The organism is Morganella sp. B601 (genome assembly GCF_051172335.1).
GTDB lineage: Bacteria > Pseudomonadota > Gammaproteobacteria > Enterobacterales > Enterobacteriaceae > Morganella > Morganella morganii.
In genome coordinates, this window is sequence record NZ_JBPIZE010000008.1 from 1 (window position 1) to 115,343 (window position 115,343).

108 protein-coding genes, 1 rRNA gene and 1 pseudogene (1 of these 110 running past the window's edge) are annotated in these 115,343 nt (G+C 50.2%); 66 read left to right on the forward strand and 44 right to left on the reverse strand.

What is annotated here, in order from left to right; translation table 11 throughout:
- A 16S ribosomal RNA gene (locus ACSBQN_RS16960) occupies nucleotides 1-81 on the reverse strand; the annotation flags it as partial.
- Between the two features lie 492 nt (nucleotides 82-573).
- On the opposite strand from ACSBQN_RS16960, the gene ACSBQN_RS16965 reads away from it, so the two are divergent.
- Both ACSBQN_RS16965 and mdtD read left to right on the forward strand, forming a co-directional pair.
- Nucleotides 574-1,260, forward strand: a complete 687-nt coding sequence (locus ACSBQN_RS16965) for a FadR/GntR family transcriptional regulator (RefSeq protein WP_024473734.1) — start codon at nucleotides 574-576, stop codon at nucleotides 1,258-1,260.
- A gap of 53 nt (nucleotides 1,261-1,313) precedes the next feature.
- Complete coding sequence (mdtD, locus tag ACSBQN_RS16970; RefSeq protein WP_024473733.1) at nucleotides 1,314-2,729, forward strand: multidrug transporter subunit MdtD; 1,416 nt, start codon at nucleotides 1,314-1,316, stop codon at nucleotides 2,727-2,729.
- Here mdtD and rbsR read toward each other — a convergent pair.
- From rbsR to rbsD, 6 genes are all read right to left on the reverse strand, one after another.
- The gene (gene rbsR / locus ACSBQN_RS16975; protein ID WP_368899936.1) at nucleotides 2,726-3,727 is read right to left on the reverse strand and encodes a ribose operon transcriptional repressor RbsR; all 1,002 of its coding nucleotides are present in this window, start codon (nucleotides 3,725-3,727) and stop codon (nucleotides 2,726-2,728) included. The genes mdtD and rbsR overlap by 4 nt on opposite strands.
- A 4-nt stretch (nucleotides 3,728-3,731) precedes the next feature.
- Nucleotides 3,732-4,658, reverse strand: coding sequence for a ribokinase (rbsK, locus tag ACSBQN_RS16980; RefSeq protein WP_024473731.1), 927 nt, complete (start codon nucleotides 4,656-4,658; stop codon nucleotides 3,732-3,734).
- 64 nt (nucleotides 4,659-4,722) lie between these two features.
- The gene (rbsB, locus tag ACSBQN_RS16985; protein ID WP_337137352.1) at nucleotides 4,723-5,613 is read right to left on the reverse strand and encodes a ribose ABC transporter substrate-binding protein RbsB; all 891 of its coding nucleotides are present in this window, start codon (nucleotides 5,611-5,613) and stop codon (nucleotides 4,723-4,725) included.
- A gap of 33 nt (nucleotides 5,614-5,646) precedes the next feature.
- A complete protein-coding gene (gene rbsC, locus ACSBQN_RS16990) occupies nucleotides 5,647-6,618 on the reverse strand; it encodes a ribose ABC transporter permease (protein WP_004236751.1) in 972 nt (323 codons plus the stop codon).
- Nucleotides 6,619-6,621: 3 nt separating this feature from the next.
- Nucleotides 6,622-8,127 carry a ribose ABC transporter ATP-binding protein RbsA gene (rbsA, locus tag ACSBQN_RS16995; RefSeq protein ID WP_024473729.1) on the reverse strand — a complete coding sequence of 502 codons (1,506 nt, stop codon included), beginning with the start codon at nucleotides 8,125-8,127 and terminating at the stop codon, nucleotides 6,622-6,624.
- Between the two features lie 7 nt (nucleotides 8,128-8,134).
- Complete coding sequence (gene rbsD, locus ACSBQN_RS17000) at nucleotides 8,135-8,554, reverse strand: D-ribose pyranase (protein ID WP_004236749.1); 420 nt, start codon at nucleotides 8,552-8,554, stop codon at nucleotides 8,135-8,137.
- A 344-nt stretch (nucleotides 8,555-8,898) separates the two neighbouring features.
- Between rbsD and ACSBQN_RS17005 the strand changes: the two genes are divergently transcribed.
- The 3 genes from ACSBQN_RS17005 to viaA all read left to right on the forward strand — a co-directional run bounded on the left by ACSBQN_RS17005 (nucleotide 8,899) and on the right by viaA (nucleotide 12,608).
- On the forward strand, nucleotides 8,899-9,474 hold the full coding sequence (locus tag ACSBQN_RS17005) for a lytic polysaccharide monooxygenase (RefSeq protein ID WP_101924540.1): 576 nt from the start codon (nucleotides 8,899-8,901) through the stop codon (nucleotides 9,472-9,474).
- 159 nt (nucleotides 9,475-9,633) lie between these two features.
- Nucleotides 9,634-11,160, forward strand: a complete 1,527-nt coding sequence (ravA, locus tag ACSBQN_RS17010; protein WP_354633042.1) for an ATPase RavA — start codon at nucleotides 9,634-9,636, stop codon at nucleotides 11,158-11,160.
- Complete coding sequence (gene viaA / locus ACSBQN_RS17015) at nucleotides 11,154-12,608, forward strand: ATPase RavA stimulator ViaA (RefSeq protein ID WP_152713717.1); 1,455 nt, start codon at nucleotides 11,154-11,156, stop codon at nucleotides 12,606-12,608. Before ravA ends, viaA begins: the two co-directional genes overlap by 7 nt.
- A gap of 28 nt (nucleotides 12,609-12,636) precedes the next feature.
- On the opposite strand, the gene asnA is transcribed toward viaA, so the two are convergent.
- The gene (gene asnA, locus ACSBQN_RS17020; RefSeq protein ID WP_004240217.1) at nucleotides 12,637-13,629 is read right to left on the reverse strand and encodes an aspartate--ammonia ligase; all 993 of its coding nucleotides are present in this window, start codon (nucleotides 13,627-13,629) and stop codon (nucleotides 12,637-12,639) included.
- A gap of 163 nt (nucleotides 13,630-13,792) precedes the next feature.
- On the opposite strand from asnA, the gene asnC reads away from it, so the two are divergent.
- The 16 genes from asnC (at nucleotide 13,793) to ACSBQN_RS17100 (ending at nucleotide 30,090) form a co-directional block, all read left to right on the forward strand.
- A complete protein-coding gene (gene asnC, locus ACSBQN_RS17025) occupies nucleotides 13,793-14,254 on the forward strand; it encodes a transcriptional regulator AsnC (protein WP_004240216.1) in 462 nt (153 codons plus the stop codon).
- Between the two features lie 88 nt (nucleotides 14,255-14,342).
- Nucleotides 14,343-14,786: an FMN-binding protein MioC gene (mioC, locus tag ACSBQN_RS17030; protein WP_004240215.1), complete on the forward strand. Its 444-nt coding sequence runs from the start codon at nucleotides 14,343-14,345 to the stop codon at nucleotides 14,784-14,786.
- 372 nt (nucleotides 14,787-15,158) lie between these two features.
- Entirely contained in the window at nucleotides 15,159-17,048 is a 1,890-nt protein-coding gene (gene mnmG / locus ACSBQN_RS17035; RefSeq protein WP_262875652.1) for a tRNA uridine-5-carboxymethylaminomethyl(34) synthesis enzyme MnmG, read from the forward strand.
- A 3-nt stretch (nucleotides 17,049-17,051) separates the two neighbouring features.
- Complete coding sequence (gene rsmG / locus ACSBQN_RS17040) at nucleotides 17,052-17,678, forward strand: 16S rRNA (guanine(527)-N(7))-methyltransferase RsmG (protein WP_024473724.1); 627 nt, start codon at nucleotides 17,052-17,054, stop codon at nucleotides 17,676-17,678.
- Between the two features lie 603 nt (nucleotides 17,679-18,281).
- Nucleotides 18,282-18,659 carry a F0F1 ATP synthase subunit I gene (gene atpI, locus ACSBQN_RS17045; RefSeq protein WP_004236739.1) on the forward strand — a complete coding sequence of 126 codons (378 nt, stop codon included), beginning with the start codon at nucleotides 18,282-18,284 and terminating at the stop codon, nucleotides 18,657-18,659.
- A gap of 30 nt (nucleotides 18,660-18,689) precedes the next feature.
- Complete coding sequence (gene atpB / locus ACSBQN_RS17050) at nucleotides 18,690-19,514, forward strand: F0F1 ATP synthase subunit A (RefSeq protein WP_004236738.1); 825 nt, start codon at nucleotides 18,690-18,692, stop codon at nucleotides 19,512-19,514.
- A 48-nt stretch (nucleotides 19,515-19,562) separates the two neighbouring features.
- The gene (gene atpE, locus ACSBQN_RS17055; protein ID WP_000429386.1) at nucleotides 19,563-19,802 is read left to right on the forward strand and encodes a F0F1 ATP synthase subunit C; all 240 of its coding nucleotides are present in this window, start codon (nucleotides 19,563-19,565) and stop codon (nucleotides 19,800-19,802) included.
- A 58-nt stretch (nucleotides 19,803-19,860) separates the two neighbouring features.
- On the forward strand, nucleotides 19,861-20,331 hold the full coding sequence (atpF, locus tag ACSBQN_RS17060) for a F0F1 ATP synthase subunit B (RefSeq protein WP_024473723.1): 471 nt from the start codon (nucleotides 19,861-19,863) through the stop codon (nucleotides 20,329-20,331).
- 12 nt (nucleotides 20,332-20,343) lie between these two features.
- Nucleotides 20,344-20,877 carry a F0F1 ATP synthase subunit delta gene (gene atpH / locus ACSBQN_RS17065; protein ID WP_004236736.1) on the forward strand — a complete coding sequence of 178 codons (534 nt, stop codon included), beginning with the start codon at nucleotides 20,344-20,346 and terminating at the stop codon, nucleotides 20,875-20,877.
- Nucleotides 20,878-20,891: 14 nt separating this feature from the next.
- The gene (gene atpA / locus ACSBQN_RS17070; protein WP_004236735.1) at nucleotides 20,892-22,433 is read left to right on the forward strand and encodes a F0F1 ATP synthase subunit alpha; all 1,542 of its coding nucleotides are present in this window, start codon (nucleotides 20,892-20,894) and stop codon (nucleotides 22,431-22,433) included.
- A 53-nt stretch (nucleotides 22,434-22,486) separates the two neighbouring features.
- Nucleotides 22,487-23,350 carry a F0F1 ATP synthase subunit gamma gene (gene atpG / locus ACSBQN_RS17075; RefSeq protein WP_004240209.1) on the forward strand — a complete coding sequence of 288 codons (864 nt, stop codon included), beginning with the start codon at nucleotides 22,487-22,489 and terminating at the stop codon, nucleotides 23,348-23,350.
- Between the two features lie 35 nt (nucleotides 23,351-23,385).
- Nucleotides 23,386-24,768 carry a F0F1 ATP synthase subunit beta gene (gene atpD, locus ACSBQN_RS17080; RefSeq protein WP_024473722.1) on the forward strand — a complete coding sequence of 461 codons (1,383 nt, stop codon included), beginning with the start codon at nucleotides 23,386-23,388 and terminating at the stop codon, nucleotides 24,766-24,768.
- Nucleotides 24,769-24,789: 21 nt separating this feature from the next.
- Nucleotides 24,790-25,215: a F0F1 ATP synthase subunit epsilon gene (locus ACSBQN_RS17085; protein WP_004236731.1), complete on the forward strand. Its 426-nt coding sequence runs from the start codon at nucleotides 24,790-24,792 to the stop codon at nucleotides 25,213-25,215.
- Nucleotides 25,216-25,344: 129 nt separating this feature from the next.
- Nucleotides 25,345-26,718, forward strand: coding sequence for a bifunctional UDP-N-acetylglucosamine diphosphorylase/glucosamine-1-phosphate N-acetyltransferase GlmU (gene glmU, locus ACSBQN_RS17090; protein WP_036408872.1), 1,374 nt, complete (start codon nucleotides 25,345-25,347; stop codon nucleotides 26,716-26,718).
- A 94-nt stretch (nucleotides 26,719-26,812) separates the two neighbouring features.
- Complete coding sequence (gene glmS, locus ACSBQN_RS17095; RefSeq protein WP_004236729.1) at nucleotides 26,813-28,642, forward strand: glutamine--fructose-6-phosphate transaminase (isomerizing); 1,830 nt, start codon at nucleotides 26,813-26,815, stop codon at nucleotides 28,640-28,642.
- 287 nt (nucleotides 28,643-28,929) lie between these two features.
- Nucleotides 28,930-30,090: a methyl-accepting chemotaxis protein gene (locus ACSBQN_RS17100; RefSeq protein WP_024473720.1), complete on the forward strand. Its 1,161-nt coding sequence runs from the start codon at nucleotides 28,930-28,932 to the stop codon at nucleotides 30,088-30,090.
- Here ACSBQN_RS17100 and ACSBQN_RS17105 read toward each other — a convergent pair.
- The 3 genes and pseudogenes from ACSBQN_RS17105 to nagK form a co-directional block, all read right to left on the reverse strand.
- Nucleotides 30,081-31,621, reverse strand: a pseudogene (locus tag ACSBQN_RS17105) (methyl-accepting chemotaxis protein). The gene ACSBQN_RS17100 and the pseudogene ACSBQN_RS17105 sit on opposite strands and share 10 nt — an antisense overlap.
- Nucleotides 31,622-32,087: 466 nt before the next feature.
- Nucleotides 32,088-32,666 (reverse strand): DUF2169 domain-containing protein, encoded by a 579-nt coding sequence (locus ACSBQN_RS17110; RefSeq protein WP_024473718.1) that lies wholly within the window; start codon nucleotides 32,664-32,666, stop codon nucleotides 32,088-32,090.
- A gap of 228 nt (nucleotides 32,667-32,894) precedes the next feature.
- Nucleotides 32,895-33,809, reverse strand: coding sequence for an N-acetylglucosamine kinase (gene nagK, locus ACSBQN_RS17115; protein ID WP_024473717.1), 915 nt, complete (start codon nucleotides 33,807-33,809; stop codon nucleotides 32,895-32,897).
- Between the two features lie 203 nt (nucleotides 33,810-34,012).
- On the opposite strand from nagK, the gene asd reads away from it, so the two are divergent.
- Complete coding sequence (gene asd / locus ACSBQN_RS17120) at nucleotides 34,013-35,122, forward strand: aspartate-semialdehyde dehydrogenase (protein ID WP_024473716.1); 1,110 nt, start codon at nucleotides 34,013-34,015, stop codon at nucleotides 35,120-35,122.
- A 403-nt stretch (nucleotides 35,123-35,525) separates the two neighbouring features.
- Here asd and ACSBQN_RS17125 read toward each other — a convergent pair whose 3' ends face one another.
- Nucleotides 35,526-35,660, reverse strand: a complete 135-nt coding sequence (locus ACSBQN_RS17125; RefSeq protein WP_004236722.1) for a hypothetical protein — start codon at nucleotides 35,658-35,660, stop codon at nucleotides 35,526-35,528.
- Nucleotides 35,661-36,011: 351 nt separating this feature from the next.
- Here ACSBQN_RS17125 and ACSBQN_RS17130 point away from each other — a divergent pair, with 351 nt between their 5' ends.
- From ACSBQN_RS17130 to ACSBQN_RS17150, 5 genes are all read left to right on the forward strand, one after another.
- On the forward strand, nucleotides 36,012-37,394 hold the full coding sequence (locus ACSBQN_RS17130) for a glutamate decarboxylase (RefSeq protein ID WP_004236721.1): 1,383 nt from the start codon (nucleotides 36,012-36,014) through the stop codon (nucleotides 37,392-37,394).
- A 71-nt stretch (nucleotides 37,395-37,465) separates the two neighbouring features.
- Entirely contained in the window at nucleotides 37,466-38,947 is a 1,482-nt protein-coding gene (gadC, locus tag ACSBQN_RS17135; RefSeq protein ID WP_024473715.1) for a putative glutamine/gamma-aminobutyrate antiporter GadC, read from the forward strand.
- The gene (gene glsA / locus ACSBQN_RS17140; RefSeq protein WP_004236718.1) at nucleotides 38,944-39,873 is read left to right on the forward strand and encodes a glutaminase A; all 930 of its coding nucleotides are present in this window, start codon (nucleotides 38,944-38,946) and stop codon (nucleotides 39,871-39,873) included. Before gadC ends, glsA begins: the two co-directional genes overlap by 4 nt.
- A 92-nt stretch (nucleotides 39,874-39,965) precedes the next feature.
- The gene (locus ACSBQN_RS17145) at nucleotides 39,966-41,246 is read left to right on the forward strand and encodes an APC family permease (protein WP_036408879.1); all 1,281 of its coding nucleotides are present in this window, start codon (nucleotides 39,966-39,968) and stop codon (nucleotides 41,244-41,246) included.
- On the forward strand, nucleotides 41,239-41,892 hold the full coding sequence (locus ACSBQN_RS17150) for a MarC family protein (protein WP_024473712.1): 654 nt from the start codon (nucleotides 41,239-41,241) through the stop codon (nucleotides 41,890-41,892). Before ACSBQN_RS17145 ends, ACSBQN_RS17150 begins: the two co-directional genes overlap by 8 nt.
- 55 nt (nucleotides 41,893-41,947) lie before the next feature.
- Here ACSBQN_RS17150 and gyrB read toward each other — a convergent pair whose 3' ends face one another.
- Genes gyrB through dnaA form a run of 4 tightly spaced genes read right to left on the reverse strand, consistent with a single transcriptional unit; the run spans nucleotide 41,948 to nucleotide 47,979 of the window.
- Nucleotides 41,948-44,362: a DNA topoisomerase (ATP-hydrolyzing) subunit B gene (gene gyrB, locus ACSBQN_RS17155; protein WP_205501075.1), complete on the reverse strand. Its 2,415-nt coding sequence runs from the start codon at nucleotides 44,360-44,362 to the stop codon at nucleotides 41,948-41,950.
- Nucleotides 44,363-44,389: 27 nt separating this feature from the next.
- The gene (gene recF / locus ACSBQN_RS17160) at nucleotides 44,390-45,472 is read right to left on the reverse strand and encodes a DNA replication/repair protein RecF (RefSeq protein WP_024473710.1); all 1,083 of its coding nucleotides are present in this window, start codon (nucleotides 45,470-45,472) and stop codon (nucleotides 44,390-44,392) included.
- 4 nt (nucleotides 45,473-45,476) lie between these two features.
- Nucleotides 45,477-46,577 (reverse strand): DNA polymerase III subunit beta, encoded by a 1,101-nt coding sequence (gene dnaN / locus ACSBQN_RS17165; RefSeq protein WP_004236713.1) that lies wholly within the window; start codon nucleotides 46,575-46,577, stop codon nucleotides 45,477-45,479.
- Nucleotides 46,578-46,581: 4 nt separating this feature from the next.
- On the reverse strand, nucleotides 46,582-47,979 hold the full coding sequence (dnaA, locus tag ACSBQN_RS17170; RefSeq protein WP_015422366.1) for a chromosomal replication initiator protein DnaA: 1,398 nt from the start codon (nucleotides 47,977-47,979) through the stop codon (nucleotides 46,582-46,584).
- A gap of 752 nt (nucleotides 47,980-48,731) precedes the next feature.
- On the opposite strand from dnaA, the gene rpmH reads away from it, so the two are divergent.
- From rpmH to mnmE, 5 genes are all read left to right on the forward strand, one after another.
- On the forward strand, nucleotides 48,732-48,872 hold the full coding sequence (gene rpmH / locus ACSBQN_RS17175; protein WP_000831330.1) for a 50S ribosomal protein L34: 141 nt from the start codon (nucleotides 48,732-48,734) through the stop codon (nucleotides 48,870-48,872).
- A 15-nt stretch (nucleotides 48,873-48,887) separates the two neighbouring features.
- Nucleotides 48,888-49,247 carry a ribonuclease P protein component gene (rnpA, locus tag ACSBQN_RS17180; RefSeq protein ID WP_071592722.1) on the forward strand — a complete coding sequence of 120 codons (360 nt, stop codon included), beginning with the start codon at nucleotides 48,888-48,890 and terminating at the stop codon, nucleotides 49,245-49,247.
- Nucleotides 49,211-49,468, forward strand: coding sequence for a membrane protein insertion efficiency factor YidD (gene yidD / locus ACSBQN_RS17185; RefSeq protein ID WP_015422368.1), 258 nt, complete (start codon nucleotides 49,211-49,213; stop codon nucleotides 49,466-49,468). Before rnpA ends, yidD begins: the two co-directional genes overlap by 37 nt.
- A gap of 2 nt (nucleotides 49,469-49,470) precedes the next feature.
- The gene (yidC, locus tag ACSBQN_RS17190; RefSeq protein ID WP_015422369.1) at nucleotides 49,471-51,093 is read left to right on the forward strand and encodes a membrane protein insertase YidC; all 1,623 of its coding nucleotides are present in this window, start codon (nucleotides 49,471-49,473) and stop codon (nucleotides 51,091-51,093) included.
- Between the two features lie 121 nt (nucleotides 51,094-51,214).
- Nucleotides 51,215-52,579, forward strand: a complete 1,365-nt coding sequence (gene mnmE / locus ACSBQN_RS17195; RefSeq protein ID WP_024473709.1) for a tRNA uridine-5-carboxymethylaminomethyl(34) synthesis GTPase MnmE — start codon at nucleotides 51,215-51,217, stop codon at nucleotides 52,577-52,579.
- Between the two features lie 11 nt (nucleotides 52,580-52,590).
- Here the strand turns inward: mnmE and ACSBQN_RS17200 are convergent, their stop codons facing one another.
- From ACSBQN_RS17200 to ACSBQN_RS17225, 6 genes are all read right to left on the reverse strand, one after another.
- Nucleotides 52,591-53,538 (reverse strand): DMT family transporter, encoded by a 948-nt coding sequence (locus tag ACSBQN_RS17200; protein ID WP_201893632.1) that lies wholly within the window; start codon nucleotides 53,536-53,538, stop codon nucleotides 52,591-52,593.
- Nucleotides 53,535-54,128, reverse strand: a complete 594-nt coding sequence (locus ACSBQN_RS17205) for a TetR/AcrR family transcriptional regulator (protein ID WP_036408887.1) — start codon at nucleotides 54,126-54,128, stop codon at nucleotides 53,535-53,537. Before ACSBQN_RS17205 ends, ACSBQN_RS17200 begins: the two co-directional genes overlap by 4 nt.
- A 96-nt stretch (nucleotides 54,129-54,224) precedes the next feature.
- Nucleotides 54,225-55,022, reverse strand: a complete 798-nt coding sequence (locus tag ACSBQN_RS17210) for an energy transducer TonB (RefSeq protein ID WP_024473706.1) — start codon at nucleotides 55,020-55,022, stop codon at nucleotides 54,225-54,227.
- A gap of 3 nt (nucleotides 55,023-55,025) precedes the next feature.
- Nucleotides 55,026-57,959, reverse strand: coding sequence for a TonB-dependent receptor domain-containing protein (locus ACSBQN_RS17215; protein WP_354633041.1), 2,934 nt, complete (start codon nucleotides 57,957-57,959; stop codon nucleotides 55,026-55,028).
- A gap of 40 nt (nucleotides 57,960-57,999) precedes the next feature.
- A complete protein-coding gene (locus ACSBQN_RS17220) occupies nucleotides 58,000-59,352 on the reverse strand; it encodes a surface lipoprotein assembly modifier (protein ID WP_152696916.1) in 1,353 nt (450 codons plus the stop codon).
- A gap of 63 nt (nucleotides 59,353-59,415) precedes the next feature.
- On the reverse strand, nucleotides 59,416-60,195 hold the full coding sequence (locus ACSBQN_RS17225; protein ID WP_152696917.1) for a Slam-dependent surface lipoprotein: 780 nt from the start codon (nucleotides 60,193-60,195) through the stop codon (nucleotides 59,416-59,418).
- A gap of 442 nt (nucleotides 60,196-60,637) precedes the next feature.
- Here ACSBQN_RS17225 and umoA point away from each other — a divergent pair, with 442 nt between their 5' ends.
- Entirely contained in the window at nucleotides 60,638-61,072 is a 435-nt protein-coding gene (umoA, locus tag ACSBQN_RS17230; RefSeq protein WP_024473702.1) for a UmoA family flagellar biogenesis regulator, read from the forward strand.
- 99 nt (nucleotides 61,073-61,171) lie between these two features.
- On the forward strand, nucleotides 61,172-61,936 hold the full coding sequence (locus ACSBQN_RS17235) for a GNAT family N-acetyltransferase (RefSeq protein WP_024473701.1): 765 nt from the start codon (nucleotides 61,172-61,174) through the stop codon (nucleotides 61,934-61,936).
- Here ACSBQN_RS17235 and fdhD read toward each other — a convergent pair whose 3' ends face one another.
- Entirely contained in the window at nucleotides 61,937-62,767 is an 831-nt protein-coding gene (fdhD, locus tag ACSBQN_RS17240) for a formate dehydrogenase accessory sulfurtransferase FdhD (protein ID WP_024473700.1), read from the reverse strand. It abuts the gene before it with no gap.
- A 166-nt stretch (nucleotides 62,768-62,933) separates the two neighbouring features.
- Between fdhD and fdnG the strand changes: the two genes are divergently transcribed.
- From fdnG to ACSBQN_RS17280, 8 genes are all read left to right on the forward strand, one after another.
- Nucleotides 62,934-65,981, forward strand: coding sequence for a formate dehydrogenase-N subunit alpha (fdnG, locus tag ACSBQN_RS17245; protein WP_141650294.1), 3,048 nt, complete (start codon nucleotides 62,934-62,936; stop codon nucleotides 65,979-65,981).
- A gap of 11 nt (nucleotides 65,982-65,992) precedes the next feature.
- A complete protein-coding gene (gene fdxH, locus ACSBQN_RS17250; protein ID WP_004236694.1) occupies nucleotides 65,993-66,934 on the forward strand; it encodes a formate dehydrogenase subunit beta in 942 nt (313 codons plus the stop codon).
- Nucleotides 66,934-67,584, forward strand: a complete 651-nt coding sequence (gene fdoI / locus ACSBQN_RS17255) for a formate dehydrogenase cytochrome b556 subunit (RefSeq protein ID WP_004240169.1) — start codon at nucleotides 66,934-66,936, stop codon at nucleotides 67,582-67,584. Before fdxH ends, fdoI begins: the two co-directional genes overlap by 1 nt.
- A gap of 139 nt (nucleotides 67,585-67,723) precedes the next feature.
- Nucleotides 67,724-68,650 (forward strand): formate dehydrogenase accessory protein FdhE, encoded by a 927-nt coding sequence (fdhE, locus tag ACSBQN_RS17260; protein ID WP_024473698.1) that lies wholly within the window; start codon nucleotides 67,724-67,726, stop codon nucleotides 68,648-68,650.
- Nucleotides 68,651-68,670: 20 nt separating this feature from the next.
- Nucleotides 68,671-70,053, forward strand: coding sequence for an L-seryl-tRNA(Sec) selenium transferase (gene selA, locus ACSBQN_RS17265; protein WP_024473697.1), 1,383 nt, complete (start codon nucleotides 68,671-68,673; stop codon nucleotides 70,051-70,053).
- The gene (gene selB, locus ACSBQN_RS17270) at nucleotides 70,050-71,912 is read left to right on the forward strand and encodes a selenocysteine-specific translation elongation factor (RefSeq protein WP_024473696.1); all 1,863 of its coding nucleotides are present in this window, start codon (nucleotides 70,050-70,052) and stop codon (nucleotides 71,910-71,912) included. The genes selA and selB overlap by 4 nt, the downstream gene beginning before the upstream one ends.
- 24 nt (nucleotides 71,913-71,936) lie before the next feature.
- Entirely contained in the window at nucleotides 71,937-72,788 is an 852-nt protein-coding gene (locus ACSBQN_RS17275; RefSeq protein ID WP_241770879.1) for a hypothetical protein, read from the forward strand.
- Complete coding sequence (locus tag ACSBQN_RS17280) at nucleotides 72,742-72,975, forward strand: GT-D fold domain-containing glycosyltransferase (RefSeq protein WP_024473694.1); 234 nt, start codon at nucleotides 72,742-72,744, stop codon at nucleotides 72,973-72,975. Before ACSBQN_RS17275 ends, ACSBQN_RS17280 begins: the two co-directional genes overlap by 47 nt.
- A 59-nt stretch (nucleotides 72,976-73,034) precedes the next feature.
- Here the strand turns inward: ACSBQN_RS17280 and ACSBQN_RS17285 are convergent, their stop codons facing one another.
- Nucleotides 73,035-73,463 carry a TOBE domain-containing protein gene (locus ACSBQN_RS17285; RefSeq protein ID WP_004236685.1) on the reverse strand — a complete coding sequence of 143 codons (429 nt, stop codon included), beginning with the start codon at nucleotides 73,461-73,463 and terminating at the stop codon, nucleotides 73,035-73,037.
- Between the two features lie 38 nt (nucleotides 73,464-73,501).
- Nucleotides 73,502-74,161 carry a helix-turn-helix transcriptional regulator gene (locus ACSBQN_RS17290; RefSeq protein ID WP_004236684.1) on the reverse strand — a complete coding sequence of 220 codons (660 nt, stop codon included), beginning with the start codon at nucleotides 74,159-74,161 and terminating at the stop codon, nucleotides 73,502-73,504.
- 89 nt (nucleotides 74,162-74,250) lie between these two features.
- On the opposite strand from ACSBQN_RS17290, the gene ACSBQN_RS17295 reads away from it, so the two are divergent.
- From ACSBQN_RS17295 to ACSBQN_RS17305, 3 genes are all read left to right on the forward strand, one after another.
- Nucleotides 74,251-75,654, forward strand: a complete 1,404-nt coding sequence (locus ACSBQN_RS17295; protein ID WP_024473693.1) for an MFS transporter — start codon at nucleotides 74,251-74,253, stop codon at nucleotides 75,652-75,654.
- 102 nt (nucleotides 75,655-75,756) lie between these two features.
- On the forward strand, nucleotides 75,757-76,716 hold the full coding sequence (gene accA, locus ACSBQN_RS17300; protein ID WP_024473692.1) for an acetyl-CoA carboxylase carboxyl transferase subunit alpha: 960 nt from the start codon (nucleotides 75,757-75,759) through the stop codon (nucleotides 76,714-76,716).
- A gap of 63 nt (nucleotides 76,717-76,779) precedes the next feature.
- A complete protein-coding gene (locus ACSBQN_RS17305) occupies nucleotides 76,780-77,688 on the forward strand; it encodes a LysR family transcriptional regulator (RefSeq protein ID WP_024473691.1) in 909 nt (302 codons plus the stop codon).
- Here the strand turns inward: ACSBQN_RS17305 and ACSBQN_RS17310 are convergent.
- Nucleotides 77,682-78,125: a DUF411 domain-containing protein gene (locus ACSBQN_RS17310; RefSeq protein WP_024473690.1), complete on the reverse strand. Its 444-nt coding sequence runs from the start codon at nucleotides 78,123-78,125 to the stop codon at nucleotides 77,682-77,684. The genes ACSBQN_RS17305 and ACSBQN_RS17310 overlap by 7 nt on opposite strands.
- A gap of 121 nt (nucleotides 78,126-78,246) precedes the next feature.
- Here ACSBQN_RS17310 and ACSBQN_RS17315 point away from each other — a divergent pair, with 121 nt between their 5' ends.
- The 4 genes from ACSBQN_RS17315 to ACSBQN_RS17330 all read left to right on the forward strand — a co-directional run bounded on the left by ACSBQN_RS17315 (nucleotide 78,247) and on the right by ACSBQN_RS17330 (nucleotide 82,676).
- The gene (locus ACSBQN_RS17315) at nucleotides 78,247-78,708 is read left to right on the forward strand and encodes a hypothetical protein (protein ID WP_024473689.1); all 462 of its coding nucleotides are present in this window, start codon (nucleotides 78,247-78,249) and stop codon (nucleotides 78,706-78,708) included.
- 107 nt (nucleotides 78,709-78,815) lie between these two features.
- Nucleotides 78,816-79,808, forward strand: a complete 993-nt coding sequence (gene tehA, locus ACSBQN_RS17320) for a dicarboxylate transporter/tellurite-resistance protein TehA (protein ID WP_201893623.1) — start codon at nucleotides 78,816-78,818, stop codon at nucleotides 79,806-79,808.
- 320 nt (nucleotides 79,809-80,128) lie between these two features.
- Nucleotides 80,129-81,529, forward strand: a complete 1,401-nt coding sequence (locus ACSBQN_RS17325) for a nucleobase:cation symporter-2 family protein (RefSeq protein WP_024473687.1) — start codon at nucleotides 80,129-80,131, stop codon at nucleotides 81,527-81,529.
- A gap of 199 nt (nucleotides 81,530-81,728) precedes the next feature.
- A complete protein-coding gene (locus ACSBQN_RS17330) occupies nucleotides 81,729-82,676 on the forward strand; it encodes a hypothetical protein (protein ID WP_024473686.1) in 948 nt (315 codons plus the stop codon).
- Between the two features lie 88 nt (nucleotides 82,677-82,764).
- Here the strand turns inward: ACSBQN_RS17330 and ACSBQN_RS17335 are convergent, their stop codons facing one another.
- Nucleotides 82,765-83,628 carry a YicC/YloC family endoribonuclease gene (locus tag ACSBQN_RS17335; protein ID WP_004240141.1) on the reverse strand — a complete coding sequence of 288 codons (864 nt, stop codon included), beginning with the start codon at nucleotides 83,626-83,628 and terminating at the stop codon, nucleotides 82,765-82,767.
- 124 nt (nucleotides 83,629-83,752) lie between these two features.
- On the opposite strand from ACSBQN_RS17335, the gene rph reads away from it, so the two are divergent.
- The gene (gene rph, locus ACSBQN_RS17340) at nucleotides 83,753-84,481 is read left to right on the forward strand and encodes a ribonuclease PH (protein ID WP_004236673.1); all 729 of its coding nucleotides are present in this window, start codon (nucleotides 83,753-83,755) and stop codon (nucleotides 84,479-84,481) included.
- An 80-nt stretch (nucleotides 84,482-84,561) separates the two neighbouring features.
- Entirely contained in the window at nucleotides 84,562-85,209 is a 648-nt protein-coding gene (gene pyrE / locus ACSBQN_RS17345; RefSeq protein WP_024473685.1) for an orotate phosphoribosyltransferase, read from the forward strand.
- Nucleotides 85,210-85,281: 72 nt separating this feature from the next.
- Here pyrE and slmA read toward each other — a convergent pair whose 3' ends face one another.
- From slmA to coaBC, 3 genes are all read right to left on the reverse strand, one after another.
- A complete protein-coding gene (gene slmA / locus ACSBQN_RS17350; protein WP_024473684.1) occupies nucleotides 85,282-85,875 on the reverse strand; it encodes a nucleoid occlusion factor SlmA in 594 nt (197 codons plus the stop codon).
- Between the two features lie 104 nt (nucleotides 85,876-85,979).
- Nucleotides 85,980-86,438 carry a dUTP diphosphatase gene (gene dut, locus ACSBQN_RS17355; RefSeq protein WP_004236669.1) on the reverse strand — a complete coding sequence of 153 codons (459 nt, stop codon included), beginning with the start codon at nucleotides 86,436-86,438 and terminating at the stop codon, nucleotides 85,980-85,982.
- Entirely contained in the window at nucleotides 86,416-87,630 is a 1,215-nt protein-coding gene (gene coaBC / locus ACSBQN_RS17360) for a bifunctional phosphopantothenoylcysteine decarboxylase/phosphopantothenate--cysteine ligase CoaBC (RefSeq protein WP_024473683.1), read from the reverse strand. Before coaBC ends, dut begins: the two co-directional genes overlap by 23 nt.
- 196 nt (nucleotides 87,631-87,826) lie before the next feature.
- On the opposite strand from coaBC, the gene radC reads away from it, so the two are divergent.
- The 6 genes from radC to mutM all read left to right on the forward strand — a co-directional run bounded on the left by radC (nucleotide 87,827) and on the right by mutM (nucleotide 92,519).
- Nucleotides 87,827-88,501, forward strand: coding sequence for a RadC family protein (radC, locus tag ACSBQN_RS17365; RefSeq protein ID WP_024473682.1), 675 nt, complete (start codon nucleotides 87,827-87,829; stop codon nucleotides 88,499-88,501).
- A 247-nt stretch (nucleotides 88,502-88,748) separates the two neighbouring features.
- Nucleotides 88,749-88,985, forward strand: a complete 237-nt coding sequence (gene rpmB / locus ACSBQN_RS17370; protein ID WP_015422374.1) for a 50S ribosomal protein L28 — start codon at nucleotides 88,749-88,751, stop codon at nucleotides 88,983-88,985.
- Nucleotides 88,986-88,996: 11 nt separating this feature from the next.
- Nucleotides 88,997-89,164, forward strand: coding sequence for a 50S ribosomal protein L33 (gene rpmG / locus ACSBQN_RS17375; RefSeq protein WP_004236665.1), 168 nt, complete (start codon nucleotides 88,997-88,999; stop codon nucleotides 89,162-89,164).
- A 455-nt stretch (nucleotides 89,165-89,619) separates the two neighbouring features.
- On the forward strand, nucleotides 89,620-90,519 hold the full coding sequence (locus ACSBQN_RS17380) for a sugar glycosyltransferase (protein WP_337137359.1): 900 nt from the start codon (nucleotides 89,620-89,622) through the stop codon (nucleotides 90,517-90,519).
- Nucleotides 90,500-91,681, forward strand: coding sequence for an O-antigen ligase family protein (locus ACSBQN_RS17385; protein WP_354633039.1), 1,182 nt, complete (start codon nucleotides 90,500-90,502; stop codon nucleotides 91,679-91,681). Before ACSBQN_RS17380 ends, ACSBQN_RS17385 begins: the two co-directional genes overlap by 20 nt.
- A 28-nt stretch (nucleotides 91,682-91,709) precedes the next feature.
- Nucleotides 91,710-92,519 (forward strand): bifunctional DNA-formamidopyrimidine glycosylase/DNA-(apurinic or apyrimidinic site) lyase, encoded by an 810-nt coding sequence (gene mutM / locus ACSBQN_RS17390; RefSeq protein WP_024473679.1) that lies wholly within the window; start codon nucleotides 91,710-91,712, stop codon nucleotides 92,517-92,519.
- Here the strand turns inward: mutM and coaD are convergent, their stop codons facing one another.
- The 3 genes from coaD to waaA are packed head-to-tail and all read right to left on the reverse strand — an operon-like array spanning nucleotide 92,520 to nucleotide 95,058.
- Nucleotides 92,520-93,005 (reverse strand): pantetheine-phosphate adenylyltransferase, encoded by a 486-nt coding sequence (coaD, locus tag ACSBQN_RS17395; protein WP_004240132.1) that lies wholly within the window; start codon nucleotides 93,003-93,005, stop codon nucleotides 92,520-92,522.
- Nucleotides 93,002-93,781 (reverse strand): glycosyltransferase family 2 protein, encoded by a 780-nt coding sequence (locus tag ACSBQN_RS17400; RefSeq protein WP_024473678.1) that lies wholly within the window; start codon nucleotides 93,779-93,781, stop codon nucleotides 93,002-93,004. The genes coaD and ACSBQN_RS17400 overlap by 4 nt, the downstream gene beginning before the upstream one ends.
- Nucleotides 93,781-95,058 carry a lipid IV(A) 3-deoxy-D-manno-octulosonic acid transferase gene (gene waaA / locus ACSBQN_RS17405; protein WP_024473677.1) on the reverse strand — a complete coding sequence of 426 codons (1,278 nt, stop codon included), beginning with the start codon at nucleotides 95,056-95,058 and terminating at the stop codon, nucleotides 93,781-93,783. The genes ACSBQN_RS17400 and waaA overlap by 1 nt, the downstream gene beginning before the upstream one ends.
- Before the next feature lie 225 nt (nucleotides 95,059-95,283).
- On the opposite strand from waaA, the gene rfaQ reads away from it, so the two are divergent.
- The 4 genes from rfaQ to ACSBQN_RS17425 are packed head-to-tail and all read left to right on the forward strand — an operon-like array spanning nucleotide 95,284 to nucleotide 99,591.
- Nucleotides 95,284-96,357, forward strand: coding sequence for a putative lipopolysaccharide heptosyltransferase III (gene rfaQ / locus ACSBQN_RS17410; protein WP_024473676.1), 1,074 nt, complete (start codon nucleotides 95,284-95,286; stop codon nucleotides 96,355-96,357).
- Nucleotides 96,354-97,481 carry a glycosyltransferase family 4 protein gene (locus ACSBQN_RS17415; protein ID WP_024473675.1) on the forward strand — a complete coding sequence of 376 codons (1,128 nt, stop codon included), beginning with the start codon at nucleotides 96,354-96,356 and terminating at the stop codon, nucleotides 97,479-97,481. Before rfaQ ends, ACSBQN_RS17415 begins: the two co-directional genes overlap by 4 nt.
- Nucleotides 97,481-98,602, forward strand: coding sequence for a glycosyltransferase (locus tag ACSBQN_RS17420; protein WP_024473674.1), 1,122 nt, complete (start codon nucleotides 97,481-97,483; stop codon nucleotides 98,600-98,602). The genes ACSBQN_RS17415 and ACSBQN_RS17420 overlap by 1 nt, the downstream gene beginning before the upstream one ends.
- Before the next feature lie 11 nt (nucleotides 98,603-98,613).
- Nucleotides 98,614-99,591: a polysaccharide deacetylase family protein gene (locus tag ACSBQN_RS17425; RefSeq protein WP_024473673.1), complete on the forward strand. Its 978-nt coding sequence runs from the start codon at nucleotides 98,614-98,616 to the stop codon at nucleotides 99,589-99,591.
- A gap of 2 nt (nucleotides 99,592-99,593) precedes the next feature.
- Here ACSBQN_RS17425 and rfaC read toward each other — a convergent pair whose 3' ends face one another.
- The 3 genes from rfaC to rfaD are packed head-to-tail and all read right to left on the reverse strand — an operon-like array spanning nucleotide 99,594 to nucleotide 102,566.
- Nucleotides 99,594-100,571, reverse strand: a complete 978-nt coding sequence (rfaC, locus tag ACSBQN_RS17430; RefSeq protein ID WP_024473672.1) for a lipopolysaccharide heptosyltransferase RfaC — start codon at nucleotides 100,569-100,571, stop codon at nucleotides 99,594-99,596.
- Nucleotides 100,556-101,617, reverse strand: a complete 1,062-nt coding sequence (gene rfaF / locus ACSBQN_RS17435; RefSeq protein ID WP_024473671.1) for an ADP-heptose--LPS heptosyltransferase RfaF — start codon at nucleotides 101,615-101,617, stop codon at nucleotides 100,556-100,558. Before rfaF ends, rfaC begins: the two co-directional genes overlap by 16 nt.
- 10 nt (nucleotides 101,618-101,627) lie before the next feature.
- A complete protein-coding gene (gene rfaD / locus ACSBQN_RS17440; RefSeq protein ID WP_024473670.1) occupies nucleotides 101,628-102,566 on the reverse strand; it encodes an ADP-glyceromanno-heptose 6-epimerase in 939 nt (312 codons plus the stop codon).
- A 225-nt stretch (nucleotides 102,567-102,791) separates the two neighbouring features.
- On the opposite strand from rfaD, the gene ACSBQN_RS17445 reads away from it, so the two are divergent.
- Nucleotides 102,792-103,721 carry a hypothetical protein gene (locus tag ACSBQN_RS17445; RefSeq protein WP_354633038.1) on the forward strand — a complete coding sequence of 310 codons (930 nt, stop codon included), beginning with the start codon at nucleotides 102,792-102,794 and terminating at the stop codon, nucleotides 103,719-103,721.
- Between the two features lie 43 nt (nucleotides 103,722-103,764).
- Here ACSBQN_RS17445 and ACSBQN_RS17450 read toward each other — a convergent pair whose 3' ends face one another.
- Nucleotides 103,765-104,838 carry a divergent polysaccharide deacetylase family protein gene (locus ACSBQN_RS17450; RefSeq protein WP_024473669.1) on the reverse strand — a complete coding sequence of 358 codons (1,074 nt, stop codon included), beginning with the start codon at nucleotides 104,836-104,838 and terminating at the stop codon, nucleotides 103,765-103,767.
- 6 nt (nucleotides 104,839-104,844) lie between these two features.
- Nucleotides 104,845-106,128 (reverse strand): murein hydrolase activator EnvC, encoded by a 1,284-nt coding sequence (envC, locus tag ACSBQN_RS17455; protein ID WP_024473668.1) that lies wholly within the window; start codon nucleotides 106,126-106,128, stop codon nucleotides 104,845-104,847.
- Nucleotides 106,129-106,482: 354 nt separating this feature from the next.
- Here envC and ACSBQN_RS17460 point away from each other — a divergent pair, with 354 nt between their 5' ends.
- From ACSBQN_RS17460 to cysE, 4 genes are all read left to right on the forward strand, one after another.
- Nucleotides 106,483-106,920: a rhodanese-like domain-containing protein gene (locus tag ACSBQN_RS17460; RefSeq protein ID WP_004236644.1), complete on the forward strand. Its 438-nt coding sequence runs from the start codon at nucleotides 106,483-106,485 to the stop codon at nucleotides 106,918-106,920.
- Nucleotides 106,921-106,991: 71 nt separating this feature from the next.
- Nucleotides 106,992-107,465: a protein-export chaperone SecB gene (gene secB / locus ACSBQN_RS17465; protein WP_004236643.1), complete on the forward strand. Its 474-nt coding sequence runs from the start codon at nucleotides 106,992-106,994 to the stop codon at nucleotides 107,463-107,465.
- Nucleotides 107,465-108,478, forward strand: coding sequence for an NAD(P)H-dependent glycerol-3-phosphate dehydrogenase (gene gpsA / locus ACSBQN_RS17470; protein WP_004240117.1), 1,014 nt, complete (start codon nucleotides 107,465-107,467; stop codon nucleotides 108,476-108,478). The genes secB and gpsA overlap by 1 nt, the downstream gene beginning before the upstream one ends.
- A 33-nt stretch (nucleotides 108,479-108,511) precedes the next feature.
- Nucleotides 108,512-109,312, forward strand: a complete 801-nt coding sequence (gene cysE / locus ACSBQN_RS17475) for a serine O-acetyltransferase (protein WP_024473667.1) — start codon at nucleotides 108,512-108,514, stop codon at nucleotides 109,310-109,312.
- A gap of 73 nt (nucleotides 109,313-109,385) precedes the next feature.
- On the opposite strand, the gene trmL is transcribed toward cysE, so the two are convergent.
- The 6 genes from trmL to ACSBQN_RS17505 all read right to left on the reverse strand — a co-directional run.
- A complete protein-coding gene (trmL, locus tag ACSBQN_RS17480; RefSeq protein WP_024473666.1) occupies nucleotides 109,386-109,889 on the reverse strand; it encodes a tRNA (uridine(34)/cytosine(34)/5-carboxymethylaminomethyluridine(34)-2'-O)-methyltransferase TrmL in 504 nt (167 codons plus the stop codon).
- 54 nt (nucleotides 109,890-109,943) lie between these two features.
- Entirely contained in the window at nucleotides 109,944-111,485 is a 1,542-nt protein-coding gene (locus ACSBQN_RS17485; RefSeq protein WP_354633036.1) for a phosphoethanolamine transferase, read from the reverse strand.
- 94 nt (nucleotides 111,486-111,579) lie between these two features.
- The gene (locus ACSBQN_RS17490) at nucleotides 111,580-112,944 is read right to left on the reverse strand and encodes a phosphomannomutase CpsG (RefSeq protein WP_354633035.1); all 1,365 of its coding nucleotides are present in this window, start codon (nucleotides 112,942-112,944) and stop codon (nucleotides 111,580-111,582) included.
- A 2-nt stretch (nucleotides 112,945-112,946) separates the two neighbouring features.
- On the reverse strand, nucleotides 112,947-114,347 hold the full coding sequence (locus tag ACSBQN_RS17495; protein WP_354633034.1) for a mannose-1-phosphate guanylyltransferase/mannose-6-phosphate isomerase: 1,401 nt from the start codon (nucleotides 114,345-114,347) through the stop codon (nucleotides 112,947-112,949).
- The gene (locus ACSBQN_RS17500; protein ID WP_354633033.1) at nucleotides 114,344-115,336 is read right to left on the reverse strand and encodes a hypothetical protein; all 993 of its coding nucleotides are present in this window, start codon (nucleotides 115,334-115,336) and stop codon (nucleotides 114,344-114,346) included. The genes ACSBQN_RS17495 and ACSBQN_RS17500 overlap by 4 nt, the downstream gene beginning before the upstream one ends.
- Nucleotides 115,318-115,343, reverse strand: partial view of an acyltransferase gene (locus tag ACSBQN_RS17505; RefSeq protein WP_354633032.1) — the final stretch only. The gene runs 526 nt beyond the window's last position; 26 of the gene's 552 nt are visible here — the last part of the coding sequence; the start codon falls outside the window, past its right edge; it ends in the stop codon at nucleotides 115,318-115,320. The genes ACSBQN_RS17500 and ACSBQN_RS17505 overlap by 19 nt, the downstream gene beginning before the upstream one ends.

Sequence of the window (115,343 nt, forward strand, 5' to 3'; positions counted from 1 at the left end):
TTCTCCCTGTTACCGCCCGACTTGCATGTGTTAGGCCTGCCGCCAGCGTTCAATCTGAGCCATGATCAAACTCTTCAATTAAAAGTGTCTGATGCTCAAAGAATTAAACTGTTTACTGCTGCTTATTGCTAAGCTGCTGTATTGGTCACTCTTCAAGACTTCTCAAAAATATATTTTTTGTGATATGTCCTGCGAGTGCCCACACAGATTGTCTGATAAATTGTTAAAGAGCAATTGCAACCTTCGCTGCCGTTGCCGGTCTTCTGCGTTGTTGCGAGGCTGCGTATATTACGTTTCCAGCCCCTTTGAGTCAAGCGTTGTTTTTCAACTTTTTTCGCTTTCCTCTACTGCCGGCGCGCCTCTCAGCGTGTTGTTCCGTGTCAGTGAGGGCGCATTATAGACACTCGCTGAGATCACGCAAGTGTTTATTTGAAAAAAATGTTTGTTCGCGTTTTTTTTAGACAAAACATGTATATTTGAGCTTTTATTCGCCTGTTTTGTCATTAATATGCCCATAATGCTTCTTATATATCATTATCCCGCTTTGTTAATGCATCACGCCAAGGAATCAGAATGCAGTTTTCAGAACAACTCAATGCGTCACAAAAGAACCTGTCTTATCTTCTGGCTGAAAAACTGGGACAGCAGATTTTATCCGGCAAGTATCCGCCGGAGTCTATTCTGCCGGGAGAGATTGAGTTGGCGGAGCAGTTCGGGGTAAGCAGAACCGCTGTCCGTGAGGCAGTAAAAATGCTGGCGGCGAAAGGAATGGTTTTACCGCGCCCGCGCATCGGCACACGGGTAATGCCGGTGATAAGCTGGAATTTTCTCGACCATGACTTTATTAAGTGGTGGCTGAGCAGCGGAGACCACCGGCAGGTACTGACGTATTTCCGCGAGCTGCGCGCCGCGATTGAACCCCAGGCTTGCGCACTGGCCGCCATGAATGCCGGAAAAGATCAGAAGCAGTCACTCTCGTTTCTGTTAAAAGAGATGACCTTATTATCCGCCCATTTTGAGCGGGATAAATGGATAACCGTTGATCACCGCTTCCACCACCTTATTTATCAGGCGTGCGGAAATCCGTTCTTTTCCTCTTTCGCTAATTTATTCGATTTTGTGTATCACAACTTTTTTGAATCCATCACCACTAATCAGGTTATTGAGATTGATCTCCACAAAGAAATTGTGGATGCCATTATCGACGGGAACGGAGAACGTGCCCGTCAGGCATGTCAGGTGTTGTTGAGTAAAGTGTGAATATGTAATAGTTACACTACTGACTATTCAGAGATAATGCATTAAGGGAAAACATGTTTAAAACAGCCCGGAATATGGCGGGCCTGCCGTGGATTGCCGCAATGGCGTTCTTTATGCAGGCGCTTGATGCCACCATTCTGAACACCGCTCTGCCGGATATAGCAAGAAGCCTGAACCACTCTCCGCTGGCGATGCAGTCCGCTGTTATCAGTTACACACTGACAGTGGCGCTGCTGATCCCGGTCAGCGGCTGGCTGGCCGACCGCTTCGGTACCCGCAGGGTGTTTATTATCGCGGTGATTCTGTTTTCTCTCGGTTCTTTATTATGTGCCTTTTCACCTAACCTGCCGTTTCTGGTGGTGTCACGGATTATTCAGGGGATAGGCGGAGCAATGATGATGCCGGTGGCCCGGCTGGCACTGCTGCGGGCTTATCCGCGCAGCGAGCTGCTGCCGATTCTCAACTTTGTCACCATTCCGGGATTGGTCGGCCCGGTGCTGGGGCCGCTGCTCGGCGGGATCCTGGTGACTTATGCCACCTGGCACTGGATTTTTATCATTAATATACCTATCGGGATTCTGGGGATTATTTACGCCATCCGCCATATGCCTGATTTCACCATGCCGAAACGCCGCTTTGATACACTCGGTTTTGCCCTGCTCGGTGCCGGGCTGGTCTCTGTTTCTGTCAGTCTGGATCTGTTCGGGGATAATGCTCTGGCAGCGGCAACGCCGTTCCTGGTGATGGGCAGCGGTTTTGCGCTGCTGACCTTCTATGCCCTGCACGCCCGCCGTATTTCTGCGCCGATTATTCCGCTGAGTCTGTTCCGCACACGGACATTCAGTGTCGGGATCGCCGGTAACGTTGCCACGCGCCTCGGCACCGGCTGTATTCCGTTTCTGATGCCGCTGATGTTACAGGTTGGTTTTGGTTATCCCGCTGTGGTGGCAGGGATGATGATGGCACCGACGGCGATCGGCTCTATTCTGGCAAAATCGGCGGTCACGCAGATTCTGCGCCGCTACGGTTATCGTCTGACATTATTTGCAATCACACTGGTGATCGGCGCAATCATTTCTTCTTTCTATTTCCAGTCACCGGGAATGTCGATTTACATGCTGGTGCTGCCGCTGTTTATTCTCGGCATGGCGATGTCCACCCAGTTCACCGCGATGAATACCATTACCCTCGCAGATCTGACTGAGCACAATGCCAGTTCCGGTAACAGTGTGCTGGCTGTGACCCAGCAGCTTTCCATCAGTTTCGGGATTGCGGTGAGTGCGTCTGTATTACGCTATTTTGAGTCTCAGGATTGGGGGTCAATCGTTGATAATTTCCACGCGACCTTTGTAACGGTCGGGGTGATGACAATTCTGTCGGCGTTTGTGTTCCTGTTCCTGAGCCGGACTGACGGGCGGAATATGATTAAGAAGAAAACCCGCCCTTCAGACAGCCCGGCCTCACATTAACCGCAGATAACAGAGCCCCGGTTTATCAGTGCCGGGGTCAGCACCAGCAAATCAGAAGGCGCGTCTGCGTCATCCATACGGCGCAGCAGCTTATCCACCGCCAGTTTGCCCAGTTCATCTTTCGGCTGGTGAATTGTGGTCAGCGGCGGGGTGAGAAATGCAGCCAGGTCAATATCATCATAACCGATAACCGCAATATCCTGCGGGATACGCAACCCTTTCTGCCAGATCGCCTGATAAGCACCGACCGCCATCGCATCGTTACCGGCAAATACCGCCTGCGGCGGCACCGGCAGTGAAAGCAGCTGATTCATGGCACTGAAACCACCGCTGAATTCAAAATCACTTTCCAGTACATACTCCGGCGGCACATCCAGCCCGGCCTGCGCCATTGCCCGGTAAAAACCGTCCAGACGGGATTTCGCCGGCGATTTATCCAGCGGTCCGGCAATACAGGCAATCCGGGTAAAACCGTTTTCGATCAGATGATTGGTGGCGATTTCACCGCCGAGGAAAGAGTTGTCCTGAATCACATCCCCGCCGAATGCAAACGGCGACCAGTCCATCATCACCATCGGCAGACGGGGATAGCGGCTGAACACCTCCGCTGACGGGCCTTTTATCTCGGTACACATCAGCAGCAGACCATCCACCCGCTTTTGCAGCAGGGTTTCCAGGCTGCTGTTCATCCGTTTGTGATCCCCTTCGGTATTACAGAGGATCAGGCTGTAGCCGCGCTCGTAGCAACTGCGTTCCACGCCGCGGACAACTTCCGCATAAAACGGGTTATTACTGGTGGTCACCAGCATCCCGATGGTATTTGTGCGGTTCATTTTCAGGCTGCGCGCAAGTGCAGACGGCGCATAGTTCAGCTCGGCAATAGCATCATTTACTTTCTTGCGCACACCGTCACTGACAAAACGGTTATTGTTGATGACATGGGAGACTGTAGAGGTGGATACCCCCGCCAGCCGTGCCACATCTTTCATCGTCGCCACAGTCTTAACCACGCTCCGCAAGGAAAGCATCTATTTCACGGCGCCACGGCACCGATGGCTGTGCACCCCGGCGGGTGACAGCAATCGCGGCGGCGGCATGGGCAAAACGCACCGCTTCATCTGCCGGTTTTCCTTCCAGCAGCGCCGTGACATACGCGCCGTTAAAGGTATCGCCGGCTGCAATAGTGTCCACCGCATTAACTTTAAAGCCGGGGATCCGGCGGCCCTCACCGTTGACGCTCAGCCAGACACCGCGGCTGCCCAGGGTGATCAGTACCTGTCCGATACCTTTATCATGCAGTACCTGCGCCGCTCTGGCTGCGCCGGTTTCATCACTGACAGAAATACCGGTCAGCTTTTCCGCTTCGGTTTCATTCGGGGTGATAACATCCACCAGCTTCAGCAGGCTGTCCGGTAACTCCCGCGCCGGGGCCGGATTGAGGATCACTCTGGTCTGATGATTTTTCGCAGCCTGTGCAGCGGCAATCACCGTTTCCAGCGGGGACTCCAGCTGCATCAGCAGGGCATCAGATTGTTCAACAAGCCCTTTATAAGGCGCAAAATGTTCCGGTGTCAGCGCGGCATTGGCACCGGCACTGATGCCGATGACGTTTTCACCGTCTTCATTAACAAAGATCATCGCCACGCCGGTGGCCGCTTCCGGCACCACGCTGACTGCGGCGGTGTGAATACGGTCGCGCTGCAGCTGCGCCAGGATTTCCGCGCCGATGGCATCATCCCCCACACAGGCAATAAAGGTAATATCAGCACCGCTGCGCCCGCAGGCCACCGCCTGGTTAGCGCCTTTGCCGCCGAAGGCTGTCTGATATTGCTTACCGATCACCGTTTCACCGGGTGCCGGGAACTGTGCAATATTCATAATATGATCGACATTAATACTGCCGAGAACGGTCAGACGGGATGTTGTCATTACCTTTATTTCCTTAATTACTGACAATACTCCCCGGCACGGTGTACCGGGGAGGCTGATATCGTTAGTCTTTTACAATCAGTTCTAACTCAACCGGAATGGTTTTGTCGATTTTTTCGCCTTTCAGGACTTTATCAGCTGTCTGAATACCAATGATACCGATCTGGTCAGGACGCTGTGCCACGGTTGCACCCAGTTTACCGCCTTTCACAGCTTTGATACCGTCAGCTGTACCGTCGAAGCCGACCACCAGCACATCATCACGGCCTGCAGTCTGCAATGCACGCTGCGCACCTAATGCCATTTCATCGTTCTGGGCAAATACTGCCTGAACAGTCGGATGTGCAGTCAGCAGGTTCTGCATGACGTTCAGACCTTTGGTACGGTCGAAATCAGCCGGCTGGCTGGCCAGCACATTCATTTTATGCTCAGCAACCGCCTGTTTGAAACCTTCGCCGCGCTCACGGGAAGCTGAAGTCCCGGTGATGCCTTCCAGCTGGATAACTTTGGCATCCGCGCCGGTTTTACGGGCAATATAATCACCGGCCAGTTTGCCGCCGAGAACGTTATCAGAGGCAACGTGGCTGACCACTTCACCTTTATTGGCAACACGGTCCAGGGTGATAACCGGGATATTAGCTTTGTTGGCCAGGATCACGGCGTTACCGACCGCATCAGAGTCTGTCGGGTTAATCAGCATCAGTTTGGTGCCTTTCACGGTCAGATCCTGCACGTTAGCCAGTTCTTTCGCCGGGTTATCCATGGAATCCAGAACCACCAGGTCGTAACCGAGTTTATCCGCTTCTTTCTGTGCACTGTCTTTCATGGTGACAAAGAACGGGTTATTCAGTGTGGAGATAACCAGGGCAATGGACTCTTTTGCCAGTGCATTGGCGCTGATAGTGGCGCTCAGTGCAACAACGGAGAAAAGGGTCGCAATCTTTTTCAGTTTCATGTTTCTGTTCCTTGCAGGATTCGGGTAAGTGGATTATTTACTGCTTTTGTTATCAACGAGTACAGCCAGCAAAATCACAACCGCTTTAACAATCATCTGGTAGTTGGAGGAGATCCCCAGCAGATTCAGCGCGTTGTTCAGAAAACCTAAAATCAGCGCCCCGATCAGGGTGCCCATAATACGGCCTTTACCCCCGGCGAGACTGGTGCCGCCGAGTACCACCGCCGCAATCGCATCCAGCTCATAACCGTTACCGGCCATCGGCTGTGCGGACGATAAACGCGCCACTTCAATCACACTGGCTAATGCCGCCAGCAGACCACAGAGGGCGTAAACAATGATTTTGATTTTATCGACATTAATACCGGACAGGCGGGTGGCGGATTCATTACCGCCCAGCGCATAGATATAACGGCCCAGGCGGGTGTGGTGCAGCAGATACCAGGCCGCCGCGAAAACGACAATCATCAGCCAGACCGGTGCCGGAATACCAAACAGACGGCCGATACCAAACCAGCTGAATACATCGGCGTTATCACTGAATCCGGTGCTGATCGGGCTGCCGTCGGTATACACACGGGTCACACCGCGCAGTAACAGCATCATCACCAGCGTGGCGATAAAAGCCTGCACTTTCCCTTTCGCGACAATCACCCCGGTCACACCGCCGATAGCCGCCCCCAGTGCCAGCGCACCTGCGACAGCAACAATGGCGTTAACATCCGCACCCACCATGGAGGCCGCCACCGCACCGGTCAGTGCCAGCAGAGAACCGACAGACAGGTCAATCCCGGAGGTCAGGATCACCAGTGTCATCCCCACCGCCATAATGGCGTTAACAGAGGTCTGCTGGAGAATATTGAACAGGTTATTCAGGGTAAAAAAGTTCGGGCTGATCATGGAGACAATCACAATCAGGATCAGCAGCGCGATCAGTGATTTCTGCTCAAGCAGCCATTCTTTGGAAAACCAGCGTTTTGACGCCGGGGTTGAATCTGTACGCATATCTTACTCCTGCCCTGCGCCATATTGTTTGCCGACTGCGGCGGCCATTAATGCTTCCTGAGTGACGTTTTCCGCGGCAAACTCCCCGCTTATCCGTCCTTCGTGCATGACCAGAATCCGGTCACTCATCCCCATTACTTCCGGCATTTCCGATGAAATAAGGATGATACTCAGGCCTTCCTGTTTAAATTTGTTGATCAGCTGATAAATCTCTTTCTTCGCCCCGACATCCACACCGCGTGTCGGTTCATCGAGGATCAGGACTTTCGGCCGCGTCATCAGACCGCGTGCAATTGCCACTTTCTGCTGATTACCGCCGGATAAGAACCCGATTATCTGATCCATGCCCGGGGTTTTGATATTGAACAGCTGAATAAAATCACTGACAGTCAGATGCTCTTCTTTATGATTAAGGCATCCGGTTTTACTGCTGAAATACGGCAGCGCCGTCAGAGACATGTTCTCTTTTACTGACATCCCCAGCACCAGACCATCGCGTTTACGGTCTTCTGAGATATACACGATGCCGTTATCAAGCCCGGCTTTCGGCGAGTTTATCTGGCAGGCTTTGCCGTCCATTTCAACCGTTCCGCCGGTTTTTGCCATTGCGCCGTAAATGATTTTCATCAGTTCGGTACGCCCGGCGCCCATCAGCCCGGAAACGCCTAGAATTTCATTCTCATGCAACGTGAAACTGACATCATGCACATCGCGGCCGCACAGGTTTTTTACCACCAGCTTCTCTTTGCCGCGCGGCAGAGTCAGACGCGGATACTGATCTTCCAGCTTACGCCCGACCATCATTTCAATCAGGCTATCCTCTGTCAGGTCAGATACCGGTTTTTCACCGATAAACTGGCCGTCGCGAAACACCGTCACGTCATCACAAATCTCAAAAATCTCTTTCAGACGGTGAGAGATATAGACAATCCCGCAACCCTGCTCACGCAGCTCGCGGATCACACTGAAGAGCGATTCGGTTTCGGTGTCTGTCAGTGCATCTGTCGGTTCATCCATAATGATGACTTTCGACTCAAAACTGAGCACCTTGGCGATTTCCACCATCTGCTGATCGCCGATGGACAGTTCCGCCACCAGCCGGTGACTGCTGTAAGTGAGATTCAGACGGGCCAGTAATTTATCCGCCTCGGCATACATTTTTTTCCAGTCAATGTTACCGAAACGGCCGGTAAACTCGCGGCCGAGGAAAATGTTTTCTGCAATCGTCAGTTCCGGGATCAGGTTCAGTTCCTGATGAATAATCCCGATACCGGCTTCCTGCGACGACTTCGGCCCCGTAAACTGACGCTCCTGCCCCAGAAACAGAATCTGACCGGCGTCTTTTTTATAGATCCCGGTCAGCACTTTCATCATGGTGGATTTGCCGGCGCCGTTCTCTCCGACCAGCGCCATCACTCTGCCGGGATAAACCCGCAGGGCGGCACCGGATAAGGCTTTCACACCCGGGAAAGCTTTATCGATACCTTTGAGTTCAAGTAACGGTTCCATAGACACCTCAGAATGTAACGCCGGAGAACAGCATCACATTGGCAAACGGTGTGCACTCACCGGTCCGGATCACGGCACGGCTGTTTTGTGTCTGTAACTTGAAAGAGGCGTGAGTCACATACTGAATCTGAATCACATTACCCTGCTGTAATTCCAGCGCTTTCAGATGTGCCACGATGGCATCGTGCAGCTCACTGTTATGTGTCTGGATGTCTTCCGCCATCAGTGCGGCTTCCACCTGCATCTCCTGCGTGATGACTTTAAACACCGACATAAAATCAGGCACACCCTGAGTTAACGCCAGATCAATACGTGGCGTGGCGGGCGGGATTGGCAGCCCGGCATCAGCAACAGTAATATGGTCGGTATGACCCAGACGCGCGATAACCGCGGAGACATCACCGTTCAGTAAAGCCCCTTTCTTCATAAAATCCTCCTGAGCGAAACGTTTCGCTTTTAAACTATGGTAGGAAAAATACGGGAAAACTCAATGTTCATCCATAAAAAATGTGATGGTGATCGAAACGTTTCGCTTAAGAATATGTTAAATGAAAAAGCTAACTGATTGAATGAGTTATAGCTGAATGGATTCAATTATACCGGCAGAAAAATGCCGGTGATCCGGCAACTTCCCCCCTGAAATCACCGGTTCTCCTCCCGGATATCCCGGATTTTTTATCACTCTGTTACACCACTGATAAGTTATGACATAACAGAACATATCCCGGTGTTGTTATGTTGATTTTCCCCTCTCATACCGGAGATCTTCTTATGATGAAAAAAACGGCATTTGCCGGCATACTTTTCTGTTTACTGACTTCTCAGGCGTTTGCTCACGGCTATATCACTGAACCGGCCTCACGGGCAGCAAATTGCCGTGACGGTAAAAATCCCGCTGCAATGTGTGGCTCCGCCCAATGGGAACCACAAAGTATTGAAACATTCTCCGGATTTCCGGACGGAAAATTCCCGCCGGACGGCCGGCTTGCCAGCGGTGGTATTGAGCGTTTTCTGCCACTCGATACCCCCGGTGATAACTGGCATCAGATAACGGTAAAACCGGGAACCGCCATGTTCACCTGGAAAATAACAGCCGCCCACAAAACCCGTAACTGGCGTTACTACATCACCAGGCCGGACTGGCAGCCGGGAGCCCCGCTGACCCGGGCATCATTTGAACCCGAACCATTCTGTAGTTATGACGATAAAAATCAGGTTCCGCCGCAGACAGTGACACATCAGTGCACCATTCCGGAACGGAGCGGCTATCAGGTTATTTACGGTGTATGGGAAATCGCGGATACCGCCAACAGTTTCTATCAGGTGATTGATGTCCGGTTTGACTGATATTCTGTTTTACTGATTAACAGCATTGCCGGTATCCCCGGCAATTTTTTTATCACCATTTGCGCAAAAAGCAGAAGAAACGTGATTTTACGCAGTAAACGCGGTAGCTTTTTTAGTTTATAAACGCAGAAACTGCATCAGTAAATTCACGGGAGTCCCATGCAACGTTCTGAACGTATCGCCCGGCTGAGCCGCCACCTGGAATCCGGGCTGTATGAACGACAGCACGCCATCCGGCTCTGCTTACTGGCCACCCTCAGCGGGGAAAGTGTTTTTCTGCTCGGCCCGCCGGGAATTGCCAAAAGCATGATCGCACGACGCATGAAACTGATTTTCAGTGACGCCCGTGCTTTTGAGTATCTGATGACCCGCTTCTCCACCCCGGAGGAGATCTTCGGTCCGCTCTCCATTGCGGCCCTGAAAGATGAAGGGAAATACCAGCGCATCACGCAGGGATACCTGCCGGATGCGGAAATCGTGTTTCTCGACGAAATCTGGAAAGCGGGTCCCGCTATCCTCAACACCCTGCTGACTGCGATTAACGAACGTAAATACCGCAACGGCGACAGCGAAAGCCCTATTCCGATGCGGCTGCTGGTGGCCGCCTCCAACGAACTGCCGGACAACGACAGCAGCCTGGAAGCACTCTATGACCGGATGCTGATCCGCTTATGGCTGGATAAGTTACAGGAGAAACAGAGCTTCCGCGCTATGCTTATCAGCACACCGAGAGCATCGGATGAACAGATCCCCGCGCATCTGCAGGTAACCGATGAGGAATATCATCAGTGGCAGGAAGAAATTGACCGTGTTGTGCTGACCGATCAGATATTTGAACTGATTTATCAGCTGCGTCAGCAGATTGAGCGGCTGGATAACGCGCCGTATATCTCAGACCGGCGCTGGAAAAAGGCACTGCGGCTGTTACAGGCCAGTGCGTTTTTCAACGACCACAGCAGTATCACGCCTCTTGACCTGATCTTGCTGAAAGATTGCCTGTGGCATGATTCCGCCTCACTGAAATCCGTTCCGCAACTGCTGACACAACTGATGTGTGAACAGGCCTATCAGCAGCGCAGCCTGTTACTGAAACTGGAAAAATATTATCAGGAATGGATCCTGGAAACGCAGACTCAGCAACAGCGGGATGCCTTCAGTGTGATCCGCAGCAGTGCCCGTTTCGGACGCAAAGTCAGTTACGCTCTGCCGGATACGCTGCCGCCCGGCCCGGTCACCCTCTTTTTACATAACCCGCTGACATTACATGATATGACTGTCACTCATGTGACTATTGAGCGTAGTGCTTTTGATACCTTCTTTGATAAAGGCGTCTTTGATAAAGGAGGGAACATTGCGGCAAAACTCAACGGTATCGGCTTTACCCAGTCTGTTTCCGCCGCCGTGAATGATAACGGCCTTCTGGAACTGCGTGATGTCAGTCTGCGCAGCAGCACCCTGTTCCCGGCGGGTACCGAAAGCCGGATGACAGAGGCGCAGAAGCAAATCTGGCTGGATAAACTTTCGGTGATACGCCAGACACTGGTACAGCAGCGCCAGCTGTTTGCACAGCATCAGCCCGCCCTGTTTGTCAGTGATGACTGGATAGCGCAGATAGAGGAAAGCTTTCTGCCGGTGGCAGAACGCCTCGATAAACTGACTCAGCAAATGAGCAGCACTCCGTGTTAAGTCTTTCAGCACTGGATCTGGCGCTGGCAGTTAATGAAGGGGAACTCATTGAGGAGATCCTGCTGACACTGCTGGCCGCTCCGCAACTGGCCTGGTTTTTTGAAAAGCATCCGCGGTTACGCCGTGCGGTGCTGACTGATATGCCGTCATGGCGGAAATCGCTGGAAGAACGGGTGAAAGAGGCGCTGGTTCCGGCCGCCCTGGCAGATGAGTTCCGTCTTTACCAGAAAAGCACCGCTGCAGACAGGACAGAATTTTACCGCCTGCTGCCGGAGATCCTCAAAGCGCTGGAGGATATAAACTCGCCGTTCTCGCCGGAAGCACACCGCCTGCACAGAGATGAGCAGGAAACCACCTCCCATCAGATATTATTCAATCAGCGCTGGCGTCTCAGCCTGATTTTACAGGTCACCACCTATCACAAAGAGATTCTGGAGCAGGAAAAAGAACAGCTCCTCGCCGAACTTCAGCAACACCTGGCGCTGAGCGGTAATCTTGATCCGCTGATCAGTGAAAATGAGCAGGCTTCCGGTAAGTTATGGGATCTGGCGAAAGGATCACTGAAATCCCCCGGCCCGTCGGACGATCTCCTGCTTCGTTACAGCGAGTTTTTAAAATCCCAGCCGGAACTGGAAAAACTGGCCTCACTGCTGGGGCGCAGCCAGACGGCAAAATCCGTTCCTCAGGACAGTGCAGTGACAGAGCCGGTCACCATTACCGAACTGGTGCCGGATCAGACCCCGGAAGAAGTCAGCGGGGTCGGGCTGAGTGATGATGTGCTGCGTCTTCTGCCCGCCGAGTTGGCGTTACTCGGTATCAGCGGTCTGGAGCTGGAATTTTACCGGAAGCTGGCCGAGAAACAGTTATACACCTACCGGTTACAGGGCGATCACTGGCAGGAGCGGCAGGTGATGCGGCCGATCGTTCATCATAAAGATGAAAAGCAGCCGCGCGGTCCCTTCATTATCTGTATCGATACTTCCGGCTCGATGGGCGGTTTTAATGAGCGCTGCGCCAAAGCATTTTGTCTCGCGCTGGTCAAAATCGCTATGGCCGATAACCGGCAGTGCCATGTCATGCTCTTTTCCACTGAACAGGTGCATTATGATTTTCTCGGCCCGGACGGCATCGAGCAGATGACCCGCTTTCTGCTTCAGAGTTTTAAAGGTGGAACAGACCTGGCGTCCTGTCTGACAGAAGCGGCAAAACGGCTGGAAACGCCGCAGTGGCGTGATGCGGATGTGGTGGTAATGTCTGACTTTATTGCCCAGCGGCTGCCGGATGAGGTGGTGAAGCAGGTAAAACGTTCGCAGCAGCAGGGAAAACACCGCTTCCATGCGGTAGCCCTGTCCCATTACGGAAAGCCCGGTATCATGCGGATTTTTGATCACATCTGGCGTTTTGATACCGGCTTAAAAAATCGTCTGTTGCGCCGTTTCAGGCGGTGAGCCTCCGGGCTCACCGTACAACAGTGTATTACAGCATATCAGTGATGGTTTCGCGCACTTCCGGTGCCCACACACTGCATTGTACCTGGCCGATATGACTGCGCTGGAGCAGTAACATCACCAGACGTGACTGGCCGATCCCGCCCCCGATAGTCTGCGGCATTTCACCGGCTGCCAGCGATTTGTGCCAGTCCAGCTCCATCCGTACCTGCTGACCGGTCAGATCCAGCTGACGCGCCAGGGTGACCGGGTCGACACGGATCCCCATTGAGGATAACTCGAACGCATCCTGCAGTACCGGGTTCCACACGAGGATATCCCCGTTCAGCCCTTTGTAGCCGTCACTGTTCTCAGTGGTCCAGTCATCATAATCCGGTGCACGGACATCATGGGACTCACCATGAGATAATTTACCGCCGATGCCGATTAAGAAGACGGCACCCAGTTCTTTCGCGATGGCGCGCTCACGGCCTTTGGCATCCAGGTCCGGGTAGCGTGCAAGCAGTTCTTCAGAGTGAATAAAATGAATTTGGTCCGGCAGGAACGGTGTCAGACCAAATTCCTTACTTACTGCAAGTTCTGTTTCTTTTATTGTCTGATATATTTTACTCACTGTCTGCTTCAGATAAGGCAGCGTACGCTCCTCATCTGCCATCACTTTTTCCCAGTCCCACTGATCAACATAAACAGAATGGATTGGGGTTAAGCGATCCTCATCAGGACGCAACGCTTTCATGTCGGTGTACAGACCCTGACCCGGCTGAAAATCAAAACGCCCTAAGGTTTTGCGTTTCCATTTAGCCAGTGAATGCACGACTTCAAAGGTTGAGCCCGGCAATGATTTAACTTTCACCTGAACCGCTTTCTCGCTGCCGGATAAATTATCCTGAGTACCATCACCCACACGGCTTAAGATTGGCCCCTGGACTTCAATAAGGCCCAGTTGTTTTTCCAGCAGACGTGAGAAGTAAGACTTCACGAAGCTGATTTGCTGCTGCTGTCGGATGAATGATTTTTCCATGATAATAATCCTTGATATGCGGAACATGTATTGCCTGTGAAATAGATTAAGCAACAGAATGGGGTATAAATTCAATATCCTTTATCAAAAATACCCTTTGCTATTTATAAAATTCATTTTTATGATACTAAAAATGAATTTTCGTTAATTTAAGGGACATAAAATGGCCGAAATTTATCAGATCGACAATCTGGACCGTGACATACTTCACGCTTTAATGGCGAATGCCCGCACACCTTACGCTGAATTAGCGAAAAAATTTGCCGTCAGTCCCGGTACGATCCATGTCCGGGTCGAGAAAATGAAGCAGGCAGGTATCATTACCGGCACCCGGGTGGATATCAGTGAAAAACAGCTGGGATTTGATGTGACCTGCTTTATCGGCATCATCCTGAAAAGCGCCAAAGATTACCCGGCCGCCCTCAAGAAACTCGATAAGCTGGATGAAGTGGTGGAAGTCTATTACACCACCGGGCAGTACAGCATCTTTATAAAGGTGATGTGTAAAACGATAGAATCTCTGCAGGACGTACTTATCAACAAGATCCAGAGTATTGATGAGATACAGTCCACTGAAACCCTGATCTCCTTACAGAACCCGATCATACGGACGATCCGCCCGTAAGAAAAAATTCTTATAACCACATTATCCACAGGTAGATCCCAGCTGTTTCACAGCGTACAATAGCGGCTCTTTACAGCAGGGGATCACCATGACCACAGTTACTCTCATTACCGGCAGTACCATGGGCAGCGCAGAATATGTTGCCGAGCATGTTGCCGAAATCCTGGAAAACGCCGGTTTTACCACGGATGTGCAACACGGGCCGGAAGCGGACGATGTACCGCAGCAGGACAGTACCTGGTTAATTGTCACCTCCACTCACGGTGCCGGTGATCTCCCCGAAAATATACAGCCGTTCGCTGATGCCCTGCGTGAGCAGCAGCCTGATCTCAGTTCCGTCCGTTACGGTGCCATCGGGATCGGCAGCAGTGAATATGACACCTTCTGTGGTGCAGTTCGTACACTGGATGCTCTGCTCACCTCTCTGGGTGCGAAAAAAATCGGTCAGTCACTCGAAATTGATATTCAGAAACACGAGATTCCTGAAGATCCGGCTGAGATCTGGATCGAAGAATGGAAAAATTTACTCTGATTTGCTGATAAAAACAGCAATCAACTGTGGATAACTCGGGGATCAACTTGCGATCAACCCGTAGTTATTCACTGTATAAGATCACTCTCCGTCAGGCCCTGTGAATAAGTACCCGTTTTGATCCCAGCTTATACTGAACAGGATCAACGGTACTTCACAGGAAATGATCCTTTACAGTTTTATGATCTTTATGGGGATTTAACACTTATCCACAGAGGATCGCGATCCTAATAAAAGATCTAATAAAGAGATCTTTAAATAAAAAGATCTTTATATAATTACCTGCGTCTTTACCGCTCATGGTCAGACGGCAAGAGTTGAGTTATATTCTCTCCCCCGATGCGCTACTGCATTTTGTAATGAAGGTTTAACATGTTTTATCCGGATCATTTTGACGTCATTGTTATCGGCGGTGGCCACGCCGGTACTGAAGCTGCAATGGCAGCGGCACGTATGGGCCGTCAAACACTTTTACTGACTCACAATATCGACACTCTGGGTCAGATGTCCTGCAACCCTGCTATCGGTGGGATCGGTAAGGGACATCTGGTTAAAGAGATCGATGCACTCGGCGGACTGATGGCACATGCCACTGACCGTGCCGGTATTCAGTTCAGAACCCTGAATGCCAGCAAAGGACCGGCAGTTCATGCCACCCGTGCTCAGGCTGACCGCGTGCTTTACCGTCTGGCAGTGCGCACAGCACTGGAAAACCAGCCTAACCTGATGATTTTCCAGCAGCCGGTAGAAGATCTTATCGTTGAAAACGATACCGTTACCGGTGCAGTGACCCGGATGGGACTGAAATTCAGAGCCAAATCGGTTGTACTGACTGTCGGGACATTCCTGGACGGAAAAATTCATATCGGGCTGGAAAACTACAGCGGCGGCCGTGCCGGTGATCCGCCGTCCGTCTCACTGTCACACCGTCTGCGGGAACTGCCGCTGCGTGTCGGCCGCCTGAAAACAGGGACACCGCCGCGTATTGACGCCCGGACCATCGATTTTGCTCAGCTGACACCACAATTCGGTGACAACCCGATGCCGGTATTCTCCTTCATGGGGAGTGCGGATGAGCATCCTGAACAGATGCCGTGCCATATCACGTACACCAATGAAAAAACCCATGAGGTGATCCGTAATAACCTCGATCGCAGCCCGATGTACGCCGGTGTGATCGAAGGGATCGGTCCGCGTTACTGCCCGTCCATTGAAGACAAAGTGATGCGCTTTGCGGATCGTAACCAGCATCAGATCTTCCTGGAGCCGGAAGGGCTGACCAGCAATGAAATTTACCCGAACGGTATCTCCACCAGCTTACCGTTTGATGTGCAGATGCAGATTGTTCACTCGATGAAAGGCATGGAAAACGCGCGTATTATGCGTCCCGGTTATGCTATCGAGTATGATTTCTTTGACCCGCGTGACCTGAAACAGACCCTGGAAAGCAAATACCTGCACGGCCTGTTCTTTGCCGGACAAATCAACGGCACCACCGGTTACGAAGAAGCGGCCGCTCAGGGGCTGCTGGCCGGTTTGAACGCCGCCCGCTATTCTGCCGATCAGGAAGGCTGGTTCCCGCGCCGTGATCAGGCGTATATCGGCGTGCTGGTGGACGACCTGTGCACACTCGGTACCAAAGAACCGTACCGGATGTTTACCTCACGGGCTGAATACCGTCTGATGCTGCGTGAAGACAACGCAGATGCCCGTCTGACAGAAACCGGCCGCAAACTGGGGCTGGTGGATGACGCGCGCTGGGCACACTTCAGTGAAAAAATGGAGCTGATAGAGAAAGAACGTCAGCGCCTGAGAGATATTCGCGTACACCCGCAGTCCGAAAGCGTGAAAGAGATCAACGCGATCCTGAACACGCCTCTCTCCAAAGAAGCGACCGGGGAAGATCTTCTGCGCCGTCCGGAAATGGACTACAACCGTCTGATGACCCTGAGTGATTTTGCACCGGGGGTTGATTCACCGGCTGCGGCACAGCAGGTGGAAATCCAGGTGAAATACGAAGGCTATATCTCCCGTCAGCAGGACGAAATTCAGCGCCAGCTGCGTAATGAGAACGCGACACTGCCTGTTGATCTCGATTACAAACAGGTGAGCGGGCTTTCCAACGAAGTGGTGGCAAAACTCAACGACCACAAACCGACCTCTATCGGCCAGGCATCGCGGATCTCCGGTATCACACCGGCTGCTATCTCTATCCTGCTGGTTTGGCTGAAAAAGCAGGGCCTTCTGCGGCGGAGTGCGTAACGGATGAGTGATTTACAGCAACAACTTTCCGCGCTGCTGCGCAGTGCGGATATCCGGCTGACCGATCAGCAGAAACAACAACTGACCGGTTATGTGGAGATGCTTCACAAATGGAACAAAGCCTATAACCTGACGTCTGTCCGCCAGCCGGAACAGATGCTGGTGCGCCATATCATGGACAGTATCGTGGTGGAACCGCACCTGACCGGCAGCCGGTTTATTGATGTCGGCACCGGCCCGGGGCTTCCCGGCGTGCCGCTGGCGATTGTCCGCCCGGACTCTCACTTTGTCCTGCTCGACAGCTTGGGTAAGCGTGTACGCTTCCTGAAACAGGTACAGCATGAACTGGGGCTGGGCAACATCGAACCGGTTCAGAGCCGCGTGGAAGAGTATCAGGGTGAACCATTTGACGGGGTTATCAGTCGTGCATTTGCATCACTGGATGATATGCTCAGCTGGTGTCATCACCTGCCGGTACCGGAAACCGGGCGCTTTTTTGCACTGAAAGGCAGTGTGCCGGAAGAGGAATTAACCCGGTTACCGGAGGGGATTTCTCTCGTCAGTGTCGAAAAACTGGTCGTGCCGCAACTTGACGAGCAGCGCCATCTGGTGATTCTTAAAGCAAATTGAGTTTGCTGTACGTCAAAAAACAGAAATATTTTTAAGGGGACGGAGTCAGCGCATTTTCTGCACCGTCCCTTTGTTTTGCCGGAGACGAAAATAAAATGCGTAACGGGGCCGTTACAAAGTGACAACGGCAGATTGGTTACTTTCAGGTAAGTTTATCTGCGAAAAATTTCATGCCGGATCGTTTTTACTGATAACGCATTATTTCAAAATTATTTATTTTATTTAAAATTAATCTGTAAATATCAGTTAAATGTTTATTTTTTTGATTAACTGGTTGATAGATATTGCTATTTTTACAACCGCTGATCGCTATAAAATGTTAATTCAACTAATGTATTTTATGTTATGTGATTTTTGTCACGTTTCAGAAATGAGTTGCACGTCGTATTCCGAGGTAGGGTAAACTCTATTTTTTGTACGATTTGTGGCGGCGGCAAAGAAATTAAATTTTTATTCACTTTTTCGCTACTTATTGATTGAAAACAATCTGGCTGCCCGTATAATTTGCACGTTTTTGTCTCTTGACACTCTCGCTCAAAGGCAGTTTTATACATCATTCAGTAAGCCTGACCCCGGAAGGTGCACACGGAGAAACTAAATGTCATGTCTGTCTCCCTTTTCAACGGAAAATTGACCAAAAAACTGTTGTTTTTGCAGTTTATGACGTTTGTTGTTCTTAGTGCGCTTTTTTGCATAAAAAGTATCGAGTGGGGTGCTTCCGCGCTGGCCGGGGGAGTTGCCGCATGGATACCGAATGCGATTTTTTTGCTGATCAGTAACCGGCAGAAAGCGCATGAGGAACCGCAGTCGTACCGGATTGCATGGTTTTTTGTGGTAGGGGAAGGGTTTAAAGTTATCTTCGCGATAGCGATACTGATGATTGCTTTAGGAGTGTTTAAAGCGGCAGTTGCACCACTGGTCTTGACCTATTTAGCGGTGCTTTTCGTGCAGATTATCGCACCGGCCGTGCTAAGCGGTTAGCGGTTTTAACAACAAAGGGTAAGAGGCATCATGTCTGCATCAGGAGAAAGTTTAACCACAAAAGAGTATATCGGTGGCCACCTGAATAACCTTCAGCTGGACCTGAATACTTTCGAGTTGGTCAATCCCCATGCGAACGCGACTCCATCTTTTTGGACGCTGAACATTGACTCCCTTTTCTTCTCAGTCGTATTAGGTATTTTCTTTTTATGGCTTTTCAGAAGGGTGGCAAAGAAAGCGACAAGTGGCGTTCCCGGGAAATTTCAGACTGCGGTAGAAATGCTTATCGGCTTCGTTGACAGCAACGTCCGTGATATGTATCACGGCAAGAGCAAGGTTATTGCACCTCTCGCATTAACTGTGTTCGTGTGGGTGCTGCTGATGAACGCACTGGACTTATTACCAATCGACTTCATTCCGTATATCGGTGAACACATCCTCGGTTTACCTGCGCTGCGTATCGTTCCGACCGCAGACGTAAGTATCACACTGTCGATGGCGATTGGTGTATTCGTTCTTATCCTCTTTTACAGCTTCAAGATGAAAGGCGTGAAAGGATTTGCAAAAGAGCTGACATTACAGCCTTTTAATCATCCGTTATTCATTCCTGTCAACCTGATTCTGGAAGGGGTAAGCCTGCTGTCAAAACCTGTTTCCCTCGGTCTGCGACTGTTTGGGAACATGTATGCAGGTGAGCTGATCTTCATTCTTATTGCAGGTCTGCTACCGTGGTGGTCACAATGGTTACTGAGCCTTCCGTGGGCGATTTTCCACATACTGATTATTACGTTACAAGCCTTTATTTTCATGGTTCTGACGATCGTCTATCTGTCGATGGCGTCTGAAGAGCATTAATTTTATTACCAATAACTGTGATTTAACTGAAACAAACTGGAGACTGTCATGGAAAACCTGAATATGGATCTGCTGTACATGGCTGCCGCTGTAATGATGGGCCTGGCGGCTATCGGTGCTGCGATCGGTATCGGCATCCTCGGTGGGAAATTTTTAGAAGGCGCTGCACGCCAGCCGGATTTAATCCCTCTGCTGCGTACTCAGTTCTTCATCGTAATGGGTCTGGTTGACGCCATCCCGATGATTGCTGTGGGTCTGGGCTTGTATGTAATGTTTGCGGTTGCGTAGTGATACGCCCACTCCCGGATATTTACATCAACTCAATTAGATAAAGAGGTATTGTGCTGTGAATCTTAACGCAACAATCCTCGGCCAGGCCATCGCGTTTGTCCTGTTTGTTTTGTTCTGTATGAAGTATGTATGGCCACCGATCATGGCGGCCATTGAAAAGCGTCAGAAAGAAATTGCTGACGGTTTATCTTCCGCAGAACGTGCTAAAAAGGACCTGGACTTAGCGCAAGCCAATGCGACCGACCAAATGAAAAAAGCGAAAGCGGAAGCATCTGCCCTGATCGATCAAGCGAATAAACAACGCGCTCAGATCATCGATGAGGCAAAAGCAGAAGCGGAAGTTGAGCGTAGCAAAATCGTAGCACAGGCGCAGGCGGAAATTGACGCCGAACGCAAACGTGCTCGTGAAGAGTTACGTAAACAGGTCGCCATTTTAGCTGTCGCGGGTGCCGAGAAAATTATTGAACGTTCCGTGGATGAAGCTGCTAACAGCGACATCGTTGATAAACTTGTCGCTGAACTGTAAGGAGGGTGGGGCATGTCAGAAATCGTTACTGTAGCTCGCCCCTACGCCAAAGCAGCTTTTGACTTTGCTGTGGAAAACCGGGCCGTTGAAAAATGGCAGGATATGCTGGCATTTGCCGCTGAAGTGACACGCAATGAGCAGATCGACGATCTGATTTCCGGTTCTTTTGCTCCGGAAACCCTGGCTCAGGCGTTTATCACTGTTTGCGGTGAGCAGATTGACGAGCATGTTCAGAACCTGGTTCGTATCATGGCTGAGAATGGTCGCTTAGTGACCCTGCCGGAAGTTAGCCGTCAGTTCGCAACACTGCGGGCTGCGCTGGAGTCAACTGTTGAGGTTGAAGTCACTTCAGCCGGCGAACTCAATGAACAGCAGCTGGCGAAAATTTCTGCAGCGATGGAAAAACGTCTGTCACGCAAAGTTAAGCTGAATTGCAAAATTGATAAGTCAGTTATCGCGGGGTTTGTATTGCGCGCCGGTGACCTTGTCATCGACAACAGCATTCGCAATCGACTCGAGCGTTTAACCGACGTCTTGCAGTCTTAAGGGGACTGGAGCATATGCAACTGAATTCCACCGAAATCAGCGAACTGATCAAGCAGCGCATTGCTCAGTTCAATGTCGTGAGTGAAGCTCACAACGAAGGTACGATTGTCTCCGTCAACGACGGTATCATTCGTATCCACGGTTTAGCCGAAGTTATGCAGGGTGAGATGATCTCTCTGCCGGGCAACCGTTATGCTATCGCACTGAACCTGGAGCGCGACTCTGTTGGTGCGGTTGTGATGGGTCCTTATGCCGACCTGGCAGAAGGCATGAAAGTCAAATGTACCGGTCGTATTCTGGAAGTGCCGGTTGGCCGTGGCCTGTTAGGCCGTGTGGTCAACACCCTGGGTGAGCCTATCGATGGTAAAGGCCAGGTTGAGCACGATGGTTTCTCACCTGTCGAAGTTATCGCACCGGGTGTTATCGACCGTCAGTCCGTTGATCAGCCTGTACAGACCGGTTATAAGTCTGTCGATGCGATGATTCCAATCGGCCGTGGTCAGCGTGAGCTGATTATCGGTGACCGTCAGACCGGTAAAACCGCACTGGCAATCGATGCAATCATCAACCAGCGTGATTCCGGCATCAAATGTATTTACGTCGCAATTGGTCAGAAAGCGTCCACTATTGCTAACGTTGTCCGTAAATTAGAAGAGCACAATGCGCTGGCCAACACAATCGTTGTGGTCGCGAGTGCGTCTGAATCTGCGGCACTGCAATACCTGGCGCCGTATTCCGGTTGTGCAATGGGTGAATACTTCCGTGACCGTGGTGAAGACGCGTTAATCATTTATGATGACCTGTCAAAACAAGCGGTTGCTTACCGTCAGATCTCCCTGCTGCTCCGTCGTCCGCCTGGACGTGAAGCATATCCTGGTGACGTTTTCTATCTGCACTCCCGTCTGCTGGAACGTGCTGCGCGTGTTAACGCGGAATATGTGGAAGCGTTTACCAAGGGTGAAGTGAAAGGCAAAACCGGTTCTCTGACCGCGCTGCCAATCATCGAAACGCAGGCAGGGGACGTATCAGCGTTCGTTCCGACTAACGTTATCTCCATCACTGATGGTCAGATCTTCCTGGAATCCGCGCTGTTCAACGCCGGTATCCGTCCTGCGGTTAACCCGGGGATCTCCGTATCCCGTGTGGGTGGTGCAGCACAGACCAAGATCATGAAAAAACTGTCCGGTGGTATCCGTACCGCTCTGGCACAGTATCGTGAACTGGCGGCGTTCTCACAGTTCGCATCTGACCTTGATGATGCAACCCGTAAACAGCTTGACCACGGTCAGAAAGTTACTGAGTTGCTGAAACAGAAACAGTATGCACCAATGTCAGTGGCACAACAGTCTCTGTCACTGTATGCAGCTGAGCGTGGTTACCTGGAAGATATCGAAATTTCGAAAGTCGTGCCGTTTGAAGCTGCTCTGATTGGCTACGCCACTCGTGAACATGCTGATCTTCTGAAAGAAATCGACCAGACGGGTAGCTATAACGATGATATCGAAGCGAAGTTGAAAAACGTGCTCGATACCTTCAAGGCAACTCAGTCCTGGTAATACTAAACGGCCTGTGTGAACAGTACAGGCCGTCTGGTTCATGAGGAGAGCAAATGGCCGGCGCAAAAGAGATACGTTCTAAGATCGCCAGCGTACAAAATACGCAGAAGATCACTAAAGCGATGGAAATGGTCGCGGCGTCCAAAATGCGTAAAACGCAGGACCGCATGGCGGCCAGCCGTCCTTATGCAGAGACCATCCGCAGTGTGATTGGTCACATTGCATTAGGTAATCTGGAATATAAACATCCATACCTCGAAGAACGCGAGGTTAAGCGTGTCGGGTACCTGGTTGTTTCTACCGACCGTGGTTTGTGTGGTGGTTTGAACATTAACTTGTTCAAGAAGCTGATTGTCGAAATGAAAGACTGGTCTGACAAAGGTGTTCAGACTGATCTGGCTCTGATCGGGTCCAAAGCAACATCATTCTTCTCCTCTGTGGGCGGGAATGTGGTTGCTCAGGTAACCGGCATGGGGGATGACCCGTCGCTGGCTGACCTTATCGGTTCGGTAAAAGTCATGCTTCAGGCCTACGACGAAGGTCGTCTTGACAAGCTGTACATTGTAACTAACCGGTTTGTGAATACCATGTCTCAGGTTCCGACCATTGTTCAGGTTCTGCCGTTACCGCCAAGTGATGACGAAAACCTGAAGAAGAAAACCTGGGATTATTTATACGAACCTGATCCTAAAGCGTTACTGGATTCCCTTTTACGGCGCTACATCGAAGCGCTGGTATACCAGGGCGTTGTGGAAAACCTGGCCAGTGAGCAGGCCGCCCGTATGGTTGCAATGAAAGCTGCAACTGATAACGGCGGTAACATGATCAAAGAGCTGAATTTAGTTTACAACAAAGCGCGTCAGGCAAGCATTACACAAGAACTCACCGAGATTGTGTCCGGTGCTGCCGCGGTTTAACACCCGGGTTTTACGAATTACGTAGAGGATTCAAGATGGCTACTGGAAAAATCATCCAGGTTATCGGCGCCGTTGTGGACGTCGAATTTCCTCAGGATGCAGTACCGAAAGTGTACGATGCGCTTGAGGTAAAAAATGGTAATGAAAAGCTGGTGCTGGAAGTTCAGCAGCAGTTAGGCGGCGGGGTTGTCCGTTGTATCGCTATGGGTACATCTGATGGTCTGAGCCGTAATCTGGAAGTAACCGATTTAGGCCACCCGATCGAAGTCCCTGTCGGCGTGAAAACCTTAGGACGTATCATGAACGTTCTGGGTGATCCGATCGATATGAAAGGTGACATCGGCGCAGAAGAAAAATGGTCTATTCACCGTGCTGCACCAACATACGAAGAACTGTCTAACTCCCAGGAACTGCTGGAAACAGGTATCAAAGTAATGGACCTGATCTGCCCGTTCGCGAAGGGTGGTAAAGTCGGTCTGTTCGGTGGTGCGGGTGTGGGTAAAACCGTAAACATGATGGAACTGATCCGTAACATCGCGATCGAGCACTCCGGTTACTCTGTATTCGCAGGGGTCGGTGAGCGTACCCGTGAAGGTAACGACTTCTATCATGAAATGACAGACTCCAACGTTCTGGACAAAGTATCACTCGTGTACGGCCAGATGAACGAGCCACCGGGAAACCGTCTGCGCGTTGCTCTGACCGGTCTGACCATGGCGGAAAAATTCCGTGATGAAGGCCGCGACGTACTGCTGTTCGTTGATAACATCTACCGTTATACCCTTGCCGGTACTGAAGTATCCGCGCTGTTAGGCCGTATGCCTTCAGCGGTAGGTTACCAGCCGACACTGGCGGAAGAAATGGGTGTGCTTCAGGAACGTATCACATCGACCAAAACAGGCTCTATCACGTCTGTACAGGCCGTTTACGTCCCTGCGGATGACTTAACTGACCCGTCTCCTGCAACCACGTTCGCCCACCTTGATGCGACCGTCGTTCTGAGCCGTCAGATTGCGTCTCTGGGTATCTACCCTGCGGTTGACCCGCTGGATTCTACCAGCCGTCAGCTTGACCCGCTCGTTGTTGGTCAGGAGCACTACGATGTTGCCCGTGGCGTACAGTCAATCCTCCAGCGTTATCAGGAACTGAAAGATATCATCGCAATCCTCGGGATGGATGAGCTGTCAGAAGAAGATAAACTGGTTGTTGCACGTGCCCGTAAAATCCAGCGCTTCCTGTCTCAGCCGTTCTTCGTGGCAGAAGTCTTCACCGGTTCACCGGGTAAGTTCGTTTCCCTGAAAGACACTATCCGTGGCTTTAAAGGTATCCTGGAAGGTGATTACGATCATCTGCCGGAGCAGGCGTTCTACATGGTTGGTACCATCGAAGAAGCTGTGGAAAAAGCGAAGAAGATTTAATCCGGTTGACAGGAGGCTGATATGTCTGCAATGACGTTTCACCTGACGGTAGTAAGTGCCGAAAAACAACTGTTTAAGGGCTTAGTCCAGAAGATTCAGGTGACAGGCAGTGAAGGTGAGCTGGGTATTTACCCGATGCATACCCCGCTGCTGACTGCCATAAAACCGGGCATGGTACGGATTGTTAAGCAATTTGGTGAAGAAGAGCTTATCTACCTTTCAGGCGGAATGCTCGAAGTACAGCCAAACGGCGTTATCGTACTTGCGGACACGGCTATCCGTGCAAACGATCTGGATGCTGCACTGGCGATGGAATCAAAACGCCGCGCGGAAGAAAACATCCGGAAAGCACATGGTGACGTGGATTATGCTCAGGCATCAGCCGAACTGGCAAAAGCAATTGCAAAATTACGTGTAATTGACGAATTAGCCAAGAAGATGATGTAACCGAGGCAGTTAAAATATAAAAGCCAGTCAGTATCCGCTGACTGGCTTTTTTGCGTTGCGAAATATGTGGTATTTTTTTGTGTAAAAAGGTTTACTTGGCACTCTAAAAGAGGAGCGATCAGATTTCTTATGTCTACGAATGCTAAAAGTGTGGTAATTCTCGCTGCGGGTAAAGGTACCCGGATGTACTCCGCTCTGCCGAAGGTATTACATCACCTGGCGGGCAAACCGATGGTTCAGCATGTGATTGATACTGCCCTTTCACTGGGCGCACAGAATGTGCATCTGGTTTACGGACACGGCGGTGATTTATTACAGAGTACGCTGTCGGATCAGAATCTGAACTGGGTTTTACAGGCAGAACAACTGGGAACCGGGCATGCGATGCAGCAGGCTGCACCTCACTTTGCCGATGACGAAGATATTCTGATGCTGTACGGCGATGTTCCGCTGATTGCGGCTGAAACGCTGGAACGCCTGATGGCGGTCAAACCGGAAGGCGGCATTGGCCTGCTGACAGTGATTCTGGATAACCCGGCGGGTTACGGCCGCATCATCCGTGAAAACGGACTGGTGACCGGGATTATCGAACAGAAAGATGCCTCTGAAGAGCAGCGGAAAATCAAAGAAATCAATACCGGTATTCTGGTTGCCAATGGTGGTGATCTCAAACGCTGGTTAGCAAAACTGAACAACAATAATGCGCAGGGTGAATTTTATATCACCGATATTATTGCCATTGCGCATCAGGAAGGGCGTCGTATTGAGACGGCTCATCCGGAAAAACTGAGTGAAATGGAAGGGGTGAATAACCGCCTTCAGCTCGCGGCACTGGAGCGTATTTATCAGCGTGAACAGGCCGATCGTCTGTTACTCGAAGGTGTGATGATTCTGGATCCGGCGCGTTTTGACCTGCGCGGCACTCTGACACACGGTAAAGATGTCATCATTGACGTGAATGTCATTATCGAAGGCAATGTGACACTCGGTAATAATGTAGTGATTGGCGCCGGTTGTGTGCTGAAAGACTGCGTTATCGGTGACGGCTCTGTGCTCAGTCCGTATACCGTGGTGGAATCATCTGAAATGGCCCGTGACTGTACTGTCGGTCCGTTTGCCCGTCTGCGTCCCGGCTCTGTGCTGGCAGACAAAGCCCATGTCGGCAACTTTGTAGAAATGAAGAAAGCGACACTCGGCGTCGGCTCTAAAGCCGGACATCTCAGCTATCTTGGGGATGCGGAAATCGGTAACGATGTGAATATCGGTGCCGGAACCATCACCTGTAACTATGATGGCGCAAACAAATTCAAAACAGTGATCGGCGATGATGTTTTTGTCGGCTCTGATACCCAGCTGGTGGCGCCGGTCACTATCGGGAAAGGCGCGACAGTCGGTGCCGGTACAACCGTAACAAAAGATGTGGGTGATAATGAACTGGTGATAAGCCGGGTCAGACAAACCCAGATTGCCGGCTGGAAACGTCCGGTAAAAATGAAAAAGTAAATACAATAATAACCCCATATCTACACAGCCCGGGGACACGGCAACGCCGTAAAAACAATCAGGCAGGACATCGTTAAATCAGGAATTTACAACTATGTGTGGAATTGTTGGTGCAGTAGCACAACGTGATATCGCTGAAATTCTGTTAGAAGGGCTTCGTCGTCTGGAATACCGCGGGTATGACTCTGCCGGTATGGCGGTTGTGGACAGCGAAGGGCACCTGACCCGCCTGCGTGAAGTCGGTAAAGTGAAAATGCTGGCGGAAGAAGCAGAAAAAACGCCGGTTTCCGGCGGCACCGGTATCGCGCACACACGCTGGGCAACGCATGGCGAGCCTCTGGAACGCAACGCACACCCGCATGTTTCCGGAAATATCGCCGTTGTTCATAACGGTATTATTGAAAACTACAGTGAATTACGGGAATTACTGAAAGGCCGCGGCTATCAGTTCACTTCCGACACCGACACTGAAGTTATCGCACACCTGGTGAACTGGGAACATTCACAGGGCGGTACGCTGCGTGAAGCCGTACAGCGCGCTATCCCGCAACTGCGCGGTGCATACGGTACGGTGATTATGGATTCCCGCACACCGGAACTGCTGGTTGCTGCCCGTTCAGGCAGCCCGCTGGTGGTCGGTCTGGGTGTCGGTGAAAACTTCCTTGCTTCTGATCAGCTGGCACTGCTGCCGGTTACCCGCCGCTTTATCTACCTGGAAGAAGGGGATATCGTCGAAATTACCCGCCGTCATGTTCATATTTTTGACCGCAATGGTGATGAAGCAGAACGCGATGTGATTGAATCCAACGTTCAGTATGATGCCGGTGATAAAGGTATTTACCGTCATTATATGCAGAAAGAGATCTATGAGCAGCCGCTGGCCATCAAAAACACGATGGAAGGGCGTCTGCGCAATGAAACGGTCGAATTCAGCGAGCTGGGTGAAAAAGCCCGTGATGTGCTGTCCGGTATTGAGCATATCCAAATTGTTGCCTGCGGTACCTCATTCAACGCCGGGATGGTCTCCCGCTACTGGTTTGAAGCTCTGGCAGGTATTCCGTGTGATGTGGAAATCGCCTCTGAATTCCGTTACCGCAAACCGGCCTGCCGTAAGAACAGCCTGCTGATCACCATTTCACAGTCCGGTGAAACCGCAGATACCCTGGCGGCACTGCGTCTGGGCAAAGAGCTGGGCTATCTGACTTCTCTGGCTATCTGTAACGTTGCCGGTTCATCACTGGTGCGTGAATCTGATTTTGCTGTGATGACCAAAGCCGGGACTGAAATCGGTGTGGCCTCCACCAAGGCATTCACTACTCAGCTGACTGTTCTGCTGATGCTGGTGGCTTACCTCGGCCGCCTGAAAGGCAAAGGTGAAGCGCTGGAGCACAGTATTGTGACTGCACTGCATGCGCTGCCGAGCCGTATCGAAAGCATGCTGTCTCAGGATAAAGTCATTGAGCAGCTGGCGGAGGATTTCTCTGATAAGAGCCACGCACTGTTCCTGGGCCGCGGGGATCAGTTCCCGATCGCGGTGGAAGGCGCGCTGAAACTTAAAGAGATCTCGTATATCCACGCAGAAGCCTATGCCGCCGGTGAATTAAAACACGGCCCGCTGGCGCTGATTGATGCGGATATGCCGGTCATTATCGTGGCGCCGAATAACGAACTGCTGGAAAAACTGAAATCCAACATTGAAGAGGTTCGTGCCCGTGGTGGTCTGCTGTATGTCTTCGCGGATAAAGACGCCGGTTTCAGCGACAGCGAAAATATGAAAATTATTCCGCTGCCGTATGTGGAAGAGCTTATTGCTCCAATCTTCTACACCATCCCGTTACAGCTGCTCTCTTATCACGTCGCCTTAATTAAAGGTACTGATGTGGATCAGCCGCGTAACCTGGCGAAATCAGTGACAGTTGAATAAGCTGAGCCTGATTTAGTTTCAGATAATTAATTAGTAAAGCCCGGCGCGTATCACTGTGATACACGCCGGGCTTTTTCTATCCCGCCATTCTCATCCTTAAGAAAAACAACATCATTATTTGACTAACAATCATATTTATAAACTAAATGTGATTAGGTTCACTTACTTATCAGTAATAGAATTTGAATTTATTTCCTTAATAACCAATTATATAGAAAGCCAAAAGAAAAAATAAATTAAGATTCTGGCACTAAAAATATCGCAAAATATCAATACTGGAGTAAGTTATGCTTAAAAATATCAGTATAAGAACCGTCATTGTCGTCTTTCTCATCTGTAATTTCACTACAATTAATATTATCTTTCTCTTGCCCCTGTCCGCACTAATTAAATTAGTGATGCTTAATATTGTTAGTGTTTTTACGTTCGCCTGCTCATGGTTTTACATTACGAAGTATCTGGTGATGCCGATCAATGCCGTGAAAAACAGTATTGATGAGGTTAACGCCGGTAACTTATCGGTGCGGATCCCGGTATTTGGTAATAACTGTGCCGGACGCCTGATCCCCGGGGTGAATCAGCTGGCGGAAAGCCTTTCTCTGCTGGTCAGTGAAATCCGCAGCTCATCAGATTCCGCATCTGTGTTGTCTGAGCAACTGGCAATGCGCAGTTTTGAGCTGTCTGCCAAGACGGAGCAGCAATCGGCCATGCTGGTGGAAACAGCGGCCAATATGGAGGAGATTGCCGCCGGGACTAAAAATAATGCGGAGAATACGGTGCTGGTCAGTGAGCATGCACAGGAAGCAACCGTGTTTGCCGGGCATGGCGGTAAGCTGATGGAGGAAGTGGCCACCAATATGCATTCTATTAATGAGTGCACTAATAAGATGACTGAAATCATCACCCTGATTGATTCCATTGCCTTCCAGACCAACATTCTGGCGCTGAATGCTGCCGTAGAGGCTGCCCGTGCCGGTGAGCACGGCAGAGGCTTTACTGTTGTGGCCGGCGAGGTCAGAAATCTGGCTCACCGCAGTTCAGAATCAGCGAAAAATATTAAATCCCTGATTGCTGTGACAACCGATAATGTTAAGCAGGGAGAGGATATTGTTCACCGCGCCGAAGTGAATATGAATAAGATTGTTGAGGGTGCGGAGCGGGTAAACGGCCTGATGGCGCAGATCTCTGTTTCCACACAACAGCAGCAGCAGGGGATTGAGCAGATAGCAACGGCTCTTTCCGAGCTGGAACAGGCAACTCAGGGCAGTGTTATGATCGCCGATGAGCTTGCCGGTTCTTCTGATGCGCTTAAGGCTCAGGTTGCGGATTTACACTCACGGACACGGGATTTCCGCCTGACGAATCACACCGCTGCTCAGCCACACAGCAAACCGGTATTAAACACCGGTAAACGGGTTGCGCGGTTTGCCGCATCAGCTCAGGCATGATTGCCGAAAACCTGAATTGCCTGCTGTAATCGTGAGGAGCGCCGTGTCAGTTCAGTGGTGGCACCGGTGACATTATTGACCATTTCAGTATTGTTGCCGGTCATGGTGCCGATACGGGCGACGGATTCATTGATAAGCTCCAGTGCCTGAGTCTGTTCTTTGGTGGCAAGACCGATTTCATTGATCATGGATGACATTTTCAGCACATCAGTGACCATTTCCCCGAGCTGGGTTTCAGTCTGCTCTGCCATTGTCACGCCGGTGCGGACATTGGCCGCGTTTTTCTCAATCAGGGTTTTTATCTCTTTGGCGGCAGAGGCGGAATGCAGCGCCAGGTTGCGCACCTCTGCGGCCACAACAGAAAAGCCCCGTCCGGCGTCCCCTGCACGGGCGGCTTCCACCGACGCATTCAGCGCCAGAATGTTAGTCTGAAAAGCAATACGGTCAATCACGCCGATGATATCAACAATCTGATTATTATCCGCAGAAATGGTATGCATCATATCGATGGTTTTCTGCATGGTTTCGTTGCTTTGTGTTGCGCTGTTACTCGCATTACCGGCGATATTCATCGTCAGATAAACGCTTTCGGCAGTCTGCTGCACTGCACTGCTGATTTCCTCAATGGCGACCGCGGTTTGCTGCAGATGGGCGGATGCCTCTTCAGAGCGGGTATGCAGCGCGGTGGTTTCCTGTGAAACCCGCTGGTTGATAGCGCGGATCCCGGCAACCTGTGTGCTGACATCATCCACCAGCGAGTTCAGATTAAGCCCGGACTGATTCACCAAACGCATCAGCAGTCCGATTTCATCAACCCTGTCCATGTGTACCGGATCCGGTTTCCGCCCGGAAACGACTTTTTTCATCTGTGACAGCAGTAATTTAACCGGCTGAGAGACTTGTGACTGAAGGTAAACCGACAGCAGAATAAATAAAGCCGCCACACCACCTGCCTGAATAAACGGATTTAACGGTGAAAATACCAGAGCCAGAGTTAATAACATTACAGTTAATAAGGAATAATTAATCCGCTGCCCGACAGGCAGCCATTTCAGTAATGATAAAAATGCCAGTTTACCTTTGCGGATAATAATACCTTTAAAAAGACGATATCCGTTCAATTTATTACTCTTTAACCTGCTGTAAAGTGAGGCACTTTTTTTATTTCATCACGGGTTGGTACTGTCCGGACAGAAATATAGCCTGTCAGTTTTTTATCGTGCCATACCGGGGTGACATTTGCCCGCACCCAGTAATGGTCGCCGTTACGGCAGCGGTTCTTGATAATACCTGTCCAGCTGTCACCCTGCTGCAGGGTATACCACATATCGGCAAAGGCGGCCGGAGGCATATCCGGGTGTCGGATAATATTATGAGGCTGTCCGGTTAATTGCCCTTCCTCAAACCCGCTTGCGGTAATAAATGCAGAGTTTGCATAGGTTATATGGCTCTGAGTGTCAGTGGTTGACATTAATATTGCATTATCGTTAAGCGAGTATTCATGCTGTGTGACAGGAATGTTGTTTTTCATTATAACCCCGGGTGATATAAAATAATTAACAAATAGCCCTCCGCACTGTTAAAAGACAGTACAGAATGGTTGTTTTATTTTTTAGCTAATATATTAGTAATTGACAGGGAAATATAGATTTTTTTATTTTTAAAAATTATTTTTGGGCATAGGAATGAAACGATTTAAGCGATATTTAATTATTAAATTAATATTATGTTTATTCTTATTTGTTGATGTAACAACAGTTTTCATGTTATTCGTTTTTTATATCGGATAGAAATTTTAAATTTAAATAAATCTCAGTTTCGGAATTTTTAAATCATTACTTAACCGTAATTTTCAGTGAAGACAATCGCGGTATTTTTAAGGTAAATGTGTATCGGTTATCTGGCCGGATGATCCGGAATGTGGCGCAGCGTCATTTCGGCGATATTCAGAGATTCCGGCAGGGCGATACGGTAAGTGCAGAACACTTTTCTCAGGTTCATATCCACAACGACGGTGTCGGGTGGGCACCACACCAGTAATTGAGGTTATCCGGTGTCTGCGGCGGGTGTGATGACACCGGGTTTGCCGGAGAGGTAAAAACCGTATCACCGGCGTTGTATGTACCGCCGGAGGCATGCTCATAACGGATATCAAGATAACTGATCGGTTCAGATTCCGTGAGAAACCACTCGTCATCCTCTTTGATCCAGTAACGGGGACCGAATATGCGCAGGACTTTCTGATATTTTCCGATCTGAATACCGACATCGAAAACCGGAACCGGATTATTTTCCGGTACAAACGCTGTGGCGTTAATGACAATCTCGGTTTTCGGTTTATAAGGGGCTAAATCACTTTCGTATTCAATACTGGTATCAACCATTTCATTGTAGCTGACATCCGTATAATTCAGCAGGGATTGTTCCGGGGAAATAACAAGCTGACTCTGTCCGTCACGGTTATTTATCCGGATATCATAGGTAATACGTGATGCAACGATATGAAATGTATCATGTTGATGATTATCGCTGTCATAATTCAGCGCCGGAAAAATAGTGTGATTGATAAAATTCATGACATTCGCCTTTATAACAGATAAAAAATCACAAAAATACGCAATTTCCCTCAGGCTGATGTAATACAGGGCAGATATAATAATATCCTATGTATAAACACGATATTTTTACGGATTCAGCCGGTTTTTAATATCGCTAATGTAGTCTTTTCACGGCAAAAGAATATAAGAGTTAGCCGATATTCTTTTTATTATTTACCGCCCGCACTGCAGGCGGTAAATAAATGTTTATCTGCCGGAAAAATTGAGACAGGCTGCGCCCCGGGCGCCGCCGGAATCCCCGTAACGGGCTTTATGAATGGCGGGCAGTGAGGCAACGCCGTAGAGATACTGCGGCAGATATTCCGGCAGCAGGCGGTAAATCTCCTCAAATTGTGATAATCCGCCGCCGATCACCAGTAAATCAGGATCAAAGACACTCAGCACATTTCCCAGATAGTGCGCGAGCAGTGACATATACCGCTCAACGTGCAGTTTTGCATTATGATCACCGTCGTAATAACGGGCGATAATATCAACCGCACTGAGCTTTTCGCCGTAAAATGCCGTGAAAATCCGCTCAAACCCGGGGCCGGAAAGATAGGTTTCAAAACAGCCGGTTTTTCCGCAGCCGCAGAGGGTCTCCGGAACCTGATGCCCGAGAAGCTTATCCCCTTCCAGAGTCATATTGATGTGACCGATTTCACCGGCAATCCCGTTTTTTCCCGGTAACACCGTGCCGTTAATCACAAAGCCGCCGCCGACACCGGTACCGAGGATCAGCCCCAGTACTGTCGGATAGTGGCGGAATGCCGGATCCCAGGCTTCGGAGAGTGCAAAGCAGTTGGCGTCATTTTCAATTTTTACCGGGCGCTGCAATATGGTTTCCAGATCATGACGCAGCGGCTGATATTGAGCGGCAGGCACATTGGTGGTAAACACCGTTCCTTTTTCATGATTCACAATACCGGGAACGCCGATGCCGATTTTTCCTTTGCATCCGAGTTCGGTATCCGCCTGTTCTGTCAGTTGTCTGAATGCTTCAAGCAGAGCGGCGTAGCTCTCTTTCGGTGTCGCAATACGCTTTTGCCAGACCGGTTCCAGTGCTTCATTAAAAACGGCAAGCTCAATTTTCGTCCCGCCCATATCAAAACCGTAATACATGATGATTCCGCCCTGTTCTGATCACTGTTGTGTTATCCCCAGCATAAAGCACCGGCGGCCGGATGAGAACCCGTCGTCTGATATAAGTCCCGCTTCTGAACAGCGGGTGATCATCAATAAATTCACTTGCACCGTTATCTATATTTTGTCAGGTTAAGAGTATTGCAAACGCAGTTCAGATGAGAATAAAAGGAAACATCACGATGAAAAATGTGGGATTTGTCGGCTGGCGCGGGATGGTGGGGTCTGTGCTGATGCAGCGCATGACAGAAGAGCGGGATTTTGACGGGATCCGTCCGGTATTTTTCTCAACCTCGCAGAGCGGCGGGGAAGCGCCGTCATTCGGCGGGCACCGCAGCACGTTACAGGACGCATTTGATATTGATGCACTGCGCGCGCTCGACATTATTATCAGCTGCCAGGGCGGCGATTACACCAATGATGTTTATCCGAAGCTGCGTCAGAGCGGCTGGGACGGTTACTGGGTTGATGCGGCATCAGCACTGCGGATGAATGATGACGCCATTATTATTCTCGACCCGGTGAACGGTAAGCATATAGAAGAAGGGCTGAACCGCGGCATTAAAACATTTGTCGGCGGTAACTGTACGGTCAGCCTGATGCTGATGTCACTGGGCGGCCTGTTTGAGGCGGATCTGGTGGAGTGGGCCTCTGTGGCAACCTACCAGGCGGCATCCGGTGCCGGTGCGCGTCATATGCGTGAATTGCTGGTGCAGATGGGGGCACTGAATGCCCATGTGGTGAAAGAGTTACAGGACCCGGCCTCCGCGATTCTGGATATTGAACGCAAAGTCACTGAATTTACCCGCAGTGGTGCATTACCGGCGGAACAGTTCGGTGTACCGCTGGCCGGGAGCCTGATCCCGTGGATTGATAAGCAGCTGGATAACGGCCAGAGCCGCGAAGAGTGGAAAGGGCAGGCGGAAACCAACAAAATCCTGTCACGCGGCCAGAATATTATTCCGGTGGATGGCCTGTGTGTCCGTATAGGCGCTCTGCGCTGCCACAGCCAGGCATTTACCCTGAAACTGAAGAAAGATCTGCCGGTTGCGGAGATTGAGTCTCTGCTGGCAGCTCATAATGAGTGGGTTCGCGTGGTTCCGAATGATCGCGATATTACCGTGCGTGAGCTGACCCCGGCGGCGGTTACCGGCACACTGAAAACGCCGGTCGGGCGCATCCGTAAACTGAATATGGGACCGGATTATATATCTGCGTTTACTGTGGGTGACCAGCTTCTGTGGGGTGCCGCAGAGCCGTTACGCAGAATGCTGAATATTTTACTGAAATAACGACAATAATCTAAATACAGATAATAAAGCAGGCCCATGTGTTGATTTTTTCGCATGGGTCATTTTTTTTGTTTGTGTTTTGCTTTTTTTGCAGAATCTGCATCTTCTCACTGACTGAACCGGTTAAATAACCGGATGTGTGTGTTTTCTGCAGCTGAAAAATGTCTGTCAGGTCTATATTACCGGAATTATTGATACACTCCGTTTATTGTTTGTTATTTGCGCAAAATGCACCGGTAACATTTCGTTCCTGTCCCGTTTTTATTTTATTGTTAAAACTGTACACATAATATGTTGTATATCCCCAGTGCTGTTTTATAGCAGCTATTTAATCTTTCTGAGAATTAAAATCCGCGTCAGCAGCCGGAGAGACTGACTTAATGTTTATATTTAGTTGTATGTTTTAAATCACCCGCTGTATCTGTCCCTTTCCTGTTTTTTTGTCTGCTGTTCCCGGCGCTGTAAAAATGGCTTGATTCGGGTAATAAAAAAAGGCGCTGATTTCTGATCCTTCGTACCACCCGCTTTTTCCTGTCATTCATTCTTCTTTCGTTAATTTTAGTCTGTAAGTTTCTTATATAAACAGATCCGGGTTTCACAAAACCGTAACGAAATAAATAAATGTTTCTTTTGTGTTAATCCGGTTTTTTATTAACGGAATTTATTTATTATCGCAATGGTTAAATCAGATCACATAAGAAAACATAATTATTAACCTGTTTTACGGGTTTGAAAATTGCGCATTTCATAAGCTAATATACTTAGGTTGCTTCACTGAATGCAGATTTTCAGCAGGAGATATCCTGTTTTTCCGTAAATTCCCGTGTTCAGAATGACAGCAGCGTTAATTAATTTTAACTATCAATAAGTGATCTGAGAAGGAGGTTTTATGTCTCTTCATGCAGTGAAAGGTAAAAATAGTTCAGAATTTATTGATATTTACGCATCAACGGACTCGGATGCAAAACTCCCTAAATACAAAATGCCGGACGACAGCAGTGACCCGCGAATTATTTACAGCGTGGTCCGTGACGAATTACTGCTGGATGGTAACTCCCGTCAGAATCTGGCGACATTTTGTACAACATGGGTTGAGGATGAAGTCAAACAGCTGATGACCGACAGTGTCGATAAAAACATGATCGACAAAGACGAATATCCGCAAACCGCAGAAATTGAAAGCCGCTGTGTGCATATTATTGCCGACCTGTGGAATTCCCCGCAGGCACAGGAAACTATCGGCTGCTCTACCACCGGCTCCAGTGAGGCGGCAATGCTCGGCGGGCTGGCAATGAAATGGCGCTGGCGTAAAAACCGAGAAAAACAGGGGAAAGAGACCGGTAAGCCAAACCTGGTAACCGGCCCGGTACAGGTGTGCTGGGAAAAATTTGCCCGCTATTTTGATGTGGAACTGCGGCAGATCCCACTGGAAGGTGATGCCCTCGGTATGCAGCCGTCTGATCTGCGCAAATATTGCGATGAAAACACCATCGGTGTGGTGGCGACACTGGGGGTCACGTTTACCGGGATTTATGAACCGGTGGCGGAACTGGCAAAAGAACTGGATGCAATACAACGGGATACCGGCCTTGATATTCCGCTGCATGTTGATGGTGCCAGCGGCGGGTTTATCGCGCCGTTTATCCAGCCGGAACTGGTGTGGGATTTCCGGATTGAGCGGGTGAAATCCATTAACAGCTCCGGACACAAATACGGCCTGTCACCGCTGGGTGTCGGCTGGGTGGTCTGGCGCAGCAAAGAAGACCTGCCGGAAGAGCTGGTTTTCAATGTCGATTATCTCGGCGGCAATATGCCGACATTTGCACTGAACTTTTCCCGTCCCGGCGGGCAAATCATTGCACAGTATTATAATTTCCTGCGTCTGGGACGCGCCGGTTATACCAAAATTCAGCAGGCGTGTGCAGATACTGCGCAATGGCTTGCGGATGAACTGAATAAGCTGGGGATTTTCGACCTGGTGTATGACGGCCGCGGCGCACTGCCGGCGGTGGCTTACAAGCTGAAACCGGGCGTGACACAGTTCAATCTGTATGACCTTTCCGATCGCATCCGCACACGCGGCTGGCTGATAGCCTCTTATCCGCTCCCGGCGGACAGAGAGAAAACCGTTGTTCAGCGCATTATGATCCGTCACGGCGTCAGCCGCGACCTGGCTGCATTGCTGCTGGATGATATTAAGCGGGCTATCGATCACTTCAGACAAAACCCGGTAGTGAACTCGACTGCCAAAGCCACCTTCCATCACGGTTAATTTTCACACAATGACCTCCGGCCGGTATCAGCGGCCGGAGGATCTCACTCATTATCCTCCGGGGTGCTTTTATGACTGATACTTCAACCAAAAAACCGTCTTCCGGTGCAGCAAAACTGACTGTCGGCACACTTATCGTCATGAATATTGTGGCGGTGGTGAGCCTGCGCGGTTTGCCTGCCGAAGCGGAATACGGTCTCAGTGCGATTTTCTATTATCTGTTTGCTGCTGTGTTTTTCCTGATCCCGGTATCACTGGTTGCTGCTGAACTGGCCACCGGCTGGTCAGAGAAAGGCGGGGTGTTCCGCTGGGTCGGCGAGGCGTTCGGGCCGCGTCTGGCGTTTCTGGCGATGGCGATGCTGTGGATTGAGGTGACGGTCTGGTTCCCGACCGGGCTGACATTCGGGGCGGTATCACTCGCCTTTATCGATCCGCATCAGACATTTGACGAAGCACTGGCGGCAAATAAATTCTTTGTGCTCGGTATTGTCCTGTTTATCTACTGGCTGGCGACCTTTATTGCCTTTAAAGGCGTGGGCGCATTTGCCCGGGTATCAAAATGGGGCGGGATTATCGGGACGATTGTTCCGGCGATCATTCTGATTGTACTTGGTTTCTCCTACCTGTTCAGCGGCCAGACACCGCAGATTGACCTGGCGTGGGATCAGGTTCTGCCGGATTTCTCAAACTTCGATAACATTGTGCTGGCGGCCAGTATTTTCCTGTTCTATGCAGGTATGGAAATGAACGCCATTCACGTAAAAGACATTGATAACCCGACCAAAAACTACCCGAAAGCCATCATTCTGGCGGCGGCGGGTACGGTGGCTATCTTTGTGCTGGGCACACTGGCGATCGCCTTTATCATTCCTCAGTCCGATATCAGTCTGACCCAGAGTCTGCTGGTGGCTTACGATGACATGTTCAAATGGGCACATATTCCGTGGATGGGGCCGATTGTCGCCGTCATGCTGGCTATCGGTGTGCTGGCGAGTGTGGTGACCTGGGTTGCCGGGCCGTCCTCCGGTCTTCTGGAAGTGGCGAAAGCGGGCTATCTGCCGCACTGGTTCCAGCATACCAACAAGAACGGGATGGCAACACATATCCTGCTGGTACAGGCTGTGCTGGTCTCTCTGCTGGCGGTACTGTTTGTGGTGCTGCCGTCCGTGCAGGCGGCCTATCAGATCCTCAGTCAGCTGACGGTTATTCTCTATCTGATTATGTATATGCTGATGTTCAGCGCCGCGATTTACCTGCGCTTCAGTCAGCCGCAGCGTGCGCGTCCGTACCGGATCCCGGGCGGTAATGCGGGGATGATTATCCTCGGCGGTATGGGGCTGCTCGGCTCATTAACCGCGTTTCTGTTCAGCTTTATCCCGCCGGCACAGATTGCGGTCGGCAGCCCGGAAGTGTATGTGGGGGCGCTGATCGGACTGACCGTTCTGTTCGTTCTTCTTCCTTTTGTTATTTATCAGATCCGTAAACCCGGCTGGCGTGATCCGGATAGTGATTTCGCGCCGTTTACATGGGAAAACAAAGGAAAAGCATCATGACAGATTTAACAGCAATCAAACAGGCAGTGACCAATGCCTGGCAGCAGTTTCATCAGGCTCCCGGCGGTGCGAATGCGGATTATATTCCGTTCCTGGCTAATATCCCGTCCGACCTGGCGGCGGTTGCGGTAGTCACTGCTCAGGGCGATATTATCAGCAGCGGTGATGCTGATTACCGGTTTGCCATTGAGTCGATTTCCAAAGTCTGCACGCTGGCACTGGCGCTGGAGGATATCGGCCCGCAGGCGGTTCAGGATCAGATTGGTGCGGATCCGACCGGGCTGCCGTTTAACTCCGTGATGGCGCTGGAACTGCATAATGATAAGCCGTTGTCGCCGCTGGTGAATGCCGGTGCGATCGCGACCGTCAGTGCGGTCACCGCAAAATCTGCCGATGAACGCTGGCAGCGCATCCTGACCATGCAGCGCCGTCTCGGGTCGGAGAATATTGCTCTGTCGGACGAACTGAATCAGTCAGAGCAGACCACCAATTTCCATAACCGTGGCATATCCTGGCTGCTTTACGCCGCTCAAAACCTCTATTGTGACCCGATGGAGGCCTGTGATGTGTATACCCGCCAGTGCTCCACACTGCTGACCACCAAAGAGCTGGCCACAATGGGCGCGACACTGGCCGGACACGGCAAAAACCCGGTGACCGGTGAGCAGGTGCTGAACCCGGCACATACTCCGTTTATCCTGGCAGAAATGACCATGGAAGGGCTGTACGGCCGTTCCGGTGACTGGGCATACACGGTCGGTTTACCGGGCAAAAGCGGGGTCGGCGGGGGGATCCTCGCAGTGGTACCGGGTGTGATGGGTATCGCCGCGTTTTCACCGCCGCTGGATGATGACGGAAACAGTGTCAGAGGCCAGAAAATGGTGGCTTCAGTTGCCGCCGCACTGGGATATAACCTTTACCGGTGATCCCGCTGATAACGATAACGCCCGGGCTTCCGGGCGTTATCAGATATAAATAAACACCAGCGGCAGCACATGTTTTATTTCAGGAGCGGGTCATGAAGCCAGTGTCATCAGAAAAGCCGTTAACGTTGTTACAGGTTATTGCGCTGGGGATCGGCGCAATGGTAGGTGCCGGGATTTTTGCCCTGCTGGGGCAGACGGCACTGATTATGCAATCTGCAACATGGATTGCCTTTGCCTGCGGCGGTCTGGTTGCGTTATTTGCCGGTTATGCCTATGCCCGGTTATCCGCCTGCTATCCCTCGCCGGGCGGTATTATTGATTTCTTCCGGCTGTCATTGCCTGCCGTGCTGACGATCGCCTTATCCTTTTTGTATCTTGTCACGCTGATCCTGACGGTGGCGATGGTGGCAAGGGCGTTCGGGGCTTACGCCGTTCAGCTTTTTCATCAGGGAAATGAATCGGCCTTATTACCGGAAGTGTATACCGCGTTTATTATCATCGCGGTTGGTCTGATGAATATCACCGGCAGCCATGCTGTCGGTAAAGTGGAAGTTCTTCTGGTGGGCACCAAACTGGTGATTATTATCGCCCTGGTGGCGACGGGCGTATTTACCGTGGATACAACACTGCTGAATATCAGCACGTTTTCCGGAGATACCCTTTTTTCCGCCGTCGGGCTGACGTTTTTCGCCTATGCCGGGTTCGGTATGATGGCAAATGCCTCAGACAAAGTGGCAGACCCCGGCCGGGTGATGCCGAGGGCATTTATGATCGCCATTTTATTCACGATTGTGCTGTATATCAGCCTGGCACTGGTATTGCTCGGCAATCTCTCGCCGTCTCAACTGGTCCGTTACGCGGATACCGCCGTGGCTCAGGTGGCTTATCCCGTATGGGGAAAAACCGGTTTTGTGATTGTGGCCGCCGCCGCGCTGCTGGCGACAACATCCGCCATTAATGCCACCCTGTTTTCCGCCTTCAATATCACCGACAGAATGTGCAGCACCGGTATTCTGCCGGACTCCTGGGGCAAAACGGTATTCCGGCAGGGAACAACCGTGAATATTCTGCTCATTCTGCTGACACTGCTGCTGGCGCTGTTCCTGAATCTCAGTGATCTGGCCAATGTCGCCAGTTTTACGTTCCTCCTGTGCTATCTGATGGTACTGGTGGTGGCGTGGCGTCAGAGCGCGGTTATCCGGGCATCAAAATTTATTACCGGGACCGGGATTGTCCTTGTCACCGCTGTATTGGCCGGGTTTGTGGTGACGTTGCTGAGCGGAGGATTTATTTCTGTCAGTGTGATTGCCGGGGCGCTTATTCTCTGTCTGGTTGCCGGTTATCTGCGGAAACGGAGCCGGAAAGATGACTGAATGGCTTGATAATATTCTTCTTAATTATGTGACTTTTGTGTCGCTGTTCAGCCCTCCGGCAACTATCACCGCCGCCACGATTATCCTCGGCCGGATTGACCGGAACATATTGTGGCAAATTGCCTGGAAAATTGCGGCGGGATACACGCTGGTCATGCTGGTGGTTATCTGGCTGGGAAACTGGCTGCTGACGGCTCTCGGGCTGAGTGCGGATGCCCTGACCGTCACCGGCGGTATTGCGTTACTGGCACAGGGATGGCCGATGCTTATCCGAGGTGTCAAAGAGGAGCACAGCGATATTCCGGTCAGTGTGACGCCGCCGAAAGATATCATGCGGCTGGCAATGGTACCGCTGCTTTTTCCGCTGTCGATGGGCGGCGGCACGATAGCGGTCGGAATTTCACTGGCCGGACACAGTGATTCCCTGTCCGGGCTGATACAGCTTTCTGTTGTGATCCTGCTGATGTTACCTACTATTGCCCTGACCTTTCTGGCAACCGGGCCGCTGCACGGGCGTTTATCTCCCGGGGTGATGGACACCCTGGCGCGGATCTCCGGCATTATTCTGGTTACACTGGCGATTCAGTTACTGGTCTCGGGAATGGTCGGTCTTATCACAACGAATCTGAAGCATCTTACGGGGTGATAAAAAATAAAGCCCGGAAAACCGGGCTTTATGGGGTCTCAGAGAGAGGAAAAAATTATACGTCGATGTTTGCTGCTTTCAGGGCATTCTCTTCGATAAAGGCTCGGCGCGGTTCAACATCATCACCCATCAGTGTGGTGAATAACTGATCCGTTGCAATCGCATCTTTTACCGTGACCTGCAACATACGGCGGGTTTCCGGGTTCATGGTGGTTTCCCACAGCTGTTCCGGGTTCATTTCACCCAGCCCTTTATAGCGCTGTACAGCCAGACCACGGCGTGATTCTTTCATCAGCCAGTCAAGGGCCTGTTCGAAGTTGCTGACGTTCTGACGGCGCTCACCACGGACAACATAAGCACCTTCTTCAATCAGACCACGGATAAGCTCACCCAGTTTGGAGATACGGGCATATTCGCTGCCGTGAACAAAATCGAAATCCAGATTGTAGTCAGTATCAACACCGTGGGTACGGATAGTCAGTACCGGCTCAAACAGCTGGCGCTCTTTGTTTTCCGCAATACGGTAGCTGTAGGTGCTGCCGTGCTCTTCATGACGGGTCAGGCGTTCTGTCAGGCTCTGTGCCCAGGCTTCTACCTCGGTTTTGTTCAGCAGCGCGGATTCTTCCAGTTTCGGCTGGTAGACCAGGCTGTTTAACAGTGCCAGCGGATAGAGACGCTCTAAACGGCGGATAATTTTGTGTGCGCCGTTGTATTCGTGCAGCAGTTTTTCCAGATGTTCGCCCTGAATCGGTGCTGCATTTTCGTTTACATACAGTGCCGCGCCATCCAGTGCGATAGAGACCTGATACTGCTCCATCGCTTCGTCATCTTTAATATACTGTTCCTGCTTGCCTTTTTTCACTTTATACAGCGGCGGCTGTGCGATATACACATAACCGCGCTCAATGATTTCCGGCATCTGACGGTAGAAGAAGGTCAGTAACAGGGTACGGATGTGCGAACCATCGACGTCGGCATCGGTCATGATGATGATGCTGTGATAGCGCAGTTTGTCCGGGTTGTATTCGTCGCGGCCGATACCGCAGCCGAGCGCGGTGATCAGCGTGGCAACTTCCTGAGAAGCCAGCATTTTATCAAAACGCGCCTTCTCAACGTTCAGGATTTTACCTTTCAGCGGTAAGATTGCCTGGTTCTTGCGGTTACGCCCCTGTTTTGCAGAGCCGCCCGCAGAGTCCCCTTCCACTAAGTACAGTTCGGAGAAGGCCGGGTCGCGTTCCTGGCAGTCCGCCAGTTTACCCGGCAGACCGGCTAAATCCAGCGCGCCTTTACGGCGTGTCATTTCACGGGCGCGGCGTGCGGCTTCACGGGCACGTGCGGCATCAATAATTTTGCCGACAATGATTTTGGTGTCGTTCGGGTTCTCATCCAGATATTCAGACAGCTTTTCGTTCATCAGGGTTTCAACCGCCGTTTTCACTTCGGAAGAGACCAGCTTGTCTTTGGTCTGAGAGGAGAATTTCGGATCCGGCACTTTGACGGAAATGACCGCTACCAGCCCTTCACGGGCATCATCCCCGGTGGTGCTGACTTTGGATTTTTTATTCAGCCCTTCTTTCTCAATATAGCTGTTGAGGGTACGGGTCATGGCGGCGCGGAAACCGGCGAGATGAGCACCACCGTCGCGCTGCGGAATATTGTTAGTGAAGCAGTATACGTTTTCCTGGAAGGAGTCATTCCACTGCATGGAGACTTCCACGCCGATATCGTCTTTCTCGGTGGAGAAATAGAAAACGTTGTTATGGATCGAGGTTTTGGCGCGGCTTAAATATTCCACGAATGCTTTGATACCGCCTTCGTAGTGAAAGTGATCTTCTTTGCCGTCGCGTTTATCGATCAGACGGATCGATACACCGGAGTTCAGGAAGGAGAGTTCGCGCAGGCGTTTTGCCAGAATGTCGTACTGGAATTCAGTCTCGCCTTTGAAGGTGTCCATGCTCGGCCAGAAACGCACGCGTGTCCCGGTTTTATCGGTTTCGCCGACAACAGTCAGGCGATCCTGAGGTTCACCGTGGTGGTAGATCTGCTCGTGAACTTTGCCGTCACGGCGGATAACCAGTTCCAGTTTTTCAGACAGGGCGTTAACAACAGAGACCCCGACGCCGTGCAGGCCGCCTGAGACTTTATAGGAGTTATCATCGAACTTCCCGCCGGCGTGCAGAACAGTCATGATAACTTCTGCGGCGGAGACGCCTTCTTCTTCATGGATCCCGGTCGGGATACCGCGGCCGTCATCCTGTACGGAGACTGAATTATCATTGTGAATGGTCACAATGATGTCTTTACAGTAACCGGCGAGGGCTTCGTCGATAGCGTTGTCAACAACCTCGAAGACCATGTGGTGTAAACCGGTTCCGTCATCGGTATCACCAATGTACATTCCCGGGCGTTTACGCACCGCGTCCAGCCCTTTTAATACTTTGATACTTGAGGAGTCATAGGTATTCGACATCAACGTTTCCCGCTCATCTAATCCTGATTATTGAACCTGTATTTTACCTTTTTCCACGACAAAGAGGCGACTGTTTTCATCCGCCATATCACTGACCTGTTCAGGGGTGATGGCACTGACAAAAACCTGTGCCTGTGTGGCTTTCAGCCGGTGAGCCAGTAAAAGACGGCGCCCGGCATCCAGTTCGGAGGCAAAATCATCAAGCAGATACAGGCATTGCTGCCCGCTCTGACGGGTGAAATATTCACCCTGTGCTAACCGCAGCGCGCACATCAGCAGTTTTAACTGACCACGTGAAAGTAAATCTTCCACCGGCACCCCGTCCGCCCTGATCCGTAAATCCGCTTTATGCGGGCCGGAGGCGGTGTAGGTCAGTGCGCGGTCCCGTTCAAACTGGCGCTGCAGAAGCTCTGAATAATCGGTCTCTTTATCCCATCCGCGCTGGAAAGAGACACTCAGCGAAAATTCAGGTAAAAACTGCTGACAGGTCTGCTCGATATCCTGAGCAATCGCTGTCACATAATTCTCCCGCCACTGACTGACCTGCTCAGCAACCGGAATCAGCTGCTGATCCCAGTGGCGGATCTGACCGTAATTCGATACCTGGCGGAGGGCGGCATTACGCTGTCTCACCAGACGTTTTAAATCACTCCACAGCGCAAAAAATTGCGGTTCATTGTGGAAACAGCCCCAGTCAATATAAGCTCGGCGGAATTTCGGCCCGCCGTTGAGCAGGGTAAAACCTTCCGGGGTGATAAGCTGCATCGGCAGTAATTTTGCCAGCTCGGCAATTTTATGGCCGTCGGTGCCGTCAATGCGGACCTTGCTGTCACCCTGGCGGTTTTTACTCAGGCCGACGCTGGTGGCCCGGTCTGTCTGTTCCTGCCCGAGTTTGCCGTGCAGAATAAATTCTTCGTTATCATGGCGGATAACACGCCCCGCCTGTACTGAGCGGAATGCCCGGCCGTGGCCGAGTGTGTAAATGGCTTCCAGAACACTGGTTTTACCGCTGCCGTTCGGGCCGACCAGAAAGTTAAACCCGGTGGCCAGCGATAAATCCGCATTTTCGATATTGCGAAAATCACGGATAAGTAAACGCGAGAGGATCATCGTGTTACAGGCGCATCGGCATCACAACGTAAGCGGCTGCATCACTGGCGTCATCTTCAATCTGCACGCTGGAGGTGGCATCGGTCAGTTTCACCGAGACATCTTCGCATTTCAGTGTGTTAAGAACATCAAGGACATAGCTGACGTTGAACCCGATTTCCATGTCGGTTCCGTCATAGGTGACATCCACGATCTCTTCGGCTTCTTCCTGCTCCGGGTTATTGGCGGTAATTCTGAGCTGATTGTTGCTCAGGTAAATCCGCACGCCGCGGAATTTCTCGTTCGATAAAATCGCCGCACGGGAAAAAGCCTGCTTCAGCATATCACAATTTGCCGTCAGCGTTTTGTCCGGGTTCTTCGGCAGGACTCGGCGGTAGTCCGGGAAGCGGCCATCCACCAGTTTGGAGGTGAAAATAAATCCGCCGACATGAGCGCGGATATTGTTGCTGCCGATTTCCAGTTTCAGCAGGGCATCGCCGCCGTCGAGCAGGCGCATCAGTTCGATAACCCCTTTACGCGGCACGATCACCGAATGGTCCGGCAGTTCCTGTCCGATATCCAGCGAGCAGACCGCCAGGCGGTGCCCGTCTGTGGCGACAGTACGCAGCACAGAGCCGCTGGTTTCAAACAGCATGCCGTTTAAGTAATAGCGGACATCCTGATGTGCCATGGAGAACTGGGTGGATTCAATCAGGCGTTTCAATGTTGCCTGCGGCAGAGAGAAAGTGACATCACTCTGCCAGTCATCCAGATTCGGGAAATCCGAGGCCGGTAAAGTGGACAGCGAGAAGCGGCTGCGCCCGGAGCGGACCAGAAGACGGTCACCGTCAAGCTCAACACTGATTTGTGCGCCGTCCGGCAGACCCCGCCAGATATCCAGGAACTTCCGGGCCGGTACCGTGGTTTCGCCGTTTTCATGCGGCTGATCCAGCGGAACGGCGGCCATCATTTCCATCTCAAGGTCTGTCCCTGTGAGATGCAGTACGCCATCAGAGACTTTCAGCAGTAAGTTACCCAGAATCGGTAGGGTCGGGCGACCGCCCAACGGACTGCTGACCTGTTGTAAGGGTTTTAACAATTGCTCACGTTCAATGATAAATTTCATAGCGCTATGATGATAATGTCCGGATTAAGTTAGAAAAATCTTCTTTGATGTCGTGGCTTTCCTCACGCAGCTGCTCGATCTTACGGCAGGCGTGCAGAACGGTCGTGTGGTCACGGCCGCCAAAAGCATCCCCGATTTCTGGCAAACTGTGGTTTGTCAGCTCTTTTGCCAGTGCCATCGCCATCTGGCGCGGCCGGGCGACAGAGCGCGAACGGCGTTTGGAGAGCAGATCAGCCACTTTAATTTTATAATACTCAGCAACAGTTTTCTGAATATTATCGATGGTGACCAGTTTCTCCTGCAGTGCTAACAGATCCCGCAGTGCTTCACGCACAAAATCGATGGTAATCGCCCGCCCGGTAAAGTTGGCGTTGGCAATCACCCGATTCAGTGCACCTTCCAGTTCACGGACATTGGAGCGCAGACGTTTCGCAATAAAGAAAGCCACTTCATCCGGCAGGCGGATGTTGTTTTCATCGGCTTTTTTCATCAGGATGGCGACCCGCGTTTCCAGTTCCGGCGGTTCAATGGCAACGGTTAATCCCCAGCCGAACCGCGATTTCAGGCGATCTTCCACCCCGTTAATTTCTTTTGGGTAGCGGTCGGAGGTCAGGATTATCTGCTGATTACCTTCGAGTAAGGCATTGAAAGTATGAAAAAATTCTTCCTGAGAACGCTCTTTGTTAGCAAAGAACTGAATATCATCTATCAGTAAGGCATCGACAGAACGGTAGTAACGTTTGAACTCTTCAATCGCGTTGTTCTGTAAGGCTTTGACCATATCCTGCACAAAACGTTCTGAGTGCATATAGACCACTTTGGCGTTGGCTTTGCTTTCCATAATGCTGTTGCCGACGGCATGTAATAAGTGGGTCTTACCCAGACCGGTTCCGCCGTATAAAAACAGCGGGTTGTATGCGCCACCCGGGTTATCCGCCACCTGACGGGCGGCTGCGCGCGCCAGCTGGTTCGATTTACCTTCCACAAAGCTGTCAAAGGTGTGCTTCGGGTTAACGTTGGAACGGTAAGCCACATCCGGCTCCGCGCTGTTATCATGCCAGCTCGGGCGCAGTGCGGGGGCTTTTTCCCGCGAAGGCGGCTGTTTCATCGTCCGTGACGGGGGAATACTTCTTTCCGGTGTGCTGACAGCGCCGGCCGGCTTATTACCGACCTCAAAGCGCAGTTGCGGAATTTCGTTGCCGCAGAAATCGGACAGGAGCGCATTAATGTTATTAATGTACTTCTCCCGTACCCAGTCGAGCACAAACCGGTTTGGGGCATAGAGCGCCAGAGTGTCATCACTCAGCTCAGCCTGAAGGGGGCGTATCCACATACTGAATTCTGTGGCAGGTAATTCATCCTGCAAACGGGCAAGACATTGCTGCCAAAGCGAAAGAGACACGGTGAACTCCCCTAAACAAGACCAGTCAAAGAAACAGAATAAGATTTTTCACGCAGACACAGCACATACAGACGAATTGCCCTCTGCATGTTTCAACGGACACTTCAGTGTACAAAAGTGGGGCTGTGTTATGGACGATCATTCCCTGCACCGGCGATCACCGCACGGGTGAAAATGATCGTGACGACGGATCATATCGCAAAAGCGGGACAAGATCCTCATCCTTTTACACAGTTTTCCGGGTTTTTATCCACAGGGGCTGTCAGCCCGTCCGGAGCGGGATTCAGGCCGGAGTATAACGAATCCGGGCGGGAGAATACAGCGGGAAAATCCCGTTTGGGGATAAGTTTTGGTGAATTATCCTCAGGCTGAAAAACTGCATTCAGGATCCGGCGTGTGATCGAATATTCACGGATCGCGGATCGATCCTTGCGCTTTGCCGGGGAGTCCGTATAATCTTGCACCCTGTGCGCGTTATCTGTGTTTTGATGCGGTGATGTGTGCAGGCAGGTTATGGGTAAATGCAATTATGTGCAGAAATCTGTGTTATCGCGCCATCTTTGATTGACGGACAGGCCCGGATTTTATTACAATCTCGCATCTTTCCATATTGATGTTGCGATAAGGCACAGAGGTCAGCCACTTTCCGTGATGGCCCTTTCAGCAGAAAGATGAGAATCCGCCGCTGAATTTACTGTTTGCCGATGCGTTTACTGAATCAGTAATAATTTAAAGTTTAGGTAGAAACCGCTATGAAACGCACTTTTCAACCGTCCGTACTGAAGCGTAACCGTTCCCATGGTTTCCGCGCTCGTATGGCCACTAAAAATGGTCGTCAGGTTCTGGCTCGCCGTCGTGCTAAAGGCCGCGCTCGTCTGACCGTTTCTAAGTAATAAAGCTAACCATACGTGGTTAAGCTCGCTTTTCCGAGGGAGTTACGTTTGTTAACTCCCGAGCATTTCAACTTTGTCTTCCGGCAACCACAACGGGCAAGTACTCCTGAAATAACACTTCTGGGACGCCGTAATGAGCTGGAACATCCCCGCATTGGTCTTACCGTCGCTAAAAAAAACGTTAAACGGGCTCATGAGCGCAATCGCATCAAACGGTTAGCGCGTGAATACTTTCGTCTGCACCAACATGAGTTGCCCGATATGGATTTCGTGCTTCTGGTAAGAAAAGGGGTATCGGAGTTGAGTAATCGCGAGATTACGGAAGCATTGGGTAAGTTATGGCGTCGTCACAGTCGCTTGGCGCACGCTTCCTGATCCTGTTAATCAGAGGTTACCAGCTGGTGATAAGTCCGCTGCTGGGACCACGTTGCCGCTTCACACCAACATGCTCGCAATACGGAATTGAGGCATTGCGCAGGTTTGGTATGATAAAAGGCGGTTGGTTAACGGTGAAACGCGTATTAAAATGCCACCCTTTACACGAAGGTGGTGATGATCCTGTCCCACCTAAAAATGATGATAACAGAGAACATTAACGATGGATTCGCAACGTAATCTTCTATTCATCGCTTTGCTACTCGTATCCTTCTTTGCATGGCAGACGTGGGAAAGTGATAAGACACAAGCACTTAACGCGGCTACTCAGGCAACGCAGCAGACGACAACGCCAAGTGGTGAAAGCAGCGGGCAGAACAAATATATTACGGTCAAAACAGATGTGCTGTCACTGAACATCAATCTGCGCGGCGGTGATATTGATGAAGCTGACCTTTTGGCTTACCCGGCAACCTTAAAATCCGCAGATCCGTTCCGTTTACTGGAAACAACACCTGAATTTGCCTACCAGGCAATCAGTGGTTTAACCGGTGTGAATGGTCCGGATAACCCGAATAATTACAAAGATCGCCCGCTGTATACCACTGAAAGCGATACATTTGTGCTGGCGGAAGGACAGGATGAACTGCGTGTTCCTCTGACTTTCGTTCTGGATGGTGTCACGTATGTGAAAACCTATACCCTGAAGCGCAAAGACTATGCCATCAGTGTTGATTACACCATCAAAAACGACACCTCCGCTCCGCTGGAAATGGCGTTTTTCGGTCAGTTAAAACAATCTGTGAATTTACCGGAACGTCTTAACAACGGCAGCAGCAACTTTGCGCTGCATACCTACCGTGGTGCGGCGTACTCGTCTGAAGACACTAACTACAAAAAATACAGCTTCAGTGATATCGAAGATAAACCACTTAACATCAACAGTAATGTTGGCTGGGTGGCGATGTTACAGCAGTATTTTGCGACAGCGTGGGTTCCTGAGAAAGGCACCACCAATAATTTCTATACGCTGTACAGTGCCAAAACCGGCGATGCATTCATCGGTTATAAGAGTGATGCAATCCGTATCGGGGCAAACAGCGAAGCGAAATATAACGCAACACTGTGGGTCGGCCCTGAACTGCAGAACGAAATGGAAGCTGTGGCACCACATCTGGACTTAACCGTTGATTACGGCTGGTTATGGTTCATTTCTCAGCCGCTGTTCAAGTTACTGAAGTTTATCCACAGCTTCATCGGTAACTGGGGCTTCTCCATCATCGTTATCACCTTTATTGTCCGCGGTATCATGTATCCGCTGACCCGTGCGCAATACACCTCTATGGCGAAAATGCGTATGCTTCAGCCGAAGCTGAAAGCAATGCGTGAGCGCATCGGTGATGACAAACAGCGCATGAGTCAGGAAATGATGGCGCTGTATAAAGAAGAGAAAGTGAACCCGCTGGGTGGCTGCTTACCGCTGATCATCCAGATGCCTATCTTCCTGGCACTGTATTACATGCTGATGGGCTCAGTGGAACTGCGTCACGCGCCGTTTATCGGCTGGATCCATGACTTATCCGCACAGGATCCGTACTACATCCTGCCGATTCTGATGGGTGCAACGATGTTTGTGATCCAGAAACTGTCTCCGACAGCGGTCACTGACCCGTTACAGCAGAAGATTTTCACCTTTATGCCGGTGATCTTCACAGTCTTCTTCCTGTGGTTCCCGTCAGGTCTGGTGCTGTACTATATCGTCAGTAACCTGGTGACTATCCTCCAGCAGCAGATTATCTATCGCGGTCTGGAAAAACGCGGTCTTCACAGCCGCGACAAAAAATAAGCCCGTGACCGGCGGGGAATCTCTGCCGGTCTTATAGTATTATTTAAAGGCGGTCATATTGACCGCCTTTATTGTTTATCACACGGTGAGAAAGAGAGACATGGTCATGAATAACGCTGAAATTCAGAGCACCGATACCATTGTGGCACAGGCAACTCCGCCGGGACGCGGCGGAGTCGGTATTTTGCGTGTGTCCGGCCCGCAGGCGGCACAGGTGGCTCAGATTGTACTGGGGAAACTCCCGAAAGCGCGTTATGCCGATTATCTGCCTTTCCGTGATGAAACCGGCAAAGTGCTGGATCAGGGGATTGCAATTTTCTTCCCCGGCCCGAACTCCTTTACCGGTGAGGATGTGCTGGAACTCCAGGGACACGGCGGGCCGGTTATCCTCGATTTATTGTTAAAACGTATTCTTCTTATCGATAATATCCGTATCGCCAATCCCGGTGAGTTCTCTGAGCGTGCATTCCTCAATGACAAACTGGATCTGGCGCAGGCGGAAGCTATTGCTGACCTGATTGATGCCAGTTCGGAACAGGCCGCCCGTTCTGCGATGAATTCATTACAGGGCGCTTTCTCCGGGGAAGTGCATCAGATGGTGGAAGCACTCACTAACCTGCGGATTTATGTCGAAGCAGCAATCGACTTTCCGGATGAGGAAATTGATTTTCTCTCGGATGGTGTGATTGAAGCTAAACTCGATACCGTGATTGCTGACCTGGAACGGGTTCGTTCTCAGGCGCGTCAGGGCAGCTTGTTGCGTGAGGGGATGAAAGTGGTGATTGCCGGTCGCCCGAATGCCGGAAAATCCAGCCTGCTGAATGCTCTGGCCGGACGCGAAGCTGCGATTGTCACCGATATTGCCGGGACTACCCGTGATGTGCTGCGTGAACATATTCATATCGATGGTATGCCGCTGCATATCATTGATACCGCCGGGCTGCGCGAAGCCGGGGATGAAGTGGAGCGGATCGGTATTGAACGCGCCTGGCAGGAAATTGCACAGGCAGACCGCGTCCTGTTTATGGTGGACGGTACCACGGTGGATGAACAGACCCCCGAACAAATCTGGCCGGAATTTATGTCCCGCTTACCGGCCGGTATCCCGGTCACCATTATCCGCAATAAAACCGATATCACCGGGGAAACCACCGGCATCACAGAGCGGAACGGCGATACGCTGATTAAACTTTCTGCCCGCGAAGGCCACGGTATTGATTTGTTGCGCGATCACCTGAAAACCACCATGGGATTTGAAGGCAACACCGAAGGTGGATTCCTCGCCCGCCGCCGTCACTTACAGGCACTGAACACAGCTGCAGAGCATCTGATCTCCGGTCACGAGCAGTTAGTGGTTGCCCGCTCCGGCGAATTACTGGCAGAAGAATTGCGCCTCGCCCAGCAGGCACTGAGCGAAATCACCGGGGAATTTACCTCCGACGATCTGCTCGGGCGCATTTTCTCGAGTTTTTGTATCGGGAAGTAAGCTGACAAACCCTAACACTGATTCGGTTTAACGACAGCTACATTCACTGCCTGTGCCTTACGCCGGGTAGGTAGTGTAATACAGACCAGACAGGTGAAAATCAGTACGACTCCGGCCCAGCCGGCAGCGGTGAGTTGTTCGCCGACAATAATGGCGGCGAGTGCGGCGGCGACAACCGGTTCCAGCAGTGTAATTGTGGTGGCGGTGCTGGCGGGAATACGCGCCAGCGCATAACCGAAACAGACATAGCCCAGAAACATCGGTACACAAGCCATGTAAATGCCGACTGCGGCGTTTTGCCACGAATCCAGGAATGGCGCGCCGTAAAGTGCTAATACCGGCATCAGCAGTAATCCCCCGATCCCGAAAATACCGCCCATAGCTGCCCGTGACGGAATGTTGCGCTGCATCAGGCGGCGTGCGGCCCAGGAATAAAGCGCATAAGTAAAGGCGGCGAGCAACCCCAGTATGACACCGGTCAGTGTGGCGGATGCATCCGCTGCGGCAATCTGTTCTGTGCCACCGGAAAGGGAAAGAAGCGCTATACCTGTCAGGCCGAGTACTGCACCGCTCAGCCAGCGCAGTGTCATGCGGGCACCGTCCATGATTATTTCAATAATTGCTGATAAAACCGGAGCTGTACCGATAGACACCACAGTACCGATAGTCACCCCGGCTAGTCGCATTGAGCCGTAAAAGGCGAGCGGATAAACGGCAACAGCAACGGCACCCAATAACAGCAAATGCCATTGCTGCCGGAAAGTGCCGAGGCTGCGGCGGATAGGGGTGATGGCAATCGCAGCCTGGAGCAACCCGCCGAAACCCATGGCGGCGGCACCGATAGCAACAGGACTGACATCCGGTGCGAAGGTGGCAGAAACCCCGGTGGTTCCCCATAAGAAGGAGGCCAGGATAATGACGGCAATTCCGGTAAAGTGGCCTTTGGGTGTCTGGATCACAGTGCCTCCAGCATGGTTTTTGCCATGGCGGCAGCCTGTAATACCCGCGCACCATGCTCTTCCAGCCCGGCGAGTACAATCGCACCTTCCAGTAAGAACGCCAGGTGTGCGGTCAGTTGCTCTGCTTTCGTGGTGTCTTCCGGCAGCAGCTGATAAAGATTCTTGCGGATAATATCAGCCACTTCAGATTTGTGAGCACACACTTCGCGGCGTTCCTCACTGCCGGCCGGAAACTCTGCCGCTGCATTCAGCAGGCCGCATCCCCTGAATCCCCGTTCATAGGCAAACTCAGCATGGTCGTGATAAGCATCAAATACCGCCAGGATCCGCTGTACCGGGGTTGTTGCCTGTTGCAGACGGACATCATATAACGCTAGCCATTCTTCATGCCTCAGCCGGATGTAAGTGGTCACCAACTCAGCTTTGGAGCTGAAATTGTTATACAGACTTTTTTTGGCGACACCGGCCTTTTTGGTGATCGTATCAATACCGGTTGCCGCAATGCCCTCGTTGTAAAACAGGATGCCTGCGGCTTCCAGTAAACGGTCTCTGGCACTGAGCCGGGTCTGTGTTGTGTCGGTGTCCTTCATCCGGAAAATCTCTTGTGACTAATAAGTAGGTAGACCAGTATACCTATTAATCAGATATGCACAAGAAACAATCACTGTTGTTAATACACGCAGCTGCTAAAACCCCTTATTCAGCTGAAAACGTAATGAGAATGTCACCCTCCGCTTTGCGCCCGGCGGCGGCGTACCGACAGCAGCAACCCTGATGACGGCATCCATTGCGGCGTTATCCAGTAATTCATAACCGGAAGAGCGGGTAACCACCGGTGCAAAAGGTTTGCCGTTATCGTCGAGTGAAAATGAGATGGTGCTGATCCCCCGTTGCCCGGCGCTGCGGGCCCGGCGGGGGTAATGTTTTTGCTCCTCAATTTTTTGCCGCAGCAGATTAAAGTAATCCTCCTGTGCTTTCCGGTTATCGGTTCCTGCGGTGGCAGAATTTGTCGGGGATACTGCCTGTCCGCCGGACTGCTGCTGTGTGGTTTTATCCTCTCCGGTATCTGCGGTGGTTGCTGTGGTAACCGGTTCTGATTTCTCCGCCTTTTTGTTCACCGCTTTTACTGCCGGTTTTGCTGATGGCGGTTTGGTTGTTTTCTCCGGTGTTTTCCGGCGGGCGGTTGCCAGTTCTGCCTGAGACGGTGATTCCTGTGGTGGTGGTAATTGTTCCGCTTCCGGCTCTGTTTCCTGATATACAGGTGCTGCATTCATCTGAATGGCAACGGAAACCGCTGGTGTTTGTCCCCGGTTATCAATCTGATGCTGTTGCGGGGTGGTCACCGGGGGGCTGCCCGTGATGAGCAGCCCGGCGACGGAGAAACACACACCGATCGCAGCAACAGAAACCATCTGCTGCCACGTTCCGGTTCTTTCCCGGGAAAACAGGAAAGGCGGATGCGGTAATGCTATTGCGCCGTACATAAATCAGAACCTCGCAGAGACATTGAATTTTACGGTCCGGCCCGGTGCAGGCATCATCGACCGGGTGAGCGGGTCGAGGTAATATTCATTGGTCAGGTTGGTGGCCGTCAGTTCGAGGGCAACATCCGGGGTGATTTTATATTTGGCATAAGCATCTACGGTCAGTACTGAATTCCATCGCATCGGGTAGTTATTAAAATTGCTGTATTGGTTAGGGACAATCGTCATCAGGCGTTTCTCCTGGCTGTTTTCCACTGCACTGTGGTAGAGCCAGCGGCTGCCGATTTCTAATGACTCCTGCAATAAACGCCCGCCGAGGTTAAAGGTCACAGAGTAGTGCGGCTGAATTTGGGTGCGCAGGAACCCGCCCGGATAACCACCGTCAATGCATGGCGGAATATCTTTCAGCCCGGTAGGATCCATAAAGGCATGGGATGTTTCATCACAGACTTTATTGGTGAGGTTATAGGTCACCCCCAGATCACTGAAGATCCAGCCATGATCATAACGGGCCTGGATTTCAATCCCTTTCAGGATCTGCTTATCCATTTGTGTAAAACGGAAATAGTTATCACGATCAAAGACATTATGGATATCCGTATGGAAATAATTCAGCCGGATATCTGAGTGACGGTCGGCGCGGAGCAGTGATTTCCCGTTAAAAACCACACCGTATTCCCGGGTTACAGCGCGTTCCGGTTTATAACGGTAACCGATATGCGGGGTAGAGGAACCGGAAAAGCCGACAGTATCCTCAAACAGGCTCGGCATACGTACGGTTTCCGCATAGCGGCCATACAGACGCAGATCATCGGTCAGATGAACCGAGGCAGACAACATCGGTGTCCAGGCGCTGGCCTGGCGGCGGGGTTTTTCTTTCCAGGTGTGAGTAACGGGTTGTTCCTCTCTGTCACCGTGCGAAATAGGGAGGTTATCATATTCATAGAGATAGGTTTCCTGCCCGGTATAGGGATCAATACCCCGCAATGCGGTATCGATATCCGGCCGGTCTTTCTGTTTCAGGCGTCCGTCACTGGTATCTACCGGCCAGAATTTTTTTTGGTGTACCATCATGCGCCCTGCTTTATTATCCGGGTTATCTCTGTAAATTACCGGCTGAAAAATTTTACCCGATATTGTTTCTTTTTCTTCCTGAGTCCATTCATTCCATTTGCCACTTAGTTGTTTTTTATAAGCCTGTGATTCTATTTCAGTCATATTCCGGAAATAATTCAGGTAATAACCGGTAACCTCATAGTCTTGTTTACAGTAAGGGTCTTTACGGGCGGCGCACTCGTTGGAAAGATCATCGACACTCCAGTATACGGTTTGTCTGCCGCCGGCACTGAGTGACAGCCAGGAGACAGGCTGCCAGTCCAGACTGACGGATTGCTGATATTCAAAGCGGCGGCCTTTACGGGCAGGTACAGCGAACATAAAGAGTTTATAGTTTTCCAGGCTGGTATTACTGTCCAGATGCTCAAACTGCATATTGGCGGCGAGTGTCACCGACAGTTCCGGGGTAAAAGCAAACTTATTGCTGAAATCCAGCCCGTAGCGCTGATTCTGTACATTCAGGGCAGCGGTGTTAATCAGTGTGCCGTCGATTGCCGTGTTGATGGTGCTGATATCCCCCTGTTTATAGCCGGTGTCCTTGTTTTTCGGGTAGCGCGGCCAGCCGCCGGCGGAGTTGGTATTGCTGGTGGTCAGAGTCGTCCACAGGCGGATATCTGCATCAATATAGGCAAGATGCGCTGGTTGGGATTTCAGGTGAAGATAACCGGCCTGTGCATGCAGGTCAGCCAGCGGCCACTGCGGAATAATATTATCCTCAGCGCGGATCCAGCCCAGCCGTGAAGGCATAATATCGCCGAAATCCGAGCGGGTATCGCGCCAGCTGAGTTGCAGCGCGTGGTCATCATTCAGATACCAGGTATTTTTTATCAGCCAGGATTCCGTTTTTGCTGATGTGTTGGGAACTTCATTGCCTTTACGGTAAATACGGGACACAAACGGCATATACGGGTCGTAAGTCATATTCGACATTTGCAGAATACCGATATCACTGTCAGACATTTCATCATTATAGTTTTCGCTGTGGCGTTTACCGGCAAAATAGTTGCCCCGGTCGCGGTAAGCATAAGCCAGTAACAGATCCATATTTTCCTGACGGGTACCTACTGCCAGACGCCAGGCATAATCACTGTTATTCAGTGCGGGGGCATTATCACGATTTTCCGGGGTTAAGTGGGTGCCGGGATCGTCAATAATAAACCAACTGAAATTCATATTATCCACAAGGCGGTAGTCTTCCCCGACCCCCAGATTGGGTATCCGGGCTTTGGTGGTGTTACTGCTGTTTTCCAGCATCAGTGCAGCACCAAACTGGTCACCGTTTTTCACCACGTCATCGATGGTGAGTGTTTTCATGGCAACACCGCCGCCTACCGAGGTTTTCAGGTACGGGTTAAGTGACGGACCTTTTTCAATCTCAATTTCACTGATCAGCATCGGGTCGAGGTAGTTACGGTTATTGGCACCGTTATAACCCCGGTACACCGTCACGGCCTGTTCGGTGCCGTCGATGGTGACCGGTACACGGCCCGGCCCCTGTATTCCGCGGATATTGACATCCAGCGCGTTACCATTGCGGGCATCACCGCTGAATACCCCGTTGGCGCCTTTAAGAATATCGGCGGCGGAGGCGCCTTTATAGCGCTCTATTTCTTCTTTGGTGAGGATCAGGGTGGAGACATTTTTGTCATAGATTTTATCTTTGGCGCTGTCAGCAGCGGTCTGTTCATTACGGAGCGTAATGTCGCCCAGGTGCTGATTTTTTTCCTCTGCTGCCAGCCCCGGCAGCGGAATAAACAACACGGGCAGAAGCAGTGTGACGGTTTTATAAGGATGACCTGATAATGGTGAATGCGAAGACATAACGATTCCCGGATGATAAAAAATAAATAATCAGAAAGGGTTAAAACAGCCGTTCAAAACGCAGCATGATTTCAGTCTGCCGGTAGCTATAAAGCCACGGTACAGAACTGCGGTTACGGGTGTGGATCAGTGAAAGCTGAGGTGAAATCTGCGCGAATGACGGCGGGTAGAGCGCGAGTGTTGTGCTGTACTGTCGGGTTAAATCCTCCCTGGCCTGGCGGTGTAACGGATGTGTATGGTGATAACGTTTACGGGTGTAAACGGCATGAACAGATTGGGACACAGATGGATGCCACAGGTAGGTCATGCCGGTATGCAGGGCAGCCGTCCGGTAATGTTTATAGGGATCATTTTTTTTGTGAACGGTGGTTTCTGCCTGTAAATACAGCGTGGCTGCCGGATGCGGATGCCAGGTTATCTGCGGTATCAGCTGATATTCGGTACCGTTATGTGAGTTCAGACCGGGCTGATAACGGTGCTGTCGCAGTGCCGCCAGTCCGCCCAGAGACCACTCCGGGCTGAGTTGCTGATTCAGATATGTTTGTAAGCCGTAAGCGGAGGAAAAACGGCGCCCGGCGGAAAAATGCTGCTCCAGCAGCGGAGTCAGTTGCCATAAAGTATGGCGATCCTGATAGTGATAACCCGTTTTAGCCGTCAGTGTTACGGTATTGGCTGCCTGATTCGCGGCATCATACCGCGTGGATACCCGGTAGTGCTGCGTCAGAAAATGCGAGCCGGACAGCTGTGTCAGCCTGCGCAGATCCCAGTCGCTGCGCCATTGCAAGACGGCATAGGGGATCTGCGGGATAAGGCTGGCATAACAGGAACCATCGGGGTTGTAGTGCAGGCAGTGTGCTTTCGGAAGCGGGGTCTGATAATAATTATCGGTGTAATGGCTGCCGGCACTGAGCAGTAATGACCAGCTGAGTGCCCGGGTGAGTTCGGTAATGGTGCGGGTAATCTCCGGATAGTGGGGAGAGGTCACCGGCAGGCGCTGACTCAGTTCCCGGAACAAAAGCAAGGCGTTCCCGATCTGGCGATCGGCCCGGTAGCTGCGGGCCAGTTCCAGTTGTGCGGCAAAGAAATGGGGTTTCTGTTGCAGAATGGTATTATATAACCCGATAGCAACCCCGGGGCGCTGGTTTAAATAGGCCAGTTTTGCCTGGCTGAAGATAATCAGTAACGGGTCAGCCTGATGTTCCTGCTGATAAACGGATAAGTAATGATAAATCGCTTTGAGGTTATTTTTCTTTAGTGAGAAATATAAATTTTGTGCGGTATTATTATTTTCTGAATGATTATTTTTTTGTATAGTTGCAGATACTGGTAATGAAAAAACAAGTAATAATAAAAAAAGAATAAATCCGTTAATTAACTTTATCTGCGACGACATAATTATACCCGCTAAACATCAGGAACAGATTATCTGTTCCTGATGAAATGTATCAATAATGAATCAGGACTTGGTTCCGCCGAACGCGATATTCTTTGCTTTATCGCTGCTGAATTCAGCATAACCGGCAATCTGCTGTGCATTGTCACCAAAGAAATGCCCGCTGGTCGTACCGCTGACAGTTGTGGTATCAGTACCGGTGGTGCTGACAGATGCAGATCCATTAAAGGCTGAACCACTGACAGCGCCGCTCAGGCCGTAGCTGAGATCGGTTGAGCTGAGAGAGCCGGTAAAGGTATTAGCATCAAAATCCGTGCTGAATGTGCCGTTGATCTGTTCACCGCTGCTGTAGCCGCTGAGTCCTTTAATGCTATACTGTGCCGTCCCTTCGGATGGCATAGCCGCGGTGATATCTTTCCCTGCGTAATAAGCCATATGGGAATCATCGCTGAAATCCGTACCGGAAACCCATTCACCGTAATAAATATCGGCATCGGCTATTTTGGCAAAATTAAAAGAGCCCATATTGCCGTGTGACTGCGGAGTGGAGGTGATAACAGAAACACCGTTATCGTTTGGTACTGCACGGTTGGGTCCCTGCAACCCGGCAAAGCTGACTTTCATTCCGCCGCGCATGCCGGAATAACCGATTCCCGGTTCTCCGCCCGGTGACGGATGTCCTTCACGCTCAGATGCAGCGGTGACACCAATAATGACTTTATTGCCGGTTGTTGGTGCAGCGGAACTGCCATAGCCCGCATCAGCCTGAGCCTGTACCGCGGAGAATGCGGCACACAGGGTAACCAGTGTCGCGAGCGGGGTTTTCATGTTGAATGTATTCATAAACTAAACTCCTTGTAATTTAATGAATGACCGGATGAGTGAAATGCCTTTTTCCGGTGTGATTGCCGGAAGCAAATAAACGATAAAGGAGAATGAATTTTCTGTAAATGAGAATTATTATCATTTGTTTGCAATGAGAATAATTTGATTAGAATGCTAATTAAATAACGAATTAAAAAATCACCATTTTTTATTTTTTGTGACAGATTTATTTCAAATATAAGAATGAAAATATGTGATGCACATTCAGAGTTTTTCTGTGCGGTAAACCGGGTTATTAATTCATATATATCATTAAACGTGATGGGGTGTTTTTTTCTTTTATTGATGGAGCGATTTTAAACGTAATAATAATGCGTTTAATTAATGGCTATTATCGCATTTGATTTGGTATTTATGTTTCATACTGTCCGGTGTTTTGGGTTGAACGGATAATCTGATAATGAAACAAACGCTGATATTTTTACTGTTAACGGTGCTGACCTGCGGATCCGCGTCGGCCACATGGCCGCAAATAGGGAGAAGTGATTTTTCTGAGCGTTATGAGGTGATTACCCTGACACCGGATATGCCGGTGCCCGGTGCGGCGGATAATGACCCGGCAACAAAAGGTTTGCGGCTGATCGGCCTGCGGCGTGACGGTAACGGGGAGTACACTGAGGTTACCCGGCAGTTTTCTCCGGGAGCGACAAAACATATCCGCTATAAAGGACGGCAGTACCGGGTGGCCGGGGATGTTTACCGTGCGGATAATCTGTCAGATACCGGACGCTGGGATAAAGGGCAGTCCGTGGTGACGGAAGAGTATTACGAGATTCTGGATAAAGACGGAAAACGGACAGGAAAGGGATTTTATTTTTCGTCGCGTGACCGCTGATGTAAGTATAAATAAGGTATCAGCAATAAAGGTTGTATTAAGTTTTCTGCCCGTAAAACCGGTAACATACCGGAATCACCCTGATTAGCGGAGAAGTACATGTCATCAGTCCGGATCCTCAGTGTTGCACAGTGTCATGAATCGCTGCTGGACAGCGCGGAAGCACTGGTTGCGGAACAATGGCCGTTGTTTATGTTAGCCAGTCCGGTTTCTGACCAGTACTGGGATGCACTTTATCGTGAGGAAAATTTGCCTTTTCAGCAGGTTGCGGTTGTAACCGTTGCCGGAGAGGAACAGGTCATCGGGCTTCTGAGTGCGATTCCGTTTTATTTTCCGGAAGATGCACCGCTGACTGATCTGCCGGATGAGGGCTGGGATGCGGTGCTGACACAGGGAGCAACCGATACCCGGAAACCGACATTTGTATCTGCACTGTCAGTGACCGTTGACCCGGATTTTCGCGGACGCGGTATCCCTGCACAGCTTATCACCGCGCTGAAAGCGGCCGTTGCACAAGCCGGGCTGAAGGGCGTGGTGGTTCCGGTGCGCCCTGCGCTTAAGGCACAGTATCCGTTACAGGATTTCGCGGAATATTGTCAGTGGCAGACCCCGCAGGGTGAGCCGTTTGACCCGTGGATCCGCACACATGTCCGGCTGGGCGGGCAGATTATCAAACCGGCTATGCGTTCGATGGATATTACATCCTCCGCTGATAACTGGTCTGAATGGACAGGAATGGCCTTTCCGCACGCCGGTCAGTATATTGTGCCGGGTGCGCTGGTGCCGGTTCAGGCCGATCCTGAAACGGATCGGGTCATTTACCATGAGCCTAACCTGTGGATCTATCATCCGCTGGCTGAATAGTCAGGGGATCAGCCGTTCAGGGTGGGTATAGATTGTGGCCCGCCCTTTTTTACAGAAGCCGGCCAATGTCAGGCGGCAGCGTTTGGCGGTTTCAATTGCCAGCGTGGTCGGGGCGGAAACCGCAAACAGAATTTCCGCGCCGCACTGCGCACTTTTCTGCACCATCTCATAGCTGGCGCGGCTGGAGACCAGCACAACACCATCAGTCCACTGTGCTTTTGCCCGCATACCGAGCAGTTTATCCAGCGCCACATGACGGCCGACATCTTCACAACCGCCCAGTAATTCACCCTGCGGAGAAATCCAGCCTGCGGCGTGAGTGCAGCCGGTCAGCTTTCCTATTTCCTGTACCTGCGGCAGCAGGCTGAGTGCCTCATCGAGGTGGCTGAGAGAAAAGGTCTGTGTGAAATCCAGCGGTGTGATCGGGCGGAAAATCTCGCTGATCTGCTCGGTGCCGCAGATGCCGCAGCCGGTGCGCCCGGCCATATTGCGGCGGCGCTCTTTCAGCCCGGCAAAACGGCGGGCGGATAATTCAACGTGGACTTCAAATCCGCCGTGGCAGGCATCCGTAATATCAATCCCGCGGATTTCATCAGCGGATTCAATAATGCCTTCGGAAAGGGAAAAACCGACCGCAAAGTCGTCGAGGTTTTTCGGGCTGGCCATCATCACCACATGGGAGATACCGTTGTACACCAGGGCAACCGGCGTCTCTTCTGCGACCCAGTCATTTTCATTATGCCCGGGTTTACTTTTTTGTTGCACATTTGTGAGATGCGCACCGCGAATTAGGCAATTATGTAACGATTCTATGGAATAAATGTCATCCATCAGATGAATTCCTGCGCTTAATAATACATAATAATAGTATGGGTAAAAGTTTACACCATTCCACCAGGCAATGAACCTGATCGCACGCACCACTGTGCGGATAAAAAGAAAGTTCGCTGTGGCTTGTTTTGCAGCGGCATAAGAGCAATGTAATAAGGAGATCTCCATGCAAGTCAGCAGAAGGCAGTTCTTTAAGATCTGCGCTGGCGGTATGGCGGGTACAACGGCAGCGGCTCTGGGCTTTGCCCCGGCGGTCGCTATTGCCGGTTCACGTCAGTATAAGCTTTTACGCGCACGTGAAACCCGTAATACCTGCACGTACTGTTCCGTCGGCTGCGGGCTGTTAATGTACAGTCTGGGTGACGGGGCAAAAAACGCCAAAGAATCTATTTTTCACATTGAAGGGGACCCGGATCATCCGGTAAACCGCGGCGCACTGTGCCCGAAAGGCGCAGGTCTGATCGATTTTATCCACAGCGAAAGTCGTCTTAAGTATCCTGAAGTCCGTGAGCCGGGCACCAACGAGTGGAAACGTATCTCGTGGAATGAGGCGTTTGATCGTATCGCCCGCCTGATCAAAGATGACCGCGATACTAACTTTATTGAAAAGAACAGCGATGGCGTCACCGTCAACCGCTGGTTAACCACCGGGATGTTATGCGCATCTGCTGCCAGTAACGAAACCGGATTTGTCACCCAGAAATTCTCCCGCGCCCTCGGCATGCTTGCCGTGGATAACCAGGCGCGTGTCTGACACGGACCTACGGTAGCAAGTCTTGCTCCGACATTTGGTCGCGGTGCCATGACCAACCACTGGGTTGATATTAAAAATGCCAACCTTGTTGTTGTGATGGGCGGAAACGCTGCGGAAGCTCACCCTGTCGGGTTCCGCTGGGCGATGGAAGCCAAAATTCATAACAATGCCAAACTGATCGTTATTGACCCGCGCTTTACCCGTACTGCGGCTGTGGCGGATTTCTATACGCCTATCCGTTCCGGTACTGATATTGCGTTCCTGTCAGGTGTCATTAAGTACCTGATGGAAAATGAAAAAATCAACCGTGAATATGTTGAGGCGTACACCAACGCCAGCCTGATCGTCCGTGAAGATTACGATTTTAAAAACGGGCTGTTCACCGGTTATGATCCTGAAACACGCCAGTACGATAAAACCACCTGGAATTACGAACTGGATGAAAACGGCTTTGCGAAACGCGATACCACACTGCAGCATCCGCGTTGTGTGTGGAACAAGCTGAAAGAGCACGTCAGCCGTTATACCCCGGATGTGGTGACCAATATCTGCGGGACGCCGAAAGAAGACTTCCTGAAAGTCTGTGAATATATCGGCGAAACCAGCGCGAAAGATAAAACTGCCTCATTCCTGTATGCACTGGGCTGGACACAGCACACTGTCGGTGCGCAGAACATCCGTACCATGGCCATGATCCAGCTGCTGCTGGGTAACATGGGGATGCTGGGCGGCGGCGTGAACGCACTGCGCGGTCACTCCAATATCCAGGGCTTAACCGACCTGGGTCTGCTGTCTCAGAGTCTGCCGGGCTACCTGACACTGCCGTCTGACAAACAGACTACACTGGAAAGTTATCTGGCTGCCAACACACCGAAACCAACGGTGCAGGGCCAGGTTAACTACTGGGGCAACTATCCGAAGTTCTTTGTCAGCCTGATGAAAACCTTCTACGGCGACAAAGCGCAGAAAGAGAATAACTGGGGCTTTGACTGGCTGCCGAAGTGGGATAAAGGCTACGACGTTCTGCGTTATTTCGACATGATGGATAAAGGGGAAGTGAATGGCTATATCTGCCAGGGCTTTAACCCGTTAGCCTCATTCCCGAACAAAAACAAAGTGGTTAAGGCGCTTTCAAAACTGAAGTTCCTGATCACGGTTGACCCGCTGAATACCGAAACATCGAACTTCTGGCAGAACCACGGCGAGATGAACGATGTGGATCCGGCACAGATTCAGACCACGGTGTTCCGTCTGCCGTCCTGCTGTTTCGCGGAAGAGAACGGTTCTATCGTTAACTCCGCCCGCTGGTTACAGTGGCACTGGAAAGGCGCGGATGCCCCGGGCGAAGCTATCAGCGACGGCGAAATCCTCTCCGGGATTTTCCACCGCGTCCGCAAGCTGTATGAAGCGGAAGGCGGTAAGGTGCCTGAGCAGGTGCTGAACATGACCTGGAACTACTTCGACCGTGATAATCCGACACCGGAAGAAGTCGCGCAGGAGAGTAATGGTCTGGCGCTGGTCGATCTGAAAGATGCTGACGGCAATGTTATTGTGAAGAAAGGCGAGCAGCTCACCTCCTTCGCACAGCTGCGTGACGACGGTACCACGGCAAGCGGATGCTGGATTTTCGCCGGCAGCTGGACACCGCAGGGTAACCAGATGGCACGCCGTGATAACGCTGACCCGACCGGGCTGGGTAACACCCTCGGCTGGGCGTGGGCATGGCCGCTGAACCGCCGCGTGATTTATAACCGCGCATCTGCGGACCCGGCGGGTAAACCGTGGGATCCGAAGCGTCAGATTCTGGAATGGAACGGCAGCAAGTGGATCGGTATGGATGTGCCGGACTACAGCAACGCCGCGCCGGATTCGGATGTCGGTCCGTTTATCATGCAGCCGGAAGGGATGGGCCGCCTGTTTGCTATCGATAAGATGGCGGAAGGGCCGTTCCCTGAGCACTACGAACCGATTGAAACCCCGCTCGGCACTAACCCGCTGCATCCGGATGTGGTCTCCAACCCGGCAGCCCGTGTCTTCAAAGATGACTGGGCGCAGATGGGTAAAGCCGCGGAATTCCCGTATGTCGGTACAACTTACCGTCTGACGGAGCACTTCCACTACTGGACCAAGCATTCACGGTTAAATGCTATCACTCAGCCGCAGCAGTTTATCGAAATCGGTGAGCGTCTCGCGAATGAGAAAGGTATTTCCCACGGCGATACGGTAAGAGTCAGCTCCAAACGCGGTTATATCAAGGCGAAAGCAGTGGTTACCAAACGTATCCGCACCCTGGATGTGAATGGTCAGAAAGTGGATACCATCGGTATTCCGATTCACTGGGGCTTTGAGGGTGTGGCGGTGAAAGGCTTTATTACCAACACACTGACACCGTTTGTCGGGGATGCGAATACCCAGACGCCTGAATTTAAAGCCTTCCTGGTTAATGTGGAAAAGGTGTAAGGAGATAAATTATGTCAATGCAATCACAGGACATTATTCGTCGCTCTGCCACCAATTCCCTGACCCCCGCACCTCAGGTGCGGGATTTTAAGGAAGAAGTGGCGAAGCTTATTGACGTGACCACCTGTATCGGCTGTAAAGCCTGTCAGGTGGCCTGTTCGGAGTGGAACGACATCCGTGACAAAATCGGTACCAACGTGGGTGTGTATGATAACCCGCAGGATCTGTCCGCCAAGTCATGGACTGTCATGCGTTTCTCTGAAGTGGAAGAGAACGGCAAATTTGAGTGGCTGATCCGTAAAGATGGTTGTATGCACTGCGCGGACCCGGGCTGTCTGAAAGCCTGTCCGGCAGAAGGCGCAATCATTCAGTATGCCAACGGGATTGTCGACTTCCAGTCAGAGCACTGTATAGGCTGCGGTTACTGTATCGCAGGCTGTCCGTTTAATGTGCCGCGTATCAACGAAGAAGATAACCGCGCTTATAAATGCACACTGTGTGTTGACCGCGTGGATGTGGGTCAGGAACCGGCGTGTGTGAAAACCTGTCCGACCGGGGCGATTCATTTCGGCTCGAAAGAGGATATGAAAGCGCTGGCCGGTGATCGTGTGACTGAGCTGCAAAGCCGTGGTTATGCCAAAGCCGGTCTGTATGACCCGCAGGGTGTCGGCGGTACGCACGTGATGTATGTGCTGCACCATGCCGATAAGCCGCAGTTATATCACGGCCTGCCGGAGAATCCGGAAATCAGTGCCGCGGTGAAATTCTGGAAAGGCGCGTGGAAACCACTGGCAGCAGTCGGTTTTGCGGCGACCTTTGCGGCGGCAATCTTCCATTACGTGGGTATCGGCCCGAACCGGGTATCAAAACGCGAGGAAGAAGAGGCCCTGAAAGATATTCAGGATGTTCCGGCAAAGACTGAGCAATCAGCAGGTCAGGAGGAGCAGAAATAATGCAACAGGATGATCGCGAAAAAATTATCCGCCACAAACCAATTGAGCGTGTGAATCACTGGGCTGTGGTTATTTGTTTTCTGTTCACGGCCATCAGCGGGCTCGGGTTTTTCTTCCCGTCGCTTAACTGGTTTATGAACATTCTGGGTACCCCGCAGTTATCACGTCTGCTGCATCCGTTTACCGGTGTGGTGATGTTCTTACTGTTTGTGTTTATGTTTTTCCGTTATTTTAAACACAACTTTATCAACCGTGATGATATCGAGTGGGCGAAGCAGATCGGCAAAATCATGAAAAATGAGGAAGCCGGTGATGTCGGTCAGTATAACCTCGGTCAGAAAGGGGTGTACTGGGCGGCCAGTATCTGTCTGTTCCTGCTGCTGCTGAGCGGTATCGTTATCTGGCGTCCTTACTTTGCGGAATATTTCTCCATTCCGGTGATCCGTATCGCGCTGCTGGTACACTCCATTTCCGCTATCGGGCTGATCATCACTATTATTGTTCACGCGTATGCGGCAATCTGGGTGAAAGGGTCAGTGCGTGCGATGACGGAAGGCTGGGTAACGCGCGGCTGGGCGAAGAAACATCACCCGCGCTGGTACCGTCAGATTGTGGCAAAAGAGCGCGAAGAGGATAAAAAAGGTCAGTGACCGTTTTTACTATTCTCGTGTGACCATTCAGAAGGCAGGGATCTCCCTGCCTTTTCGACATTTTAAGGCAGCCGGTTCATAATAGGGTTTTATTTGCCGGACCGGCTTATCCTCTCCATATCAGAAGAAGAGCAATATCATGAGTATCCGAATTGTATCCAAAGAAGAGCTGGGACAGGCTCAGAAAAATGAAAAAGGGATTGGCTTTATCCCGGCAGTACTGTTTCCTAATCTGAAGAATCTGTATCAGCGCCGTGCCGAACGTTTTGATGAGCTGGCCAAAGATAACCCGTTTGCGGATTACCTGGAATTTGCGGCTGAAATCACCCGCGCCCAGCAGAAAGCCCTGTATGACAATCCGCTTGAAATGGATATGGATGCCCTGATGGCGGCGAATATACCGGGCAAAGCCCTGCTCGACTGCCGCACCTTTCAGCGCACGGAACACTGGCGCAAACTGCTGAAAAGCATTATCGCCGAACTGCTGCCGGTCGCACCGGATCATGCCCGTCCGACCCTGGAAAACCTGGACAAAGCCTCTGAAAATGAGCTGGAAGACATGGCAACTGCCTTGTTTAATCAGGAATTTTCTGCTGTATCACCGGATAAGTCCGTGTTTATCTGGGCTGCATTATCCTTGTACTGGGCGCAGATGGCGTCGATGATCCCGGGCAAAGGCCGCGAAGAGCACGGCGAACACCGTCAGTTCTGCCCGGTCTGTGCGGCAATGCCGGTCTCCGGCGTGATCCAGATTGGCACCACACAGGGGCTGCGTTATCTGCATTGCGGATTATGTGAAACTGAATGGCATGTGGTCCGTATTAAGTGCACTAACTGCGAGCAGACCCGAGATCTGAATTACTGGTCACTGGAAAGTGAGCAGGCGGCGGTGAAAGCAGAAAGCTGTGGTGATTGCGGCAGTTACCTGAAAATCCTGTCACAGGAAAAAGACGCGAAAGTGGATACCGTGGCGGATGACCTGGCAACGCTGATCCTGGATGCCCGGATGGAAGAAGAAGGTTTTGCCCGCAGCAGTATCAACCCGTTTCTGTTCCCGAACGAATAAGTCAGTGAAGTGAGTCCGCTATGAACGAACGTGCATTATACAGTCAGATACCTGCCATTGACGGGTTATTACATGAAACACCGGTTGCCGCGCTGACAGAACAGTACGGACAGACCTGTATCGTCGGTGTGCTGCGGGAGATGCAGGATGATGCGCGTGACGCGATCCGTGAGCGGCAGCAGTTGCCGGACTGGCACGGTTGCTGGGCGGATGAACTGTCCCGGCGCCTGAACGGCGAGCGGGAAGCACTGCGGCCGGTCATAAACCTGACCGGTACAGTGCTGCACACCAATCTCGGCCGGGCATTACAGGCGGAAGCGGCTATTGAGGCAGTGACCAATGCCATGCGCTGGCCGGTCACACTCGAATATTCCCTTGATGATGCCGGGCGCGGTCACCGCGACAGCATTGTCGCGGAGCGTCTGTGTCAGCTGACCGGCGCGGAAGCGGCCTGTATCGTCAATAATAATGCGGCAGCGGTATTACTGGTGCTGGCGACGATGGCCGCCGGGCGGGAAGTGATTGTTTCCCGCGGTGAGCTGGTGGAAATCGGCGGTGCCTTCCGCGTGCCGGAAGTGATGAGCCAGGCGGGCTGTCGTCTGGTTGAGGTCGGCACCACAAACCGGACCCATCTGCATGATTATAAAAATGCCGTCAGTGAGCAGACTGCGCTGCTGATGAAAGTCCACACCAGTAATTATCATATTGAAGGTTTTACGGCAGAGGTCTCCGGGCAGGAACTGGCGGAACTCGGCCGGGAATATACTATCCCGTCAGTGATTGATCTCGGCAGCGGTGCTCTGATTGATATGACACAGTGGGGATTGCCGGAAGAGCCGATGCCGCAGCGCTATCTTGCGCAGGGCATTGATATTGTGACTTTCTCCGGTGATAAACTGCTCGGCGGGCCGCAGGCGGGGATTATTCTCGGCAAAAAAGCGTGGATTGAGGCAATACAGCGCCATCCGCTCAAACGCGCCCTGCGGGCAGATAAAATGACTCTGGCGGCGCTGGATGCCACGCTTCTTCTGTACCGCCGTCCGGAAAAACTGGCGCAGACACTGCCGTCACTGCGCCTGCTCACCCGGTCTGCTGACGATATTTATGATATGGCACAACGGCTTGTGCCGAAAATTCAGGCATATTACGGTGATGAATGGGTGATCCGCGCAGAGCCCTGCTCCTCGCAGATTGGCAGCGGATCCCTGCCGGTGGAACGCCTGCCCGGCTGGGCAGTGACGTTTACCCCGCAAAACGGAAAAGGCAGCGCCTTAGCCACCCTGACGCAGTCTCACCGTCAGCTGACCATTCCGGTGATCGGGCGGGTGAGTGACGGGCGTCTGTGGTGGGATCTGCGTTGCCTTGAAGATGAAAACCGACTTTTACAGGCACTGTTACCATGATTTTTGCTACAGCCGGCCATGTTGATCACGGAAAAACGGCTCTTATTCAGGCGGTAACCGGCGTGGATACCACCCATCTGCCGGAAGAGAAAAAACGCGGAATGACCATCGACCTCGGCTATGCCTACTGGCCGCAGGATGATGATACGGTTATCGGCTTTGTGGATGTGCCGGGCCATGAAAAGTTTCTCGGCAATATGCTGGCGGGTATCGGCGGGATCCGCCATATCCTGCTGATTATTGCCTGTGACGACGGGGTAATGGCTCAGACCCGCGAGCATCTGGCGATTCTGCGCCTGGCAGGCCGTCCGCAAATCTCTGTGGTGCTGACCAAAGCAGATCGCGTCCCGGCGGAGCGGGTTGAGGAAGTCCGGCAGGAAATCACAGAACTGCTGTTATCTGACGGCTGGCCGGAAAGCCCGGTCTTTGTCACTTCATCCCATACCGGCGAAGGGCTGGATGCACTGCGGGCGCATCTGCGTCTGCACCATCAGCAGCAAGCCTCAGACAGCCGGACAGAAAAACGTTTCCGGATGGCGATTGACCGTGTTTTCAGTGTCAAAGGGGCGGGGCTGGTGGTGACAGGTACCGCGCTGGCCGGGCGTGTCAGCACCGGTGACACATTATGGGTGACCGGCAGTGATAAATCTGTCCGTGTGCGCGGTATTCATGCCCAGAACCGTCAGCAGGAACAGGCTCAGGCCGGTGACCGCGTGGCGATTAACCTGAGCGGGGATGTCAGCAAAGAGACGGTTTCCCGCGGCGACTGGCTGCTGAGTGAAAAACCGGTGCAGTCCGCACACCGCATTCTGGCGGAAATTGAAACAGATGAAGGTCTGAAAAGCTGGCAGCCGGTGCATATTCACCACGGCGCCAGCCATATCACCGGGCGGGTTTCCCTCCTGAGTGACGATAACACCCGTCCGCTGCTGGCGGAAATCACCCTTGATACCCCGCTCTGGCTGACGGAAGAAGACCGGCTGATCCTGCGCGATATCAGTGCGCAGCGCACACTGGCAGGCGCCCGGGTGCTGAATTTGTCTTCTCCGCGACGCGGAAAACGCCGTCCGGAATTTCTGGCGTGGTTATCAGAACGGGCAGCGGCACAGGATGATCGTGATGTCCTGATGTGCGAACTGCCGCGCGGGGAGGTTTCTCTGCCGGTGTTTGCCTGGGCACGGCAGCTGACAGAGGAAAAACTGGCGGAATGTACTGACGGGCTGAATCTGCTGATCAACGACGGTTATGCCCTTTCGGCACAACGGGTTGAAACGGCAAAAGCCATTCTGCTGGCTACTCTGGCGGATTATCATCAGTCACACAGCGACCAGATGGGCGTCGGCCGTGACCGGCTGAAACGGATGGCATTACCGGTGCTTTCTGATTCCATCGTATTTCCGGTTATTACACAATTACTGGATGAAAAACAGATTGTCAGAACCCGTGGCTGGCTCCATCTGCCGGGATTCGGTCTGGCTTTCGATCCGGCTCAGGGCGCGCTCTGGCACAGTGCGGAACCGCTGTTTCAGCAGGAGCCGTGGTGGGTTCGTGATCTGGCCGTTAAACTCGGTATTGATGAAATCGCTGCCCGTCAGTTTCTGAAAAAAGCCGCACAACTGGGTCATATCATGGCGATTGTGCCTGACCGCTATTATCACCGGTCACAAATCACGGAATTCGCGCAGGTTATCCGTGAATATAATCAGACACATGAAGAAGGTATCGGCGCGGCACAATTCAGGGATAAATACGGCATGGGGCGTAAGCTGGCCGTACAGATTCTGGAGTTTTTTGACAGGACCGGTTTTACCCGCCGCAGAGGGGACAAACATATTTTGCGGGATGAGGGACTATTCTGATTTTCTTCAAAAAGGATTTAAGACATGAAGATCGATTTGGAAAATTTTGTCAGTGAATTCAATAAAGAGAAATTCACGAGCTATTACGTCAGAAATGCGCAAATGTATGGCTGGGAATTAGCCTGTATCGAAATTGAAACGGGGGCATTTAAGGTTGCGCTCGATATTGATTTCAGGGGAAATATCTGGCTGGTATTCAGGGATTATGAATCTCTGGTTCTTTTTCAGAAGAGCCTTAAACGTGATTTTGATTTTAAAACACTGATTTATGACGGCCGGAATAAAAAATATGAATTCAGCCGGATCCCGCTGGATGAAACAGATACCGTCTCGATAGCCCGCGGAATTACCAATGATATCATCGGTTTTTATAATGATATCGCTGCCGATTTTTATGCCCGCAAACAGACGGAACTGGCCTGTGCGATTGAATCTCATCAGTACCGTGATCTGCTGAATAAAACGCTGGATGACATGTGTCATTTCTTTAAAGGAAAGCGTTTATCCGCGCTGGAAACGGTACAGCGGATAAAAGAGCAGCAGTGCGGTTTTTCCCGCTATGATAATGACGAAATCGTGCTGATGCAGGAAAAAGGTGTTTATTATCAGAAAGCAAATAAAATGCTGATGTATGAATTACGGAATATCAGCACCGGTAATTACAATACACTGGTGTGTTTTCCGGGTATGCAGACTGAGAGCGATTCATGGCTTAAATTCTGGTCTCAGTACTGGTTTCTGACAAAATGTTATCTTGATCAACCGGTTTACGGTGATAGCCGGGCCACGACTCAGGACGGTTTTTATCAGTTTGGCAAAAAACTGGCGGATGCCTGGATGGATATCTGGGCGGGTAAAAGACACCGATGCTTATAATGATATTGATCTGCTGACCGAACAGTGTCTGATGAAAAAAGAGATTGATCTCTTTCTGGTTGCGGCGGGCCCGGCAGGTACAGTGCTATCTGCAAGGCTGGCAGACAACGGTAAAACAGCGCTGGATATCGGTAATCTTGTCAGCAGTTATAATACGGTTTTCCCTGAACAGCTTCAGGCGGAGTAATGACCGGCAGATAATAAAACAGGCCGCAAATGCGGCCTGTTTTGCACGGTATGCCGGAATCAGGCTTTAGTGGCTAAAATAACGCTGGAAGCTTTTATCAGTGCGACAATTTCATTACCTTCATGTAATTCCATTTCGTCGCGGCTTTCATTGGTAATAACCGCTGTCAGCGGCAGCCCTTTTTCGGTTCTCAGATGAATCGTGCTGTTGACCGCACCGTTCACCATTTTGCTGATTTTGCCGCGGAACTGGTTGCGGGCGGAAAAACGCAGGCCGCAATCCGGATTTGCCAGTACCACCCACGGCGCTTTAATAATCGCGACCGCTTCTTTTCCTTCGCGGATCCCTAATACGTCACAGCTCTCTTTGGTGATGACGGTTGTCAGAATTTCACCATGCTCAAGTGTTAATTCCACTTCATTATTAACAGCGCCGGCAACAACGCGGGAGACTTTACCGGTGAGCTGGTTACGTGCGGAAATTTTCATTGTGTGACCTCTTTCCTTTTAGTGATTAACTGAAATGGTTAATCTTCCTGTTGTATCACACGATATACGCAGCGGCGAGAATCCGTGAGTAAATATTCGACCCGTTCCACACTTGCATTTAAAACTGTCTGAAAGAGTTCCAGCTCGGCGCGGCAGAATCCCTGACACATGCGGGCGGCGGAGCAGATAGGACAGTGATTTTCAATAATCAGCCAGCTTCCTTCCGGTTCTTTTTCCCATTGCGCCATATAGCCTTCCTCTGTGCGGATGGCAACGAGGCGGATAATGCGTTCTTCCAGAGTTTCCGCGCCCTGAAGTTTATCAAAATAGTCGCGGCGGGCTTCGTTCTCACGGGCGGTAATAATTTTGCCGATAGCATCCTCACCGAGTTCGCGGCGGATGGTGGTCAGGATTTTGACCGTCAGCTCCGCGTGACAATCCGGAAAGCGTTTATTGCCCAGTGCGGTCAGGTGCCAGCGCTGCACCGGACGGCCGACACCCCGGCATTCGGAATGTGCCTCAACCATACCGTCCCGGGCCAGTTTGGTAAACTGCTGACGGGCAGCTTCCCCGGTGGTACCCAGGTGTTCCCCGGCCTCGGATGCCTGCATCGGGCCATGCTTTTTCAGGAGAATAAGCAATTTTTCTCCGACAGATTGTGCGGAACTGAGATTGCTTTCCAGGTTAGTTCTTGACATATTCTCGTGCCCGGTATTTATTTATCCAAGTTAATTCTTGTTTAATTTATCGTATTCAGCAAAGTATCACAAGACTAAAGGATGGTTCTATGTTGCCCGATGACAGCCGCTGGCGTGACCTTTTCTCAGGGAAAAACGCTGCGATTTCAATCGCTCTCTCGTTCGGTGTTGTTATTCACGCCGTTAATATCTTAATGGCGACCACCATTTTGCCATCCGTTGTTGCTGATATCGGCGGCCTGAATCTGTATGCCTGGAATACCACACTGTTTGTGGCGGCATCCATTATCGGTTCTGTACTCTCCGCCCGGCTGCTTGCCGTATACGGTGCCCGTATCGCCTACCTTATCTCGGTGGTGGCCTTTTTCGCCGGCAGCCTGGCCTGTGCACTGGCTCCCCGGATGGAGATTATGCTGCTGGGGCGCACCATTCAGGGCTTCGGCGGCGGTGTTATGTTCGCACTGTCTTATGCCATGATCAATTTAGTGTATGTTCCGGCGCTGTGGCCGAGAGCCATGGCACTGATTTCCGGAATGTGGGGTGTTGCCACATTGGTCGGTCCGGCAGTCGGGGGTATTTTTGCCCAGTTAAACGCCTGGCGTTTTGCTTTTGGTGTGATGTTGCCGCTGATGGTCATCTATGGGCTCTTTTTGCTTACGATTATGCCGAGAAAGCAGAAAGATGACGGCACCCGGCCACGTCTTCCCCTGATCCAGCTGACATTACTGACTGCCGCTGTACTGGTGGTCTCTGCCGGGAGTCTCAGTCCGGATGTGTTCCTGAATGTGGGCGGCGTGGTGGTCTCGCTGTTGTTACTGATTGTGCTTGCATTGATTGAGCAGCGCAGCCGCATCCGGTTACTGCCGGAAAACACCTTCCGGCGCGGCAGCCATCATGCCGCGCTGTACATCACTATCTCTCTGCTGGCTATCGGGATGACCTGTGAAGTGTTCGTGCCGTACTTCCTGCAGCGCCTGCACGGTCAGTCGCCGCTGGCATCCGGTTATATGAGTGCACTGATGGCGCTGGGCTGGACTGTCAGTGAGATCATCAGCGCCGGATGGAAAGGGGCGAAAATGCGCGCCAGTATTCTGCTCGGGCCGGTTTTTGTGCTGGCGGGATTGGTTCTGCTGGCACTGACACTCTCTGTACCGTCTGCCGGTACATGGGGCATTATGTCGCCGATCCTGCTGGGGTTATCGCTGGTCGGGTTCGGGATCGGGTTCGGCTGGCCGCATCTGCTGACCCGGATTTTACAGGTGGCCACACCTGCGGATAAAGAGATCGCCGCCGCTTCCATCACCACCGTGCAGCTTTTTGCCACGGCACTGGGTGCGGCGCTGGCGGGAATGATTGTTAACGTCAATGGTTTCAATGACGGTACATTGACGGGTGTGATGTCTTCAGCCTACTGGCTGATGATGTTACTGGCCATTGCCCCGCTGATTGCGATTTTCACCGCCCGTCGCTGTGCGGCCATTTCTTACGGCTGATTATCCCGTTTCTGATAATAGTGTATGCCGGAATGAGGACTGTATCCCGTTCCGGCGTTTTTTTACACTGACCGGATGTTTTCTGTCAGGGTAATGTCCGCTATGTCTCAGTATCATCTCGAATTTGAAAAACCAATCATTGAGCTGGAAGAAAAAATCGCCGCATTGCAGTCATTTAAAGAGCGCAGCAGTGATTTGGGGTTTGATCCGGATGATGAAATTGCCTGCCTGCGGAAAAAATGCGAAAAACTGACCCAATCGATTTACGCGGATCTCGGCGCATGGGAGATTGTCCGGCTGGCCCGTCATCCGCTGCGGCCCTATACCCTGGATTATATCAGTCTTATTTTTACGGATTTTCAGGCGCTTGCCGGTGATCGCGCCTTTGCCGATGATAAGGCGATTGTCGGCGGGCTGGCTCGCCTTGAAGGCCGTCCGGTGATGGTTATCGGTCACCAGAAAGGGCGGGATACCAAAGAAAAGTTACTGCGCAATTTCGGCATGCCGTCACCGGAGGGTTACCGCAAGGCACTGCGTCTGATGAAAATGGCCGAACGTTTTCATATGCCGGTGCTGATGTTTATTGATTCCGCCGGTGCCTATCCCGGCGTGGGTGCGGAAGAGCGCGGACAGGCGGAGGCGATTGCCCGTAACCTGCTTGAGCTGTCGCGGCTGAAAACCCCGGTTATCTGCTCCATCACCGGCGAAGGCTGTTCCGGCGGGGCGCTGGGGATTGGGGTCGGCGATCGTATCAATATGCTGCAATACAGTACCTATGCGGCGATTTCGCCGGAAGGGTGCGCCTCTATTCTGTGGAAAAGCGCGGATAAAGCGCCGCAGGCTGCTGAAACCATGGGGATGACCGCCCCGCGCCTGAAGGCGCTCGGTATTATCGATACCATTATTCCAGAACCGGCGGGCGGCGCTCACCGCAACTATCAGCAGGCGGCGGATAACCTGCGTGAGCAGCTGTTGCAGGATCTGGCGGCGTTATCCGCCTTACCGGAAGACGAATTATTGGCGCAGCGCTATCAGAAATTAATGTCTTTCGGCTATTGCTGAGGACAGATTAACCTGTTTGTGATAACAATAGGGATGAATATCTCTCACAACGGGGACGCTGTCATGGCGGTCGATCTGAATTTACTGCCGGTTTTTCTGGCGGTGGCGGAGCAGGGCAGTTTTACCGGTGCGGCCACCCGGCTGGGTATGCCGTCGTCCAATGTCAGCCGGGCCATCAGACAGCTGGAAACCCAGACCGGCTGCCGCCTGATTGAACGGACAACCCGGCGTATGCGCCTGACAGCACAAGGACAGCAACTGTATCAGTGCGCCGGAAAAACGGACTCCATGCTGCGGGAAACTTTTTCACAGATCCGCAATGATGATGTGCTGACCGGCTGTTTCCGGCTGACAGTGCCCGGTGAAGGCTGCGGGGAAATGCTGGCGCCGGTACTGGCCCGTTTTGCCGCACTGCATCCGGATTTGCAGATCCGGTGTGATACAAAGCTGACCCCGGCGGATATTATCAGTGATGATATCGATCTGCTGCTGACTTATCAGCGCGGGGAGATGGCAGACAGCAGTTATCACAGCCGTCTGATTCAGTCCTGGTCGTGTGTGGTGGTGGCAGCTCCGTCATTACTGGCGCGGACCGGTATTCCGGTTTCTGCCGCTGAGCTGCCCCGGCTGCCCTGTATTTCCAGCCTGAGTGCCCTGAATGGTCAGCCGTGGATTTTCCGTAAACCGGACGGCGGATGGCTGACTGTGCGCATTAACAGCCGCTATCAGGTTAACGGTGCTGCACTGGCAGCAGCGGCGGCTGTTGAAGGGCTGGGTTTTGCGATTCTGACCACACATTTGTGTCAGCAGGCTTTCCGTGACGGTACATTACAGGCTGTCCGGCTGAATGAAGAACCGGCTCCCATCGAACTGAGAGCCGTCTATGTCAGCCGCCGTGAGGTGTCACCGGTTGTCGACAAATTTCTGCATTTTCTTGAAAGTTCGCTGCGGGATCAGGATAAAAATCAGTAGCTGCGGAATACCGTCTGCTTTCCGTCCGCATCGTAGGCGATCACATCATACGGCTCTTTCATATCCTTATATTCCATGCCGAGGCTGCCGACCGGCATTCCCGGAACCGAAATTCCTTTGGCACTTTCCGGCAGTGTGTTAATGGCATCCAGGCTGTCCGCCGGGACGTGACCAATCACATATTTGCCGTTCAGCGTGGCGAGGTGACAGCTCATCAGGTTTGCGGTGGCACCCGAATCAAGCATCATTTTCTCCAGCTGTGCCTGCGGAATAATATTGGTTTCCACATCATAACCGGCTTTTTCCACCCCTTCCGCCCACTGGCCGCAGCAGCCGCAGGTCGGGGATTTATACACAGTGACGGTTCCTTTCGCTGCCATGGCACCGGCAGAGAGTGTGGTTAATAATAAAGATAACGCCCAGACGGATTTTTTCATCGGTATTCCCTGTAATGAGTCGGATAATAATGATGAGGTTAATGGTTTACCTTAGGGGAAGGTCAATACCGGGGAACGTATAGTTATGCGGAGAAGTGTAAAGGTTTAAACGGAGGTCATAATGGTAACGCACCTGACATTACAGATAACAGCAACAGAAACCCGGATTTTTTCTGCGGAAGCTGATGTGCGGCTTCCGCTCGGCGACAGTGTGATTGACGGGTTTGTTTTTCAACACTCGCCGGTAACAGCTTATGAAGCGGAAGTGGCAATTGAGCATATTGAAAACCGGATTATCCCGGCGCGGGCGGCATTACCGGCGGGAGACCTGATTTTGCATTGCCCGGATCCGCGGCTAAACTATTTACTTACCGGTGATGAAGCGGGCTTCTTATCCACTGAGGAAATAGAACGCGCGTTTAATGAGATCGTGAATGTTATCAGCGGCAGCCCGGTATCATCAACATCACTCCCGTCAGACAAACAATTCACGGCGTTTTTACTGATTATCCGTGAGATCACCCATCACTGGGGACTGGCAGGGCTGGTACCGGGAACTGCCGGAAAAAATGATGTGATTTAACATGTATACAGAATGACTCTTATCAAAATAAATTATAAAATTTGTATTATTATTTAGTCCCCGGAGCTGCCGCTCCGGCGATTGTATGATGACAGAGCAGAACAGATATGAGCATTACACTGATAAATAAGATTAAATCCGTTTCTTCCCGGTTTTCGGCCGGGTATTTCGGCATGGTTCTGGGGCTGATCGGCACCGGGATGGCGTGGCGTTATGCAGCGGCTGAGCAGGGGTATCCGGCAATCATCGGTGAGGTGATTATTGGTGCCGGTTGTGCGGTCTGGCTGGTGCTGATCTCTCTGTTTATTATCCGCAGTCTCTGTTTTCCGGAAAAAATGACCGACGAGTTCCGTCATCCGGTAGCCAGCGGGTTCTCCAGCCTGTTACCGGCAACCACTGTACTGGTGGCGATGGGGCTGACGCCATACTTCCCGCTGTTTTCCACCGGATTATTTGCCCTCGGCGCAGTAGCACAACTGTCTTACGCCGCGTGGCTGGTCGGCTCCCAGTGGAAAGGGGAATACCCGAAAGCGGCAACCACCCCGGTGCTCTATCTGCCAACTGTCGCCAATAATTTTATCTGCGCCATGGCGTGCGGCGCACTCGGTTTTACCGACCTTGGTATTCTCTTTTTCGGTGCGGGGGTTTTCTCCTGGCTGAGTCTGGAACCGGCGATTCTGAAACGGATCCGCAGTGACGGGCTGATGGATGAAAAATCGCGCCTTTCTTTCGGTATTCAGCTGGCTCCGGCGCTGGTGGCATGCAGCGCCTATCTGGCGGTAAACCAGAATCATATTGATTTCTTTGCCAAAATGCTGCTCGGCTACGGGCTACTGCAACTGGTGTTTATGATCCGGCTCATCCCCTGGTTTACACAGCAGGCATTTACCCTGTCATTCTGGAGTTTTTCATTCGGTGTGTCGGCGCTGGCAAAATCCTCTCTGAATATCAGTATGTCTTCAGATAATGAATTTATTCACCTGCTGGCATTCGTTCTGTTTATCTTTTCCAATGCCTTTATTTTGTTGCTGGTGGTGAATTCACTGCGCCTTCTGGTCAGAAAGCAAATCACCCGCGCCCGTATCCGCGAAGAGAATTAATATTCAGCCGCCGGTTCCCGGCGGTTATCAATTTGATTATTTATTAATCATTATTCTCATAATGATATCTGCACTGAAAAACCCCGTTATCGTGAGATGTTCAGTATGAATAGTGAACAATTTCACAAAGTGATCAAAAATTCCGTTATTAATCACATTTTATAACCCTTCTCCCCGCTAATCCGCCCTCCTGGTGTGGTTATTGCTTTATCTGTTGATACAGATTGCATGACAGCCGTCTGTTCTCCACAAGAGTCCTAAATAAAACAGATAGTTATTAACAGAGTCAGATAGTCAAATTCACGTACAGGAGAGAAGAGATGTCTGATCAACAAAACACAGCATCTGATCTTATTTACCAGCTCGAAGATAAACCCCCGTTTTTACAGGCGATTATTGGTGCCGTGACCCATCTGCTGGCCATTTTCGTTCCGATGGTCACACCGGCGCTGATTGTCGGCACGGCCTTACAGCTATCGTCTGAAACCAATGCGTATCTTGTTTCCATGGCTATGATCGCCTCCGGTGTCGGCACCTGGCTGCAGGTAAACCGCTACGGCATGGTCGGTTCGGGGTTATTATCGATTCAGTCCGTTAACTTTTCATTTGTGACAGTGATGATTGCCATCGGAACCAGCATGCGGGCTGATGGTGTCGATGAAGAGCTGTTACTGTCCACTATCTTCGGTATCTCGTTTGCCGGTGCATTCTTAGTTGTGGGATCGTCTTTTATCCTGCCCTATCTGCGCCGTGTCATCACCCCGACAGTCAGCGGTATTGTGGTTCTGATGATCGGGCTGAGCCTGATAAAAGTCGGGATTATCGATTTCGGTGGCGGTTTCTCCGCCAAGTCCTCCGGCACCTTCGGTGATTATCAGAATATCGGTGTCGGGTTACTGGTTCTGCTGGTTGTCATCGGGTTTAACTGCTGTAAAAGCCCGCTGCTGCGTATGGGCGGGATCGCGATCGGGCTGATTGTCGGTTATATCTGCGCCCTGTTCCTGGGGATGGTGGATTTCAGTCAGATGAGCAAAGCCGCGTTTATCACGATCCCGGTACCGTTTAAATATGGTTTCTCGTTTAACTTCGCTCACTTCCTGGTGGTCGCCATTATTTATCTGCTCAGTGTGCTGGAGGCGGTCGGTGACCTGACGGCAACCGCGCTGGTGTCCGGGCAGAAAATTCAGGGGCCGGAATTCCAGTCCCGTCTGAAAGGCGGGGTAATGGCGGATGGTCTGGTGTCTGTGGCGGCTTCCGCGATGAGTTCTCTGCCGCTGACTACCTTTGCCCAGAACAACGGGGTTATTCAGATGACCGGGGTGGCTTCCCGCCATGTCGGGAAAATCATTGCGGTTATCCTGGTGATCCTGGGGCTGTTTCCGGGGATCGGCTGGTTCTTTACGACGATTCCGGCACCGGTGCTGGGTGGTGCGATGACACTGATGTTCTCCATGATTGCCATTGCCGGGATCCGTATTATTCTGTCCAACGGTCTGCGCCGCCGCGAAACCCTGATTGTGGCGACCTCGCTGGGCCTGGGGCTGGGTGTCTCTTATGACCCGGCGGTTTTCCACGTCCTGCCGACATCCCTTTACGCGCTGGCAGAAAACCCGATCTGTATGGGCGGAGTGACCGCTATTATTCTGAATTTAATTATTCCGATCAGTAAGGAAACCGAACCGGACGATATTGAAGAATCTGTGAGGGAAGAGGAAGTTTAATAAAAATCCGGCGGATATTATGTATCTGCCGGGCTACTAAATAGCTATATATTGCAGCTTAAGATTCAATCTAACCATAATGTATAAAAGTTATTTTTATTTCACAGAATTAACTAATTTTATTGATATTTTATTGTTTTTAATCTATACAGTATAAGTTATAAATATAGCTATTGTGGTAAAATATAAAGGAATTACTATGTCTTTAGATATTGCTTACTCTTTAGAAATAGAAGATTTTATTGATGCTGATAGAGCTTATGATTTTTATTGGTCCGGTTTGATTACAAATAAAAAAGCGTTTATTTGTCCGGGTGAAAATTGTCAGGCTCAGGTAACATGTGCCAATATTGATGAAGACACTCAAAAAATGAAGGTTGTTCCACATTTTAGAGTTTACGGTGAACATGATAAAAGCTGCGAGATTTTTAATAAAGTTCCTTTGAAGATAGTTGATATAATTTCAGATAAAAATAAAACTGAGAAAAAATCAGTTGACCTTTCTGTCACCGACTCTTTTTTCAGGGAAAGACCACTCTCATATTATGATATTAATAAAAAAAATGACACAGTACCCAAAGAATTTAAGAAAAATACACAATATAAGAATAAAAATATCTCGTATAATCTTAAACAAATAGGCCATTTTAGTAACATTTACTCTGTAAGAACAATCGTTAGCAGATTTCTAAGGTATTCATCCGATAATACTATTAAACATAGGTTTATAAATATAGATGGTATGAATGTTTCTTATTCTTCATTTCTAAAATTAATTTGGGAGCAAAGTCTGAAGGATTTACCAGATTATGGTCTGGTTTATTATGGCTGGGCTTATGTTGACAGATATAAGGAAGGATACAGAATTAAGTTTAAAAAAGGTTTTAAAAGTCAATCAAACAATGTGCTGCCTGTTTCTGTCTATATAGGTGATAAACTGATTGAAAAATATCCTATAAAAAAATTAATAGTCAAAAGATTATCATCAATTTCAGCTGAAGCTAAACCAACAGCATTTGTTTTTATTTATGGAAAACCAAGAGTATATAGATCAGATAAGACATTAAAAGAGTATGTTAATTTTGATTTATATAATCTTGATATGATTGATCTTAATAAAGAAACACCGTTACCTAAAAAAAGATAATATTATTAAGTATGTCACCAATGAAGATAATAAAACCTGCAATTACAGGTTTTATTATCACTATGATGCTATATATTACAGTGAGGTATTACTCAATATTCTGAATCTGCTCACGCATCTGCTCAATCAGCACTTTCAGTTCAATCGCGGAACTGGTGATATCGGCATTGATGGATTTTGAGGCGAGGGTGTTCGATTCGCGGTTGAATTCCTGCATCATAAAGTCCAGACGGCGGCCGACGGCCTCTTTTTTCTTCAGGATATTATGGGTTTCTTTCACATGGGCATCGAGGCGATCTAACTCTTCCGCCACGTCAATGCGCTGTGCCAGCAGGATCAGTTCCTGCTCCAGACGGTTCGGATCGACCTGAATTTGTGCGTCATCCAGTTTGCTCTGCAGACGCTCTCGCTGCCATAACAGGATATCCGGCATCTGCGCACGGACTTTGCGGACTTCTTCGGATACACCGTCGAGGCGCTGCTCGATTAAGGTCTTCAGTGCCGCCCCTTCACGTTCACGGGCATCGATAAAGGCAGTGATGGTATCATCGAGAGCGGCCAGCAGTTCTTCACTGATGGTGTCCAGATCCTGTTCCTGTGCGGACATCACGCCCGGCCAGCGCAGAATTTCCAGCGGATTGATTTCCCCTTCGTGACTGTAGTTTTTAACCCAGTTTGCGGCAGCAACCAGCTGTTTCGCCAGGTCTTCATTCATATTCAGTCCGCTCTGCGCGTTGCTGCTCAGGTCAAAGCGGAGGTTACACTCAACTTTACCACGGGTCAGACGCTGACGCAGACGCTCGCGGATCACCGGCTCCAGGCTGCGGAGCTGTTCCGGCAGGCGGATGTAGGTTTCAAGGTAGCGCTGGTTAACAGAGCGGAGTTCCCATGCGGCAGTGCCCCACGGGCGTTTGACTTCCTGACGGGCAAACGCGGTCATACTACGGATCATGATATCTGTCCTGTGATGGATTTATTGCTCTGATTATAGCGCTGTTATGGTGTTAAGGCATAGGCATTCACCGGTTTAAGCCGTATAATGCGCCCCCAACAGTTAACTGAACCGGAGAATCACTATGAGTCAGTCATCACGTCCCGCTGGCCGGGGAACAGACCAGGTGCGTCCTATTACTATCACCCGTCATTATACCAAACATGCCGAAGGCTCTGTGCTGGTCGAGTTCGGTGACACTAAAGTGTTATGTAATGCCTCCGTTGAAGAAGGTGTGCCGCGTTTCCTGAAAGGTCAGGGACAGGGCTGGATCACAGCCGAATACGGCATGCTGCCGCGCGCAACCAATTCCCGTAATGCCCGTGAAGCCGCCCGTGGCAAACAGACCGGCCGCACAATGGAAATCCAGCGCCTGATCGCGCGTTCACTGCGTGCTGCAGTTGATCTGACCAAACTGGGCGAGTTCACCATCACCCTCGACTGTGATGTTATCCAGGCTGATGGCGGTACCCGTACCGCTGCGATCAGTGGTGCCTGTGTGGCACTGGCTGATGCCCTGAATCAGATGGTCGCGAAAGGTCAGCTGAAAGCCAGCCCGCTGAAATCCATGGTTGCCGCCGTTTCTGTCGGTATCGTGGACGGCGAACCGCGTTGTGATCTGGAATATGTCGAGGATTCTGCGGCAGAAACCGATATGAACGTAGTCATGATTGATGACGGACGGATGATTGAAGTCCAGGGTACGGCAGAAGGTGCGCCGTTCAGTCATGATGAGTTGTTGTCGTTACTGGCCCTCGCAAGAGGCGGGCTGGAAACCATTTTCTCCGCTCAGAAGGCGGCATTAGAAAATTAATCAGAAGGCGACGTGATAGTCGCCTTTTTTATGCCTGTGATTCAGGCACGTTATCCGTCAATCAGAATCAGGAGATCCCGATGAAAGCTTATCAGCGCGAATTTATTGAACTTGCGATGAAAAAACAGGTACTGAAATTTGGTGAGTTTACGCTGAAGTCCGGCCGGAAAAGCCCGTATTTCTTCAATGCCGGGTTATTCAATACCGGGCGGGATTTGGCGCTGCTCGGACGCTTTTATGCGGCAGCATTATGCGACAGCGGCGTGCAGTACGATGTCCTGTTCGGGCCTGCCTACAAGGGTATTCCGATTGCAACGACGACAGCCGTTGCACTGGCAGAGCATCATGACCTTGATATGCCGTACTGTTTTAACCGTAAGGAAGCCAAAGATCACGGGGAAGGCGGAACGCTGGTCGGCAGCCCGCTGAGCGGACGGATTGTGGTGGTGGATGATGTGATCACCGCCGGAACGGCGATCCGTGAGTCGATGGAAATCATCAGACAAAACAATGCTTCGCTTGCCGGTGTGATGCTGAGTCTTGATCGTCAGGAAAAAGGCAAAGGTGAGTTATCCGCCGTCCAGGAAGTGGAGCGCGATTACGGTTGTCAGGTATTTTCCATTATCACACTGAATGATTTAATCAGTTATCTGGCGGAAGATCCACAGATGGACAGCCATTTACAGGCTGTACGGGCTTACCGTGAGCAGTACGGGATTGAAATCTGAGCCGGACAGCAGGCAAAAAAAAGCCCTCGCCCAATAAAACGGGCGGGGTGAGTAGTTTAACTAAAAACGGTATTACTGAAGTTGTGCAAGGATCAGCGGCCAGCGGACTTCAAATTCCTGTGTTGGCCGGTACTTAAATTCTGAGCGTACAAAACGGGACAGCATGCCTTCGCAAAAGGCGAGTAACTGAGATGCTAGCAGGCTTTCATCATAAGTAAAACCGCTGCCGTCACGGATCCGCTTTTCTTTTAAGACCTGACGTAACTGAGCTTCGATTCGTTCATACAACTGATTAATTCTGCTCTGTAATTTATCCTGCTCAAACATCAGTGCGTGACCGGTCATGATACGGGTCAGGCCGGGGTTCTTTTCAGAGAATCCCAGAATCAGCATCAGAATCAGTTTTATCCGCGAGATAGTCTCTTTTTCATCCTGAAGGATGAGATTTATCCGCGAAATCAGTGAGTCCTCAATAAATACGATCAGGCTGTCGAACATTTTTGTTTTGCTGGAAAAATGACGATAGAGCGCTGCTTCTGAAACACCCACACTGGCGGCAAGTTTGGCGGTTGTTATACGCTGACTGCCGTCACTGGACTCAAGCATCAGCGCAAGCGCCTGCAGGATCTCCTCGCGCCTGTTCTTCTTTTTTGTACTTTCTGCCATGTCAGATAAAACCCCTGCGTTAACGCAAAAACAAATCTGCCGACTGACAGCCGTACACCAGTACTGCTGTCAGAAAAGCGACGGAAATAACGGCGTTATTAGTATTATTGACGGCCTGAATGGCCAAATCCGCCGGCTCCGCGCTCGCTTTCGGTAAATTCTTCAACAATATTGAATTCAGCCTGAACAACAGGAACGATAATCATCTGTGCGATACGTTCGCCCGGTTCAATCGTGAAGGTGGTGTCGCCACGGTTCCAGACGGATACCATCAGTTGTCCCTGATAGTCAGAGTCGATTAAGCCCACCAGGTTGCCGAGAACCACGCCATGTTTATGGCCGAGGCCGGAGCGTGGCAGTACCATTGCCGCCAGGGACGGGTCTGCAATATGGACGGCAAGGCCGGTCGGCAGTAACAGTGTCTGGCCCGGCTTCAGTTCAGTGGCTTCATCCAGGCAGGCACGTAAGTCCAGACCCGCAGAACCCGGCGTGGCGTAGGCCGGTAACGGAAATTCCCCGCCAATGCGCGGATCAAGAATCTTAATGTCGATTTTTTTGGTCATAGTGTTTCAGTATTTCGTCCAGTAAATGGTGGCTGAGCTCGGATTTGCTCATGTTCGGTAAGCTGATATCGCCGGTATGCCAGTACAGATGCAGGGCATTGTTGTCACTGTTAAATCCTTGGTTTTCAACAGAAACGTCATTGGCGCAAATCATATCGAGCTGCTTTTTCACCAACTTGCCGCGCGCGTATTCTTCCACATTTTGGGTTTCAGCTGCAAATCCAATCACAAATGGCCGGTTTTTTTCCAGTGCACCGACACCGGCGATCACATCCGGATTTTTCACCATCGTAAAGGTGATTTCGTCGCCCTGTTTTTTAATTTTCTCAGGTGCAACCGCTTTGGCGCGGTAATCCGCGACGGCGGCACAGCCGATAAAAATATCCTGCTGCGGGGCTGTTTGCTGTGCGGCATCATTCATTTCACAGGCACTGCTGACATCAATACGTTTAACACCCGGTGGTGTCGGTAGTGTGACAGGCCCGGCAATCAGCGTGACATTCGCGCCGCGAGCTGCGGCAGCCGCGGCAATGGCAAAACCCATTTTGCCGGAGCTGTGGTTGCTGATAAAACGTACCGGGTCGAGTGCTTCACGTGTCGGCCCTGCGGTAATGGCCAGACGGATGCCGGACATATCCTGTTTTTTACGGAAGTGCTGTTCTGCCCGAGAGACTATCTCTGACGGATCCAGCATGCGTCCCGGACCAACATCACCGCAGGCCTGGCTGCCGCTGTCCGGCCCCCAGACAGCAAAACCGAGCTGTTCCAGATGTGCGAGATTCTCCTGAGTGGTCTGTGCGCGGTACATCTGCTGGTTCATGGCCGGTGAAACGGCAATGGTGGCATCAGATGCCAGGCAGATAGTGGTGACCAGGTCATTTGCCATGCCGGCACTCAGGCGGGCAATCAGGTCAGCCGTGGCGGGAGCGAGAATAATGAGATCTGCCCATTTCCCCAGCTCAATATGACCCATTGCTGCTTCCGCGGCCGGGTCAAGAACGCTTTCGGCCACCGGGAAGCCGGAAACGGCCTGGAGTGTCAGCGGGGTGATAAATGCGGTTGCCGCAGGTGTCATGGCGACACGGACAATCGCTCCCCGGTCACGCAGACGGCGGACAATCTCAGGGGCTTTATAGGCTGCGATACCACCGCTGATACCCAGAACTATCTGTTTTCCTGTCAGTTCGGACATTGTGTTTTATCCAGTTATTTTTCGGAGATACGCGATTTTACCACAACCCCGCCGTATAGGTAGGGTGCTGTGTATTTATCCAGCTAAATAATGTTTTTTCTTCGGCGCGCCTCGCAAAAATGGCGTATTTTATGCGGAAAAACCGCCGGTGCTGACATACTTTTCCCGGTAAAGCTGGGAAAACGGCGGGGGAAAAATGGATAACATAACCGGAAATTCGGCACTGATGCCGAGAGAGAAACTGATTGCTTACGGGGCATCCGTTCTGAGTGATTCAGAACTGCTGGCTATTTTTTTGCGTACCGGCACCCGTGAGCGGCCGGTGCGGCAGTTTGCGGAGTATCTGCTGGAGGTCTTCGGGTCACTGCACCGGTTGCTGACAGCAGGATATGAGGAGTTTAAACCTCTGTCCGGGATAGGGGACAGTAAGTTTTGCCAGATGCAGGCGATTGTCGAGTTGTCCAGGCGCTATTTCAGCAGTCAGTTTCAGGAAACACAATTTCTCAGCAGTGCCTGTACTGTAAAGGCGTATCTTAACCAGCAGATGGCCGGGCAGGAGCGGGAAGTCTTTGCTGTGCTTTTTCTCAACAATCAGAACCAGCTTATCCGTTATGAGGAGATGTTTTCCGGGACGGTAAACTGTGTGGAAGTGCATCCCAGAGAGATTTTGCGCCTGGCGCTCAAAGTGAATGCAGTTTCTGTGATTCTGGCGCATAATCACCCCTCCGGTAACGAAAACCCCAGCCGGGCTGACCGTCTGCTGACAAAAAAAATTGTTCAGGCATGTGAGTTGGTAGGGGTTAACGTGTTGGATCACCTGATTGTCGGGAAATTCAATATGTTTTCGTTTGCAGAACACGACCTGATCTGAGCAGTTTTTTTCGCAGAAACACACGATCTTTACTGTTCGGGTCTTGAGCGTTTGCGCCGGAAAGCGTATACTACGCCACCTTTGAGGATCTTGGGTTTGGCGAGAAGAGCCTATCTCAGCATATTTTTGCTGGTTGACAGAGCAATTTCCCGGCGAGTCAAAAGTAAGCTGAGATGGGCTCCTAAGCCTGACGAGGCAGCCTCACCCAATACAAAGCTCGAGCTGATTAGATTTTTGGAGAATAGACATGTCCCGAGTCTGCCAAGTTACTGGCAAGCGTCCGATGAGCGGTAACAACCGTTCTCACGCATTAAATGCGACCAAACGTCGTTTTCTGCCGAACCTGCACTCTCACCGTTTCTGGGTTGAGTCTGAAAAACGTTTCGTGACTCTGCGTGTATCTGCTAAAGGTATGCGTATCATTGATAAAAAGGGTATCGAAGCTGTTTTAGCTGATTTACGTACCCGCGGTGAGAAGTACTAAGGAGCTGAAAAATGGCTAAAGGTATTCGCGAAAAGATCAAACTGGTTTCTTCTGAAGGTACAGGTCACTTCTATACCACTACGAAGAACAAACGTACTATGCCTGAAAAACTGGAAATGAAAAAATTCGATCCGGTTGTTCGTAAGCATGTAATGTACAAAGAAGCAAAAATTAAGTAATTTCTGCTTCCTGATTGAAAAAACCCGGCTTCGGCCGGGTTTTTTATATGTATGGGCCACATAATACAGATAGTGTGGCATTGATGAAGATTATCCTTCCATTTTTTCTGCTGAGAATATCACAGAAGATATAGTTAAAATTTAGCTATTATTTTGATGAAAATTCTGGCTGCTCTATCAGATTTTGTCTCTTCAGGACATTTTAAGTTTTAGCCACTGTATATATATTATAAAATAAGCATGCTATTTTTATATAAATACAGAAATATCAAATGTTTATATGTTTTTACGATAATCTTTCCCTGTGCGTGGTTATAATTACGGAGAGAATTATCCAGTTTTTTCATATGAGATGTGTAATGTTCGGAATAAATACTTTCTTATATGGAATTATTGGTTAAGATAAACAGATATAAGTCATATTGATACTGATTCAGATAGGCTGATTGAAAGAAATGAGCACATTTTTTAAGCAGATATATCGGTATACCAGACCACGGGCGTACAGACATAATGAAAATATCTGGCCTCATGTCAAAATTGATCGTGCGGCATCAGGTGAAATATCATGTATCAGGTATAAAGGCAAAACCTATCCGACAGAGTCTCTCAGCCAGTTGAAAGACAGCTTCTGCGGGCCTGTGTTATTGACTGCAACCGGGCCGTCAATCAATTCGTCTGATTTTAGTCTGGTGCCTTCTGATTTGCCTGTGATGGGCGTCAATGGTGCGTATTGTCTGCATAAACAAGTGAATTTTTCGCTGTATATCATTGTTGATATGCATTTTTTTGATGCCCGTTCCGATATTATCCGGGAAATTCTTCAGGATAAGAACGTATTATTATTTATACCAGTCTATGGAATGATTAGAATAATTAATGAGTATGACGAGGTAAAATGTCGTATCGCGCTGATTGAAGATGCGAATTACCGGATTTATCAAAAGAAAATAGATAAAACGGAGACGAGATCCTTCTATAAAGGAAGTCCGGATGTCTGTTTTTATAAAAATACTCAAGTCAGTTTTTCAAAAGATATCAGAATAGGTATTTTTGAAGGAGCTACGGTTGTCTACTGGGCTTTTCAGATTTTATATTTTCTCGGTTTTGAAAAAATTTTGATTGCTGGCCTTGATATGAGTAATTTTCATCTCCCTCGTTTTTATGAGAATGAAGACAATAAGCAGCCATCATTTTTGGAAACTGAAATTGATAGTATTGTTATTCCGAGCTTTTCACATGCAAGCCAGATATTTAAAGATAAAAATATAAGTGTGATTAATTTATCAATAAAAAGTGCAATACCGGATTTTATTTTTGATAAGGTTGATTTTAATGAATATTTTAAGAGATAGCCAAAAGATAGAGAAAATGTATTTTTTTATATTTTCATCGTTTTTATTTTTTAGTGCTATATTTTGTGGGTTTACTAAAGTAAATAATTTATTTCATATCACAATTATTTTATTTTACTTAGGGGTTGTTTTTAATCCGGATTTGAAGAAAGTGTTTTTCACTATGTTGATAAATAAAAAATATTTTTTTATTTTCACATGCTTATTTTTTATTTACTACTCGCTTACGAATATATGGGGAGGTAATACACGCAACCTGACATCGACACTAACACATGGGTTTTATCTTTTTACCTATTTATCATTACTGATTATTTTTCTGGAAAATGAAAAAACGCGGTATGTTACCTTAAAGTGTATTGTTATGGGTGTTTCTGTTCTATGCCTTTATACTCTCTTTACGGATCCTGTATTGCTGATGAGTCGGCGTGTTACAGAGAGTAATCCCGGGCCAAGTAATGTGATTGATTTAGCCGGATATTGCGGAATTGCCATCCTTATAGCTCTGCTTATATTTAATAAATGCAAAGATTATATTATGGTCTTGTGTATATTATCAATGGTTGTTGTGATGTTTTTAACACTAAGCCGCGGCCCGATTATTTCTTTCTTTGTTGCATTGATTTTACTAATCAGAATAACCGGTATTAGTAACAGAGCATTATTTATTATGCTGTTTACTATATTGTTTTTTTCTGGTGTTATGCATTATTATGATATTTTTGAGAAATTAGTTAACCGTTTTACGGATGTGGTATATTCCGGCGGAGTCCGTATGGATATATGGTCACATGCTCTTGGCCTGGTGAAGGATAATTTATTTTTTGGCCAGGGTGTAGAGTACAAGCTGAGTTTTGTTAATAAATTAAACGAAAGTATTACAACGACACATAGCGTTTATATGGGAACGTTACTCAAAGGTGGAATTATTGGCTCAGTGTTATTTCTTCTGATGATTTTTTCTGGTGTTATTTCAGGTGTTAAACAATTCATCCTCGGAGAAAGATATGGCTTGGCTATTCTTATTTTTATGCTGATATTTATTTCCTCTCAGGGAATGTTTGTTATTGGTAATCCTAATGAGCAATGGATATTATTTTGGTTGCCATTAGCAATAGCTATGAGTAACCTGACTCCGGCAGATAAAAACAAAACTGTATAATAAACACAGAGACAGAGAGAATCCGAATATGCCTGAATTACCCGAGGTCGAAACCAGCCGGCGCGGCATTGAGCCGCATCTTGTCGGTAATACAGTGCGTTATGTTGAAGTCCGGAACCGGCGGCTGCGCTGGCCGGTGTCAGAACAGATTGAGCGCCTGAGTGACCGGCCGGTGCTCAGTGTGCAGCGCCGTGCAAAATATCTGCTGATTGAGCTGCCGGAAGGGTGGATTATCATCCATCTGGGAATGTCCGGCAGTTTGCGTATTCTTTTGGAAGAAACGCCGGAAGAGAAACACGACCACGTCGATATGGTGCTCGGTGACGGCAAAATTCTGCGCTATACCGACCCGCGCCGTTTTGGTGCCTGGTTGTGGGCAGATGATTTGGCAACCTGCCCGGTACTGGCGAATCTGGGGCCGGAGCCGCTGAGTGATGATTTTGACGCTGCGTATCTGTTCGCCAAATCCCGCAAACGAAACACACCAGTCAAAAGCTGGCTGATGGATAATAAAATTGTGGTGGGTGTGGGGAATATTTATGCCAATGAATCCCTCTTTTTATCCCGTATCCATCCGCTGCGCCCCGCCAAAGATCTGACTGAAGATGAGGTTACCCGCCTGGTTGCCACCATAAAGCAGGTCTTGACGGAATCCATCAAACAGGGCGGCACCACGCTGAAAGATTTTTTACAGTCGGACGGAAAACCCGGTTATTTTGCTCAGGAACTGTTTGTGTACGGAAAACACGGAGAATGTTGCCCGAACTGCGGACAGAAGATTGAAGTGGTGAAAGTCGGTCAGCGGAGCACGTTTTTCTGCCCCGCCTGTCAGCACTGATTACGCCTTACCGAGTTTTTGCATCATCGCCTGCGCGACGGATTCCGGCAGAAATGCAGAGACATCGCCGTCGTGCAGGGCCACGTCTTTGATCAGAGATGAAGAAACAAAAGAGAGATTCTGAGACGGCAGGAGGAAAACACTCTCGAGATCCTGCGCGAAATGGCGGTTCATATTTGCCAGCTGCCATTCATATTCAAAATCAGCAACAGACCGGACACCCCGGATCAGCACATTGGCATTTTGCTTTTTGGCAAAATTCGCCATCAGCTCAGAAAAACCCAGCACTTCCACATTCGGGATGTGAGAACACACGTCTTTGGCCAGCGCAACCCGCTCATCGAGGGTAAACATCGGATTTTTACGGCTGCTGTTGGCGATTGCCAGCAGGATGTGATCAAACATTTTTGAGGCACGCTCAAGAATATCGATATGTCCGCAGGTAATCGGGTCAAAAGTGCCGGGATAGATTGCGCGTGTTTTCATGATGCTGACTCATCGTTGTTACTGACGGACCACAGAGTGGCGTATTTATTAAAGGTATATTGTGCGTTCACAAATGCAAGGATAAGCCCCTGTCTGCCATCCAGGAATCCGGCTCTCAGCAGCCAGGTTTTACAGAACGCACCGGCGGTGTGAGTCAGTACAGAGAGGAAAGAGCAGCGTTTACCGGCCAGATGACGGGCTTTTGCCCAGTCAGCGGCATAGCGCAGCTGCTTTTGCTGAAACTCTGGTAAATCGCGGCAGGTCAGGTGCAAGACATCCCCTTTCAGTGTGATGACATTGGCCCCCTGAGTCTCCAGAGATTCATGAACTGCATTACTGTTGTACTGATATTGCTCACGCGGATATAACCGCAGGACATGATCCGGATACCAGCCGCTGTGCTTCATAAAACGCCCGAGAAACAGATTGCGGCGGGCAAAACGATACACTGTATTTTTCTGCGGCGCGGTAAGTACCTGTTCAACGGATTGTTTCAGCTCCGGCGTAATCCGCTCGTCGGTATCGAGCATCAGGATATAATCCCCGGTGGCATACTGCTGGGCAATCTGCCGCTGGCGGCCGAAGCCCGGCCACTCCCGGTTTTCATATACCTGAGCTCCGGCATTACGGGCGATGGTCAGTGTGTCGTCCTGACTACCGGAATCGAGCACAATGATTTCATCCGCCAGCCCCTGAACGGAGTTCAGGCAATCACCGATAACATCGGCATTGTTTTTACTGATCATCACAACGGAGAGACGTTTTTTATCTGTCATCAGTGGCTCCGTGGCGGCAGATACGGCCCGAGCAACTGCATCAGACGGTGCAGTGCGCCCTGATTTTCATGAAGTACCTCAGCGGCATGCCGTCCGCAGTACAGCCGGTAATCCTCATCATTGAGCAGATTACTGACGGCGTCACTCAGGCTTTGTTCATCGGTGACTGTCAGCAGAGCATCGGCCTGCTGTAATTTGCCGCAGATATTTTTGAAGTTGAAGGTGTGCGGTCCCATCAGTACCGGCAGGGCGTGCGCGGCGGCCTCCAGCGGATTATGTCCGCCGCGCTCAACCAGGCTGCCGCCGACAAACGCGATATCCGCCAGTCCGTACAGCAGCATCAGTTCACCCATAGTATCCCCGACCACCACCTGTGTTTCCGGTGACGGAATGGTGTTGCTGCTGCGCATGACATAGGTCAGACCGGCTTTTTCGGTCAGTTCCCGTGCTTTGGCAAACCGCTCCGGATGGCGCGGCACCAGGATCAGCAGCAGGTTCGGAAAGCGGTTCAGCAGGGTTTTATGGGCATTGAGGATAATTTCCTCCTCGCCTTCATGGGTGCTGGTTGCGATCCAGACCGGACGGCGGGCGGCCCACTGACGGCGCAGTGTGACGGCTTTGGCGGCCAGTTCCGGTGTGACAGAAATATCGAATTTCAGGCTGCCGGTCACATGCAGTTGCTGGCGGCGCAGGCCGAGCTCAATAAAGCGTTCCCCGTCTTCCTGATTCTGTGCGGCCACCAGGGTGATCCGGTTCAGGATGGTTTTCACGAAACTGCCTGCTTTCTTATAACCGGCGGCTGAGCGTGCTGACAGACGGGCATTGGCGATCACCAGCGGAATTTTCCGGCGGTGCAGTTCGGTTATCATGTTCGGCCACAGTTCGGTTTCCATCACGATCACCAGTTTCGGCTGAACAGTATTGAAAAACCGTTTCATTGACCCCGGTAAGTCGTAAGGCAGATAGACGTGGTAAACATCATCACCTAATGCTGATAAAACCCGCTCTGAGCCGGTCGGTGTCATGGTGGTGACAGTGATGGGTAACGTCGGATAATGGTGGCGCAATGCACGGACCAGCGGCACTGCGGCGAGCGTTTCACCCACAGAAACCGAGTGCAGGATGATACCGCCGGTGCCGGTTTTTCCTTTACAGAAACCATAACGTTCGCCCCAGCGTCTGCGGTAGGCCGGGGAGCGGCGGCTGCGCCATAACAGACGTAACCAGATAAGAGGTTGGATCAGGTAAAGCAGAACCTGGTATACACGCAGTAACATTTTATCAGTTTCGCAGATAAGATTGCCGCAATAGTAGCATAAAACTAACACGAATAGCGCATTAAAAAGCATAAACCCGGCGTCACTGACAGCGGGAACCCCGCTGTCCGGCACAACACACTGCGCTATCTGTTAATACTGCCGGGAACGATTTGTGGTAATCTGTGCCCCAGAGATTGATACACCTTATTTCCTGATTTCTGTCTGACTCTAAATGGAACTCTTATGCAAACAGCATCAGCGCCGGTACAGCGTATTTTAGTGATAAAACTTCGTCATCACGGCGATATGCTGCTGATAACGCCGGTGATTAATACTCTGAAAGCGAATTACCCGGATGCTGAGGTGGATGTCCTGCTGTATCAGGAAACCGCACCGATGCTCAGCCGCCATCCCGGCATCAGCCATATTTTTGCCATGGACAGAGCCTGGCGTAAAGAGGGAACCTGCAAACGTATCGGGCATGAGTGGCGTTTACTGAAATCATTGCGCCAGCGGCGTTATGACCTCGTGGTGAATCTGGCTGATCAGTGGTACAGCGCGATTGTGACCCGTTTTACCGGGGCTCGTATCCGTATCGGGCTGGATTTATGGAAACGGCAGAGTATTTTCTGGAAAAAGTGTTACACCCTGCTGGCGGATACCTCACAGGAATCTGTCATGCATACGGTGGAGCAGAATCTTAACGGATTAACTCCGCTGAATCTGCCGGTGACAGATAACCATGTCACCATGGCGTATTCAGAGGAAGACCGGCAGAAGACTGAGCAGCTTTTGCAGCGCAAACAGGTGACCGGTGACTATATTGTGGTACAGCCGACATCCCGCTGGTTCTATAAATGCTGGGATGACGACAAAATGAGTGAGGTTATCCGCACACTGGCGGATGAAGGGCATCAGATTGTGCTCAGCAGCGGGCCGGATCCGCGCGAAAAAGCGATGATTGAATCTATTCTTGCTCCGTGTCAGCAGGCTGTTGCCGGCGGAAAAATTGTGTCCGTTGCCGGAGAACTCACGCTGCCGCAGCTCGCGGCACTGATTGACCGTGCAAAACTGTTTATCGGTGTGGACTCTGTGCCGATGCACATGGCTGCCGCCCTGCAAACGCCGGTGGTGGCCCTGTTCGGCCCGACGAAACTGGTGTTCTGGTCGCCGTGGCAGGCGACCGGTGAAATCATTAAAGCATCGGATTACGGGGAACAGCCGGACCCGGATGACGTGGACACAGGGACTGACGAACGTTACCTGAGCCCGATCCCGGCAGACGCAGTGATTACAGCGGCACGGAGATACTTATGAAAAATATGCGTCTGGCGATTGTCCGTCAGAAATACCGCCCGGACGGCGGCGCGGAGCGTTTTGTATCCCGGGCGCTGGAAGCACTGGATAACCGGAATCTGGAGCTGAATGTTATCACCCGTTCCTGGCAGGGTGCTGCGGCTCCCGGCTGGCATATTCATGTGGTGAATCCGCCGAAATGGGGACGGATCAGCCGCGAGCGGGGATTTGCCAACGCGGCCCGTGCCTGCTGGCAGAATGAAAAATTTGATATTGTTCAGAGCCATGAACGCATTGCAGGGTGTGATATTTTCCGGGCCGGGGACGGTGTGCACCGCCGCTGGCTGTTGCAGCGGGCGCGGGTACTGCCCGCCTGGCGGGCAAAACTGTTGTTTGCCTCGCCGTACCACCGTTATGTGATGAAGGCGGAGCAGGAGATGTACCATGATCCGCACTTTAAGCAGGTGATTTGTAATTCGGAAATGGTAAAAAAAGAGGTGATGGAAGACTTTGGTTTGTCAGAGTCGCAAATAACCGTCATCTATAACGGGATTGATTCTGAAAAGTTTCATCCGCTGCCGGAATCAGAGCGTCTTGCGCTCCGGCAGGCTTATCAGATTCCGGCGGCGGCAAAATGTCTGGTGTATGTCGGTTCCGGGTTTGAACGCAAAGGACTTGCGGCGGCGATTATGGCGGTCAGCCGTAATGATGCGTATCTGCTGGTGGTCGGTCAGGATAAGGCAGAAAAAAAATATCGTCAGCTGGCAGCATCCCTGGGCTGTGCGGATCGTATTCGTTTTACGGGTATGCAGAAACAGACCCTGCCGTTTTATCAGATGAGTGACGGGCTGCTGCTGCCGACGCTGTATGATCCGTTTCCGAATGTGGTACCTGAGGCGATGGCTTGCGCACTGCCGGTGATCACCAGTACCACCTGCGGCGGGGCGGAATTTATCTCACAGGGTGAAGAGGGTTTTGTCTGTGATGCGCTGGATATTGACGGCCTGGCAGAGGCGGTCTCACAACTGCCTTGTGATCACTTGAGCAGCCGGATGTCTGAATGTGCACGGCAGCGGGTTTTACCTTATACACCGGCGGCGTTATCACAGCAGCTTATCGATCTCTACGGGCGGATCCTGGCATAATGAAACAGCATATTTTATTTATTATTGACGGTTTACCGGGCGGCGGTGCTGAACGGGTGGTGCTGAGCCTGAGTCACGGGCTGGTTCTGACCGGCTATGATGTCACTTTGTTATCTCTCAGCAATACCCGCGATTATGATATCCCGGAAGGGGTGGATTATCAGGTCTCTGCGGATACTTACCGTGGCTTGTTCCACCGCCAGACTGAAATCCGGCGTCGCGCCGGAAAGATGGATGCTTTCTTATCTGATCTGTTTGCCCGCAAAGGTAAACCGGTACTGGTGGTATCCAATCTGCATAAAACTGACCGTATTGTCGCCGCATCACAGGCACTGACCGGGCTGAATGTCTGGTTTTGCCTCCACGGCATGTTTTCAGCCAGCTATCTCGGCAATAAAACCGGTCTTCGCCGCCGTCTGAAACAGGCAAAAATCCGCCGTGTGTACAACGGGCGGAATATTATCGGTGTCTCCGGTGCGGTGTGCCGGGATTTATGTGAAAACGTCGGCGTGACGCCGCAGCAGTGCGTGACTATTTATAACCCGTTTGATGTTGCGGATATTCAGTACCAGTCGCAGAAAGATAACCCGTATCAGGGGCAGGATTATATTATTCACCTCGGGCGTTTCCATGAGGTGAAACGGCAGGACCGGTTACTGGCTGCGTTTGCGCTGGCTAAGCTGCCGTGCAAACTGCTGCTGGCGGGACAGGGCAGCGAACACGCAACACAGACGCTGAAAGAGCAGGTGACTGAACTGGGGCTGGAAGGCCGCGTGGAGTTTATCGGTTTTCAGTCAAAACCGATGCCGATTATTCGTGGTGCGAAAGCCGTGGTATTAAGCTCCGACAGTGAAGGGCTCTCTTCTGTTCTGATCGAATCACTGATCTGCGGCACTCCGGTGGTCAGTACCCATTGCCCGGGAGGGGTCAGAGAGATCATGACCGGTGAACTGGCTGATTATTTATCTGATATGACACCGGTGAGTCTGGCGGAAAAAATTCGTCTGGTTTATGAGCATCCGCCGGTGATCACCCCTGAGATGTATCAGAAATTTGAGCAGCAGACGATTGTCAGCCAGTACTGCGATTTAATTCAGTCAGTCCCGTCAACACACGCGTGAGGAGCACAACTATGGCGAAACCCGCTTTTATCATTACCCTTGATACGGAAGGGGATAACCTCTGGGAATCCGGTCCGGCGATCACCACGCAGAATACCCGGTTTTTACCGCGCTTTCAGGCATTGTGCGAGAAATACAGCTTCAAGCCGGTCTGGCTGACCAACTACGAAATGGCAACGGATGATGCCTATATTGAATTTGCGCAGGATGTGATTGCCCGGCAGACCGGGGAGATCGGCATGCATCTGCACGCCTGGAACAGCCCGCCGCTGAAGGCACTGACGGCAGACGATGATCGCTTCCAGCCTTATCTGATTGAATACCCGGATGATGTGATGAAAGAAAAAATTAACGTCATGACATCTCTGCTGGAAGATAAATTACAGACCAAAATGGTCAGCCACCGCGCGGGCCGCTGGGCATTCAATGAAAAATATGCCCGTTTGCTGGCAGAATTTGGTTATCAGACGGATTGCTCTGTGACACCGCGGGTGAACTGGGCATATACTCCGGGAGCACCGGCACCCATCGGTAACGGCGGCACCAATTACCTGAATTTTCCGTCTGAAGCCTATTTTATGGATCTGAATGATATCCGTCGTCCTGGGGATTCAGCGCTGTTACAGGTGCCGATGAGTGTGCAGTTCCGTCATTCCCCGCTGATGAACGGACTGAAACAGTTTTATGATAAGTTACGCGGCAAAAAACGCTCGCCGTCCGTGAACTGGCTGCGGCCGAAAGGCGGGAATCTGGCGCAGATGCAGCAGGTGGTGGATGCCTGTCTGGCGCAGGGAAACTCTCACATTGAATTTATGCTGCATTCATCCGAATTTATGCCGGGCGGCAGCCCGACATTCAGGGATGAGGCGGCGATTGACGCACTGTATGATGACCTGGAGCAGCTGTTTGCGTATATCGCTCAGCGGGCAGAAGGAATGACGCTGGCGGAATTTTATCAGCGCAAACTCGCACAGCGTCACGCATCATAATCTTAACGCGGCATGTGCTCTGCCATGGCGGCGAGCACATCATCCGCACTGACCGAGGATAAATCCCCGTCCTTTGATGTCAGGGCAAACTGCCCCTTACCGTAACCGCCGATAAGTCCCGGGTCTGTCGGGCCGTACAGGGTGATATTGGGTTTATCCAGCGCGGCTGTCAGGTGGCTCAGCCCGGTATCGACTGAAATCACTCCTTCCGCACCGGCAATTTCTGCCGCCACATCCGCCAGCGATAATTTCGGTAATACATGCACATGGGTGAATCCTTCCGCCAGACGCAGTGCCCGCTCCTGTTCATGCGGTGCGCCCCACGGCAGGCGGACATGCAGATCAGTGTCAGCCAGTTGTGCAAACAGCGCCCGCCAGTGTGACTCCGGCCAGTGTTTGGCATCACGGGTGGTGGCGTGGAGACAGACCAGATACGGAACGGCATCCGGCGATACTGTACGGTTATTCAGAAAATGGACGGCAATCGCGTAATCACCCTGTGTCTGCGGTTTCTCATAGCCGAGACTCAGGGCAAAAAGCTGACGGATCCGCTCAACAGCATGCTGTGTTTTGCTGACAGCGTATTTTTCATCATAGAAAAAGCTTGCCAGCGGCTCGCGGATACTGTGCCGGTCGTAGCCGTGTTTGCGGCCGCGTGCCAGCCGGGTAACCAGCAGGGCACTTTTAATCAGCCCCTGTGCATCAATCACCGCATCATAGGTCTGTGACCGAACAGCGTCGCGGAACCGGCGGCGTTCATCACGGATATCGCGGCGGAACCAGTTTTTCCGCCAGCGGCGGATAGCGACCGGAATGACGCGATCAACAGCAGAGTGCCAGCCCGGGATCTGGGCAAAACTCTCTTCAACCACCCAGTCAAAGGTGAGATCCGGGAATACCTGCACGGCATCGGTCAGTGCCGGCAGGGTATGCAGCACATCCCCCATCGATGAGGTTTTGACGATTAACACACGGCGCATGGCAGGGAACTCTTCAGCAAATCATCCAGTTCAGACAGAACCTGCTCCGGCTGAATATCAATCAGGCTCTGATGATAGCCCTCATGCGCATCCCCTTTGCGGACTTTGTGATAGCCGGTGATCAGGCGGATAACGCGGGCTTTCTCTGACAGCGGCGGCGTGAAATCCGGGCTGCTCGGGCCGTATAATGCGACCAGCGGGCGATCCAGTGCGGCAGCCACATGCATCAGACCGGAATCGTTGGTGATAATGGCATGACAACCGGCGATCAGATTTACCGCCTGTTCCAGTGAGGTTTTTCCGGCCAGGTTCAGACAATTTTCGCGCTGCTCATCACTGAGCATGGCGAGGATTTCCTCACCGGCAGCGTGATCTTTTTCTGAGCCGAACAGGACTATCTGAAAATCACGCTCATCAATCAGTTTCTTCGCTAATTCACCGTAGTGATAATGCGGCCAGCGTTTGGCCGGGCCAAATTCGGCCCCCGGACAAAAACCGACGACCGGGCGGTGATCACTGATATTAAACGCAGCCATGCTCTCGGCAATATCCTCATCACGCACCACCAGCTTCGGCCACAGCAGGGGCTGCGGCAGCGCGGCGGCGGCAGGGACATCCGCTTTATCATACGCGAGGGCAACATAACGCTGCACCATCAGCGGAAAGGCGGCTTTGTCGAGCTTCCGGTGATCGTTGAGCAGGCCGTAACGCATTTCGCCCAGCCAGCCGGTGCGCACAGGGATTTTCGCAAAAAACGGCACCAGTGCCGATTTTAATGAGTTTGGCAGCACATAAGCACGATCATACTTATTATCACGCAGGGAATGACCGAGACGGCGGCGCTCACCGAGCGCCAGCGCACCGTGGCCGATTGGCATGGCGATAGCTTCATCCACTTCCGGCATTTTTGCCAGCAGCGGACGGCACCACGCGGGTGCCATCACATCAATCGTTGCCTGCGGATAACGTGTTTTCAGGGTACGGTAAAGGCTTTGTGACATCATCATGTCACCGACCCACGACGGCCCGATCACCAGAATTTTCATGTGCGTTTAATTAATTCCCCTGATTTAACCAAGCCATATATTCACGGACACCTTCGGCGACCGTTTTGAACTCACCCGGGTAACCCGCTGCACGCAGATTGGTCAGGTCAGCCTGGGTATACGCCTGATAGCGGCCTTTCAGTTTTTCCGGGAACGGGATGTAATCGAGCGCGCACTGGCGTTCGCTGTGGAAACCGGTCACAGCATCGGCGACAGCCTGAAAAGATTCCGCGCGGCCGGTACCGCAGTTGAAAATACCGGATTTGGCATTTTTCCAGAACCACAGGTTTACATCCGCCACATCACCCACATAGATGAAATCGCGCAGGAAGTTTTCACTGCCGGAGAATAATTTCGGGTTTTCGCCGTTTAAAATCTGATTATTCAGATGGAAAGCGACACTCGCCATGCTGCCTTTATGGCCTTCACGCGGGCCGTAGACGTTGAAATAACGGAAACCGCAGATCTGAGACTCTGCTTCCGGCAGAATTTCACGGACATACTGATCAAACAGGAATTTGGAATAACCATACACATTTAATGGTTTTTCATACTGCCGATCTTCAATAAAGTTATCACTGCGCCCGCCGTAGGTGGCGGCAGAAGAGGCATACAGGAACGGGATCTGACGATCCAGACAATAATGCAGCAGTTCTTTGGAGTACTGATAGTTATTATCCATCATGTACTTGCCGTCCCACTCGGTGGTGGATGAGCAGGCACCTTCATGGAATACCGCTTCGACATCACCGAAATCATCCCCGGCCACAATACCGGCGATAAAATCTTCTTTATCCATGTAATCGGCGATATTCAGATCGACCAGATTGACAAATTTGGTGCCGTCTTTCAGGTTATCCACGACTAAAATATCAGTGTAACCGTCATCATTCAGTGCTTTTACAATATTGCTGCCGATAAATCCGGCACCGCCGGTGACAATAATCATCACGCATTCCTCTGTTCGGTTCATTTAAGAAAATGAAAAAATCACTGCTTTTATCATAGCATTGATGGGAGTCTGACGTGGATGAAAAAATTGCGGCGGCAGGAAGATCCCCGTGTTACCGGGTTGTTTTCCGCTGATGATCTGTTATACCGTGAACACTATTTATTACGTTATCTTATTATGTTATCCGGCCGGACAGTGTCTCCGGACTTTAAAGGAATATGCATGAACCCGACCACTGTTTTCCGGTTACCGCTATTATTTGTACTGGCCTATGCACTTATTCTGAGTGGTTCGCTGATCCTGGTTTCTTACCCTGATGTCAGTGTCCGCTATCCTGAATTATCATTAGCGGCCTATTTGTCAAAAGTATTTGCTTTCCAGCTGATTCAGCTGACCGGGCTTTTTACTCTGACATCATTATTTTTTTATCATTACCGGATAACGCAACTGAATCGTAAAACTGTTCTGGCCGTTATCGGTCTTACTCTCTTTCTGTATACAGCAAACATGATCCTCGGCAGCCTCAAAGCGGAATGGCTCAGTCATCTGATGGCGACAATGATTGCGGAGAAAGCGGAGTTTGCTGACGTTATTCTGCTGGTCAAAACTGCAGATATTGGCCTGTACCTGATCTCATTTGTATTACTTGGTATCGCGACCCGTCTGGTGGCGAAATATTATCTTAAAGTCAGCCATCCTGCAGTTATCCCGGACGGAAAAATCTCGGATATTTACGCACTGTTGTTCAGTTGCGGGATGGTGTATCTGATGTGGATGATCGCGTTATTTCTGACGGCGGTGATAACACCATACCTCCCCGGCGGCATACCGGCGCCGCTGTCTGATAATGCGTATACCACCGCAGCAGGTTTACTGATTTCGTGCGGTGTTATTTTTATTGTTGTCCGTCAGCGTTTCCCGGTGGCAGGCGGAATATTGCAGATCAGGCCGCTGGTAATTTCCGTTCTGCTCAGTACCGTGCTCAGTATTCTGGTTATGGCGGCGATCACCGCCGGAACGGTTTATATGGTATTACTCACCAACAGTTTCCGGCACTTCGGGGAGACTGAGTTATGGATGATGACGGCAGTCAGTATTGCGCTGACATTGTGGATAAGCCGTCGTGTCATCGGCGTGATGTTCCGCCGGTGATAATCTGATCATACTGTCGGCCGGGCTGGTTATCCCGGTCCTGCTATCGCTGAGTCTCTGCCGCCGGTTCAGCCGGTACTTTCTCTGCGGCCTTCAGGTCAGTGCTGACTGACTCTTTTGCCGCAGGCGGCGCGGTATCCGGCTGCGGCAGAGCCATGCGGATGGATAACAGGACTTCCGCCACTTTGCCGTTCATCTGATCTCTCAGGAGTGCTTCCGTCAGCAGATTGATATAGTTGGTGTAGAACTCCCCGCCGACCTCTGCTTTACCCTCACACTGCTCTGTCATTGGTGTCAGCCACGGTTTTTCCTTCACCACCGGTTTGACCGGCACGACCGGTTTCTCCGGCTGCGGTTTCACAGCGGATGGTTTACCGGCATGCGTCAGCATATATCCCGGCGACACCAGCTGAATATCCGGCGGCAGCTGCGGGATGAGTTTATGCAGTGCGCGGACCGTCGACGGATGCGGGTGCCCGATAGCGATCACAGATCCCTGTTTGCGTGCCAGAGCAACAGCCCGGTTCAGTTGCTTGCGGGTCTCTTCCTCTGTCTGCACATTATCCAGAAAAACCTGGCGGCGCAGTACGCGAACTGGTGTTCCCTGTGCGGCCTGTGTCGCTTTGGTGCTGCCAATGGTCACGCTGTCGAGGAAATAAAAACCGGAGCCGGAGAGGGACGCCATCACATGCTGCATGGCGGTCAGATCAGAGGTCATCGCGCTGCCCATATGGTTATTCATGCCGGTGGCATACGGCACCCGGGCAATCGCGGCTTTAATCAGGGTATCAATTTCTGCGGCACTCATGGACGGGCGCAGAGTATCGCGTTCCAGAGGCTGTTTACTGATCGGTGCCATCGGCATATGGATAAGAATTTCACGGCCCTGGCGGTGTGCTTTCTCCGCCATTTCTTTGCCGAACGGGGAGTTCGGCAGGATAGCAATGGAGACCTGCGGCGGCAGTTCCAGGATGCGGTTATCATCCTGTTTGCGGTAACCGAAATCATCGATCACAATGGCGAGCTGCGCCGCAGCGGCAGAAAACGTTATCAGTGACGAAGTGATAAAAAGTAACGAAGTCAGTACGATATTTTTGGTTTTCTGCCGGTAAGTCACTGTGTGCTATCTCCCCAGCCAGGGCTGCGGGTTAACCGTCCGTCCCTGGCGCCGGATTTCAAAATAGAGGCCCGGTCTTTCCTGGCCTCCGCTGCTGCCCACCAGTGCAATCGGCTGACCGGCTTTCACCTGATCACCCACATTCACCAGTGCGCTCTGGTTATAACCGTAAAGGCTCATATCCCCTTTACCATGCTCGACCACCACCATCAGACCATAACCCTGTAACCAGTCTGCCAGCAGGACACGGCCATCTGCCACTGCTTTTACCTGTGTGCCTTCCGGCGCGCCGATTACCATGCCTTTCCAGCGCAGTTCGCCGGAGATACTGTCACCGAACCGGTGCAGCAGCGGACCACGCACCGGCCAGATAGCCTGACCGGCCGGACGGCCCAGTCCCCCGGTGCGGGACATCAGCGAGCGCTCGTCCTGAGTCGGGGTATAGGTGGAACCTTTTTTCTTCGCCTGCGCCTGTTTCTCGCGGATACGGGCGGCTTCACGGGCTTCGCGTTCCGCACGGGCTTTGGCCTCGCGCTCCGCTTTGGCTATCTTGTTACGCAGCTGGCTTTCGTTCTCCCGCATTACCAGCAAATCTTTCTGATCAGCTTTCAGCGAGCGCTCCAGCTCAGTCAGGGTGGATTTCCGGGCGGTCTGGGCACGATCCAGCTTTTTCTTTTCAGTCTGCTGTTTGCCGAGCAGGCTTTTATGCTCTGCGCGTTTTTGCTGCTCGGTCTGGCGGCGGGCGTGCAACTGCTGAGTGGTCTCTTCCAGCTCTGTAATGGTTTTTTCCCGCGCGGCACCGATATAGGTGTAATAGGCGAGGATCCGCTCATCGCGCTGGCCTTCCTCACCCTTGAAAATCAGTTCAATACCCTGATGACGCCCCTGACGGAATGCGGCATCCAGCTGTTTTGACAGCAGCGCCCGCTGGGCTTTCTGCTTCGCATCCAGCTGTTTGATTTCTGCGCTGAGAGTGGTGATTTCACTGTCGAGCTGTTTCAGGGTTTTCTGCGTGGAATAGAGTTCACGGCCGGCAGCGGCGATATCCTTTTCCTGATTTTTCAGCTGGGTTAACAGATTTGCGCGTTTTCCCTGCTGCTCTTTGACGCTCTTTTCTTTCTCCGCGATATTCAGCTGGAGATTTTTCAGCTCATTCTTGCTGGCATCAGCGGTGGTTGTATTGGCGGCAGAAACAGCAAAAGAGACCGGCAACAGCAGAGCTGCCAGTAATGTGCGGACACCGGGGGACACCCGGCGGGAATGCGTGCGGAAAACGTGCTTATGCGCCAATTTATCTGACCCTGCCGTTACGCCAAAGAAACGATCGTATTTAACTATTCTAAACTGCAATTATTCCATGCCATTTAAAGCGTTACCAGTCCTGTTATCCGGGATTTACACTTCGGGACAATCCGGCGGCGGAGATTCACCGTGAATTTGTTGCGTTTGTTTTTTACCTTAGCCGTGAATCAATGGTAAATTAACCCCTCTGTCTGTCGGAAAAATGAATTTTCGCGGCATGCGCCGCAAAATTACGATGAAAACAGCCATAACCCGGGCAAGACCGGCTGTATTTGAACCGGCACACAGGTATACTTCTGCCCTTTGATCTTTGTTATTAACCAACGGGAGTTATTGTCCCCCATGCTGCAAGAAATTATGCCATTTGTCAGTAAGCACCCTATTATCAGCCTTGTATGGGTCGCGTTACTGATCTCAGTCATCGTACTGACTGTCAAAGGACTGTTTTCAAAAGTGAAAACTATTCCGCGCTCTACTGCTATCGCACTGATTAATAAAGAAGAAGCGATTGTCGTGGATACCCGTACCCGGGACGATTTCCGCCGTGGTCATATCATTGACGCGGTCAATCTGACGCCGTCAGAAATTAAAGACAACAACCTCGGTGAAGTGGAAAAACACAAAAACCGTCCTGTTATCCTGGTTTCCGCCAACGGTATGGAGCTGGTCAAACCGGCTGAAAGCCTGCTCAAAGCCGGTTTTGAACGTGTATTTGTGCTGAAAGACGGCCTCTCCGGCTGGACCGGTGATAACTTACCGCTTTCCCGCAGCAAAAAGTAATCCGGCAAAGGATGATTGGAACATCCCCTTTGTAACTCACACTCTTTATATGGATATCAAAAGGTAACACTATGTCAGAACAACAAAACACAGAAATGTCTTTCAACATTCAGCGCGTTTACACCAAAGATATTTCTTTTGAAGCGCCGAATGCACCTGCCGTTTTCCAGCAGGAGTGGCAGCCGGAAGTGAAGATGGATCTGGATACCGGTTCAACCAAACTGGCTGATGACGTTTATGAAATCGTTCTGCGCGTCACTGTGACAGCGACTATGGGCGAAGAAACCGCATTCCTGTGTGAAGTTCAGCAGGCCGGTATTTTCACCATCGGCGGTCTGGAAGGTACTCAACTGGCACACTGCCTGGGTGCATACTGCCCGAATATCCTGTTCCCGTATGCCCGTGAGTGCATCGCAGGCCTGGTCGGCCGCGGTACATTCCCTCAGCTGAACTTGGCACCGGTTAACTTCGATGCACTGTTCATGAACTATCTGCAGCAGCAGGAACAACAGCAGGCTGCGCAGGAAGGTACACAGGAAGCATAATGACAGACGCTTCTATGACTGTACTCGGTGCCGGTTCATACGGCACCGCTTTAGCGATCACACTGGCCCGTAACGGGCACCGTGTGGTGCTGTGGGGGCATGATCCGGAACACATCCGCCAGCTTGAGGCCGATCGTGCCAACCAGGCATTTCTGCCGGATGTCCCGTTCCCGGATACCCTGATCCCTGAAGCCTCCCTTGAAAAAGCCCTCGCGGCCAGCCGTAATATTCTGCTGGTGGTGCCGAGCCATGTGTTCGGGGACGTGCTCAAACGCGTCAAACCGCTGCTGCGGCCTGATGCCCGGATTATCTGGGCGACCAAAGGTCTGGAAGCGGAAACCGGGCGTCTGCTGGGTGAAGTGGTACGTGAAGTTCTCGGGGATAAAATCCCGCTGGCCATGATCTCCGGTCCCTCTTTCGCCAAAGAGCTGGCTGCCGGTCTGCCGACCGCTATTGCTGTCGCAGCGACAGAACCCGCCTTTGCGGATGAGGTTCAGCAGCTTTTCCACTGCGGAAAAAGCTTCCGTGTCTATAAAAACCCGGATTTTATCGGGATCCAGCTTGGCGGTGCCGTGAAAAACGTCATTGCGATTGGGGCGGGGATCTCTGACGGAATGGGGTTTGGTGCCAATGCGCGAACCGCGCTTATCACCCGTGGCCTGGCAGAAATGACCCGCCTGGGAGTGGCATTAGGCGCAGACCCGTCTACCTTTATGGGTATGGCCGGTCTGGGTGACCTCGTGCTGACCTGTACTGACAACCAGTCCCGTAACCGCCGTTTCGGTATGATGATGGGGCAGGGCGTGAGTGTGGATGAAGCACAGGAGCGTATCGGTCAGGTGGTGGAAGGATACCGTAATACCAAAGAAGTTCGTGCGCTGGCAGAGCGTGCAGGCGTTGAAATGCCTATCACCGAGCAAATCTATCAAATACTCTACTGCAATAAAGATGTGCTCGAAGCTGCCCGTGCCCTGTTGGGGCGTGCCACCAAAGAAGAAGGTGAGCACTTTTAAGCCCGTTTTTTATCCGAAGTCTGTGAGGTAATTATGTCCTACGAAGAACTGGAAGAGGTCTGGAGCTATATAAAGCAGGAAGCGCGGGACTTTGCTGATTGTGAGCCGATGCTGGCCAGTTTTTTCCATGCGACATTACTCAAGCATGAAAATCTGGGCAGCGCGCTCAGTTTTATGCTGGCCAACAAACTGGCAACCCCGACCATGCCGGCGATTTCTGTCCGTGAAGTGGTGGAAGAGGCGTATCACAACGATCCGCAGATGATTAAATCTGCCGCAATGGATATCAAAGCCGTCCGCCTGCGGGATCCGGCGGTGGATAAATACTCCACGCCGCTACTCTACCTGAAGGGCTTCCACGCTTTACAGGCTTACCGCATCGCCAACTGGCTGTGGAACCAGAACCGCCGCGCTCTGGCAACTTACCTTCAGAACCAGGTTTCCGTGACATTTGGTGTGGATATCCACCCGGCCGCCAAAATCGGCCACGGCATTATGTTTGATCACGCAACCGGCATTGTCATCGGCGAAACGGCGGTAGTGGAAAATGATGTCTCCATCCTGCAGTCCGTCACCCTCGGCGGTACCGGCAAAACTGGCGGTGACCGCCACCCGAAAGTCCGCGAAGGCGTGATGATTGGCGCAGGTGCAAAAATCCTCGGTAATATCGAAATCGGACGCGGTGCCAAAATCGGTGCAGGCTCCGTGGTTCTGCACCCGGTTCCGGCACACACCACCGTTGCTGGCGTACCGGCAAAGATTGTCGGCAAACCGGGCTGCGATAAACCCTCCCTGGATATGGATCAGCACTTTAACGGGTGCGAGGGGATTTAGTTTCCTGATTCAGCAGCCAAAAGTAAAAAAGACAGCCAAGGCTGTCTTTTTTGTGACTGAAATACAGAACACATTAATCCCGTAATAACGCCCCTGCATAATCCAGCTGCCGCCAGGCTTCGAATACAATTACTGCAACGGTATTGGATAAATTCATACTGCGGCTGTCCGGCAGCATCGGCACGCGAATTTTCTGATCAACAGGCATATTATCCAGCACATAAGGCGGTAATCCGCGAGTTTCCGGGCCGAACAACAGATAATCCCCGGCCTGATAGCTGACATTACTGTGTCGTGGTGTGCCCTTAGTGGTCAGTGCAAACACCCGGTTACCAGTCGGCGACTGAGCATTATCAGAACTCAGCCCCTCGCTTTCGAGAAAGGCATAATAATCATGGTGATGTTTGATATCAGCAAACTCACTGTAATCCAGCCCGGCCCGCCGCAGCCGCTTATCATCCCAGGTAAACCCCAGTGGATGAATCAGATGCAGCCGAAAGCCGGTATTGGCACATAAGCGAATAATATTACCGGTATTTGGTGGTATTTCAGGTTCGAATAAGGCGATGTTGAGCATGGTTTTTTACTGATAGTGAAAAGCGGCCAGAGGCCGCTTCAGGAATAATGCTGACTATTTTCCCCGTATATCAATAGCGGGGTCAAGTTCTGCAGGGAAATTTTTGATTTTTTCTTGCAGTCCGTAATCATCAGGATCATCCTGGCAATCAAACAAGCTGTAGTCAGACTGAAGATGTTCATTTTTAATTCCCAGCCATCCTGCGATGCCATTAGTAAAATTCAGTCCTGACTTAAACGATTTACAGCTTTTATGCTCAGATGCATCAGAACTGGTTATAAACAGCGGAATTTCGTAATGCAGTTTACTCTGCCGATTATTATTAAAGTGAATGACACCATCTATCTCCCGGTGTGCTAAACCATGATCCGAGAAATAGACCATAGAGAATGCGGCATGCTGAGTTTTGTATTCATTTTCAAGAAGGCCGTAAATTTCCTTAAGAAAATTATCGGTCTTATTAATTGATGAGATATAGCAATTGAGGTAACTGTATTTTTTATCCTGTACCGGAACAATAAGCTTATAATCATCTATCCGGTCACATGCCTGTGGATGAGAACCGTATAAATGAACAACAATGAGTTTTTTCTTCCGTGGGTGAGACTCAATGGCTTCCCGGATAGAAGGAAGTAATTGAAAATCACTGGTATTTTTAGATTCAAAATCATTGTATTTCAGGTATTTTTTATGGGTACTATTTTTAGCTATAGCAGTAATCGGAGTATCAAACTCACCAATATAGCCCTGGTTTGATATCCAGTAGGTTTCTATACCGGCAGAATTGACTAAATCAATAAAGCTTTTCGTATAGTCCGGTTCCCAGTTGTTTTTATCGGGGTGAGTGAGCATAAGACGCAGAGAAGAAATGGTATTCGGGCCACCAGACGTTAAGCCATCAACCAACAGACCCTTTTCGGTACTGATAAAAGGGGTGTTAATAACCGGATAACCGTATGCACTATGGTAGTCTTTTCTGGCGCTCTCACCAATAACGAGAACATAGGTATCATACGTTGATTTATCTGTCAGAACAGATTCATCCCAAGTACTTTCTGCTTTGGTATAGTTGAGATTCACCAATTCATCTTTTACTTTTTGAGCCGAATTAATTATCGTCTTAAAGTAAGAAAAGGGAGATTGATCTAACAGAGCAAAGAAAACAAAAATACATAAAACAGTTTTGTTCTTATAGAAATCAATATTATATTTTACTGTTAAAAAACGAAACAGCAGTAAACCAAAGATAATAATAAAAGGATATAAATAATTATAGAGTGGGAGTTGCGAGAAGAATTCCTTACTTTCCAGTAAGTCAGTAGCAAATATTGATGCCAAATACTGATAATTAGGTGAGCCAAAAATTAGTCCGATAGGTGAATAAATAGCATAGAGGAGTGTGAACGGGAATATTACATACCAAAATGCTTTTTTAGATGAGTTAAAGATGATAATCAGAATACTCAATAAAAAAGCACTGCCTTCAGAGGAATGCGAACCCACGCCTTTTAGCATTAATTTAGAAGTATAGAAAATTACGGCTAAAGCCAAAAAAGAAAGGGCGATTTTTTTTAGTATCGGTTTATTGGTGGTCATGGATTGTGATATTTATTTAAAATAAAACCCCTGTGGCAGTTTATTGCATCAGGGGTATAATAACTAAATTATTCTTGATATCAATGCAGTATTATCATTTTCGAAGAAGATCAAGAATAAGCTTTGTTTTTTCGTGCATTAGTTTAATCTCAGCACGAGATTCTACATTTAATCGGACAACTGGTTCTGTATTAGAACATCTTAAATTAAAGCGCCACTCATTAAACTCCATACTAATGCCATCAGTCATATCTATAGTAATAGCATCATTTTGGAAATATTCAGTTACACGAATAATGGATTTATTCGGATCATCCAGAACTGAGTTTATTTCACCAGAGGCTGGGTAATTAGCAATATATTGCTTAACCAACTGTGATAAAGAAACTGATTTTTTACTGAGTAATTCAATGACTAAAAGCCATGGGATCATACCGGAGTCGCAATAAGAAAAATCCCTGAAATAGTGGTGTGCACTCATTTCACCACCATAAATGGCATCTTCCTTACGCATTTTTTCCTTAATAAAAGCATGGCCTGTTTTTGACAGAACCGGAATACCGCCTGCTTTATTGACGATATCAATAGTGTTCCAACTAAGTCGCGGATCATGTATGATTTTTGCACCTGGTTCTTTTTGAAGAAAGGCCTCAGCGAGCATCCCAACAATATAATACCCCTCAATGAAAGTACCATTTTCATCAAAGAAAAAGCAGCGGTCGAAATCACCATCGAAGGCGATACCAATATCAGCCTTATGTTGGATTACTGCATCTTGCGTATCTTTTCTGCATTCAGGTAATAAAGGATTAGGTATGCCGTTAGGAAAATTACCATCCGGATTATTAAATAATTTAATAACAGATATTGGGATATTTAAAGCCTGAAATCGCTTTTCAATTTCATCAATTACATGACCTGCAACACCATTTCCTGAATTAATAACCAACTTCAGCGGTTTGATTGAAGATGAATCAAGGTAGGAAAAAAGATGGTCTACATATGGAGATAAATTTGATAGCCGGGAAGTCAGCCCTTTTTTAGTGGAAGTAGGAAATATATTTTTTTCAGCCAGTCGCTTGATTTCATTTAATCCGGTGTCACCACTGATCGGTTTAGATTTTTCTCGGACTAATTTCATTCCATTATAATCAATAGGGTTATGACTTGCTGTTATTTCTATACCACCATCAGCATTGAGATAGCTTGTAGCAAAATAAACTTCTTCAGTACCGACTATACCAATATCAATAACGTTGCACCCAGAATCAGTTATTCCCTTGATTAAGGCATGTTTAAGAGCTTCTGAGCTGTTTCGGCAGTCACACCCTACAACAACATCTGAAGGAGACAGGTATGTACAATAGGCACGCCCAATCCGATAGGCAATATCTTCATCTAAATTATTGCCAATTTGTCCTCGGATATCATAGGCTTTGAAACATGTTAAGTGATTCATAATTATTTTTTAACTTCCGGTAATCTTAAAATATCATCTTCATTAAGGTAGCTTCCGGAACGAACCTCAATTAACTCTAAAGGAATTTTACCTGGATTCTCTATCGAATGAATTTCACCGATTGGTATAAAGGTTGATTCATTCTCTGTCAGTATAAAAGATGAATCACCTTTAGTTACCTTGGCTGTACCCGAAACAACAATCCAATGCTCAGCTCTATGATGGTGAACTTGTAAGGAGATTTTATTACCAGGCTTGAGAACTACTTTTTTAACCTGGTAACGTTCACCTTCATCTATGGAGTCTTGTGAGCCCCAAGGTTTCAATTCATTTCTATGTTTAATATAGTGATATTTATTATCTTCTTTGAGTGAGTTTATAATATCTTTGACTGACTGAACCTGATTTTTATGAGTGACAAGAATGGCATCGTTGGTTTCTACTATAGCGATATTATCTAGGCCAATAGCAGCAACGATTCGTTCAGTGGAGGATATGTAACAGTTAGAAACATTTTTTGTATAAACATTTCCACTAATAACATTGCCATCTTTATCTTTATCACTTATTTCCCAGAGTGCAGACCAGGAGCCAATATCACTCCATCCTACATTCAGAGGTATCATTGCCGATAGGTCTGTTTTTTCCATAACAGCATAGTCAATTGAATCAGAAGGGCAAAGTTCAAACTCTTCTTCATCTACGCGGATAAAGTCGAGATCACATCGGGATTTCTGTAATGCAAGTTCACAATATTTATAAATGTCAGGCGAGTATTTTTTTAACTCATTTAGATAGACGGATGCTTTAAATAAAAAAATTCCACTATTCCAATAGTAGTCACCGGATGAAACATAATTTATCGCAGTTTCATGATCTGGTTTTTCTTTAAATGAAGAAACTTTAAATATTTCCTCAGAAATCGAGCTTCCCTTCTGAATATAACCATATCCAGTTTCAGGAGATACAGGAACAATTCCAAACGTAATTAAATAACCATCGGAGGCTATTTTTTTTGCTTTATTAACCACATCAATAAACCCATTATTATTCTTAATGATATGGTCAGAGGGTAAAACTAAAAGCAGTGGATCAGTTCCATTTTTTATAGCATTAAAAGCAGCTAATGCTATAGCTGGTGCTGTATTTTTTTTTCTTGGTTCAAGAATTATACCCGATAAAGTGAAGTTTTTTAATTGATCAGCAATAATGAAGCGATGTTCTGAGTTACAGATGATTAATGGTTTCTCGCATTTCAAAGTATTGATACGAAGAATGGTATTCTGTAATAGAGAGTTTTTATCGAAGATCGATAAGAACTGTTTTGGATAATTTTCCCGTGAGCTAGGCCACAAGCGGCTACCTGATCCACCAGCAATTATAACGGGAACTATATTAGTCATGAAAGTAATCTCCTGACCCAGTTATTTAAATTATATTTTCCATGGATTTTTTCATCTAAGCATACAAATGGTTTCATTTTAAATTCTGTTATCTCAATATTAGATACATCATTTGTAAGTATTAAGATATTATTAGGATGATAAAAATCATAATTTTCTATTTCTTTATTTGTTGTTATTAATTTTTTTCTAGCTCCTAGGGTTTCAATAGTCCTCATAGTTAGACCAATCTGTAATGGATGATTTATATCAATCACAACATTACTTTTTCTTACAATATCAATCACCTCATTTCTTGACATTGAATTAGATGATACATCGGAATATTTTAATCCAGGGAGTTCATTTAAAAAATATTTTTTATATAGGAAAACTAATTTATTTGGAGTGTAAAAAAATTTGAATGTATTTTTAAAATTCTCCGTTATTTTTTTAACTAAATTATAGCGATTTGAGTGTGCAGTACCAATAAAAACATAATCATAAATAAAATTCTTATCGGCATGACCGAAGTCATATTCTGGAATATAAAAAAGAGGAAGGTGATTGATTTGGTAACTAACTGCATCAGCAGGATCAAATGTAAAAAATGAATCACTAAACGGAATAAGAGCGTGTGCATTTTTTTTATTTTTAAAAGAATCCCACATGTATATAATTATAGATATATTTTTTTTATTCTTTTTTATACGAGATAGTATTTCAGGAGTAATGGATTCTGGATTTATTATTACTAAATAATCAATATTATTTAGTAATGGGGTTATTTTTGATGAGAAATATTTATTAACGTGTTTTTTTATAAGAAAATTAAGATTAAATCGTAGGATTGCTTTCCCAATAAATGAATTAAAAGGTCTTTCATCATAAGAGATTACATCATATCCTTGTTTTTTCATAGCATCAGCTATTGATTTATCATAATCAAAAAAATTAGGAGAAAAAAGAAGAACCTTTTTTTTCTTGTTTGTCAATGTATTCTGACCCATTCATTTT

Coding starts and splice junctions, on each gene's coding strand:
- fdoI (WP_004240169.1), top strand. CDS start 66,934: ATGCAACAGGATGATCGCGAAAAAATTATCCGCCACAAACCAATTGAG.
- ACSBQN_RS17220 (WP_152696916.1), bottom strand. CDS start 59,352: ATGTCGTCGCAGATAAAGTTAATTAACGGATTTATTCTTTTTTTATTA.
- ravA (WP_354633042.1), top strand. CDS start 9,634: ATGCAACGTTCTGAACGTATCGCCCGGCTGAGCCGCCACCTGGAATCC.
- glmS (WP_004236729.1), top strand. CDS start 26,813: ATGTGTGGAATTGTTGGTGCAGTAGCACAACGTGATATCGCTGAAATT.
- gadC (WP_024473715.1), top strand. CDS start 37,466: ATGACTGATACTTCAACCAAAAAACCGTCTTCCGGTGCAGCAAAACTG.
- asnC (WP_004240216.1), top strand. CDS start 13,793: ATGGCCGAAATTTATCAGATCGACAATCTGGACCGTGACATACTTCAC.
- rbsC (WP_004236751.1), bottom strand. CDS start 6,618: ATGCGTACAGATTCAACCCCGGCGTCAAAACGCTGGTTTTCCAAAGAA.
- ACSBQN_RS17100 (WP_024473720.1), top strand. CDS start 28,930: ATGCTTAAAAATATCAGTATAAGAACCGTCATTGTCGTCTTTCTCATC.
- mutM (WP_024473679.1), top strand. CDS start 91,710: ATGCCTGAATTACCCGAGGTCGAAACCAGCCGGCGCGGCATTGAGCCG.
- yidC (WP_015422369.1), top strand. CDS start 49,471: ATGGATTCGCAACGTAATCTTCTATTCATCGCTTTGCTACTCGTATCC.
- ACSBQN_RS17210 (WP_024473706.1), bottom strand. CDS start 55,022: ATGTACGGCGCAATAGCATTACCGCATCCGCCTTTCCTGTTTTCCCGG.
- rbsK (WP_024473731.1), bottom strand. CDS start 4,658: ATGACAACATCCCGTCTGACCGTTCTCGGCAGTATTAATGTCGATCAT.
- dut (WP_004236669.1), bottom strand. CDS start 86,438: ATGACCAAAAAAATCGACATTAAGATTCTTGATCCGCGCATTGGCGGG.
- ACSBQN_RS16965 (WP_024473734.1), top strand. CDS start 574: ATGCAGTTTTCAGAACAACTCAATGCGTCACAAAAGAACCTGTCTTAT.
- nagK (WP_024473717.1), bottom strand. CDS start 33,809: ATGTATTACGGTTTTGATATGGGCGGGACGAAAATTGAGCTTGCCGTT.
- rbsA (WP_024473729.1), bottom strand. CDS start 8,127: ATGGAACCGTTACTTGAACTCAAAGGTATCGATAAAGCTTTCCCGGGT.
- ACSBQN_RS17495 (WP_354633034.1), bottom strand. CDS start 114,347: ATGACTAATATAGTTCCCGTTATAATTGCTGGTGGATCAGGTAGCCGC.
- mnmG (WP_262875652.1), top strand. CDS start 15,159: ATGTTTTATCCGGATCATTTTGACGTCATTGTTATCGGCGGTGGCCAC.
- mdtD (WP_024473733.1), top strand. CDS start 1,314: ATGTTTAAAACAGCCCGGAATATGGCGGGCCTGCCGTGGATTGCCGCA.
- atpA (WP_004236735.1), top strand. CDS start 20,892: ATGCAACTGAATTCCACCGAAATCAGCGAACTGATCAAGCAGCGCATT.
- slmA (WP_024473684.1), bottom strand. CDS start 85,875: ATGGCAGAAAGTACAAAAAAGAAGAACAGGCGCGAGGAGATCCTGCAG.
- ACSBQN_RS17310 (WP_024473690.1), bottom strand. CDS start 78,125: ATGAAAAAATCCGTCTGGGCGTTATCTTTATTATTAACCACACTCTCT.
- ACSBQN_RS17305 (WP_024473691.1), top strand. CDS start 76,780: ATGGCGGTCGATCTGAATTTACTGCCGGTTTTTCTGGCGGTGGCGGAG.
- rpmG (WP_004236665.1), top strand. CDS start 88,997: ATGGCTAAAGGTATTCGCGAAAAGATCAAACTGGTTTCTTCTGAAGGT.
- ACSBQN_RS17460 (WP_004236644.1), top strand. CDS start 106,483: ATGCTGCAAGAAATTATGCCATTTGTCAGTAAGCACCCTATTATCAGC.
- ACSBQN_RS17280 (WP_024473694.1), top strand. CDS start 72,742: ATGCCTGGATGGATATCTGGGCGGGTAAAAGACACCGATGCTTATAAT.
- rfaD (WP_024473670.1), bottom strand. CDS start 102,566: ATGATTATTGTCACCGGCGGTGCCGGATTTATCGGCAGCAATATTGTA.
- accA (WP_024473692.1), top strand. CDS start 75,757: ATGTCTCAGTATCATCTCGAATTTGAAAAACCAATCATTGAGCTGGAA.
- ACSBQN_RS17325 (WP_024473687.1), top strand. CDS start 80,129: ATGTCTGATCAACAAAACACAGCATCTGATCTTATTTACCAGCTCGAA.
- ACSBQN_RS17290 (WP_004236684.1), bottom strand. CDS start 74,161: ATGTCAAGAACTAACCTGGAAAGCAATCTCAGTTCCGCACAATCTGTC.
- asd (WP_024473716.1), top strand. CDS start 34,013: ATGAAAAATGTGGGATTTGTCGGCTGGCGCGGGATGGTGGGGTCTGTG.
- ACSBQN_RS17330 (WP_024473686.1), top strand. CDS start 81,729: ATGTCTTTAGATATTGCTTACTCTTTAGAAATAGAAGATTTTATTGAT.
- ACSBQN_RS17400 (WP_024473678.1), bottom strand. CDS start 93,781: ATGACAGATAAAAAACGTCTCTCCGTTGTGATGATCAGTAAAAACAAT.
- ACSBQN_RS17415 (WP_024473675.1), top strand. CDS start 96,354: ATGAAAAATATGCGTCTGGCGATTGTCCGTCAGAAATACCGCCCGGAC.
- ACSBQN_RS17085 (WP_004236731.1), top strand. CDS start 24,790: ATGTCTGCAATGACGTTTCACCTGACGGTAGTAAGTGCCGAAAAACAA.
- dnaN (WP_004236713.1), bottom strand. CDS start 46,577: ATGAAATTTATCATTGAACGTGAGCAATTGTTAAAACCCTTACAACAG.
- cysE (WP_024473667.1), top strand. CDS start 108,512: ATGTCCTACGAAGAACTGGAAGAGGTCTGGAGCTATATAAAGCAGGAA.
- ACSBQN_RS17235 (WP_024473701.1), top strand. CDS start 61,172: ATGTCATCAGTCCGGATCCTCAGTGTTGCACAGTGTCATGAATCGCTG.
- ACSBQN_RS17335 (WP_004240141.1), bottom strand. CDS start 83,628: ATGATCCGTAGTATGACCGCGTTTGCCCGTCAGGAAGTCAAACGCCCG.
- fdhD (WP_024473700.1), bottom strand. CDS start 62,767: ATGGATGACATTTATTCCATAGAATCGTTACATAATTGCCTAATTCGC.
- selB (WP_024473696.1), top strand. CDS start 70,050: ATGATTTTTGCTACAGCCGGCCATGTTGATCACGGAAAAACGGCTCTT.
- coaBC (WP_024473683.1), bottom strand. CDS start 87,630: ATGTCCGAACTGACAGGAAAACAGATAGTTCTGGGTATCAGCGGTGGT.
- yidD (WP_015422368.1), top strand. CDS start 49,211: ATGGCGTCGTCACAGTCGCTTGGCGCACGCTTCCTGATCCTGTTAATC.
- rfaF (WP_024473671.1), bottom strand. CDS start 101,617: ATGAAAATTCTGGTGATCGGGCCGTCGTGGGTCGGTGACATGATGATG.
- secB (WP_004236643.1), top strand. CDS start 106,992: ATGTCAGAACAACAAAACACAGAAATGTCTTTCAACATTCAGCGCGTT.
- ACSBQN_RS17420 (WP_024473674.1), top strand. CDS start 97,481: ATGAAACAGCATATTTTATTTATTATTGACGGTTTACCGGGCGGCGGT.
- rpmB (WP_015422374.1), top strand. CDS start 88,749: ATGTCCCGAGTCTGCCAAGTTACTGGCAAGCGTCCGATGAGCGGTAAC.
- radC (WP_024473682.1), top strand. CDS start 87,827: ATGGATAACATAACCGGAAATTCGGCACTGATGCCGAGAGAGAAACTG.
- ACSBQN_RS17380 (WP_337137359.1), top strand. CDS start 89,620: ATGAGCACATTTTTTAAGCAGATATATCGGTATACCAGACCACGGGCG.
- ACSBQN_RS17205 (WP_036408887.1), bottom strand. CDS start 54,128: ATGAAGGACACCGACACAACACAGACCCGGCTCAGTGCCAGAGACCGT.
- ACSBQN_RS17150 (WP_024473712.1), top strand. CDS start 41,239: ATGACTGAATGGCTTGATAATATTCTTCTTAATTATGTGACTTTTGTG.
- pyrE (WP_024473685.1), top strand. CDS start 84,562: ATGAAAGCTTATCAGCGCGAATTTATTGAACTTGCGATGAAAAAACAG.
- rbsD (WP_004236749.1), bottom strand. CDS start 8,554: ATGAAGAAAGGGGCTTTACTGAACGGTGATGTCTCCGCGGTTATCGCG.
- ACSBQN_RS17005 (WP_101924540.1), top strand. CDS start 8,899: ATGATGAAAAAAACGGCATTTGCCGGCATACTTTTCTGTTTACTGACT.
- ACSBQN_RS17125 (WP_004236722.1), bottom strand. CDS start 35,660: ATGACAGGAAAAAGCGGGTGGTACGAAGGATCAGAAATCAGCGCCTTT.
- trmL (WP_024473666.1), bottom strand. CDS start 109,889: ATGCTCAACATCGCCTTATTCGAACCTGAAATACCACCAAATACCGGT.
- ACSBQN_RS17445 (WP_354633038.1), top strand. CDS start 102,792: ATGAACCCGACCACTGTTTTCCGGTTACCGCTATTATTTGTACTGGCC.
- ACSBQN_RS17295 (WP_024473693.1), top strand. CDS start 74,251: ATGTTGCCCGATGACAGCCGCTGGCGTGACCTTTTCTCAGGGAAAAAC.
- atpG (WP_004240209.1), top strand. CDS start 22,487: ATGGCCGGCGCAAAAGAGATACGTTCTAAGATCGCCAGCGTACAAAAT.
- atpE (WP_000429386.1), top strand. CDS start 19,563: ATGGAAAACCTGAATATGGATCTGCTGTACATGGCTGCCGCTGTAATG.
- coaD (WP_004240132.1), bottom strand. CDS start 93,005: ATGAAAACACGCGCAATCTATCCCGGCACTTTTGACCCGATTACCTGC.
- ACSBQN_RS17425 (WP_024473673.1), top strand. CDS start 98,614: ATGGCGAAACCCGCTTTTATCATTACCCTTGATACGGAAGGGGATAAC.
- ACSBQN_RS17285 (WP_004236685.1), bottom strand. CDS start 73,463: ATGAAAATTTCCGCACGTAACCAGCTCACCGGTAAAGTCTCCCGCGTT.
- fdxH (WP_004236694.1), top strand. CDS start 65,993: ATGTCAATGCAATCACAGGACATTATTCGTCGCTCTGCCACCAATTCC.
- tehA (WP_201893623.1), top strand. CDS start 78,816: ATGAGCATTACACTGATAAATAAGATTAAATCCGTTTCTTCCCGGTTT.
- rph (WP_004236673.1), top strand. CDS start 83,753: ATGAGTCAGTCATCACGTCCCGCTGGCCGGGGAACAGACCAGGTGCGT.
- ACSBQN_RS17145 (WP_036408879.1), top strand. CDS start 39,966: ATGAAGCCAGTGTCATCAGAAAAGCCGTTAACGTTGTTACAGGTTATT.
- atpD (WP_024473722.1), top strand. CDS start 23,386: ATGGCTACTGGAAAAATCATCCAGGTTATCGGCGCCGTTGTGGACGTC.
- waaA (WP_024473677.1), bottom strand. CDS start 95,058: ATGTTACTGCGTGTATACCAGGTTCTGCTTTACCTGATCCAACCTCTT.
- ACSBQN_RS17130 (WP_004236721.1), top strand. CDS start 36,012: ATGTCTCTTCATGCAGTGAAAGGTAAAAATAGTTCAGAATTTATTGAT.
- ACSBQN_RS17385 (WP_354633039.1), top strand. CDS start 90,500: ATGAATATTTTAAGAGATAGCCAAAAGATAGAGAAAATGTATTTTTTT.
- ACSBQN_RS17485 (WP_354633036.1), bottom strand. CDS start 111,485: ATGACCACCAATAAACCGATACTAAAAAAAATCGCCCTTTCTTTTTTG.
- glsA (WP_004236718.1), top strand. CDS start 38,944: ATGACAGATTTAACAGCAATCAAACAGGCAGTGACCAATGCCTGGCAG.
- ACSBQN_RS17225 (WP_152696917.1), bottom strand. CDS start 60,195: ATGAATACATTCAACATGAAAACCCCGCTCGCGACACTGGTTACCCTG.
- ACSBQN_RS17315 (WP_024473689.1), top strand. CDS start 78,247: ATGGTAACGCACCTGACATTACAGATAACAGCAACAGAAACCCGGATT.
- rbsB (WP_337137352.1), bottom strand. CDS start 5,613: ATGAAACTGAAAAAGATTGCGACCCTTTTCTCCGTTGTTGCACTGAGC.
- selA (WP_024473697.1), top strand. CDS start 68,671: ATGAACGAACGTGCATTATACAGTCAGATACCTGCCATTGACGGGTTA.
- asnA (WP_004240217.1), bottom strand. CDS start 13,629: ATGGAAAAATCATTCATCCGACAGCAGCAGCAAATCAGCTTCGTGAAG.
- mioC (WP_004240215.1), top strand. CDS start 14,343: ATGACCACAGTTACTCTCATTACCGGCAGTACCATGGGCAGCGCAGAA.
- umoA (WP_024473702.1), top strand. CDS start 60,638: ATGAAACAAACGCTGATATTTTTACTGTTAACGGTGCTGACCTGCGGA.
- atpI (WP_004236739.1), top strand. CDS start 18,282: ATGTCTGTCTCCCTTTTCAACGGAAAATTGACCAAAAAACTGTTGTTT.
- ACSBQN_RS17490 (WP_354633035.1), bottom strand. CDS start 112,944: ATGAATCACTTAACATGTTTCAAAGCCTATGATATCCGAGGACAAATT.
- rpmH (WP_000831330.1), top strand. CDS start 48,732: ATGAAACGCACTTTTCAACCGTCCGTACTGAAGCGTAACCGTTCCCAT.
- fdhE (WP_024473698.1), top strand. CDS start 67,724: ATGAGTATCCGAATTGTATCCAAAGAAGAGCTGGGACAGGCTCAGAAA.
- rsmG (WP_024473724.1), top strand. CDS start 17,052: ATGAGTGATTTACAGCAACAACTTTCCGCGCTGCTGCGCAGTGCGGAT.
- gyrB (WP_205501075.1), bottom strand. CDS start 44,362: ATGTCGAATACCTATGACTCCTCAAGTATCAAAGTATTAAAAGGGCTG.
- atpH (WP_004236736.1), top strand. CDS start 20,344: ATGTCAGAAATCGTTACTGTAGCTCGCCCCTACGCCAAAGCAGCTTTT.
- ACSBQN_RS17110 (WP_024473718.1), bottom strand. CDS start 32,666: ATGAATTTTATCAATCACACTATTTTTCCGGCGCTGAATTATGACAGC.
- glmU (WP_036408872.1), top strand. CDS start 25,345: ATGTCTACGAATGCTAAAAGTGTGGTAATTCTCGCTGCGGGTAAAGGT.
- ACSBQN_RS17215 (WP_354633041.1), bottom strand. CDS start 57,959: ATGTCTTCGCATTCACCATTATCAGGTCATCCTTATAAAACCGTCACA.
- atpB (WP_004236738.1), top strand. CDS start 18,690: ATGTCTGCATCAGGAGAAAGTTTAACCACAAAAGAGTATATCGGTGGC.
- recF (WP_024473710.1), bottom strand. CDS start 45,472: ATGATCCTCTCGCGTTTACTTATCCGTGATTTTCGCAATATCGAAAAT.
- rfaC (WP_024473672.1), bottom strand. CDS start 100,571: ATGCGCCGTGTGTTAATCGTCAAAACCTCATCGATGGGGGATGTGCTG.
- ACSBQN_RS17500 (WP_354633033.1), bottom strand. CDS start 115,336: ATGGGTCAGAATACATTGACAAACAAGAAAAAAAAGGTTCTTCTTTTT.
- rfaQ (WP_024473676.1), top strand. CDS start 95,284: ATGCAAACAGCATCAGCGCCGGTACAGCGTATTTTAGTGATAAAACTT.
- ACSBQN_RS17275 (WP_241770879.1), top strand. CDS start 71,937: ATGAAGATCGATTTGGAAAATTTTGTCAGTGAATTCAATAAAGAGAAA.
- gpsA (WP_004240117.1), top strand. CDS start 107,465: ATGACAGACGCTTCTATGACTGTACTCGGTGCCGGTTCATACGGCACC.